This window comes from Paenibacillus sp. J22R56 (assembly GCF_056269375.1).
In genome coordinates, this window is record NZ_JBWDNV010000004.1 from 230,687 (window position 1) to 346,029 (window position 115,343).

The 115,343-nt window shown below is 46.5% G+C and carries 102 protein-coding genes and 1 pseudogene (2 of these 103 running past the window's edge); 77 read left to right on the forward strand and 26 right to left on the reverse strand.

Translation table 11 applies throughout. The features are described from left to right. The 19 genes from AC0YNT_RS11765 to AC0YNT_RS11855 all read left to right on the forward strand — a co-directional run. Nucleotides 1-450, forward strand: the 3' portion of a protein-coding gene (locus AC0YNT_RS11765) for an acetyltransferase (protein WP_167278901.1). The gene continues 219 nt to the left of window position 1, outside the view; 450 of the gene's 669 nt are visible here — the last part of the coding sequence; the start codon falls outside the window, past its left edge; the stop codon is at nt 448-450. A gap of 38 nt (nt 451-488) precedes the next feature. Continuing rightward, complete coding sequence (locus tag AC0YNT_RS11770; protein WP_475804731.1) at nt 489-1,664, forward strand: DegT/DnrJ/EryC1/StrS family aminotransferase; 1,176 nt, start codon at nt 489-491, stop codon at nt 1,662-1,664. Then, complete coding sequence (gene galU, locus AC0YNT_RS11775) at nt 1,651-2,547, forward strand: UTP--glucose-1-phosphate uridylyltransferase GalU (RefSeq protein WP_441892893.1); 897 nt, start codon at nt 1,651-1,653, stop codon at nt 2,545-2,547. The genes AC0YNT_RS11770 and galU (AC0YNT_RS11775) overlap by 14 nt, the downstream gene beginning before the upstream one ends. 1 nt (nt 2,548) lies before the next feature. Further along, on the forward strand, nt 2,549-3,892 hold the full coding sequence (tuaD, locus tag AC0YNT_RS11780) for a UDP-glucose 6-dehydrogenase TuaD (protein WP_475804732.1): 1,344 nt from the start codon (nt 2,549-2,551) through the stop codon (nt 3,890-3,892). A 220-nt stretch (nt 3,893-4,112) separates the two neighbouring features. Then, nucleotides 4,113-4,925, forward strand: coding sequence for a hypothetical protein (locus tag AC0YNT_RS11785; RefSeq protein WP_475804733.1), 813 nt, complete (start codon nt 4,113-4,115; stop codon nt 4,923-4,925). Between the two features lie 118 nt (nt 4,926-5,043). Beyond that, nucleotides 5,044-5,520 carry a GNAT family N-acetyltransferase gene (locus tag AC0YNT_RS11790; RefSeq protein WP_475804734.1) on the forward strand — a complete coding sequence of 159 codons (477 nt, stop codon included), beginning with the start codon at nt 5,044-5,046 and terminating at the stop codon, nt 5,518-5,520. A gap of 131 nt (nt 5,521-5,651) precedes the next feature. Beyond that, entirely contained in the window at nt 5,652-6,134 is a 483-nt protein-coding gene (locus AC0YNT_RS11795; RefSeq protein WP_475804735.1) for a DUF2975 domain-containing protein, read from the forward strand. Between the two features lie 10 nt (nt 6,135-6,144). After that, nucleotides 6,145-6,366 (forward strand): helix-turn-helix domain-containing protein, encoded by a 222-nt coding sequence (locus AC0YNT_RS11800; RefSeq protein ID WP_441892915.1) that lies wholly within the window; start codon nt 6,145-6,147, stop codon nt 6,364-6,366. 160 nt (nt 6,367-6,526) lie between these two features. Then, nucleotides 6,527-7,033, forward strand: a complete 507-nt coding sequence (locus tag AC0YNT_RS11805; protein WP_475804949.1) for a DinB family protein — start codon at nt 6,527-6,529, stop codon at nt 7,031-7,033. Between the two features lie 81 nt (nt 7,034-7,114). After that, the gene (locus tag AC0YNT_RS11810; protein ID WP_475804736.1) at nt 7,115-7,618 is read left to right on the forward strand and encodes a DinB family protein; all 504 of its coding nucleotides are present in this window, start codon (nt 7,115-7,117) and stop codon (nt 7,616-7,618) included. A 149-nt stretch (nt 7,619-7,767) separates the two neighbouring features. Next, a complete protein-coding gene (locus AC0YNT_RS11815) occupies nt 7,768-8,097 on the forward strand; it encodes a hypothetical protein (RefSeq protein ID WP_475804737.1) in 330 nt (109 codons plus the stop codon). A 106-nt stretch (nt 8,098-8,203) separates the two neighbouring features. Then, the gene (locus AC0YNT_RS11820) at nt 8,204-8,743 is read left to right on the forward strand and encodes a sigma-70 family RNA polymerase sigma factor (protein ID WP_475804738.1); all 540 of its coding nucleotides are present in this window, start codon (nt 8,204-8,206) and stop codon (nt 8,741-8,743) included. Next, nucleotides 8,736-10,082, forward strand: a complete 1,347-nt coding sequence (locus tag AC0YNT_RS11825) for a DUF4179 domain-containing protein (RefSeq protein WP_475804739.1) — start codon at nt 8,736-8,738, stop codon at nt 10,080-10,082. Before AC0YNT_RS11820 ends, AC0YNT_RS11825 begins: the two co-directional genes overlap by 8 nt. Nucleotides 10,083-10,313: 231 nt before the next feature. Further along, nucleotides 10,314-11,222: an NAD(P)/FAD-dependent oxidoreductase gene (locus AC0YNT_RS11830; protein WP_475804740.1), complete on the forward strand. Its 909-nt coding sequence runs from the start codon at nt 10,314-10,316 to the stop codon at nt 11,220-11,222. A gap of 163 nt (nt 11,223-11,385) precedes the next feature. Further along, nucleotides 11,386-12,210 carry a basic amino acid ABC transporter substrate-binding protein gene (locus AC0YNT_RS11835; protein WP_475804741.1) on the forward strand — a complete coding sequence of 275 codons (825 nt, stop codon included), beginning with the start codon at nt 11,386-11,388 and terminating at the stop codon, nt 12,208-12,210. 183 nt (nt 12,211-12,393) lie between these two features. Next, a complete protein-coding gene (locus tag AC0YNT_RS11840) occupies nt 12,394-13,050 on the forward strand; it encodes an amino acid ABC transporter permease (RefSeq protein ID WP_475804742.1) in 657 nt (218 codons plus the stop codon). An 11-nt stretch (nt 13,051-13,061) separates the two neighbouring features. After that, nucleotides 13,062-13,784, forward strand: coding sequence for an amino acid ABC transporter ATP-binding protein (locus AC0YNT_RS11845; protein ID WP_475804950.1), 723 nt, complete (start codon nt 13,062-13,064; stop codon nt 13,782-13,784). A gap of 71 nt (nt 13,785-13,855) precedes the next feature. Then, nucleotides 13,856-13,984 carry a DUF4023 family protein gene (locus tag AC0YNT_RS11850; protein ID WP_167278381.1) on the forward strand — a complete coding sequence of 43 codons (129 nt, stop codon included), beginning with the start codon at nt 13,856-13,858 and terminating at the stop codon, nt 13,982-13,984. A gap of 162 nt (nt 13,985-14,146) precedes the next feature. Continuing rightward, nucleotides 14,147-15,187 (forward strand): cation diffusion facilitator family transporter, encoded by a 1,041-nt coding sequence (locus AC0YNT_RS11855; protein WP_475804743.1) that lies wholly within the window; start codon nt 14,147-14,149, stop codon nt 15,185-15,187. Nucleotides 15,188-15,243: 56 nt separating this feature from the next. Here AC0YNT_RS11855 and AC0YNT_RS11860 read toward each other — a convergent pair whose 3' ends face one another. The 6 genes from AC0YNT_RS11860 to AC0YNT_RS11885 form a co-directional block, all read right to left on the reverse strand. Next, nucleotides 15,244-15,858, reverse strand: a complete 615-nt coding sequence (locus AC0YNT_RS11860; protein WP_167278383.1) for a PH domain-containing protein — start codon at nt 15,856-15,858, stop codon at nt 15,244-15,246. Nucleotides 15,859-15,945: 87 nt separating this feature from the next. Next, nucleotides 15,946-17,166, reverse strand: a complete 1,221-nt coding sequence (locus AC0YNT_RS11865) for an MFS transporter (protein WP_475804744.1) — start codon at nt 17,164-17,166, stop codon at nt 15,946-15,948. Nucleotides 17,167-17,868: 702 nt separating this feature from the next. Beyond that, on the reverse strand, nt 17,869-18,675 hold the full coding sequence (locus AC0YNT_RS11870) for an alpha/beta fold hydrolase (protein WP_475804745.1): 807 nt from the start codon (nt 18,673-18,675) through the stop codon (nt 17,869-17,871). A gap of 1,085 nt (nt 18,676-19,760) precedes the next feature. Beyond that, the gene (locus AC0YNT_RS11875) at nt 19,761-21,362 is read right to left on the reverse strand and encodes a sensor domain-containing diguanylate cyclase (protein ID WP_475804746.1); all 1,602 of its coding nucleotides are present in this window, start codon (nt 21,360-21,362) and stop codon (nt 19,761-19,763) included. Between the two features lie 147 nt (nt 21,363-21,509). Next, nucleotides 21,510-22,343: a carbohydrate ABC transporter permease gene (locus tag AC0YNT_RS11880; protein WP_167278387.1), complete on the reverse strand. Its 834-nt coding sequence runs from the start codon at nt 22,341-22,343 to the stop codon at nt 21,510-21,512. Beyond that, nucleotides 22,343-23,233: a carbohydrate ABC transporter permease gene (locus AC0YNT_RS11885; protein WP_167278388.1), complete on the reverse strand. Its 891-nt coding sequence runs from the start codon at nt 23,231-23,233 to the stop codon at nt 22,343-22,345. Before AC0YNT_RS11885 ends, AC0YNT_RS11880 begins: the two co-directional genes overlap by 1 nt. Nucleotides 23,234-23,413: 180 nt before the next feature. Between AC0YNT_RS11885 and AC0YNT_RS11890 the strand changes: the two genes are divergently transcribed. The 5 genes from AC0YNT_RS11890 to AC0YNT_RS11910 all read left to right on the forward strand — a co-directional run bounded on the left by AC0YNT_RS11890 (nt 23,414) and on the right by AC0YNT_RS11910 (nt 32,605). After that, a complete protein-coding gene (locus AC0YNT_RS11890) occupies nt 23,414-25,273 on the forward strand; it encodes a cache domain-containing sensor histidine kinase (RefSeq protein ID WP_475804747.1) in 1,860 nt (619 codons plus the stop codon). After that, entirely contained in the window at nt 25,266-26,891 is a 1,626-nt protein-coding gene (locus tag AC0YNT_RS11895) for a response regulator (RefSeq protein WP_475804748.1), read from the forward strand. Before AC0YNT_RS11890 ends, AC0YNT_RS11895 begins: the two co-directional genes overlap by 8 nt. A 175-nt stretch (nt 26,892-27,066) precedes the next feature. After that, nucleotides 27,067-28,380 carry an ABC transporter substrate-binding protein gene (locus AC0YNT_RS11900; protein WP_475804749.1) on the forward strand — a complete coding sequence of 438 codons (1,314 nt, stop codon included), beginning with the start codon at nt 27,067-27,069 and terminating at the stop codon, nt 28,378-28,380. Between the two features lie 812 nt (nt 28,381-29,192). Beyond that, nucleotides 29,193-31,292 (forward strand): glycoside hydrolase family 36 protein, encoded by a 2,100-nt coding sequence (locus tag AC0YNT_RS11905; RefSeq protein ID WP_475804750.1) that lies wholly within the window; start codon nt 29,193-29,195, stop codon nt 31,290-31,292. Between the two features lie 641 nt (nt 31,293-31,933). Continuing rightward, nucleotides 31,934-32,605: a PDDEXK family nuclease gene (locus AC0YNT_RS11910; protein ID WP_475804751.1), complete on the forward strand. Its 672-nt coding sequence runs from the start codon at nt 31,934-31,936 to the stop codon at nt 32,603-32,605. A 969-nt stretch (nt 32,606-33,574) separates the two neighbouring features. On the opposite strand, the gene ytxJ is transcribed toward AC0YNT_RS11910, so the two are convergent. Next, nucleotides 33,575-33,916 carry a bacillithiol system redox-active protein YtxJ gene (gene ytxJ / locus AC0YNT_RS11915; protein WP_475804752.1) on the reverse strand — a complete coding sequence of 114 codons (342 nt, stop codon included), beginning with the start codon at nt 33,914-33,916 and terminating at the stop codon, nt 33,575-33,577. Nucleotides 33,917-34,106: 190 nt separating this feature from the next. Between ytxJ and AC0YNT_RS11920 the strand changes: the two genes are divergently transcribed. The 24 genes from AC0YNT_RS11920 (at nt 34,107) to AC0YNT_RS12035 (ending at nt 61,728) form a co-directional block, all read left to right on the forward strand. After that, nucleotides 34,107-35,213: an ABC transporter ATP-binding protein gene (locus tag AC0YNT_RS11920; protein ID WP_475804753.1), complete on the forward strand. Its 1,107-nt coding sequence runs from the start codon at nt 34,107-34,109 to the stop codon at nt 35,211-35,213. Then, a complete protein-coding gene (locus AC0YNT_RS11925; protein WP_167278395.1) occupies nt 35,203-36,030 on the forward strand; it encodes an ABC transporter permease in 828 nt (275 codons plus the stop codon). Before AC0YNT_RS11920 ends, AC0YNT_RS11925 begins: the two co-directional genes overlap by 11 nt. Beyond that, entirely contained in the window at nt 36,008-36,811 is an 804-nt protein-coding gene (locus tag AC0YNT_RS11930; RefSeq protein WP_167278396.1) for an ABC transporter permease, read from the forward strand. Before AC0YNT_RS11925 ends, AC0YNT_RS11930 begins: the two co-directional genes overlap by 23 nt. Next, nucleotides 36,808-37,878 (forward strand): ABC transporter substrate-binding protein, encoded by a 1,071-nt coding sequence (locus AC0YNT_RS11935; RefSeq protein WP_475804754.1) that lies wholly within the window; start codon nt 36,808-36,810, stop codon nt 37,876-37,878. The genes AC0YNT_RS11930 and AC0YNT_RS11935 overlap by 4 nt, the downstream gene beginning before the upstream one ends. A gap of 523 nt (nt 37,879-38,401) precedes the next feature. Beyond that, nucleotides 38,402-40,516, forward strand: a complete 2,115-nt coding sequence (locus AC0YNT_RS11940; RefSeq protein ID WP_475804755.1) for an S-layer homology domain-containing protein — start codon at nt 38,402-38,404, stop codon at nt 40,514-40,516. A gap of 167 nt (nt 40,517-40,683) precedes the next feature. After that, entirely contained in the window at nt 40,684-41,454 is a 771-nt protein-coding gene (locus AC0YNT_RS11945) for a YveK family protein (RefSeq protein ID WP_475804756.1), read from the forward strand. Next, nucleotides 41,435-42,127 (forward strand): CpsD/CapB family tyrosine-protein kinase, encoded by a 693-nt coding sequence (locus tag AC0YNT_RS11950; RefSeq protein ID WP_475804757.1) that lies wholly within the window; start codon nt 41,435-41,437, stop codon nt 42,125-42,127. The genes AC0YNT_RS11945 and AC0YNT_RS11950 overlap by 20 nt, the downstream gene beginning before the upstream one ends. A 277-nt stretch (nt 42,128-42,404) precedes the next feature. After that, a complete protein-coding gene (gene galU / locus AC0YNT_RS11955; RefSeq protein WP_475804758.1) occupies nt 42,405-43,292 on the forward strand; it encodes a UTP--glucose-1-phosphate uridylyltransferase GalU in 888 nt (295 codons plus the stop codon). Nucleotides 43,293-43,310: 18 nt separating this feature from the next. Beyond that, entirely contained in the window at nt 43,311-44,012 is a 702-nt protein-coding gene (locus AC0YNT_RS11960) for a sugar transferase (protein ID WP_475804759.1), read from the forward strand. A 20-nt stretch (nt 44,013-44,032) separates the two neighbouring features. Continuing rightward, nucleotides 44,033-44,971, forward strand: a complete 939-nt coding sequence (gene fcl / locus AC0YNT_RS11965) for a GDP-L-fucose synthase (protein ID WP_475804760.1) — start codon at nt 44,033-44,035, stop codon at nt 44,969-44,971. A 32-nt stretch (nt 44,972-45,003) separates the two neighbouring features. Further along, nucleotides 45,004-46,098 (forward strand): GDP-mannose 4,6-dehydratase, encoded by a 1,095-nt coding sequence (gene gmd, locus AC0YNT_RS11970; protein ID WP_475804761.1) that lies wholly within the window; start codon nt 45,004-45,006, stop codon nt 46,096-46,098. A 3-nt stretch (nt 46,099-46,101) separates the two neighbouring features. Then, nucleotides 46,102-47,364: a glycosyltransferase family 4 protein gene (locus AC0YNT_RS11975; RefSeq protein WP_475804762.1), complete on the forward strand. Its 1,263-nt coding sequence runs from the start codon at nt 46,102-46,104 to the stop codon at nt 47,362-47,364. A gap of 19 nt (nt 47,365-47,383) precedes the next feature. After that, on the forward strand, nt 47,384-47,962 hold the full coding sequence (locus AC0YNT_RS11980) for an acyltransferase (protein WP_475804763.1): 579 nt from the start codon (nt 47,384-47,386) through the stop codon (nt 47,960-47,962). Continuing rightward, complete coding sequence (locus AC0YNT_RS11985; protein WP_475804764.1) at nt 47,959-49,110, forward strand: glycosyltransferase; 1,152 nt, start codon at nt 47,959-47,961, stop codon at nt 49,108-49,110. The genes AC0YNT_RS11980 and AC0YNT_RS11985 overlap by 4 nt, the downstream gene beginning before the upstream one ends. 8 nt (nt 49,111-49,118) lie before the next feature. Then, entirely contained in the window at nt 49,119-50,264 is a 1,146-nt protein-coding gene (locus tag AC0YNT_RS11990; RefSeq protein ID WP_475804765.1) for a glycosyltransferase, read from the forward strand. Next, nucleotides 50,249-51,547, forward strand: a complete 1,299-nt coding sequence (locus AC0YNT_RS11995; RefSeq protein ID WP_475804766.1) for a glycosyltransferase — start codon at nt 50,249-50,251, stop codon at nt 51,545-51,547. The genes AC0YNT_RS11990 and AC0YNT_RS11995 overlap by 16 nt, the downstream gene beginning before the upstream one ends. Before the next feature lie 17 nt (nt 51,548-51,564). After that, nucleotides 51,565-53,076, forward strand: coding sequence for a hypothetical protein (locus AC0YNT_RS12000; RefSeq protein WP_475804767.1), 1,512 nt, complete (start codon nt 51,565-51,567; stop codon nt 53,074-53,076). A 25-nt stretch (nt 53,077-53,101) separates the two neighbouring features. Then, nucleotides 53,102-54,241 (forward strand): glycosyltransferase family 4 protein, encoded by a 1,140-nt coding sequence (locus AC0YNT_RS12005; RefSeq protein WP_475804768.1) that lies wholly within the window; start codon nt 53,102-53,104, stop codon nt 54,239-54,241. A gap of 81 nt (nt 54,242-54,322) precedes the next feature. Further along, entirely contained in the window at nt 54,323-55,897 is a 1,575-nt protein-coding gene (locus AC0YNT_RS12010; RefSeq protein WP_475804769.1) for a lipopolysaccharide biosynthesis protein, read from the forward strand. A gap of 34 nt (nt 55,898-55,931) precedes the next feature. After that, nucleotides 55,932-57,308, forward strand: coding sequence for a sugar phosphate nucleotidyltransferase (locus AC0YNT_RS12015; RefSeq protein WP_475804770.1), 1,377 nt, complete (start codon nt 55,932-55,934; stop codon nt 57,306-57,308). A gap of 305 nt (nt 57,309-57,613) precedes the next feature. After that, nucleotides 57,614-58,396 (forward strand): hypothetical protein, encoded by a 783-nt coding sequence (locus AC0YNT_RS12020; protein ID WP_475804771.1) that lies wholly within the window; start codon nt 57,614-57,616, stop codon nt 58,394-58,396. Between the two features lie 2 nt (nt 58,397-58,398). Next, on the forward strand, nt 58,399-59,736 hold the full coding sequence (locus tag AC0YNT_RS12025; RefSeq protein ID WP_475804772.1) for a UDP-glucose dehydrogenase family protein: 1,338 nt from the start codon (nt 58,399-58,401) through the stop codon (nt 59,734-59,736). A 28-nt stretch (nt 59,737-59,764) separates the two neighbouring features. Then, on the forward strand, nt 59,765-60,769 hold the full coding sequence (locus AC0YNT_RS12030) for a hypothetical protein (RefSeq protein ID WP_475804773.1): 1,005 nt from the start codon (nt 59,765-59,767) through the stop codon (nt 60,767-60,769). A 20-nt stretch (nt 60,770-60,789) separates the two neighbouring features. Next, the gene (locus AC0YNT_RS12035) at nt 60,790-61,728 is read left to right on the forward strand and encodes a copper amine oxidase N-terminal domain-containing protein (protein WP_475804774.1); all 939 of its coding nucleotides are present in this window, start codon (nt 60,790-60,792) and stop codon (nt 61,726-61,728) included. Between the two features lie 77 nt (nt 61,729-61,805). On the opposite strand, the gene AC0YNT_RS12040 is transcribed toward AC0YNT_RS12035, so the two are convergent. Then, on the reverse strand, nt 61,806-61,937 hold the full coding sequence (locus tag AC0YNT_RS12040) for a hypothetical protein (protein ID WP_475804775.1): 132 nt from the start codon (nt 61,935-61,937) through the stop codon (nt 61,806-61,808). A gap of 232 nt (nt 61,938-62,169) precedes the next feature. Here AC0YNT_RS12040 and AC0YNT_RS12045 point away from each other — a divergent pair, with 232 nt between their 5' ends. Beyond that, nucleotides 62,170-62,709, forward strand: a complete 540-nt coding sequence (locus tag AC0YNT_RS12045) for a VanZ family protein (RefSeq protein WP_475804776.1) — start codon at nt 62,170-62,172, stop codon at nt 62,707-62,709. A gap of 101 nt (nt 62,710-62,810) precedes the next feature. After that, nucleotides 62,811-64,256 carry a nicotinate phosphoribosyltransferase gene (locus AC0YNT_RS12050; RefSeq protein WP_475804777.1) on the forward strand — a complete coding sequence of 482 codons (1,446 nt, stop codon included), beginning with the start codon at nt 62,811-62,813 and terminating at the stop codon, nt 64,254-64,256. A gap of 30 nt (nt 64,257-64,286) precedes the next feature. Here AC0YNT_RS12050 and AC0YNT_RS12055 read toward each other — a convergent pair whose 3' ends face one another. Beyond that, complete coding sequence (locus AC0YNT_RS12055) at nt 64,287-65,168, reverse strand: helix-turn-helix transcriptional regulator (protein WP_475804778.1); 882 nt, start codon at nt 65,166-65,168, stop codon at nt 64,287-64,289. Between the two features lie 184 nt (nt 65,169-65,352). Here AC0YNT_RS12055 and AC0YNT_RS12060 point away from each other — a divergent pair, with 184 nt between their 5' ends. After that, nucleotides 65,353-66,747, forward strand: coding sequence for an MATE family efflux transporter (locus tag AC0YNT_RS12060; RefSeq protein WP_475804779.1), 1,395 nt, complete (start codon nt 65,353-65,355; stop codon nt 66,745-66,747). Between the two features lie 28 nt (nt 66,748-66,775). Then, complete coding sequence (gene infC / locus AC0YNT_RS12065; protein ID WP_475804780.1) at nt 66,776-67,264, forward strand: translation initiation factor IF-3; 489 nt, start codon at nt 66,776-66,778, stop codon at nt 67,262-67,264. A gap of 721 nt (nt 67,265-67,985) precedes the next feature. Here the strand turns inward: infC and AC0YNT_RS12070 are convergent. Together AC0YNT_RS12070 and AC0YNT_RS12075 are read right to left on the reverse strand one after the other, a co-directional pair. Next, on the reverse strand, nt 67,986-68,258 hold the full coding sequence (locus tag AC0YNT_RS12070; protein ID WP_475804781.1) for an HU family DNA-binding protein: 273 nt from the start codon (nt 68,256-68,258) through the stop codon (nt 67,986-67,988). A gap of 107 nt (nt 68,259-68,365) precedes the next feature. Next, nucleotides 68,366-68,446: pseudogene (locus AC0YNT_RS12075) on the reverse strand (cold-shock protein); the annotation flags it as partial. Between the two features lie 169 nt (nt 68,447-68,615). Between AC0YNT_RS12075 and AC0YNT_RS12080 the strand changes: the two are divergent. The 5 genes from AC0YNT_RS12080 (at nt 68,616) to AC0YNT_RS12100 (ending at nt 74,481) form a co-directional block, all read left to right on the forward strand. After that, entirely contained in the window at nt 68,616-69,533 is a 918-nt protein-coding gene (locus tag AC0YNT_RS12080) for a tyrosine-type recombinase/integrase (protein ID WP_475804782.1), read from the forward strand. Nucleotides 69,534-69,729: 196 nt separating this feature from the next. Then, a complete protein-coding gene (locus AC0YNT_RS12085) occupies nt 69,730-71,448 on the forward strand; it encodes an ABC transporter ATP-binding protein (protein ID WP_475804783.1) in 1,719 nt (572 codons plus the stop codon). Nucleotides 71,449-71,632: 184 nt separating this feature from the next. Then, entirely contained in the window at nt 71,633-72,091 is a 459-nt protein-coding gene (locus AC0YNT_RS12090) for a cupin domain-containing protein (protein WP_475804951.1), read from the forward strand. Beyond that, the gene (locus AC0YNT_RS12095; RefSeq protein WP_475804784.1) at nt 72,091-73,284 is read left to right on the forward strand and encodes an MFS transporter; all 1,194 of its coding nucleotides are present in this window, start codon (nt 72,091-72,093) and stop codon (nt 73,282-73,284) included. The genes AC0YNT_RS12090 and AC0YNT_RS12095 overlap by 1 nt, the downstream gene beginning before the upstream one ends. Nucleotides 73,285-74,304: 1,020 nt before the next feature. Next, nucleotides 74,305-74,481, forward strand: coding sequence for a hypothetical protein (locus tag AC0YNT_RS12100; protein WP_475804785.1), 177 nt, complete (start codon nt 74,305-74,307; stop codon nt 74,479-74,481). A 345-nt stretch (nt 74,482-74,826) separates the two neighbouring features. Here AC0YNT_RS12100 and AC0YNT_RS12105 read toward each other — a convergent pair whose 3' ends face one another. Then, nucleotides 74,827-76,653, reverse strand: coding sequence for a 5'-nucleotidase C-terminal domain-containing protein (locus tag AC0YNT_RS12105; protein WP_475804786.1), 1,827 nt, complete (start codon nt 76,651-76,653; stop codon nt 74,827-74,829). 341 nt (nt 76,654-76,994) lie between these two features. Here AC0YNT_RS12105 and AC0YNT_RS12110 point away from each other — a divergent pair, with 341 nt between their 5' ends. The 3 genes from AC0YNT_RS12110 (at nt 76,995) to AC0YNT_RS12120 (ending at nt 80,292) form a co-directional block, all read left to right on the forward strand. Beyond that, the gene (locus AC0YNT_RS12110; protein WP_475804787.1) at nt 76,995-77,957 is read left to right on the forward strand and encodes a sugar-binding transcriptional regulator; all 963 of its coding nucleotides are present in this window, start codon (nt 76,995-76,997) and stop codon (nt 77,955-77,957) included. Nucleotides 77,958-77,994: 37 nt separating this feature from the next. Then, complete coding sequence (gene deoC / locus AC0YNT_RS12115) at nt 77,995-78,684, forward strand: deoxyribose-phosphate aldolase (protein ID WP_475804788.1); 690 nt, start codon at nt 77,995-77,997, stop codon at nt 78,682-78,684. A gap of 207 nt (nt 78,685-78,891) precedes the next feature. Then, entirely contained in the window at nt 78,892-80,292 is a 1,401-nt protein-coding gene (locus AC0YNT_RS12120) for a SulP family inorganic anion transporter (protein WP_475804789.1), read from the forward strand. A gap of 421 nt (nt 80,293-80,713) precedes the next feature. Here AC0YNT_RS12120 and AC0YNT_RS12125 read toward each other — a convergent pair whose 3' ends face one another. Next, on the reverse strand, nt 80,714-81,583 hold the full coding sequence (locus AC0YNT_RS12125) for an aldose epimerase family protein (RefSeq protein ID WP_475804790.1): 870 nt from the start codon (nt 81,581-81,583) through the stop codon (nt 80,714-80,716). Between the two features lie 84 nt (nt 81,584-81,667). After that, on the reverse strand, nt 81,668-82,831 hold the full coding sequence (locus AC0YNT_RS12130; RefSeq protein WP_475804791.1) for a peptidylprolyl isomerase: 1,164 nt from the start codon (nt 82,829-82,831) through the stop codon (nt 81,668-81,670). Nucleotides 82,832-83,032: 201 nt separating this feature from the next. On the opposite strand from AC0YNT_RS12130, the gene AC0YNT_RS12135 reads away from it, so the two are divergent. The 6 genes from AC0YNT_RS12135 to AC0YNT_RS12160 all read left to right on the forward strand — a co-directional run bounded on the left by AC0YNT_RS12135 (nt 83,033) and on the right by AC0YNT_RS12160 (nt 94,830). Then, complete coding sequence (locus AC0YNT_RS12135) at nt 83,033-85,084, forward strand: bifunctional diguanylate cyclase/phosphodiesterase (protein ID WP_475804792.1); 2,052 nt, start codon at nt 83,033-83,035, stop codon at nt 85,082-85,084. 24 nt (nt 85,085-85,108) lie between these two features. Then, the gene (locus AC0YNT_RS12140) at nt 85,109-86,530 is read left to right on the forward strand and encodes an HD-GYP domain-containing protein (RefSeq protein ID WP_475804793.1); all 1,422 of its coding nucleotides are present in this window, start codon (nt 85,109-85,111) and stop codon (nt 86,528-86,530) included. 122 nt (nt 86,531-86,652) lie between these two features. Beyond that, nucleotides 86,653-87,642, forward strand: coding sequence for an L-glyceraldehyde 3-phosphate reductase (gene mgrA / locus AC0YNT_RS12145; protein WP_475804794.1), 990 nt, complete (start codon nt 86,653-86,655; stop codon nt 87,640-87,642). A 1,070-nt stretch (nt 87,643-88,712) separates the two neighbouring features. Next, nucleotides 88,713-92,546: a response regulator gene (locus AC0YNT_RS12150; RefSeq protein ID WP_475804795.1), complete on the forward strand. Its 3,834-nt coding sequence runs from the start codon at nt 88,713-88,715 to the stop codon at nt 92,544-92,546. Nucleotides 92,547-92,650: 104 nt separating this feature from the next. Continuing rightward, on the forward strand, nt 92,651-93,376 hold the full coding sequence (locus tag AC0YNT_RS12155) for a response regulator transcription factor (RefSeq protein ID WP_475804796.1): 726 nt from the start codon (nt 92,651-92,653) through the stop codon (nt 93,374-93,376). 167 nt (nt 93,377-93,543) lie between these two features. After that, a complete protein-coding gene (locus AC0YNT_RS12160) occupies nt 93,544-94,830 on the forward strand; it encodes a putative bifunctional diguanylate cyclase/phosphodiesterase (RefSeq protein ID WP_475804797.1) in 1,287 nt (428 codons plus the stop codon). A 160-nt stretch (nt 94,831-94,990) separates the two neighbouring features. On the opposite strand, the gene AC0YNT_RS12165 is transcribed toward AC0YNT_RS12160, so the two are convergent. Together AC0YNT_RS12165 and AC0YNT_RS12170 are read right to left on the reverse strand one after the other, a co-directional pair. Next, entirely contained in the window at nt 94,991-95,209 is a 219-nt protein-coding gene (locus AC0YNT_RS12165) for a hypothetical protein (RefSeq protein ID WP_167278445.1), read from the reverse strand. 108 nt (nt 95,210-95,317) lie between these two features. Continuing rightward, nucleotides 95,318-95,518 carry a hypothetical protein gene (locus AC0YNT_RS12170; protein WP_167278446.1) on the reverse strand — a complete coding sequence of 67 codons (201 nt, stop codon included), beginning with the start codon at nt 95,516-95,518 and terminating at the stop codon, nt 95,318-95,320. Nucleotides 95,519-95,796: 278 nt separating this feature from the next. Between AC0YNT_RS12170 and AC0YNT_RS12175 the strand changes: the two genes are divergently transcribed. Beyond that, complete coding sequence (locus tag AC0YNT_RS12175) at nt 95,797-96,600, forward strand: serine/threonine protein kinase (RefSeq protein WP_475804798.1); 804 nt, start codon at nt 95,797-95,799, stop codon at nt 96,598-96,600. A gap of 99 nt (nt 96,601-96,699) precedes the next feature. Here the strand turns inward: AC0YNT_RS12175 and AC0YNT_RS12180 are convergent, their stop codons facing one another. Next, complete coding sequence (locus AC0YNT_RS12180; protein WP_475804799.1) at nt 96,700-97,230, reverse strand: hypothetical protein; 531 nt, start codon at nt 97,228-97,230, stop codon at nt 96,700-96,702. Nucleotides 97,231-97,467: 237 nt separating this feature from the next. Between AC0YNT_RS12180 and AC0YNT_RS12185 the strand changes: the two genes are divergently transcribed. Next, the gene (locus AC0YNT_RS12185) at nt 97,468-97,731 is read left to right on the forward strand and encodes a phage holin family protein (protein WP_167278449.1); all 264 of its coding nucleotides are present in this window, start codon (nt 97,468-97,470) and stop codon (nt 97,729-97,731) included. A gap of 48 nt (nt 97,732-97,779) precedes the next feature. On the opposite strand, the gene AC0YNT_RS12190 is transcribed toward AC0YNT_RS12185, so the two are convergent. Next, nucleotides 97,780-98,340 (reverse strand): superoxide dismutase family protein, encoded by a 561-nt coding sequence (locus tag AC0YNT_RS12190; RefSeq protein WP_475804800.1) that lies wholly within the window; start codon nt 98,338-98,340, stop codon nt 97,780-97,782. Between the two features lie 197 nt (nt 98,341-98,537). Between AC0YNT_RS12190 and AC0YNT_RS12195 the strand changes: the two genes are divergently transcribed. Continuing rightward, the gene (locus AC0YNT_RS12195) at nt 98,538-99,023 is read left to right on the forward strand and encodes a hypothetical protein (RefSeq protein WP_475804801.1); all 486 of its coding nucleotides are present in this window, start codon (nt 98,538-98,540) and stop codon (nt 99,021-99,023) included. 660 nt (nt 99,024-99,683) lie between these two features. On the opposite strand, the gene AC0YNT_RS12200 is transcribed toward AC0YNT_RS12195, so the two are convergent. Both AC0YNT_RS12200 and mscL read right to left on the reverse strand, forming a co-directional pair. After that, entirely contained in the window at nt 99,684-100,316 is a 633-nt protein-coding gene (locus tag AC0YNT_RS12200) for an NUDIX hydrolase (protein ID WP_475804802.1), read from the reverse strand. 27 nt (nt 100,317-100,343) lie between these two features. Further along, the gene (mscL, locus tag AC0YNT_RS12205) at nt 100,344-100,850 is read right to left on the reverse strand and encodes a large conductance mechanosensitive channel protein MscL (protein ID WP_475804803.1); all 507 of its coding nucleotides are present in this window, start codon (nt 100,848-100,850) and stop codon (nt 100,344-100,346) included. A 196-nt stretch (nt 100,851-101,046) separates the two neighbouring features. On the opposite strand from mscL, the gene AC0YNT_RS12210 reads away from it, so the two are divergent. After that, entirely contained in the window at nt 101,047-101,823 is a 777-nt protein-coding gene (locus AC0YNT_RS12210) for a sporulation protein (RefSeq protein WP_475804804.1), read from the forward strand. A gap of 162 nt (nt 101,824-101,985) precedes the next feature. Then, nucleotides 101,986-103,068 carry an FUSC family protein gene (locus tag AC0YNT_RS12215; RefSeq protein WP_475804805.1) on the forward strand — a complete coding sequence of 361 codons (1,083 nt, stop codon included), beginning with the start codon at nt 101,986-101,988 and terminating at the stop codon, nt 103,066-103,068. Nucleotides 103,069-103,901: 833 nt separating this feature from the next. Here the strand turns inward: AC0YNT_RS12215 and AC0YNT_RS12220 are convergent. From AC0YNT_RS12220 to AC0YNT_RS12240, 5 genes are all read right to left on the reverse strand, one after another. Beyond that, complete coding sequence (locus AC0YNT_RS12220) at nt 103,902-104,198, reverse strand: transposase (protein ID WP_167278457.1); 297 nt, start codon at nt 104,196-104,198, stop codon at nt 103,902-103,904. A gap of 22 nt (nt 104,199-104,220) precedes the next feature. Then, entirely contained in the window at nt 104,221-104,364 is a 144-nt protein-coding gene (locus AC0YNT_RS12225) for a hypothetical protein (protein WP_441893121.1), read from the reverse strand. Nucleotides 104,365-104,459: 95 nt separating this feature from the next. Further along, nucleotides 104,460-105,086: a TVP38/TMEM64 family protein gene (locus AC0YNT_RS12230; protein ID WP_475804806.1), complete on the reverse strand. Its 627-nt coding sequence runs from the start codon at nt 105,084-105,086 to the stop codon at nt 104,460-104,462. Between the two features lie 38 nt (nt 105,087-105,124). Then, the gene (locus AC0YNT_RS12235) at nt 105,125-106,318 is read right to left on the reverse strand and encodes an MFS transporter (protein WP_475804807.1); all 1,194 of its coding nucleotides are present in this window, start codon (nt 106,316-106,318) and stop codon (nt 105,125-105,127) included. Between the two features lie 30 nt (nt 106,319-106,348). Continuing rightward, nucleotides 106,349-107,542, reverse strand: a complete 1,194-nt coding sequence (locus tag AC0YNT_RS12240; RefSeq protein WP_475804808.1) for a diglucosyl diacylglycerol synthase — start codon at nt 107,540-107,542, stop codon at nt 106,349-106,351. Nucleotides 107,543-107,717: 175 nt separating this feature from the next. On the opposite strand from AC0YNT_RS12240, the gene AC0YNT_RS12245 reads away from it, so the two are divergent. Beyond that, the gene (locus AC0YNT_RS12245; RefSeq protein ID WP_475804809.1) at nt 107,718-108,698 is read left to right on the forward strand and encodes an aldo/keto reductase; all 981 of its coding nucleotides are present in this window, start codon (nt 107,718-107,720) and stop codon (nt 108,696-108,698) included. A gap of 89 nt (nt 108,699-108,787) precedes the next feature. On the opposite strand, the gene ilvA is transcribed toward AC0YNT_RS12245, so the two are convergent. Next, on the reverse strand, nt 108,788-110,056 hold the full coding sequence (gene ilvA / locus AC0YNT_RS12250) for a threonine ammonia-lyase IlvA (protein WP_475804810.1): 1,269 nt from the start codon (nt 110,054-110,056) through the stop codon (nt 108,788-108,790). 98 nt (nt 110,057-110,154) lie between these two features. Between ilvA and AC0YNT_RS12255 the strand changes: the two genes are divergently transcribed. The 5 genes from AC0YNT_RS12255 to AC0YNT_RS12275 all read left to right on the forward strand — a co-directional run. Continuing rightward, nucleotides 110,155-110,700: a hypothetical protein gene (locus tag AC0YNT_RS12255; protein ID WP_475804811.1), complete on the forward strand. Its 546-nt coding sequence runs from the start codon at nt 110,155-110,157 to the stop codon at nt 110,698-110,700. Between the two features lie 121 nt (nt 110,701-110,821). After that, entirely contained in the window at nt 110,822-111,832 is a 1,011-nt protein-coding gene (locus tag AC0YNT_RS12260; protein ID WP_475804812.1) for a LacI family DNA-binding transcriptional regulator, read from the forward strand. 619 nt (nt 111,833-112,451) lie between these two features. Continuing rightward, a complete protein-coding gene (locus AC0YNT_RS12265; protein WP_475804813.1) occupies nt 112,452-113,495 on the forward strand; it encodes a LacI family DNA-binding transcriptional regulator in 1,044 nt (347 codons plus the stop codon). A 70-nt stretch (nt 113,496-113,565) separates the two neighbouring features. Continuing rightward, nucleotides 113,566-114,477: an ABC transporter permease gene (locus AC0YNT_RS12270; RefSeq protein ID WP_167278465.1), complete on the forward strand. Its 912-nt coding sequence runs from the start codon at nt 113,566-113,568 to the stop codon at nt 114,475-114,477. Between the two features lie 17 nt (nt 114,478-114,494). Continuing rightward, on the forward strand, nt 114,495-115,343 hold the 5' portion of the coding sequence (locus tag AC0YNT_RS12275) for a carbohydrate ABC transporter permease (protein ID WP_441893140.1). 33 nt of this gene lie beyond the right edge of the window; 849 of the gene's 882 nt are visible here — the first part of the coding sequence; it begins with the start codon at nt 114,495-114,497; its stop codon lies beyond the right edge, outside the window.

Here is a 115,343-nt window from a genome sequence, read left to right on the forward strand (position 1 = left end):
ATCGGCGACAACCGGACTCGGAGAGCTATCGTGGAAAAGCTCGCTTTGCCCGAGTCCTCTTACGCGGTACTTGTGCATCCTGCGGCTGTTGTCGCGGAGGATGCTCGCATCGGGCTTGGCGCCGTCGTAATGCCTGGCGCTGTTATAGGGCCTGGCGCCGCTGTTGGCGCTCACGCCATTATTAACTCGGGCGCCGTCGTCGAGCACGACGCGCTGGTTGGTCCGTTCGCGCATGTATCGCCGAACGCGACCATGGCTGGTGCCGCCGCCGCAGAGGAAGGCGCGCATATCGGCAGCGGAGCGGTGCTTATTCCGCGCATCCGCGTCGGCAGCTGGTCCGTGCTAGGCGCCGGCGGCGTCGCCGTCCGGGATATCCCCGGCGGCAAAACCGCCATGGGCGTGCCGGCACGGGTCGTAACGCCGCGCCGCAGCATCGAGCAGGCGCTGTAAGACACATAAGCAACAACAATTCGAGGAGTGATCACGACGTGAACAGTCGAATCTATTTATCCCCGCCGCATTTGGGAACGCGGGAGCGTGAGTATGTGGAGGATGCCTTCCGCACGAACTGGATCGCGCCGCTTGGACCAAATGTCGACGAATTCGAGCGCGAGCTTGCCGAGCGGGTTGGGGCGAAAGGGGCAGTAGCGCTGTCCTCAGGCACCGCCGCAATTCATATGGCGCTAAAGCTGCTTGGCGTTGGACGCGGCGACCGCGTCTTCGTCTCCTCGCTTACTTTTATAGCAAGCGTTAACCCGGTACTGTACGAGGGAGGTATCCCCGTATTTATCGATTGCGACCCACAAACCTGGACAATGTCGCCGCAAGCACTGGAGCGGGCGTTCGAAGAAGCACATCGCAACAAGCAATTGCCTAGAGCTGTCATTGTCGTCCATCTGTATGGGCAGAACGCCGACATGGATGCGATTAACGAAATATGCGCCAAATACCGTGTTCCGGTCATAGAAGACGCAGCGGAATCCCTTGGTACAACCTACAAGCAGAAATCCAGCGGAACCCACGGCAAGTTCGGGATCTACTCCTTTAATGGCAACAAAATCATCACGACATCTGGTGGAGGCATGCTCGTCTCCGATGATACAGCAGCGCTTGCCAAGGCACGCTTCTGGGCAACGCAATCCCGCGAACCGGCACCTCATTATGAGCATGCGGAGCTCGGTTATAACTATCGGCTCAGCAACGTGCTTGCGGGCATTGGGCGTGGACAGCTGCAGGTGCTCGATGATCGGGTGAATGCACGTCGTGCCGTATTCGATCGTTACAAAGAAGCATTCGCTGAACTCGAAGGCATAACCATGATGCCTGAAGCCGAATACGGCCGGGCAACACGCTGGCTGACTACAATGACGATTGATCCAATCATTGCAGGCTGCACACCAGCCGATCTTCTGGAACGACTTACCGATGAAAATATCGAAGCGCGCCCGGTGTGGAAACCGATGCACCGCCAGCCGCTTCTGCAATATTACCCTTATTATCCGCATGAGCAGGGCAGCAGCGTGTCGGACACGCTGTTCGAGCAAGGCATCTGCCTGCCGTCCGGCTCCAGTCTCACTTTGGAAGAGCAAGATCGCGTTATTTCCTGCATCAAGCAAACTATTCAAGCTAATTCGAGGAGGATGTTGTCACATGAAAGTGCGTAAAGCGATAATTCCAGCTGCGGGTCTTGGTACCCGTTTCTTGCCTGCAACGAAAGCTCAACCGAAGGAAATGCTGCCGATCGTGGACAAGCCGACGATCCAATACATTATCGAAGAAGCGATTGCTTCCGGCATCGAAGACATTCTGATCATCAGCGGCCGCGGCAAGCGGGCGATTGAAGACCATTTTGACAAAACGTTCGAGCTTGAAGATATGCTGGCGAAGAAAGGCAAGACAAAAGAGCTTGAGCAAATCCGCGGCATCTCCGAGATGGCGAACATTCACTACATCCGTCAAAAAGAACCAAAAGGTCTCGGCCACGCAATCTGGTGCGCACGCAGCTTTGTTGGCAACGAGCCGTTTGCCGTTCTGCTTGGCGACGATATTGTCCAGTCCGAGGATCCTTGTCTCAGCCAGCTGATTCGTGTTCATGACCGTTATCAGTCCTCGGTTGTTGGCGTGCAGCGCGTAGCTGATGAGGATGTATCCAAATACGGCATCATCGCTCCTCGCGGATCGTCGATCGAGCCGTCTGTCTTTTTCCTTGATGGTCTGGTTGAGAAGCCTTCGAAGAAGGCCGCTCCTTCCAACTATGCGATTATGGGCCGTTACATCCTAACGCCGGAGATCTTCGATATTCTCGAGCATCAATCTCCAGGCGCGGGCGACGAGATTCAACTGACTGATGCGATCAAAAAGCTGAATGATCAACGCAACGTACTTGCTTATAACTTTGAAGGCGTCCGTTATGACGTAGGCGATAAGTTTGGCTTTATCAAGGCACAACTAGACTTCGCTCTGCAGCGCGATGATCTGCAGAAGGATGTGCTGGGCTACCTGCAGCAGGTGTACGAGAAACATTTTATTACAAAGGCGGCGAACTAATATGCGGAAAATAACAGTTATCGGTACCGGATATGTGGGTCTCGTCTCGGGGACTTGTTTTGCAGAAGTGGGTAACCGCGTTATCTGCTGTGACGTTGATCAGCGCAAAATCGATCTGCTCAACGACGGTGTCATTCCGATCTATGAGCCGGGTCTCGAAGAGATGTCGCTTCGCAACAAGGCGGAAGGCCGCTTGCTGTTTACGACTGAAGTTGGTGAAGCCATTGAAGCTTCGGATATCGTCTACATTGCAGTTGGTACACCGATGTCGGAGACCGGCGAAGCGGACATGCGTTATGTGATGTCAGCGGCGAAGAAAATCGGCGAGCATCTGAACGGTCACAAAATCATCGTGAACAAAAGCACCGTGCCCGTTGGTACTGGTGAGCTGGTACGCGAGGTTGTCCAGGCGAATAAGAAATACCCTTGGACAAGCTTTGATGTGGTGTCCAATCCGGAGTTTCTCCGTGAAGGGACAGCGCTCTCGGACTGCATGAACATGGACCGTGCCATCATCGGCTCGGATAATGCAGAGGCGGCGGAACAAATCGCACAGCTTCATGCACCATTTAACACGCGGATCTTCAAGACCGATCTAGAAAGCGCGGAAATGATCAAGTACGCGGCGAACACGTTCCTCGCGACGAAGATTTCGTTCATTAACGCCATTGCAAATATTTGTGAAAAAGTTGGAGCCGACGTCGAAGACGTAGCCAAAGGGATGGGAATGGACAGCCGAATCGGCGAAAAATTCCTGCAAGCCGGTATCGGCTATGGCGGCTCTTGCTTCCCGAAAGATACGTACGCGTTAGCGCATATTGCGGATAAGTCGGGTTATGATTTTGAGCTGCTCAAGTCCGTTATTAAGACGAACCAGCGCCAGCGTTTTGTCGTGATGGACAAGCTTCGTGAGACACTTGGCGGACTAGCTGGCAAGCAGATCGCGGTGCTGGGGCTGGCGTTCAAGCCTAACACAGACGATATGCGCGAAGCGCCGTCTCTGACGATTATTCCGGAGCTTCTGAAACAGGGGGCGATCGTTCGGACATTTGATCCAATTGCGACAGAAGTTGCACGCAAGCTGCTGCCTGCAGATGTGGCATATATGGAATCAGCTGAACTAGCTGCGGCAGGCTGTGATGCTTGTGTGATTTTGACAGAGTGGAATGAAGTTCTGTCTATGGATCTTGCGAAGATCCGCGAGCGGATGAAGCAGCCGATCGTCATTGACGGGCGTAACAGCTTTGATCCGAAAGTAATGGAGCAGCACGGATTTGTGTACTACTCGGTAGGTCGCCGTCCGGTGAACCGCCTTGAAGCAGAGCGCAAATCTGTGAATTTATAACATAGCCCAAAGTAAGTTAAAGGGCGCTATCTGCTGATCCTGATCTCGAAAGGGGGTGAGCGCTTGAATGACAGTCCGCTTCGGCCGGGCGGATGGAATCCAGGTTTACCTTATAAACGAAAATGCAGGAAATGCAGGAGGCTATGCTTCCAAAGTAAGAATGACCACGAATGTCAGATTACGTCCATTTAGGTGGAAATTCTTTTCAAGGAGGAAAAACATGAAGAAGAAATTCAGAGCGCTAACTACGCTGGCTGTTACGGCTTTGCTCGTGCCGACGCTCATCGTTAATGCGTCTTCCGCAGCAGCGGCATCGAAAGTGCCAACAGAGACGGCGAAAGTTTCGTCATTTTTCTCGCAGTCGTCTTTCGAGCCATTTGCTAATACGCTCATTCAGAAGGTGCTTCAGAACCTTGCACAAGAGGTGCAAAAGGCAATAAGCAACATTCAGAATGGCAACAGCGGTAACAGCGGCAACCATGGTAACAACGGCAACAACGGCAACAACGGCAACAACGGCAACAACGGCAATAGTGGTAACAATGGCAACCATGGTAACAATGGCAACCATGGTAACAATGGCAACAACGGTAACGGTGGCAACAACGGTAACGGTGGCAACAACGGTAACAACGGTAATGGCGGTAACAACGGCAACGGTGGCAATAACGGTAATGGCGGCAACAACGGCAATAATGGCAACGGTGGCAACAAAGAGAAGAAAATCCAAAAGGTCTACAATGATACTTCAGCACAGCTGTTCCAGCTGCGCAACCAGTGTCAAGCAGGCTTGACGGACATCGCTGTAGAGTTCACGACTTTGACGTCTACGCATGAGAAGACCGAATTGTATAAGACAGGTACAGCGGCGTTCAACAGCTGCACAGGTCAATACAAGACCATCATGAACAATGCTAGTGCGCAAATCACTGCTCTTAAAGGTGACCCTTCTATCCTTGAACCGATGCAAAAACGGTACTCGGAAGAAATTATCTCCGGCCGTGCACAGCTTAATGCAATCGTAGGTAAATAACATTTACCGTACTTAAAAGAACCGCGTAATGGGGCGACCTATTGCGCGGTTTTTTCTATGCTCTTTTTCGATTAACGGGAAGAGGGCTATAATAGGTACGGAAACGGAGGTTATCGTAATGATCATCAGAGAGCTGCAGGCGAAGGATAACGCCGCGATTGAACAAATCATCAGAGAATGCTTGATTGAATTCGGAGGCAACCGGGAAGGGCTGGCGTGGGCAGACGAGAGTCTCAGTCACCTATCCGATTACTATAATCAAGAGGGCAGGGCTTATTGGGTTATTGAAAAGGAGGGGCAGGTCGTTGGCGGATGCGGAATTGCGGAATTTAACGAGTCTAATGAAGTTTGCGAGCTGCAGAAAATGTACCTCTCCCGCGATACCCGCGGAACGGGGATTGCCGCAAAGCTTTTGGACACGGCATTAACATTTGCGGGGCTGCATTATAAACAGTGCTACCTAGAAACACTGCAAAATATGCATGCTGCTAACCGCTTCTACGCCAAACATGGCTTCGAATCACTCACTGCTCCACTCGCCGGCTCAGAGCATTTTGCCTGTGATGCCTGGTATATTATTAATCTGATTAAATAGCTTTCCAAAAGGCTGCCGAGGGATCGGCGGCTTTTTTTGCATGGGCATATTTCAAAACAATCTAAATATATTGTAATACGATAAATTTTGTGGTAAGTTCAATTTGAAAATAATGAAGTGAGGTGCATGTTGTGAAACGAGGGACAACACTCTTTTTAAAGGTCGCTGTTATTCTCATTGGAATCCCCATTCTGGCTTTGTGCATATTTGCGGTACCGGAGATTGCCAATTATACAGCCGAATTATATCCAGATGATACTTATCTCAAATATCTTGTGTTTATCGATTTGTATGCCGCGGCGATACCTTTTTATATTGCTTTGTACCAAGCGTTTAAACTGCTCGGCTATATTGATAAGGATCAAGCTTTCTCTGAATTATCTGTGCAAGTCTTAAAGAATATAAAATACTGTGCAATAATAATCAGTGGCATATATGTGCTAGGCTTGCCGCTGTTCTATCTTTTTGCTGAGAGAGACGATGCCCCAGGTGTCATAGTCATTGGATTGGTCATAATTTTTGCCTCCATGGTGATCGCCGTGTTTGCTGCCGTTCTCCAGAAGCTTTTGAAAGAGGCTATTGATATAAAATCAGAAAACGACTTAACGATCTGAGGTGATTAACTTGGCCATAATAATTAATATTGATGTCATGCTGGCTAAAAGGAAAATGAGTGTTACAGAGCTTTCGGACAGGGTCGGAATCACGATGGCTAATCTCTCCATTCTAAAAAATGCAAAGGCCAAAGCGATCCGATTGTCCACTTTAGAAGCGATTTGCAAGGCTTTAGATTGTCAGCCTGGCGATATTTTGGAATACAGAAGTGAGGAAGACTCACAAGGATAATACTGGTAATACTATAGAAACAACGACAAAGGCTGCCGACATGATCGGCGGTTTTTTTTTGACTTCATATTTCTTCCCTGACATACAGTTGTCAGGGTGACCATTGTAAGATGAATGTATAAGTTAACTACAGAAACCGGAGGTAATACAAATGACGGATATGAACACGCATTGCCTGAGATTTTATGACTTTCACGTATGGGGGAATAAACGAATCTTTAATCACTTAAAGGAGCTTCCGCGTCACCTATACAAACAGGAAATTCAAAGTGTGTTTCCATCAGTGGCAAAGGTTATGGTGCATATATACAAGGTTGATTGTGGTTGGCTTGATATCTTAATGGGTAAAAGTATGAGGGAGGCTATGGAAGCATCGGTTCCAATCGAGGCGGATGCAGAAGCAAAAAGCCTTGAAGAACTGGAGGCTATGTATGATGAATTGTCCGTTAAATTCAGAGCCTATATTAGCCAGCATGAAGATCTTGAGAAAGAGGTTGTCCTGGATAATCCTTACGCTGGAATATTGAACACCAGATATTCAGAATTTGTTATACAGGTTGTGAATCATGGTACGTACCACCGAGGCAATATATCGGCTATGCTTCACCAAATGGGACACTCCTCTGTGATGACGGAATACGGGCTTTTTATGTACCATGCTGAATAGCTAACTTACAAATATTTCAAACAAACCATGCTATAATGAGTTCTATGTTTCATTACTCTACATAAAGGGAGATGTTATTTTATGTTTAAGCATATTGAGGATTTTGTGGCAACTTGGCAGCATGAAACGGCAGCAACATTGCGGACGCTGGAGATGCTCTCAGACGAGTCTCTGAGCCAACAGATCACAAGCGAGAATCGTACGCTTGGACGTCTTGCTTGGCATCTAGTACAGACGGTGCATGAAATGCCAACGCGCACGGGATTGTCTTTCGAAGGACCAAGGGAAGATGAGCCGGTGCCAACTTCTGCAGCAGACATTGCGGCAGCCTATAAGCGGACCTCGCAAGGACTCCTTGATGCTGTACAGTCCAGTTGGAAGGATGAGAATCTGCAACACTTAAGCGAGATGTACGGCGAACAATGGCCAAACGGTTTAACGCTGGATATCCTCGTCAAGCATGAGATTCATCATCGTGGTCAAATGACAGTCCTGATGCGTCAGGCCGGCCTTCGCACCCCGGACCTTTACGGTCCAACGAAAGAGCAGTGGGCAGAGTTTGGTATGCCGGCTCCGGTTATTTAGAGTAAAGAATGAAGAATAACGAATAAAATCCCGCTTTAGCCGTTTGGCCGAAGCGGGATTTTTTTGTTGCAACGCAACGATTTCCATTTTATCCCGTCTATATATTCGTCATGAGTTTGATGGCTAGATTAGCAAATCGGAGGAAAGCGATGAACAAAATCTATATGATAGTGGTCGTATTGGTTATCTTCTTATCGGGATGTACAAGTCAACAGAACTCAAATCCAGCCGTAAATGATCATAGAGTTGAATCACATGAGTTTAGAAAAGTAACTGCAGCTCAATTAGGTCAAATAACAAAGGATATGACATACAAAGAGATTATAAATACGTTAGGTCAAAGCAAGGACATTGGTTCTGGAAGATACATCATTAAATACGAGCTCGAAAATGGTGATTTTCTCGACTTTAACTTTGGCAGCTATGAGGAAGTATTAAACGATCAAAGCTATGCAGCGATTCAGAAGCTGTTGAACTAACCTTAGGAGCAGGCGGGATCCGTCTGCTTTTTTTGTTTTCACAAAAACTGTTTGGCTGTCAGCAGAGTCTAATTATATAGATGCAAAATGGCAGGGGAGGAAGCGTGTGGGAAACGAATTACTGGTGGCCGCGGCGAAAAGAGGCGACGATGCTGCCTTCTATAGTCTCATTACGCAGCACAAAGAAAAAATGTACCGGATGGCGTATTCGTATTTGAAAAGCGAGACCGATGCTCTTGAAGCCGTGCAGGAAGTGACCTGCCGGGCTTATATGCAGATTCACAAGCTGAAGGAGCTGGAGTATTTCGGGAGCTGGCTGATCCGTATTCTGATGAATTATTGCTCAGACGAAGTTAAGCGGAAGGCTCGAAGAAATGATGGCCAGCAAGCGGTGGCTGCAGCTCTGGATTCACAGGCAGCAAGTGGTGAGGCGGCCTTATTGGAGAGGGTCATGCTGGAATCAGCGGTCGAACAGCTGGATCCGAATTTTCGAACCGTCATACAGCTTAAGTATTATCATGATCTGACTATCACTGAGATTGCGAGAACTTTAGAGAAGCCGGAAGGAACAATTAAAACTTGGCTGCATAAAGCACTTGGCGGGCTCAGGCAGCGACTAGCAAAGGAGGGTGAACCTAATGAGTGAGTTTCCGGATCAGCAGGGGCAGGAATTACCGCAGCTTGAGGCGATGAAGGGGTATATGGAGGACATTTCGATCCCGTCTGTAATCGATGAAAAAGTATGGAACGGCATAAAGGCTGGCAGGCAGCGTAGAAGGCGCAGAGTGATGACTAGAATGGTTTCTTACACGGCATGTTTATTAATTCTTATTTCGGTAGCTTCCGTCCGGTTCTCTCCTGAAGTCGCAGCTTATGTAGGTGAGAAAATACCTGGTCTTCGGCCTCTCGTTGAGTTGATTCATTATGATAAGGGGCTTGAGCTTGCACTGGATAACGACTATATGCAGCCTGTTGGTTTGTCTGAAGAGCATGATGGAATGAAGGTGACCATAGACGGCCTTATCGCCGACGACTCGAGGATCATTGTTTTCTATACATTAAAGAATACAGAAGGACAGAGGAGCATTGTTGATCTTCATAAAGCCAGTTTAACGAATAGTAAGAATATGTCGAGTTCATATGGTTTCTCAGCAAACAACGAAGACTGGGAGAACATACAAGGAACAATTGAGTTCTATCCTAATGAAGAGGGAGATATCCCGGACACCTTGAACCTTGAACTTGCGTTTAATTTAGAGACAGAAACAGCTAGTAAGAACACAGAGTGGGAATTTGCCATTCCTGTAGATAAAGCTAGATTTGACGGGTTGAAGGAGATCTATGACATCAATCAGACCGTTATAGTCGAAGGTCAGGAGATTAGCTTTGGAAAAATGACTGTTTATCCAACAAGAATCGGAATTGAAGTAGCTTACGATCCGGCCAATACGAAGAAGCTCTTTTATTTTGACGATCTCCGACTGGAGGATGAGAAGGGAGAGGCCTTCGGCTCCATCGTGAATGGCGTAATTGGCTCCACCCTTAGTGATAATAGCAAAATACTGTATTTCCAAAGTAATTACTTCCGTAAGCCGGAACATCTCTACTTGCGGGCAAGCAGCATTCGAGCGCTGGATAAAGATAAACTGGAGGTGAAGGTGGATCTGGAGCATAAGCAGTTGATTTCAAAGCCGGATGACCTGCTCACTTTGAAAGATATCGGAATGGGCGATAAGGAAGATCAGGATAAGCTCGTCTTCGAATTGAAGAATGAGAACCCTTTCGATAAGGACCGAATGTACAGCTTATTTGATATGACGTATAAGGATGCTTCCGGCCAATCCTTCGATACGCTCTGGACAGGATCGTCCGGAGACGAATATCAATTTTCTATTGAGAAGAACGATTACCAAAGCCCACTGACATTCTCCATTCAAGATTATCCAACTCGGATTCATGGGGACATTAATCTGCGAATAAAATAAAATAGCATAAATACCAAACAAACCGCGTAATTAGTGAAGCAAGACTCTAATCCTGACCCATATGTTGAGGTTAAGATTGGAGCAAGACTTCATCCATTACGCGGTTTTGTTTCTATATAAAGATGCCATACTGAAGGAATAGTGAGCTTCAAGCAATTTTTTAAGCTAATGCTTACGAAGTAAGAATCGCAACAAAAAGCGTGTTGCAATTCTTTTAAGGAGTGATAACCAGTGAAACTATATGATTGCGCCATTATTGGCGGTGGTCCGGCTGGCCTTAATGCGGCGCTTGTGCTTGGCAGGGCGAGGCGGTCAGTTATCCTGTTTGACGATAATAAGCCGAGGAATGCGGTCACGCATGAATCACATGGTTTTATAACAAGAGATGGTGTTAAGCCGGAAGAGTTCCGTCGTCTTGCGCTTGCAGATATAAGCAAGTATCCCTCTGTCCAGATCGCTCGGACAAAGGTTGTTGATATGGTGAAGCGGGGCCATTCTTTGTTCCTGGTGCAGACGAGCGCTGGAGACGTGTTTCAGGCGAGAACGATTATTCTGGCCATTGGTCTCAAGGAAAAGCTTCCTAACATAACGGGAGTAACCGATTATTACGGTACTTCTTTGTTCAGCTGCCCTTATTGCGATGGCTGGGAGCTGAGAGATCAGCCTCTTGCTGTCATTTCGGAGAATGAATCGCATCGTTATTCGATGGCTTCGATGGTGTACAACTGGAGCAAGGATCTGATTATATGTACAAATGGAGTAGGCTCTTTCGATCACCAGCAGCGGGCGAAGCTGCATAGCAGAGGGATTCGAGTTTATGAGCGGCCAATTGTGGGACTGAAAGGGAAGAACGGTCGTCTGCAAAAAATCGTATTCGCGGACGGGACAGAAGTGGCGCGTACGGGAGGTTTTGTTACGTCAAATTGGAATTTAGCGATCCGTTTTGCGGAAAAGATAGGCTGTCGGTTGAATGAAAGTGGAGGCCTTGCGATTGATGACTATGGTAAAACGACGGTTGAACATGTGTATACAGCCGGAGATGCAGCGACGATTTCTCCTGCCCAGCTTATTGTTGCCGCGGCTGGCGGCAGTAAAGCGGCCATGAGCGTGAATACAGCACTGACCCATTTGGACTTTTAGTTCATGCGTAAGATAAATGTCAGAATATTTTACATATTGTGAAAATTATATTGCTTACCGCCTTCCTAACCTGCTAAACTCTTGATAAATTGCTAGCTGATTGATAGATTGCTTGAGCAGCTCAATTTGTGCTAGACCAATGTTGAGAAGGGTGGAATAGACGATGGGGAAGCGATTATCCGTACTTCTGGCAGCAGGTATTCTCATCATGACGATGGCAGCATGTGGAGCAAAGAGTGACAACAGCAGTGGCAGCAGCAGCGAGAGCAACAAGAACGAGAAGGTGTATAAGTTCGCAACAGATGCGGCTTACGCACCAATGGAATTTATGGATAAGGACAAGATTACAGGCTTTGACGTGGATTTTCTGAAAGCGGTCATGGAGGAAGCAGGACTGGAATATGAGCTGAAGAACACGGGCTGGGACGCGATGCTCACGGAAGTGGAGTCTGGTAAAACGTATGATGCAGGCATCTCCAGTGTATCGATCACGCCTGAAAGGGAAGAGACCTATGACTTCTCTATTCCTTACTTTGAATCTACAAATATGATTATGGTGAAGGAAGACAGTACAATCGCAAGTGCGGCTGATTTGAAAGACAAGAAGGTAGCGGTGCAAGGGGCAACCACGGCAGAGACACTGATGGCTGGCATTATGGGGAATGACAACAGCAACCTAAAGCGATTCGACAGCAATGCGGTTGCGATGCTGGAGCTGGATTCCGGCGGGGTGGATGCTGTAGTAGCTGATATCGCGATTGTCCGTGAATATATGAAGAATAATCCGGAGCGCAAGCTGAAGGGGATTCTGGATACGGCGAACTTTGGTTCCGAGTTTTACGGGATTCTGCTGCCCGCTGGCAGTGAGCTCAAGGCAAAGCTGGATCCGGCAGTCACGAAGCTGCTTGAGGACGGTACTTATACGAAGATATACAAAGAATGGTTCGGTGAAGAGCCGAACGTCGACAATGTGCTAAACGCAAAGTAAGGCGGTAAAAGGCGTGCGTAATGAAACAAGTTGCGCATGCCTTTTCCTCTCCACAATAGATTTTTAAGTTTCGAGACATTTGAAATTGAAATTCTATTTGGCGATAAAACCTACCTCTTAACGCGGTCGCACATCTTTGGAAAGGCAGCGATAGAGGTTTTCTCATACTAGGAGGACGAGCGCATGCATTTTCGATTCGAAATTATCTTCGATTATATTCCTCTTCTGCTCAAAGGCGCAGTGCTGACGATCGGGATCTCCGCGCTTGCCATTGTGCTGGGCTCTATTCTTGGGCTTGTTGTCAGCTTTGGCAAAATGTCCACCAGATGGTATTTCAGCTGGCCGATAAGCGGCTATATTCATTTTTTCCGCGGAACGCCATTATATGTGCAAATCTTGATCGTGCATTTTGGACTTGTACCCGCCTGCATCGGACATACCGATGCCATCGTTGCGGCTGTAACTGCACTTGCGTTGAACTCGGCGGCGTATACGGCAGAGATTTATCGGGCGGGTATCCAGTCCATTGACAAAGGGCAGACGGAAGCCGCGCAATCGCTTGGCATGACGAGTGGTCAGACGATGCGGTTTATTATACTCCCACAGGCAGTGAAACGGATGATTCCGGCTTTTGGCAATGAATTTATCGTTCTGATCAAGGATTCCTCGCTAGTAGCGCTTATTGCGGCGCCGGAATTGATGTACTGGAGCAATGTGATGCGCGGTCAATATTTGCGTGTATGGGAGCCGTATTTGACGGCTGCCTTCATCTATCTGATTCTGACCTATTCGCTTAGCAAGCTGCTGGGCTGGATGGAGAAGAGAGGGGTGACGGGATGAGCACGGCTCCAATTATCGAGGTTACACATCTCCACAAGTCATTTGGCACAAATACCGTCCTGCGGGATGTATCGATGCAGGTTGCACCTGGTGAGGTTGTTGTTATTATCGGACCATCAGGTTCGGGAAAGTCGACTCTGCTCCGCTGCCTGAACGGACTCGAGAAGCCTGAGAGCGGCGACATCAGAATCGAAGATCGTTCCTTGATGCAGGCAGGGGTCAAAATAACGGAGATCCGTTCTCGAATGGGGATGGTGTTCCAACAATTTAATTTATTCCCTCATCTGAATGTACTCCGCAACATTACGATCGCACCAGTGCAGGTTCGCAAGCAAACGCCAATAAAAGCAGAGGAGCTTGCGATGTCGCTGCTTGGCAAGGTTGGTCTTCTTGAGAAGGCTGGCCATTATCCGGCCTCGTTGTCTGGCGGGCAGGCACAGCGGGTTGCGATTGCAAGGGCGCTGGCGATGGAGCCGCACATTATGCTGTTCGATGAGCCAACGTCGGCGCTTGATCCGGAGATGGTTGGTGAGGTGCTTGCTGTTATGAAGGAGCTTGCGGCGGAGGGGATGACGATGGTCATCGTGACGCATGAGATGGGTTTTGCCCGTGAGGTTGGTCATCGGGTGTTGTTTATGGAGCAGGGAGTGATCGTCGAAGAAGGTACTCCTCAGATGCTATTTGATGATCCGCAGCAGGAGCGGACGCGGGCTTTTTTATCCAAGGTATTGTAAACGGCCTACACACGCATAAGGTGAAATCTTCGCGGATACCCTACTAATGGCAAAGGAGGGGATTGGAAGCGATGGAATCGACAAGCGAATTTGTAGCGAAGGTCCATGACACACAGGCTAAGCAGCGGAAGAATAAGAATTACGGGAAAGGCAAGCCGTCCCAAAAGCTGCAAAACGTGCAGCATACAAACAATCCATAGCAGTAAGCCAAGATTCGCCCGACTATCGGTCAAGTCCCGAGAGCGGGCGGATTTTATGAATACGAGCTAAGACTTATCCATGGATTGACAAAAGATAGGAGTTACGGCATCATAAACATATGAATAGTTGCTCATATATGTATAAAGTGAGGTGTCAGTCTTATGAGTCATGAGCATAGCGACGGGAAAGATCCACATACCGGTTCTGAGGCTCATACCCATTCTGAAGGGGAGCAAGCGCATAACTGCAGTGGTCATAATCATGGTCATAGCCACAGTCACGCGCATCACGGTCATGATCATGGCCACCATGGGCATCATCATCATTTTGATATGTCTGGCAACAAAACTGGATTATTTATTGCATTAATCATTACTGCAGGTATTATGGTGTTGGAGTTTGTAGGTGGATTGGTGACAAACAGCCTAGCGCTGTTGTCAGACTCCGGACATATGCTTAGCGACGTCAGTGCATTAATCCTCAGCTTAGTTGCTGTATGGTTCGCGGCCCGTCCGGCTTCGGCGGTTCGTACGTATGGTTTTCACCGGTTTGAAATTTTAGCGGCATTATTTAATGGGGTTACCCTTGTTGTTATTTCTGTTTTTATTATATGGGAAGCGGTCGGAAGAATGTTTGATCCGCCTGATGTGGCCAGCGGTTCGATGATGCTGATTGCGGCAGTTGGCCTCTTGGCTAACCTCGCGAGTGCATGGGCGCTCATGCGTAAAGGGGATGTCCATAACAATCTGAATGTACGAAGCGCTTATCTGCATGTATTGGGCGATGCTCTTGGTTCAGTCGGGGCGGTTGCAGCGGGGCTTCTTATCTATTGGTTCGACTGGAATATTGCTGATCCAATTATTTCGATTGTAGTTGCTGTGCTGATCGTGAAAAGTGCATGGGGGATGCTCAAGCATACCGTCCATATTCTGATGGAAGGTACCCCAGTGAACATAGATGAGCAGAAGATTCGCACGGCGCTAGGTGATCTATCAGGCGTAGTTGATGTGCATGATCTGCATATCTGGACGATTACTTCTGGACTTGATTCGTTAAGCTGTCACCTGCAGGTTGCAGACGGCACGGACTGCCAGCAGGTGCTGCAAGCAGCGATTGCGCTCATCGAAGAGCGTTTTGGCATTCAGCATTCGACGATTCAAGTCGAGAGCTCGCGTATCCGCCATATGGAGCTGCAGGTGTAGCATTCCATACAAAAAAGCCGCCCCTTGCTCAAGGGACGGCTTTTTTTGCCTTGCGATTACAGGTTAATGTATCGTTCGAAGATCGGACCGAAATCCTTCACTTTATATTGCTTCTGCGCGCCTTCGAGCCAAGCGAATGCCGATTTGTTCAGCTTGTCAAACGTATCAGCTACATCGTAGTCACCTTTGTGCGCATGGCTTAATGTAGAGGAGGCAAGCTCCAGGCTTTGACGTGCAAAGCTGAGGCTGATGTCGTTCTCGTGGTTAATTTCGGCGATTTTGATCAAGGATTTGTATAAGTCCTTTACTTGCTCGATATTCTTCTTATTCACATCAATGCTGAATGGAACGGAACCGATCGTAAATTTAATCTCGACATCAAGATCGACTGTACCCGCTGTTTCCAGCGCTACGCTGGCGATCTTATTTGTTGCGTACGAATAGCGGTGCAGCATCCGTTTCTTGCTTACGGCGCTTGTTCCGTCCAGATGAATAAGTGCATAGTTTGTGAAGCAGTACTCATCTGTTTTCGATTTGATTAGAAAATAAATTTTTTCCCCATCTTCGTGCATGACGTAATCGTCAGAATCTACTTTGTCGTAATTCTCCGGTCGGATGACCGCTCCAATATCACTTAGGCCGAGCAGATCGGCAGCTACTTTTCCGAACAATCTTACCATTCCTCTCCATGCAATAATGGCTCACTCTACCATTATATATGCGGTCTGGGGGATTATTCTAGTTTCGATGTACCTAGATCAAGATTGCTCAGCGGCTGCTTTGGATGAGGCCATTTTATCCTCCATATGCTGTCTTTTCACCAGAATAGCGGCAATGATAAGCATAAGGCCATTAATAATAAACACCCATTTGATTGGGATGATCCCGCCGAGTACACCACCAAGCACCGGTCCAAGCATCGTTGCGAACTGCGTAGAAGACTGGTTCAAGCTGAATGCCCTGCCCCGGAAGCTGGTCTCCGTCGACTTCACGATCATGGCGTTAATAGAAGGAGTTACCCCGGCAAAGAACAAGCCGTACGCAAAGCGCAGAATACCGAATTCAGTAATATGCCCGACAAAAAACTGCAGGCAGTTGCCGATCCCGCCGCCTAACAGACCGATAAAGAGTACTTTTGAAAAGCCAATCTTTGAGCCTATCTTACCCCACTGCGGAGCAGCGATAAGCGTTGCGATCCCGACAGCCGAGAACACAATCCCTGATTGTAATGAGGCATCATCTGGATTCGCTCCGAGCTGCAGGACATAAACGGTAAGCAGCGGCTCCAGAATCATGACCGAGAACATGGCTAGTCCGGACATGACAAGCAGCGCCATAAATGCTTTGTTTTGCGTGGCATGCTTCAAGTCATCCATGACGGAAGAGCGTACGCCGGTGCGGTTGAACTTTTGCTCGGTAGCGAAGAAGGTTGCGATAAGCGCAGCCACAAGCACAATACAGCCGGAGAAAATAAAAGACTCTCGGTTACCGATGTAATGGCTGACCGTACCTCCGATAAGTGGCCCCATAATGCCGCCCGTTGCGCCGGAGGTTGCCATAATGCCAAGCGCATAGCCGGATTTATCTTCCGGTGTATTCGTAGCAACTAGTGCAATTGCAGCTGGCACATAGCCGGCAAGCAGACCTTGGAATACCCGCAGGATGAGAAACACATATGGATCATGAACAAAGAAGGTAATGAAATAAAGTGCCGCTAAGCTGAAGCCCGAACGAATGAGCATCGGCTTGCGGCCATATTTGTCTGCGAGTGATCCCCAGTATGGCGCGATAAGCGCACTGGCCAGGAACGTAATACCAAACGCGAATCCGGACCACATTTCCAAATGGCTGTCGACACCCAGATCATTATGTAAGAAAAGCGGAATGAACGGAATCGATACAGAATAGGCCGTGCTGCAGAAGAAAACGCCAATCCATAAGATGATCAAGTTGCGTTTCCACGAGTAAAGTTGGGTCATTTCAGTCACATCCTAAAAAGTGCGTCGTTTTCTTTTATTGTAAACCTATTTTTACAGAATCTCCATGTTGAGCGGGAAAAACGATACTTTTGTCCTTGAATCTGCTGCCGTACTTCGGTGAAGGACAGTGAGTATGCCTCACTAAATAGTGAGGGATTTCGCCGTGAAAGTAGCTTGAAAACACCATTGAGCAGCCAATAATGAGGGTAGGCTCACTGTTAGTGAGGCTCGTCGTAATTATAGTGAGGTTTGACTCACTAATCACATGATTAGCCGTGTGAGGCGGTGAATTAGTGAGTTCTACCTCATTAATTAATGAAGCAACCTCTTGAAAAAAGCCCCTGCGCTGGTACGTGGAGGCTCAAATGAGATAGCTAGTTGTCTGTTGGCAGTCTACGTGCGAATGGGCACTCGTGCTCTCGGGTCCGGTGATGGACAGTGAGTATGCCTCACTAAATAGTGAGGCATTTCGCCGTAAAAGTAGCTAAAAGCAACGTCGAGGGGCTAACAATGAGGGTAGGCTCACTGTTAGTGAGTCTAATTGTAAATATAGTGAGGCTAGACTCACTAATCACAAAATTAGCCGTGGGAGGCTGCGAATTAGTGAGTTTCACCTCATTAATTAATGAGGTAACCTCATGAAACTAGCCCCCACGTTGGTGTGCGCGGAGGCTCGAGTTAGCTAGTTAGTTGTTAGCGTACCTAATGATTTAACGCCTCCAACAGGCAGGCGTTAAATAAATCCAGCTCCTCATAGAAGATCGCATGCCCGCTGTTATCGAAGCGGAGCAGGACGGAATTCGGGATAGTATCTTTCATGATGATGGCGAGCTCGAACGGGCAGATGCGGTCATACACCCCGTGGAAGATATAGGTCGGTACCTTAATCCGCTTCAGATCTGCGAGTACATTTTCATCCCGCAGAGTGTGACCGCAGGCGATAATGGCCCGGGGCGATTGGTCGAGCTGCACCGAATCGAACCATTGCCTGAAGGCAGGTGTCGGCTCGTTATGGAAGAACAACTTGCCGAACTCCTGCAGCATCTGCGGACGGTCGCGATTCGCCAGGGCAATCAGCGCATCGAGGCTTTCGACGGGCATACCTTGCGGGAAACCAGGCTGCTTCGTAATGTAGGGAGCAGCCGCAGCGAATAGGAGCAGCTTGCTTACCCCATGTCCGGCATGGCGTCCCATGTAGCGGACGGCAACGGCGCCGCCCATCGAGAAAGCTGCAAGCGTAATCTCCTTAAATCCCAATGTATCTATGATGTATCGGACATCATCCGCCATCCGGTCAAGACTATAGCTCTCCCACGGCGAGTCCGACTTGCCGAAACCGCGCAGGTCCAGTTGGATACAACGATACCCATACTTGGGCAGCTGATTAACCTGATACTCATACATGCGATGATCAAGCGGATAACCATGAACGAACAAGATCGGCTGTCCAACTCCCGTATCCTCTACGTAGAGACTAACCCCCGGTTCGACATCCACATAATAGTTCAATGTGACATTCTCCTTCTTCCGCAAATTCATTCCTTGTAGTAAAGGTATGAGACAGAACGACCTGTTAGAAGAAAGAAGCACCTATCTCAATCTCGCATGCATCCTCCCATACGCCACATGCAGCACATGCGACAGAGGGCTGTTACGTTGGATTTCGTCCAAAGTAACAACGGTTGTGGACGTCACATAGCAAGCCTATGTTGGATTTGATACAGTGAAATAAGCTCCATTCGCCCAGTAACCAAGCTATAGGTCCGATTCTGTTGGATGGAATCCAACAGAGGGGCGGTGCGATCGCACAAGGAGCGATTATAGTGGATGAAATCCAACATGCGGCGCAAGAAGGTGTCACGGTATCTATCTGTGCATGCATCCCCCATATACGTGCATGCATCCCACATGCAGCACATGCGACAAAGGGTTGTTACGTTGGATTTCGTCCACGTAACAGCATTTGTGGACGTCACATAGCCGCCTATGTTGGATTTAATACAGTGAAATAAGCTCCATTCGCCCAGTAACCAAGCTATAGGTCCGATTCTGTTGGATGGAATCCAACAGAGGGGCGGTGCGGTCGCACAAGGAGCGATTATAGTGGATGAAATCCAACATGCGGCGCAACAAGGTGTCACGGTATCTATCTGTGCATGCATCCCTCCTATACGCCACATGCAGCACATGCGACAGAGGGCTGTTGCGTGGGATTTCGTCCAATGTAACAGCGTTTGTGGACTTCACATAGCCGCCTATGTTGGATTTAATACAGTGAAATAAGCTCCATTCGCCAGTAACCAAGTTGTAGGTCCGATTCTGTTGGATGGAATCCAACAGAGGGGCGGTGTAGTCACGCAAGGAGCGATTATACTGGATGAAATCCAACATGCGGCGTACGGAGTACGGCATGCGGCGTGTGAAGGAGGAAGCTATCGTTCCGGAACGATAGCAAATTCGGCTGATAAGGAAGGCAGCGGTAGGAGCACATCCGCAGCATGCGATGCAACGCAGCGCATCAAAAAAAGCTGCCCCCAGCAGCCACTTTCGTGACTTCCGAGGACAGTCTCTGTCCGAGTATGCGAGTAAAGCTATTAGATTCTTGCCATATTAGCCAGACTGCTGTACGCAATCGTACGGTTGCGGCCGTCGCGTTTGGCCTGATAGAGCGCCTGATCCGCGTACTTGAACAGCTCGAATACTTCATCGCTTACATCAGGGAAGGTGGCTACGCCAAGTGACATCGTCACTCTCTCGCCGATTGGCGTAATGGCGTGGGCAATCCGGTCACGAAGCCGCTCAGCCACCTGAACCGCTTCGTCTTCCGAAGCATGAGGCAGCAGCATCGTGAATTCTTCTCCGCCGAACCTGCAGCAGTAATCCTCAGGACCTTTCTCGCTTTGCATAACATCCGCGACAAACTTTAACACTTCATCGCCCATATGATGGCCGTGTCGGTCATTCACGCTCTTGAAATGATCAAGGTCCATTAGAATGACCGAGAACGGAGTGCCTTGCGCCTTCCACAAAGTCGTAATGGCGCCCATCGTTCTACGATTTGTCAGACCTGTCAGCGCATCGGTGTTCGCCTCGGCATGAAGCTCCTCTTTCTGTTGACGCAGCTTATTGAAGGCAACCGCAACTGTATTCAGCAATTGATTCGCCTCATAGTTCCAGCTAATATCTGCGGTCAGCGGCTTCAGCTTCTCATCTCCACTGGATAGACGGGAGGCGTAAGTAGCCAGACGATTAAGAGGATGAGCCAGCTTACGGGACAGCCAGAAGGACAGCAAGACAAGCAGCAGAACAAATGGCGCCGAGAACTTCATCATCTCTCTAACGACATTTTCTGAGATATTCACCACATGATCCTGCGGGGTTTGGGATACAATACCCCATCCGGCGGCAGGTACAGGAGCGAAGCCAGCCAGGAAGTTCTGCCCCTGCACATTCATCACCCGTTGAGCTCCTGTGAGTCCTTTCATAAGCTTTTGAACAACAGGATTATCACTGACATTCTCAGAAATACGTTCCTTATTGGGATGATAGATCAAGTTGCCGGAAGAATCGACGACATAGAAGTAGGAGCCGCTGGTCGTGCTTGACTGAACCCCCAGAATATCTCGGAAAATATTTGCCTGCTGCAGGTAGATCGACCCTCCAACAAAACCTTTGTAGTTGCCGGCATGATCGAAGATCGGCGAGCTTACGAGCACGATCAATCGACTCGTTATCGCATGGAACGGCTTAGAGATGTAAGGCTTCTTCAGCTTAAGTGCCTCCTTGGTGGCTTCCGAATCCGGTTTGCTGCCGATCAGATTCAGATTGTTTGGGGAGGTGGAGACAATAACGCCGCTGTTATTCACAATGGTCAGAGAGTTGAAATACGGGCTTGTCCCCATAAAAAAATCAAGCTGAGACAGCACATTCTGATCGCTCAATTCCACCTCAGAGAAGTAATCAGCCGTTACTTGAAGACTCTTTTGCATGGAAATCACAAGAGACTCCGTCGTTTTGCTCAAATTAAGCGCAGCAACACCGTTCATTTCGATTGTATTATTGAAGAGCGATTTTCGCTCGGTATTATAGCCGATGGTTGTACTAATAAAGATCGTAACAAGAACAGATAGGATGACAACAAATGAAATAATAGATGATAGCTTGAATCCTTTACGCGGCCTGATCTTGTAGGTCATATTGTGAAAATATGCTCCTTCCTAATTCTTACTAATCGATAGTGTATCATTTTTTGTCGAAAGTATCGATAATCATTCTAAAACGCAGTAAAAAGCCCATCTGCCTCCCGCATGAAGCCAAGGAGAACAGATGGGCGTTCCTTTTTATTAACCTTTTACAGCGCCAGCTACAACGCCTTTTACAATGTACTTCTGCAAGAAGATGAACACGACGATCGAAGGCAGAACAGCCATAACCATGGCGGTCATTGCATACTGCCAGTCTGACGTATATTGGCCAACGAACGTGTAAGCCGCAAGGGTCAGAGTCTTCGTATCCGGTGAGCCGTTAACCATAAGGAGCGGCAGCAGGAAGTCATTCCACATCCACATAACGTCGATGATAATGATCGTTGTCGTTACCGATTTCAGCAGCGGGAAGATCACGCTGAAGAAGAGGCGGAAGCCGGAAGCGCCGTCGATTGTTGCGCTCTCGTCAATTTCTTTCGGGATACCTTTTACAAAACCATGGTAGATGAACACGGCCAGTGGTGCGCCGAAGCCCCAGTACAGAAGGCCAAGTCCCCAAGTGCTTTCCGTAATGTGAAGATCCTTCGACAGTTGAAGAACCGTCAGCATGATTGATTGGAACGGAATCAACATTGGCAAAATGCACAGCAGGTACAATAAGCCGCTCCATCTTGTTTTCGTACGAGCAAGCTTATAGGCAGCGATCGACGAGACGAACACAATCCCGATCAGACCAACACCTGTAATAACGAAGTTGTTCAAGAACAGTTTCGGATAGTTAATGAAGGACCATACATGCTCATAGTTGCCAAACGCGAGCTTTTTCGGCAGGGCAATAACGTCTGTCATAACTTCGCCAAAGCTCTTGAAGGAGTTGTTAATGGCAAGGAACAGCGGATACAGGAACAACAGAGACAGGAGGACCATCACAACTTCGAGTATGATGCGTCCAGCTTTCGATTGACGGTTCATTATGCCTCAACCTCCCTGCGTTTGAAGATCGTCAATTGAACAATGGTTACGATAAGAACGGCAACGAACAGGATCAGCGCTTTGGCTGTACCATAGCCGTACAGATTGTTTTGGAACGTGTCACGGTAAATGTCATAAGCGATACTGTAGGTCGTTCCGCCAGGACCGCCGCCAGTCAGAGACAGGATAACGTCGAATACTTTGATCGAGTTCGTCAGCGCCATAAAGACAGAGATCGTAATCGAAGGCGCGAGCAACGGCAGTGTAATGTTGAAGAAGCGGCGAAGCGGGCCAGCTCCGTCTACGGTTGCTGCTTCCTTCAGATCATCTGGAACCGACTGCAGACCTGCGATATAGATAACAAGGTAGAAGCCAACCGACTGCCAGATAGAGACAAGCAGGATGGAAATAAAGGCAAGTCCAGGTTCACCTAACCAGCTAAGCTTGAAGATACCCCAGCCTGTACTAGCTCCCAGCGACTCGAAGCCTTGCATGAAGATGAATTTCCAGATAAAGCCAACAATTACAAGACTGAGAATGTACGGGATAAAGAATGCCGCGCGCAGCCAGGTAGTTGATTTGAGCTTCATGTCGAGGACCAATGCGAGCAGAATAGCAAGCACGTTCACAAGCACGATGTAGAGTACCGCGTATTTTATCGTAAACCATGCGGATTGGGTGAAGTTCGTGTCATGCAGGAAAATTTGCTTGAAGTTATCAAGTCCGATAAATTTAGGATGCTTCGAGATACCGTTCCACTTCGTCAGGGAATAACGGATCGTCATCGCGAACGGGATATAAAAGGCAATTGCGATACAAATGAGAACTGGCAGTGTGAACAAGCCAAACTCGATTTTCTCGCTCCATCTTCTCCCCATTTTCTTAAACATATGTGCACCTCTTCTCGATGTCGTCAGTTGTTTCGGGTAGTCTTGGTGTGATTAGCCGACTATACATCAGTACCTTATTCGATATACTGTGTATTATAATTGGACCGCCTGACAGCCAAAATGGATATATGAAAACTGTTAGGGGTAAAAAGGTGAACGAAAGCACGAAGACGGTGGGGAGTGTTAGCAATCGCAAATTACATAGCAAAAGGGTGGACCGCATTAACTGAGCGCGTATCCAGCCGATTAGTGAACAAGCTTATTTTGCTTTTTACGACGATCATTATTCTTGTTGTAGGATCTTTGACCTTTATCTCGTACAAAATGCTGCAGCGGGAGGCGCTGAATAACAGCATCGCAAGTACGTCGAATAACCTTCTTCTGGTCAATAAAAATCTGGAGGATTACCTGCTTGGCATGGAGCAGCTGTCGCTGCCGCAAATTAATTATGATGAGCTGGCTTTTGCCATCAGCCATGCGGCAACCAACTATGCGTCCAAAATGTACGTTGAGGATTACTTGCGTAATATGTACTTTTCCCGAAGCAATGAGGATCTGGAAGCCATCTATTTATATTTTGTAAGCAGCGGAACGTACTACACGATCTCCAAGGAGAACTTCGATATTAAGATTCGGTCGGGTCAGGCGGAAAATATCCCATCGATGTCCTGGTACAAACAGGCGATGGATAATGCGAAAAATCAGGCGTATCAATCCTTCCTGATGTCGAATGCGGAGCGCGGCTACGATATGGATCCAAGCCGGAGCTTTATGGCGTATCACCGGGTGCTACGCTCGATTGCGACAAGAGCGCCGCAGGCGGTTGTTTCGTTCTATTACAACAAGAGCACGATAAACAAGATAATGAAGGATGTTCCGTACAACAAGGGTCAGCATCTGTTTCTCTTGAGTCCGGATAACACTCCATTCGTGCTGGATGATCGGTCCTTCTATGAAAAGATGGAAGGCAATGGCGTGCTGAAGCAGCTGAAGGCGAGTGGCTCCAATGCTAGTAATGACGGCTTAACTTGGGAGTCCCCCGAGGACAGCAAATATCTGGTCGTCTACAACGTTGGGGAGCAGGAGGGCTGGAAGCTGGTGAAGCCGCTCCCTTACACGGAGCTGTATGCCGCAGCCAAAGCAACGCGGAATCTGAACTTCATCATCGGTTTCCTGTTCCTGTTGCTAGCCGTTGTTCTCATTACCTACTTCTCGAATGCAGTAACGAAGCCGCTTAAGCTGCTGTCGCAGCAGATGAAACGGTTCAGTACCGGTGATTTTGAAGCTTCAACTGAAGTGATTGGGCGAGATGAATTGGCTTATCTATCCCGTCATTTTAACCAGATGGTTAGTCGGACGAACGAGCTCATTACAGAACGGTACAAGATGAAGCTGGTGGAGAAAAATGCGATCTTAAAAGCGTTGGAGGCGGAAATTAATCCCCATTTCCTCTATAACGCGCTGCAGGCGATCTCAACGAAAGCGCTCAAGGCTGAGCGTTTCGATATTGCAGATATGGTGGATGCCCTTGCCCTTACACTTCGTTATTGCATCAGCGGCAAAGATATCGTTCGCGCGAGCGAAGAGCTGCTGCATATTGAGCGGTATATGTCGCTGCAGAAAGCGCGGTTCGGAGGCAGGCTCCAGCTTGTAATGGACTGGGAGCAAGAACTGAAGGAGCTGGAGATTCCGAAGCTGTCGATTCAGACGCTGGTTGAGAATGCGATTAAGCATGGTGTAGAGATGGTATCCACTCCAGTTACGATCAAGATTAGCGCGGGCGCGGCGGGTGGGTATGCTTTTATAACCGTCAGCGATAATGGCCCGGGATTTGCAGAAGGCAGGCTTGGTCAGGTGATGCAATCCTTTGATGCCGACTGGGATGAACGGGCAGAGGAAGAGGGTAGTGTAGGGCTGGTGAATTTAAATACAAGACTCAAGCTGCTGTATGGGACTAGCTCGCAGCTTGTGATAAGGACCAGTCCTTCCGGAACAGAAATGGAAATGCTAATACCGCGAGGAGGCGGGCAATATGTATAGAGTGCTGATTATAGATGATGAGGAACCACTTCGTGAAGCCATTCGTATATTGGGCGATTGGAAGGGGCTTGGCGTAGGAGAAGTATTGGAAGCAACGGATGGACAGATGGGGCTGGAGCTCATTTCGAAGCATCAAGTGGATCTGGTCATGGTCGATATGAAAATGCCGGCAATGAGCGGGGCTGAGCTGCTGCAGGTGCTGGAGCGGGACTATCCGGATCTGCCTGCAATTGTTATCAGCGGCTATAACGATTTTGAATATACGCGTCAGGCAATCCGCTCCAAGGTCGTGGATTACCTATTGAAGCCGATTAACCGCCATGACCTGAATGCTGCGCTCCGCAAGGCTGTTGATCTATTGGAGGCACGCCGCGTACGGGAGAGCGAGTTCATTAACCGCAATATTACCCTTAATATGTCCTTGCCGAAGCTGAAGGAGAAAATGTATTTGTCCATTATCGACCGAAGCTTCCGCAGTCAGACGAATGAAGCGTTCCTGCCGCTGATCGGAGCGGATGATCCGGATAACCGGTTCGCTGCTGTTGTTCTGAGGATGCTTAATATGGAAAAGGTGCGCTCGGCAAGGTTCCATTCGGACGTGGACCTGCTTCATTTTGCCGTGGCCAATATGCTTAATGAGATCGCAGGGGAATACTTTCAAGCATTTAGCTTCGCTAGCCCGCGGCAGGACCGTGAACTCATTGTCATCCTAACGATGAAGGGCGCGTACCAGGAGGATATCGTCTACCGTTGCCTGCATCAGATGAATAAAGCTTTGGCTGCCCTGCAGGATCTTCTTGGCATTGTAGCTATAGCAGGCATCGGCATGCCTTGCACAGGAATTATGGAGATCGCTTCGTCTTACGAGACAGCTAAGGCGGCTATTAGCGGCATTGATCTGCTCAAGCTGAAAGGGTATTCCGTTACGAATACCGTTGTAAAGCCGTCCAAGGAGATTGCGCCAATCACGGGGCGGATTCAATTGTTCCGCGCGGCGCTTGAAGCGGGCAATGCAGCAGGGGCGAAATCTATCCTAAGCGAGGAGCTGCGAAAATGGAGCAGCGAAGGCTTTTTCACCATTGGAGAGGCGGATCAGACGATCGCGCGGTTCATCATTATGATGAACGATATGTCTCTAGAGCTTGGTGTGCCGCGGGATAAGCTGCCGATTATGGAGGAGCATCCGATTCGTTTTATGCGGTTATCCGAGGATTTTGTGAGCTATGGGCAGTTCAGCAAGCTGCTTGATGATGCGCTTCACTTCTATTTGGAGCAGATTCGGATGACGCAGACGACTTTCGAGATTGGGGATATTAAGGCCTATATTGATAACCGTTATTATGAAGATATCAAAATTTCGATGTTTGCCGATAAATATTTTCTAAGCAGAGAGTACATAATGAAGCTGTTCAAACAGCAGTTCGGATGCGGCATTCATGAGTATGTACAGAGGATCAGGATGGACAAGGCGAAGGAGCTGCTGGATGATCCAAGCCTGAAGATACAGGATATTTCCGAGCGGCTGGGCTATAAGGATAAGAATTATTTCAGCAAAGCGTTCCGGAACTACTTCTCTGTATCGCCAACGGAATATCGGGCAGCAAGCAAAGAAGGATAAAAAGTGAACAAACGCAACACTCCGCTTTTTTACCCTTAACTAGTCACTTATGTGCATTCTTATCCCGATTCGTATTCATTATGATAAACGTGTGCATAAGGTTAGCTTGATGTCGACCCTCGAACAAGATGGGATGCCAGAAACGCTGACAACTATGAGAAATGGGGGCGTTACAATGTTTAAACGAATTGCAACGGTGTCGCTCAGCCTTGCGCTGGTCGGCGGTATGCTCGCTGGATGCGGCGGCAACAACGGCAACGATACAAGTAACAACAGCGGTACAAATAATGGTGGAGCAGCTTCGGACAAGCCAGTAACCATTAACATGTTCACAGCTTCGCCGGAGTACACGGACGCGTTCAACGCATATATCGCCGAGTACAAAAAGGTAAAACCAAACGTAACAATCAACCTTGAAATCATGCAAGCCGATTACAATACAGTATTGAAATCCAAGATCGCTTCGGGCAGCACGCCTGACGTATTCCAAACAACAGCTGGCGGCGACATTGATACATTCGCAGAGTACAGTGCAGATCTGACAAGCGAGCCGCTTGCAGCTGCTATGACAGATGGCGTTAGAACGAACATGACTTCTTCTGACGGCAAAGTGCTGGGTCTGCCGATCAAAGGCAATCTGATGACGCTGATCTACAACAAGAAGCTTCTGACTGATGCTGGTATTGCAGAACCACCTAAGACATTAACAGAACTGAATGATGATATTGCGAAGCTCCAAGCAAAAGACATTACGCCATTCGCCAACGCTTATAAAGAGTGGTGGGTATGGAAGCACATCTTCCAACACTTCGTGAATGCAGCTGCTGAAGATGCAGGTACAACACCTAAAGAATTGGTACAACAATTCATAGATGGCAAAACAACCTTTAACGATCATCCGATTCTAAAGGACAACTTCTTCAACTTCATCGATCTGACTGTTAAGAATGGTACAGACAAACCACTTGAGCGCGACAGCAATGCTGAAGTAAGTGACTTCGCACAAGGCAAAGCGGCGTTCATGACGGGTAAAGGCGCATGGGATGAAGAAGCAATCAAGAAAATCAGCCCAGATATTCAGATCGGAATCGCTGGCTACCCTGTAAGTGAAAAACCAGAGCAAGCGCTGATCGTAACAGGTGCAGACCAAGCGCTTCGCATCAACAAAGACTCTAAAGTGGCAAGAGAAGCAATTGACTTCTTCAACTGGTTATATACTTCGGACTACGGCAAACAATGGTTCTCGAGCGTAGCTAAGGTTATCCCGCCAATCAAGGACGCTCCGCTTCCTGACCTGGATATGCCTAAAGAGATGGATGAGATCCTGAAAACGGGTAAATCCGGAGATCTGTCGGTTAACTACTCGCTTGATACGTTCCACCAGAAGTTCGGTGAGATCATGCAGGCTTACATCGGTAAGAGCAAAACGAAAGACCAAGCAATCAGCGAAATTCAGACTGCATGGCAGCAATTCGGGTCGGCCGAATAAGCTGGACCTTTATTAATCAAAAGTGGCCGTGTTGGTGATGAACCGATACGGCCGCTTTTTGTTTTGTGGTATTGTGGCGACGACTACGGGCTTACGTTGGATTTTGTCCAACGTAATTCAGCACAGGGGTAGGTGGAGGCGAGGTGGGTTGGATTCTATCCAGTAACTTTCGCTCACAATGAGCTTGTATCGCCTAAATGAGCTGATTCTGCCGGATGAAATCCAATGTAGCTTTGGTTACCTTGGCGTGGTTGCGTCATTGTGTTGGACGAAATCCAACATAGGCGGGAGTGCTGCATTAAGTAACCAGTTACTTGGGTGGCTTTAAGTTGGATTTCATCCAACTTAAGTAGGCTCATCGCAGACTGCTGGGAGCTACGTTGGATTCTATCCAGTAACTTTCGTCAATACGAGCTACTCTTGCCTAAAAGAGCTGATTCTGTTGGATGAAATCCAATGTAGCTATGGTTACCTTGGCGTGGTGCGTCATTGTGTTGGACGAAATCCAACATAGGCGGGAGTGCTGCATTAAGTAACCAGTTAATGGGGTTGCCCTAAGTTGGATTTCATCCAACTTAAGTAGGCTCATCGTAGACTGCTGCGGGCTACGTTGGATTCAATGCAGTAACTTTCGTCAATACGAGCTACTCTTGCCTAAAAGAGCTGATTCCGCTGGATGAAATCCAATGCAGCTATAGTTACTGGACTAGTACGCATCATTTTGATGGATAAACTCCAATCTAGCTAAGTTCCGAAGCGCTTATTTTCTATGGAAGTAACAACTATTTTCGAACTGAGAGGCGGTAATAAGTATGATGGGGATACACGTAATAGAAGAAAATGGTCTGAATCTGGTTTTTGAGGTACGGGAGAACGGCGATGTTCTGCTGCTTCATTTTGGCGCGTTGCCTTGGCGTGAGGAGTTGGTGTCTGATGCTGAAAAGGTTGGATACCGTCTGCTTGAGTTGCAGCTAACAGGTGAAGATCGAGCTGAATACCACGGCCGTACGCACCGCGCTTCTTATCCGGGATTGCGGATGGTATTCGATTCTTTGTCTGATACGCGTAATGAGTCGGGTCGGAAGCTAGTTGTTGGATTGAAGGATCCGGTGACTGGAGTGGCGGCAGAGTGGCATGTTCAGTTCTATGACGGTGTATCGATTGCCCGCTGCTGGACGGAACTGTTGAATAGTGGTGCTGAGGAAGTTGGCGTAGAGTATGTTTCTTCCTTCGCGTTGACGGGGTTTGATAAAGAAGGCGAAGGCGACCGTGATGAGAAGCTGACGGTAACTCTTGCGCATAACGCATGGCAAAGTGAGCTGCAATGGCGGACTTATACGTTGCCAGAACTCGGGATGTCTCATCTGATTGACCGAGGTTCTAAGCGTGTAGCTTTCAGTAATACGGGTTCATGGTCAGGTGCCGAGCTGATTCCGATGGCTGTGTTGTCGAATACGGCATCGGGGGAGAGTCTGTTCTGGCAGATCGAGCATAATGGTTCGTGGCATTGGGAGTTTACTGATCAGGTAGATCGGCTAACGGTTCTTATCAGCGGCCCTACCGAGCATGACAATCATTGGTGGCTGAAACTGGCCCCTGGTGAGCGTTTTGTATCTGTGCCGGTTGCTGTTGGTGCGGTTGAAGGCGGGATCGAAGAGGCGGCAGAACAGCTGACTACTTACCGTCGCCGGATCCGCCGGGAGAATGACGATAACAAGCTGCTGCGTGTAATTTTCAATGATTATATGAATTGCCTCTGGGGTTCCCCAACAACTGAGAAGCTGCTTCCACTTATCGATGCGGCTGCTGATGTTGGCTGCGAGTACTTCTGTATTGATGCAGGCTGGTACGCACCGGGCGAATGGTGGGATGGCGTTGGCCAGTGGCTTCCGTCGGAGGAACGCTTCCCGGAAGGAATCAAATATGTACTCGATTATATTCGCAGCAAAGACATGATTCCTGGACTGTGGCTGGAGCTTGAGGTGATGGGCATCAACTCGCCGAAGCTGGCGGAGACCGATGACAGCTGGTTCTTTATGCGTCATGGGAAGCGGGTTAAAGACCGCAGCCGTTATCAGCTGGATTATCGTAACCCTAAGGTTATCGCGCATGCGGATGAAGTCATTCGCCGACTGGTCGAGGACTATGGCGTTGGCTACATCAAGATGGACTACAACATCAATGCTGGGATTGGCACCGAGACCGATGCAGACAGCATGGGTGATGGCCTACTGCAGCATAACCGTGCTTATCTTGCTTGGCTCGATGGCGTTTTCGCGCGTTATCCAGAACTGGTAATCGAGAACTGCTCCAGCGGTGGCATGCGCATGGACTATGCAATGCTGAGCCGTTACAGCATTCAGTCGACAAGTGACCAAGAAGATTACATTAAATACGCGGCAATTGCAGCAGGTGCGCCTGCTGTGCTAACACCAGAGCAAGCTGCTGTCTGGTCCTATCCACTTCGCGAAGGAGATGACGAGGAAGTCATCTTTAACATGGTTAATGCTTTGCTGCTTCGTGTTCACCAATCCGGCCACCTAGCTGAGCTAAGTCCGCGCCGCCGCGAGCTGGTGAAAGAGGCACTCGATTATTACAAAACGATCCGCGGCGATATCCGTGAAGCGCTACCAGTCTGGCCGCTTGGCCTGCCGGCCCACGGCGACGACTGGATCAGCCTCGGCCTGCGCCGCGGCGACAAGCTCTATCTCGCCGTATGGCGCATCGACGGCGAGTCGGCCGAGCTTACTTTGCCGCTACCGGAACTTGGCGGCAAGGCTGTATCCGTGCGCTGCGCTTATCCTGCAGCAGCAAGCGAAAGCAGCTGCAGCTGGGACGCAGCCGGAGGCGAGCTGCTCGTCACGCTTCCGAACCCGCGCACCGCGCGGCTGTTCGAGCTGACGGTTGGCTAGGCACCAGCGCCAGCCATACAACGGAACGAGCTGTGGCCGGGCATCCTGCCAATTAGTTACTTAAAGCAGCTCGGCCCGCCTACGTTGGATTTCGTACAGCATAATGCTGCACCACGCAGAGTACAATGAAGCTACATTGGATTTCATCCAGTAGAATCAGCTCATTGGGACGATAGAAGCGCGTTCTGGCGAAAGTTACTGTATTGAATCCAACATAGCTCACAGGAGTCTGTAATCGAACCGGATTAAGTTGGATGAAATCCAACATTGTCGCCAACTAACTAGTTACTTGAATTCCGCCTACCGCCTAAGTTGTATTTCATCCAGCAGAATGATGCGCCACGCTGAGTAACTAATGCTACGTTGGATACCATCCAGCAGAATCGCTCATTGATGGGGTAGAAGCTCATTCTGGTGAATAGTTACTGTATAGAATCCAACGCAGCATGCAGCAGCCTACCATCGAATCGAATTAGGTTGGATGATACCCAACGTGTACGCAGACAATTCAGCGGAACACGATCAGAATATCTATTGTGTTTAACTAAATTATGGTAAACTGTTTCCAGACGAAGAACGTCCGAAGCCATTTGTATATGGCCTTGGGCGTTCTTTTTTTATTTTAAAGGAGGTCTGCTTGAATGGTTGGTTTTGAAGAGGCTCATAAACGATTAATAGAGAAGCATATGGAGTTGCGTACAGGGGAGAGGAAAGGACGACTCACGAGAGGGCATAATCATGCGGAGAAGTTACTGTTGCAGAACGTCTGGTGGCCGGTGTTCGGTAATCTTGAGCATCTGCATCCTGAATATGAAATCTATGACTGGAACCGTAAATCGCAGTTTCTCGATTTTGCCTTCCTGCCTCCATACGGCCAATTTGGTATTGAGATTGATGGTTTTCAGAGCCATGTGAAAGATATGGACCGCGAGAGGTTCAGTTATTCTCTTAACAGAGATACCTTCCTTACTGGGCTAGATTGGACGATGATTCATTTTTCTTACGATGATGTGCTGAACCGTTCAGATATATGCAAAATGCTGCTTCAGAATGTGATCAGTCCCCGTATCATTCGAGGTGATGTTCCTAATTATTCGCTCCTTCTTCCTGAAAAAGAAGTACTGCGATACGCCTATCGGCTTGGTCGCTGGATCCGACCAAAGGATGTAATTGATCATCTTCAAATAGATTTTCGGACTGCTCGTAAACAACTCCAGTCTTTAACGAATAAAGGAATGTTAAAGCCAGTCGAGAGAGGGGCCTCTATTCGCTATTATCAATTAACCGAGCGTGCTTTAGAGAACCTCTTGTAATCTTCAGTCGATTATTCACCCTACTACAGACTGGATTTCGTGCAATGTAATGTCGCGCCACGCCAGGGTAACAGAAGCTACAATGGATAACATCCAGCAGAATGAGCTCATATAGTCGAGAGTAGCTCGTATTGGCGAAAGTTACTGTATAGAATCCAACGTAGCTCGCAGCAGTTTGTGATGCGCCAACTAAAGTTGGATGAAATCCAATGAAGGGACGAGTTCAGGAGGATAGGGGTAACTGGTTACTTAAAGCAGCACATCCGCCCATGTTGGATTTTGTACAACGTAATGACGCGCCTGACCAAAGTAACAAAAGCTAAAGATATATTGGATTTCATCCAGCAGAATGAGCTCATATAGGCGAGAGTAGCTCGAATTGGCGAAAGTTACTGTATAGAATCCAACATAGCTTGCAACAGTTTGCGATGAGCCGAATTAAGTTGGGTGAAATCCAACATAGGGAGAATGGTGGGATCGTAGTTAAGTGAAATCCGCCGTGTGGTGGTTAAGGTGACTAATATTCAGGTAATAGAGGTTAGTAGGGGATATCGGCCCGCCGCAGACTGGATATCGTACAACCTAATGACGCGCCACACCAAGGTAATAAAAGCTACATTGGATATCATCCAGCAGAATGAGCTCATATAGGCGAAAGAAGCTCGAATTGGCGAGAGTTACTGTACAGAATCCAACGTAGCTCGCAGCAGTCTGTGATACGCCGCCTAAAGTTGGATGAAATCCAACATAGGGTGAAAGTCGGGAGCTTAGTTGGATGAAATCCAACGTATGGTGAGCGGTGGACAGCGGTGAACCGTGGACATCATAGTTGGATAGAATCCAACATAAAAGCTAGTCCAAGTAGTATGATTTAGCGTCATTAGAGGAAATTCCAGCAACTGGGGCATACTAGTTGCACATAAATAAAAAAATCGGCAAGCACATGTGCTTGCCGATCATTCCAAACAGCTAGTCCAACACCGCTGCAATATGCTCTTTCGTGATCGACCAGTGGGAAGCGGTCCATACTTTTGCTTTTTTATCCAAGTAGATGATTTGCGGTGATTCATGCTTAACCGCTGTGTCTTCTGCAATTTGCAGCGACACCGGACGGGATTCGATAACTTTAACGAGTACATAATCAGCGTCTTCACGCGGGCTGCCGTTCAAGTATTCATTGAACTCGCGGTACGCGTTTGCGCTTACTGGACAAGTTGTGCTGTGCTTGAAAATTACGACAGGACGCTCGCTCGAAGCTTCAAAAACCTCGTTCCAGCTGTCCATAGAATCAATCTCACGATACTGTGCCATAGGTACGTACACTCCTTTTTATGGTAAATAGATTTTTTACAGGTACTTATTGTTTTATTATATCCCCGCTCATACAAAAAGTCATGCGCGTATACGGATCCTTCCTGTATAATCAATTGCTGAAAGCAAACGCTAGGTAACTAAATAATTAACTATGTTTACCTCCGGGTAGTGAAGGGGTGCTGCAAATATGTCGGATCAAACGATTATCCGATTCGAGCAAGTGACGAAGCAATATGACGACCAGACAACGGTCCTCGCCGAAGTCAGCTTCGAGATTGAAAAAGGCAAGTTTTACACGCTGCTTGGCCCTTCGGGCTGCGGCAAAACAACGATCCTACGGCTGATCGCTGGGTTCATCGAACCATCCAAGGGTCAGATTTATTTTAACGGCAAGGTCATTAACCGCATTCCGCCGAACGAGCGCCAAGTGAACACTGTCTTCCAAGACTACGCGTTGTTCCCGCATCTGAATGTGTTCGAGAACGTCGCCTTTGGCCTCCGCATCAAGAAGCTCAAGAACACAGCCGTCACGGCAAAAGTAAAAGAAGCGCTCCGCTTCGTTAACCTGGAAGGCTACGAGACACGCAATATTAGCGAAATGTCCGGCGGCCAGCGCCAGCGTGTGGCGATCGCACGCGCGATCGTCAACGAGCCGGAAGTGATCCTGCTGGACGAGCCGCTCTCCGCGCTGGACCTGAAGCTCCGCACCGAGATGCAATACGAACTCAGAGAGCTGCAGCGCCGCCTTGGTATTACATTTATTTTCGTTACGCATGACCAGGAAGAAGCGCTTGCGATGTCTGATGAGATCTTCGTCCTGAACCAGGGCAAGATCGAGCAAAGCGGCACGCCTAATGATATTTACGATGAGCCGATTAACCGGTTCGTGGCTGATTTTATCGGGGAATCCAATATTGTTGCCGGCCGTATGAAGCAGGACTTCGAGGTTGAATTCGCTGGACGTACGTTCGAGTGTGTCGACCAAGGTCTTAATCCCAACGAACCTGTCGAGATCGTCATTCGTCCGGAGGATCTGGAAATCACGAAGTCGGAGCAGGGTAAACTGCAGGTACGTGTAGATTCGCAGCTGTTCCGCGGTGTCCATTACGAGATCTCCTGCTACGACGAAGCGGGCAACGAATGGCTTGTCCACTCTACGAAGAAAGCAACAGTAGGCGAGCAGATCGGGCTGTACTTTGATCCAGAAGCGGTTCACGTTATGCGCCTTGGCGAGACGGAGGAAGAGTTCGATAAGCGGCTGGACGCCTACAGCGAGGGACAAGATGAGAACTAATACACGTAACTTCTATCTCGCCCCGTATCTGTTGTGGATTGTACTGTTCGTTATTGCGCCAATCGTGCTGGTTGTGTACTACTCCTTCTTCGATGTAGAGGGGAACTTTACGTTCGGTAATTACGAGAAATTTTTCACACCTGTCTATCTGAAAATGACGTTAAGCTCGTTCTGGTACGCCTTTCTGATCACGGCTTTCTCGCTCCTAGTCGCCTATCCGGCGGCCTACTTGCTGACGAAGACGAAGCATAAGCAGCTATGGCTGCTGCTTATTATTTTGCCAAGCTGGATTAACCTGCTGCTGAAGGCATATGCCTTCCTTGGCCTGTTTGGTACATACGGCTTCGTGAACGGTGTCTTAAAATTCATCGGCATCGGTACCCAGCAAATCCTGTTTACCGACTTCAGCTTTATATTCGTATCGGTCTATATCTTTATCCCGTTTATGATCCTGCCGATCTTCAACTCGCTCGAGGAGCTTAATCCATCGCTCGTCTTCGCGGCGCGGGATCTTGGAGCATCACCATGGGGGGCGTTTCGCCGGGTTATTTTCCCGCTTACCTTAAGCGGTGTGAAGTCCGGCTGCCAAGCGGTCTTTATTCCCGCACTGTCGCTCTTCATGATTACGCGGCTTATTGCCGGCAACCGAGTCATCACACTGGGTACGGCGATTGAGCAACATTTTCTCGTTACCCAGGACTGGGGAATGGGCGCGACAATTGCGGTGTTCCTAATTATCGCGATGGTGATCATTATGCTGTTAACAGGCAGCAGCAGAAAGAGAGGGCTGCAAAATGAAAACCGGAAAGCTGTCTAATGTGTATCTGATCGCCGTATTTATCATTTTGTACGCGCCGATCTTCTATCTGATCTTCTACTCGTTCAACAGCGGCGGAGCGATGCGCAACTTTGAGGGCTTTACCTTCGAGTGGTACCAAGAGGTATTCGCGGATACCCGCCTGCTTATTATTGTGCTAAACACGTTCATTGTAGCGCTGCTGTCGTCAGCGATCTCGGTCCTGTTCGGTATTGCCGGCGCGCTTGCGATTCACTATGTAAAAAGACGCCAACCAAAGAACGCGCTGCTTTCCCTTAATAACGTGCTAATTGTCAGTCCGGATGTTATTGTGGGTGCTTCGTTCTTAATCCTGTTTACTATTATTGGCATTAAACTTGGCTTCGTGTCCGTGCTGCTGTCGCATATCGCGTTCAGCGTACCAATCGTCGTTATTATGGTGCTGCCGAAGCTGCAGGAAATGAGCCCAACGCTGATCGATGCGGCCCGCGACCTTGGTGCAAGCAGCTGGCATGTGCTGACGCGTGTTATTATTCCGTTTATCAAACCGGGCATCTTTGCCGGATTCTTTATGGCATTAACTTACTCGCTGGACGACTTTGCGGTAACCTTCTTCGTAACGGGCAACGGGTTCTCCACCTTATCGGTTGAGATCTACTCGCGGGCCCGCCAAGGGATTGCATTGTCGATCAATGCCCTGTCGACGTTGATCTTCCTGTTCACCATAGTGCTGGTCATCGGCTACTACTTCATCAATCAGCGGAATAACCGGACTTCGGCTCGATCGGAGGGACGGAGATGAAATCATTAGTTCAGACATTCGTCGCCGTGCTGATCGTGTCTTTTGGACTCATGTACTTGACCTCCTACCTCAATAAGAGCGAAGGCTACACGGGTAAAGATACGCTCACGATCTACAACTGGGGCGATTATATCGACCCTGACCTGCTGGATGAATTCCAGAAGGAGACCGGCATCAAGGTCATCTACCAGACGTTTGATTCCAACGAAGCGATGATGACGAAGATCGAGCAGGGCGGGACGACGTTCGACGTCAGTGTTCCTTCTGAATATGCGATTGATAAAATGAAACAAGAGAACCTGCTGCTTCCGCTCGATAAGAGCAAGCTGCCGAATCTCAAATACATTGATCCAAGCTTCATGAACCTTAGCTTTGATCCGGATAACCAATACTCCATTCCTTATTTCTGGGGAACCGTAGGGATTGTCTACAACCCAGATAAGACCGATCTCACCTTCAAGAGCTGGGCGGATTTGTGGAATCCAAGTCTCAAGAATCAGATTCTGCTGCTCGACGGTGCACGTGAAGTAATCGGAATGGGGCTGAACAGCCTGCATTATTCGCTCAACGATACGAATGAAGAGCATCTGCAGGAGGCGAAGGCGAAGCTGAGTACGCTGACGCCGAATGTGAAAGCCATCGTAGGTGATGAGATCAAGCTGCTGCTTGCGAATGAAGAGGCGGCGGTTGGTCTTGTGTGGTCTGGTGACGCTTCTGAGATCATGAGTGAGAACGAGAAGCTGGATTACGTTGTACCGGAGGAAGGCTCGAACCTGTGGTTCGATAATATGGTTATTCCAAAGACGGCGAGGAATATCGAGGGCGCGCATGAGTTCATCAACTTCATGCTGGATCCGGAGCATGCGGCGCAGAATGCCGAATACGTCGGCTATTCCACTCCGAATGCCAAGGCACTGGAATATTTGCCGGAGGAGATCTCGGGGGATAAGCGGTTCTATCCGGACAAAGAGCTCACCGAGAAGCTTGAAGTCTACCAGAATCTCGGGAAAAAAATGCTCTCCCATTATAACGAATTATTTTTGGAGTTCAAGATGCATCGCAAGTAAAATTTTACATTTAATGGTATAACCGTGCTAACGGTCGATCAGAAGTCCTTAATTTAGACAAATTAGGACCTCTAACGGCTGTGGGCACGGTTTTTATTTTGTCGAAAAATAGCAGGTAATATAATTCCCAGCATTAATTATCGACTGAAAACGCTGTCATTCAAGGAAAATTCAGGATGAATATAGTACAAAATGATCAATTTTTGTCGAATTATAAGAAAGATTGCGAAAGTGCTGATTCCATGGATCTATCGTGCTATACTGAGGTTCGAGTATTTACTAGGTACATTTTAGCAGTAAAGGATACAGATACATGTTCTATCGGCCGGAACCCATAGATGATCGCTCCCTTAATAGGGTGCAACTGTCAGAAATGGATAACGAATTGGAAATCGACAATGAGCTGGACCTTAAGCTCTAGTAGGTTTGTCTCGTTATTTTGTGTCTGTAGATACCAGATTATGGTATAAGAACTATAAGCGTTACATACTGTAAAAACTATCAAACTATGAGGTGAACCGAAGTGACGATCAAAAAGAAACTAATCGTATCCACTATTGCAGCAAGCTTAGCAGCAACAGCATTTGCAGGTATTCCGCTGAGCAACAAAGGTTTGGCAGAAAAATTAGGTTTTAATGCAACGGCTTATGCTGCAACTTATGAAGATCAGATTATCGCAGATGTGAATGAATGGCATGCAGCTCTTAGCGAAAATGATAAAGCAGCTCTGAGAGCTCTTCGTACAGAGATTCAAAGCATTCCGGTTGCTGACCTGAAAGTAGCTATCCAGCCAGTAACAGATAACTTCAAGGCAAGCTTGGAGTCAGGAGATATCGATCTTATTGAAGAGCTGTACACGAAGTTGATTGCATTTACCTTCGATTCGGAGCTATCTTACTTCGATGATATCCGTGCTAAAACGGAGTATAAGGATGTTGTGAAGAAACTTGCTGCTAAAGCTGAAGTGACAGATCTTAAGGTTGAAGATCTGGCTTATTACTTCCTCCAAGTAAAGGAAAATGTACTTGCTAGTCTGGATGATCTTTCCGATACAGAGGTTAAAGCCTTGGCTTCTAACCCAACGGGACTTCTGACTATTCTTCAAAATTCTGTAGCTTCGGTTCCGAATAACGACACAGCAAACAAGGTAAAAGCAGTTTTCGCTTATTACAAAGTAACGAAAGAAGAGCTTCAAAGCTCTGCTGTTAATCTTCTTCTTAAGGTTGACGTAACGAAAGTTCAAGCAGCTTTCAATGCAATTGTAAATGCTTATCTGGAACTGAGAACTGACGACAGCGGCAGTGGTACTGGTGGCGTAGTTGGCGACGGAGAAGAACCAGTTGTTAAAATTCCTACTGCTGTAACAGACTTGCTCAAAGGCTTTAAAGATCAACTGGCTGCTGCACCGGATGCTGAGAAACCAGCTCTGATTGCTAAAGCTATTGCAGCTGCTCAAGCGCTTGTTACTCAATTGGCGAACCAGGATCTGTCTAAGGATGTAACTGTCTCCGGCGGAACAGCATCTCTGCAAGTATCAAGTTCTAGCGTTCTGTCCGCGATCGCGGGTATTGGTGAACTTCTGAAAACAGCTAAAGAGCTGGCTCCAGGTGCAACTTTACCTCCAGTAGTTCTGAACATCAACCTTGGCAATATCGCTCAGAACGATGTGAATATCGGTCTGAATAACGCAGTTATTCAAGAAGCGATCAAAGCAGGTCTTAGCGGTATTAACCTGACAGTGAATGGTCTGAGCGCAGTACTTCCAGTTGGTGGTCAATTCAATGGAGCAGTTGACTTCAAAATCAACAAATCCAAAGCAGATTCCACTACAACTGGCGGTCTTCAAGCAGCTTCGGATGTATACAGCTTTGGCCTGTCGATCGGCGGTCAATCCGTAACATTGTTCACACAACCTATCATTGTTAGTGTTCCACTTGGTAACGTAGACGGCGTCGATAAAGAATTGTTGTCCCTTGCGAAGATCGTTGACGGCAAGCTTGTATTCCAAGGTGGTTCCGTACAAGGCAACACAATCGTTGAACACCGTGATACGTTCTCCCAATATGTTGTTGTAGAGAACAAAGTAACCTTCTCCGATATCGCATCTGTTCAAGCATGGGCAGGCCGCGCAATCGAAGTTATCGCAGCAAAAGGTGCAATCGAAGGCAAAAAAGCCGGCGTATTCGCTCCTAAAGATAACGTAACTCGCGCTGAGTTTGCGAAGATGCTGACTCGTGCACTTGATCTGGATAACAGCCTGGCGAAAGAAAGCTTCGCTGACGTTGCAGACTCCAACTGGGCAGCTCCTTACATCGGTGCAGCTTCGCAGCTTGGTATTATCCAAGGCCGTTCGGCTACGAAATTCGATCCGAATGCACAAATCACACGTGCAGAGATGGCAACAATGATCGCTCGTGCATTGAAAGTAACCAAAGGTGCAACAGATGTTGCTGACGTTAATGCGGCTCTTGCTAACTTCAAGGATGCAAGCTCGATTAGTGCAGCACTCAAAGCAGGCGTAGCATTCGCTTCGAAGCACGAAATCGTAATCGGTAATAACGGTAAATTCGCTCCAAATGCTTCGGCAACACGTGCTGAAGCAGCAGTTATGATCTACCGCGCAGTTAACTTCAAATAGATTAATAGGACCATAGACCCTCTTCTCAGACTTGCTGTTGATGGGAAGAGGGTTTTTTATTGAAAAATATTAAGAATTAAGCACTATTAACAGTTTTTACCTTTATATCTTGGGACTATAGTAGTAAAATTACATAAGACAACTAGGCTTACAGAAGGAGGTATATAGTGTCTGAGGAACTAGATTTACGCGAGTATTTTCTTATCGTGAGGAAGAGAATGGCACTGATTGTCATTTTTGTTCTGGTATGTACAGTAGCAGCAGGTGTTTATACCAAGTTGTTTAAGGATCCAATCTACGAGGCTTCGACTAAGATTGTTGTGAATCAGAACAGTCAGCAGCAGCTTTCTCTTGGTCAACTGGATCTGAATCAAATTAACTCTAACATCAAGATGATAGATACCTATAAAGAGGTCATCAAGACACCTGCAATTCTGGGTAAGGTAGCTGAGCAGTATCCACAGCTTGGATTATCGGCTAAGGAACTTGCAGAGAAGATTCAAGTAAGTTCTGTGAATGATACTCAGGTTATGACACTAGCTGTTCAGGATGTGTCATATAAGCAAGCGGCGGAGATTGTTAACGCAATCTCAATTGTTTTCCAGAAGGAAATCCCGAATATCTTCAACATCGAGAACGTATCCATCCTGAATGAAGCGGTGGTAGATGATCAGCCTGCTCCTGTCGGACCCAATGTGGTGCTGAACGTCATCATCAGTTTCGTGGTATCCCTTATGGTAGCGGTTGGCTTAGCCTTCTTGCTCGAGTATATGGATGACACGATCAAGACGGAAGCCGATGTGCTGCGTTACTTGGGTCAACCAACATTAGCGATGGTTGCGCGGGTGGATGCGAATGAATTAACTGGTACAAATAGTGGTCGTAGGACAGACAGACAACAGGCGGGAGGATTCGAGAATGTCACAATCGGAGAATAGACGCCGGCTCATTACAGTAGTCAATCCACGTTCCCCAGTATCAGAGACGTATCGGACTCTTCGGACGAATATCGAATTCGCTTCCGTTGATGAAGCGCTGCAGGTCATTATGGTTTCATCCGCCGGTCCTGGTGAAGGGAAGTCTACCACCATCGCGAACCTGGCTGTAGCTTTCAGCCAATCTGACCGCAAGGTCTTACTGATCGATGCCGATATGCGAAAGCCTACAGCACATAAGTCGTTCCGAATTTCTAACCGCTTTGGCTTGTCCTCGGTAATCTCACAGCAATGTACCCTGCAAGAGGTTCTTCAATCCTCGGATATACCGAATCTGGATATCATGACTTCCGGCCCGATTCCTCCGAATCCGGCTGAGATGCTAGCGTCCAAGCGGATGACCGCTTTGTTGGAAGAACTTAAAGGTATATACGATATTGTACTTATCGATACGCCGCCCCTACTGGCAGTGACTGACGCACAGATTGCATCAACTAAGAGTGATGGTGTTGTCCTGGTCGTTGATCAAGGCAGAGTGAAGCGTCAATTCGCGCAAAGAGCGATTCAGAATTTGCAAAATGTAAATGCCAGAATTCTTGGTGTTGTGTTGAACAATGTGAAGCGCCGCTCGAATGAAGAAGCTTATTACTATTACTACGGTGCTGACGGGAAGTAAAGTAAGCTGAATGGCTTAAGGTAATGCCTGCTGCACCTTTATCACTGCGGGTACTCGGTCACACTGTGGGTCTTATTAGACCTTAGGCATGATTGCCAAGGGTGTGATGTGAGGAGGGGTTTAATGCCCCGTTTTATATGTAATAAATGTTCGAGCTATGTTTTCCTGCCGAAGGAAGGCATAGCTCGTATATTTATACCTACCTCGTGTTTATTCAATCAATACCATCATACATAGACAAATTAGAGAGAGAAGAAAGAAAAGAGAGGGAAAAACAATGACAAAAGTTAGGAAGGCAATTATCCCAGCCGCAGGTTTAGGAACCCGGTTCCTGCCAGCAACCAAAGCAATGCCGAAGGAAATGCTTCCGATTGTCGACAAGCCTACCATTCAGTACATTGTGGAGGAAGCTGTTGCCTCGGGAATCGAAGACATTATTATCGTTACGGGTAAGGGTAAGCGTGCGATCGAAGATCACTTCGACAACGCCTTCGAGCTGGAACAGAACCTGATGGAGAAAGGCAAGCTAACTCTCCTAAGTGAAGTGCAGAAATCTTCAAAGGTGGATATTCATTTCATTCGCCAGAAGGAAGCGAAGGGTCTTGGCCATGCCGTATGGTGTGCCCGCAATTTCATTGGAGATGAACCATTTGCAGTCCTTCTTGGTGATGATATCGTAGATGCCGAAGTTCCTTGTACAAGACAGCTGATGGATCAGTTCGAGCAGACAGGAAGATCTGTTATCGGAGTAAAGCCTGTTCCGATGAACGAGACGGAGCGTTATGGCATCGTCGAGTACAGCGAGAAGAATGGCTTGTTAAGCTTAGTTGATCGTTTTATTGAAAAGCCGACTCCTGGTACAACGAAGTCGAACCTGGCGATTATGGGGCGTTATGTTCTAACCCCGGAAATTTTTAAGTTTCTGCAAAAGCAAGAGAAAGGCGCCGGCGGCGAGATTCAACTGACCGATGCTATTCAGAAGCTGAATGAATCCCAGGGTGTGTATGCCTATGAATTCGAAGGAAAACGTTACGATGTTGGCGAGAAGTTAGGTTTTATTACAACAACACTTGATTATGCGCTTCGGAACGAATCATTAAAGGGTCCATTGCTGGAAGCAATGAAGGAGATTTTACAGAGAGAGCTAATCCATAAATCGAATTAATACGGGGGAGATTATTGTATGGCGTTATCGCCTCTTCGGAAAGAATCCGAGATGACATTTGACAGCCATGTATCTATTGCACATAAAGCTCAAGCTCAGACCAGAAGTGCCAAACGGACTTATCTTATGGTTAAACGAATGATTGATCTTGTTGGTGCAGCATGTGGACTAATTATATTATCACCATTATTACTTGTTATAGCTCTCTTGATTAAGCTGGAGAACCCGAAAGCACCAGTCTTCTTCTATCAGAATCGGGTTGGAATCAATGAAAAGAATTTCCGAATGTTTAAATTTCGCTCTATGGTTCCGAATGCAGAGGACTTATTGACAGATCTCTTACATAAGAATGAGATAGAAGGTCACATGTTCAAGATGAAACATGACCCAAGAATTACAACTGTTGGAAGGTTTATCCGTCGCACCAGTATTGATGAACTTCCGCAATTGTGGAATGTGGTTCGAGGCAATATGTCGCTCGTTGGCCCTCGCCCGCCTCTTCCGAGAGAAGTGGCTGAATACAGCAGCTATGATAAACTCCGCCTTCGTGTGAAGCCAGGCTGTACCGGACTGTGGCAAGTAAGCGGCCGGAATGAGCTTGGTTTCAAAGAAATGGTGGAGCTGGATCTTGAATATATAGAAAAAAGAAATGTGCTCTTCGATCTGCAGATCATTATGAAGACGGCGAAAGCCATGATCGGATCGGAAGACGCATACTAGAGAGAAGGAGTGGATAGAGAGTGGAATTACATTCTAAGATTTTTGTAGCAGGACACAGAGGATTGGTGGGTTCTGCTATTCTAAGAGCTCTTGAGGCTAAGGGCTATCACAATCTTGTCTATCGCACCCGTGCTGAACTTGATCTATTGAATAGAGACCGGGTTCTTTCTTTCTTCGAGGAAGAAGGAATCGAATATGTATTCCTTGCGGCTGCTAAGGTTGGTGGTATCGTTGCAAACAATGAGTATCCGGCAGACTTTATTCGTGACAATATCTTGATTCAGACGAATGTCATTGATGCCGCATACCGCAATAACGTGAAGAAGTTGCTGTTCCTGGGCTCGACTTGTATTTATCCAAAGTTTGCTCCACAGCCAATGAAGGAAGAATACTTGCTCACGGGTGTACTCGAACCTACGAATGAGCCTTACGCGATCGCGAAGATTGCAGGCATTACAATGTGCCATTCCTATAACCGTCAATACGGTACCCAGTACATTTCGGTTATGCCAACGAACATGTATGGACCTAATGATAACTTCGACCTCAAGACTTCGCATGTCCTTCCTGCACTGATCCGTAAGTTCCATGAAGCGAAAGTTAATCAATCTCCAGAAGTAGAGGTATGGGGAACTGGAACACCTCGCAGAGAATTCCTGCATTCCGATGATCTGGCAGATGCTTGTCTCTTCCTAATGAATACTTACGAAGAGAATGAGATTGTTAATATCGGTGTAGGTGAAGATATCTCTATCAAAGAATTAGCTTACCTCATCAAAGAGGTAGTTGGATATGAAGGAGAGATTGTGTTTAATACATCTGCTCCAGACGGCACACCAAGGAAATTAGTTGATGTTACGAAGATTAATGGACTTGGCTGGAAGGCTTCCATTCCTCTTGATGATGGAATCAAGGCCGTTTACGAAACCTTTCAGAATGATTACCTGGTTAGACAATAAAATTAGAGATAGAGAATAGAGGAGTGGAAACGATGACTAAGCGTGCGTTAATTACTGGTGTAACAGGACAAGATGGTTCCTATTTGGCAGAATTCCTTTTGGAGAAAGGCTATGAAGTACACGGAGTCATTCGCCGCAGCTCGTCCTACAATCAAGAACGTCTGGAAGATCTTCTTACGGAAGAAGAAGCGAAGAGCATTCTGAATAACCAGAACTTCCATCTCCATTATGGCGATGTCACAGATGGACTGAACATTACGCGCCTAATTAGTGAGATTCAACCGGATGAAATCTATAACCTCGCTGCACAATCGCATGTACGTGTATCCTTCGATATGCCTGGCTATACCTTGGACGTTGATGGTAAGGGGACTTTAAATATTCTTGAAGCAGTCAAGTTCCTCGGCTTAACCGAGAAAACCCGTATATACCAAGCTTCCACTTCTGAGCTTTACGGTAAAGTTCAAGAAGTCCCTCAGAAAGAGACAACTCCGTTTTATCCTCGCTCTCCTTACGGCGTTGCGAAGATTTATGGGTTCTGGATTACGAAGAACTATCGTGAATCCTATAACATGTTCGCCGTTAACGGAATTCTATTCAATCATGAGTCGGAACGCCGCGGTGAAACTTTCGTTACACGGAAGATTACACTCGCTGCAGCAAGGATTGCACAAGGCAAACAACAAAAAATACAGCTTGGTAACCTGGATTCCCTGCGTGACTGGGGTTATGCAAGAGATTATGTAGAATGCATGTGGCTGATCCTTCAGCATGATAAACCAGAAGATTTCGTTATTGCTACAGGTGAGATGCACTCGGTTCGTGAGTTCGTGGAGCTGTCATTCAAGCATGTAGGAATCAATATCGAATGGCAAGGTAATGGGGTAGATGAGAAGGGTATTAACAAAGACACCAGCGAAGTGATTGTAGAAGTAGACCCGACTTTCTTCAGACCGGCAGAGGTAGAACAATTACTTGGTGATCCTACTAAAGCAAGAACCCTATTAGGATGGAATCCAACTAAGACTTCATTCGAGGAGCTTGTAAGGATCATGGTGAAGTACGATATGGCAAAAGTAAGTTCGGAAGAAGGAAGCAGAAAAATGTTCGATGGGGTGCTGGTGTAGAAAATGGCGACCCGTGAATCAAAGGTGAAAAAAAAGCTGCTTATCTATGCTCATTATTATCATCCGGATGTAGCATCGACAGGCCAGATCCTGAAGGAGCTGGCCGAAGGGATGCTGGATTCCTTCGAGATTACAGTCATTTGTGTAGTTCCTTCCTATACAGGTGCGGTTGCTACCGAATATAAAACTAAGTTGTTCTATTACGAAGAGATTAATGGCGTCAAAGTCATTCGGATTCGAGTGCCGGAATTCACGAAGAGCAGCAAAGTAAGCAGAATTAAGAACATTTTGGCTTACTTCCTGGGTGCAATGATGGCAACGTTTAAGGCTGGTAAGATGGATTATGTCTATTCGATCTCGCAACCGCCTGTACTTGGAGGTCTTATCGGAGTCTGGGGCAAATGGATGAAGCGGGCTAAGTATATCTACAACATTCAGGACTTTAACCCAGAGCAGACCATGGCTGTTGGTTATAGCAAGAACAAAATGATTCTTAATGCGATGTTATGGCTTGATAAGTTTAGCTGCAAAGCTTCTGATAAGGTCATTGTTGTTGGCCGTGATATGGTAGAAACGGTGAAAGAAAGATTCAAAGGGAAGAATATTCCTAATCATTCCTTCATTAATAACTGGATTGATGAGAAAGAAATTTACCCGCTATCCTCCGATCATGAACAAGTACTAGCGTTTAAGAAGAAATACGGATTAGACAATAAGTTCGTCATTATGTATTCCGGTAATATTGGCCTCTACTATGATCTTGAGAATATGATGCATGTCATTAAGGAATTTAAGGATCGTGAAGACGTTGTATTTGCCTTTATCGGAGAAGGATCAGTGTTAAATAATCTTGTCTCTTATAAGGATGAGTACAACCTAACAAATGTAACCTTTATCCCTTATCAGAAAAAATCGGATCTGATCTTTAGCCTCAATGCCGGTGATGTTCATTGGTGTATTAATGCTAAGGGAATTAAGGGAGTATCTGTTCCAAGTAAGCTGTACGGTATTATGGCAGCGGGCAAACCAATATTGGGTGTGCTGGAAGAAGGATCTGAAGCACGCTTAATTATTGAAGAAACCGGATGCGGCTATGTAACTGCACCAGGTAATTATGATGAGGTTGAGGCCATTATCGAGAGATTCCTTGACGAGAAACAATCAAATACTCCTGATGAAATGAGCAAACGTGCCAGAGCCTTCTTGGTTAAGAATCTGACGAAGGATGTTTCTATTAACAAATATATTCACGAGATTAGTATTTAACGAAGTCGAGGTTATCCATATGAATAGTAATTGGTTCAAGCTCTTGATGAAGGCAAGCAAAGTGAGGTTTGGGAAGAACTTGTTGCTGAAAGGTATGCCTGTAATCTTTAATAAAGCCGGGGCTGAGCTTTCTATTGGTGACAATGTCACAATTAACTCATCGTTCTTATCTAATCTTGTAGGTCTATATCAAAGAACAATAATTGTGACGAGAACACCAGAAGCCAAGATTGTAATTGGTAATAATGTCGGTATTTCGGGCGCAACGATTTATGCGAGAAAAAGCATTGTAATCGGTGATAATACACTGATTGGTGGTAACACAAAAGTTATTGATAATGATTTCCACCCAATTGATCCAATAGTAAGAAAAATTACTCCAAATGATCATATGGGTATTCGATCAATTGAGATCGGCGAGAACGTGTTTATTGGCTGTAACTGCATGATATTAAAAGGCACTAGAATAGGCGATAATGCTGTAATTGGAGCGGGAAGTGTAGTTAGTGGTGAGATACCAGCTAATTGTGTGGCTGCTGGAAATCCTGCTAGAGTAATTCGCCATTTAGAGATGAATGAAATGAAGGTAACTCTATGAAAAAGAAAAAGGTATGTTTTATAGCCCAATTTCCACCTCCAATTCATGGCTTATCAAAGGCAGTCGAGACTCTTTATAATTCAAAGCTTGTAGAAGAGTTCACTTACGAAAAAGTGGATATTTGCAGCAATAAACTTATCGCTCAAAACTTACTTCGAATATGGAAAAGCAAAGCTGACTTATTTTATTTAACAATAAGCCAAACTAAGTTTGGTAATGTACGAGATCTTATTATTCTTAAATTATTAAGTATTAAGAAAAAAAAGTGTCTGGTTCATTTACATGGTGGCTATTACCGGGAATTAATAGACAACAAGGTAGGGAAATTACAATCTAAACTAAATTATAGTGCTATTAGTAAGCTGGAAGGTGTCATAGTTCTAAGTGAATCATTAAAGTCAATTTTTTCTGGCATGATAGCGGAAGACAAAGTTTTTATTGTACCCAATTGTGTAGATGATCAGTATTTAATGACCAATGAGGAATTTGAAGCTAAAGTAGAATCGATTCATGAAAGAAAGGTTTTGAACGTTTTATATCTTAGTAATTTTATTAAATCAAAAGGATATTTTGAAGTGTTAGAAATGGCAAAAGTAGAGAAAAGTAGAATCGAATCTGGAGAGCACAAGAGATTTCATTTTAATTTTGCTGGGAGATTTTTTGACCAATTGGATAAAGATTCTTTTATTAATTATATTGAGAAAAACGAACTTAGTGATGTGATTACCTTCCACGGCGAAGTTAGTGGTCAGAAGAAAATAGAACTTTTGAGTATTTGTCATATATTCACTTTAATTACCCGCTATCCTAATGAAGGTCAGCCTATCTCTATACTAGAGGCAATGGGGAACGGGATGACCATTCTAACAACTGATCATGCAGGAATCCCTGACATTGTGAAAGATGGAGTTAACGGGAGAGTAATAAATAAGATTCAACAAGAGAATTCAAGGGAACTATACGATGGATTATATTGCAGCAAAGAAACAATGATTTGTAATAGAAATTTGATTCTAAAGAATTACATGGAATCAATGTATCTTAAGCGAGTACAAGAAATATTTGCTGCTTTATCAGATAATGAGGGTGTAAATAAGAGAGTTGTCACTAAGTATTCCCAAGAGAAAGTTGAAAAATTAGGGATGTGAAATAATTAATGAAAAAGTTTCTTTATGTTGCCCCTGTTTTGATAGATGATAATAAATTTGACGGAGTAGCTAAAAAAGTTCTAAATCAAGTCTCTATATTTGCGAAAAAGTATGAATGCACTTTGATGTCTTATGGTACAGATGGACTCAGAAAAAGTGATTCTACAGGAGTTAAGACTATTAGTTCTAATAATTCAACGCATCGAAGATTTAGTCTTTATAATGCGGTAAGAGAACTTATCAAAACCGAGAACTTTGATTATGTCTATGTTAGATACCCGAGAAGTGAATTAAACTTTATTAAATTGTTAAAGAGTATTAAAGAAAGTGGTTCAAGAATTGTAGTCGAAATACCTACCTTTCCTTATCATGGTGAAATAGGTAAAGGCGTCATTTCTAAAGTAATAGCTGCGATGGATATTCTATTTAGAACACAGCTTAAGAAGTATGTTGAAAGAATAATAACTTATTCAAACGATGAAGTTATTTTTGGTATTGAAACAATAAAAACGATTAATGGAGTAGTATTCGAGAACATTGAATGCAAAGAGGATAGTCAGATTGATAATACGATTACTTTAATAGGAGTAGCCGCAATACGATCGGTACAAGGCTGGGATAGAATTATTAAAGGGATGAGTAACTATTACAAAAATAAAGGTACACATAAAATTATTTTTAACATAGTAGGAGAAGGCCCTCACTTGAATCAGTATCGTAATTTAGTTGCTGAGTATGGGCTGGAAGAGAAGATTATATTTCATGGTTTCCAATCAGGTGCAGCATTAGATAGTTTATATAATAGTGCGGATATTGGAATTAATTCGATTGCAATTCATCGAGATAAGTTGAAAACAGAGAGTACACTAAAAACAAAAGAATATGTGGCTAAGGGACTCCCTATCGTCTCATCTTATCCAGTAGATGCATTTGAAGTTGAAGATCATCAGAGGTTTGTTCTTGAAGTAACACCTGATGAAACTCCGATACAGATGGAATCAATAATTAATTTTTATAATCGTCTTCAGGGAATTACATCTTTACCTCAGGGTATTAGGGAAGCAGCCCAGAAGAAATGTGACATGTTTGTAACTCTTGAAAGAGTGTTTGATTACTTTGATCTAATGGGTGAAACAAGATGGCAAAAAAGTTAGATATTAATTCTCAAAATGTAATTGTATATATAAGTATGTTTTACCCCTTTGATTATAAAGGGGAAACGTTCTTGGCTACTGAGATGAATCATCTTGAAAAACTCGATCAGAGGGGAATGAGAAAATTTATTTTCCCTATATGGGCGAAAAGGGATAAGAAAGCAATTGCGGAAACTCCGGGTTTTCAAATTATTGATTCTATTCCTGATTACTCAAAGTACAATAAATTAACTTGGTGCCTACTGGCGCTTTTTGATTTAAATTTTTATAAAGAATTAATTGTGCTAAAAAAAAGCCATCGTTTGAATGTGAAAAATTTTATTAAACTAATAGGTTTCGCAGGACAAGGCAATTATTTAGCTGCTCAATTAAAAAAATATATTAAGAACAAGATCAAGCCTGAATCAAATTTGACTCTATATTCATACTGGTTGCATCTTCAGGCGTATGCTGCAGTTAAAGTTTCTAAAAAGATCAACTCTAAGTATAATATTAGTTCTATTTCTAGGTGTCATAGATTTGATGTTTACGAATATGCAGCGGATGGATATATCCCTTTTAGAAATTATATTTTTAAAGGTTTGGATGAGGTTCATGCTATATCACAAGATGGAATCGATTATATTAAAAAAAATTACGATATTGATCAAACTAAGCTGAGAATTAGTCGGTTAGGTACAGAAGATAAAGGTCATAAGATATCACCTAAAGATAAATGTCTAAAAATTCTATCGTGTTCATGGATGAGACCAGTAAAGAGAAATGGATTAATTTTAGAGGCGTTAAAAAAACTTGATTTTGAAATAGAGTGGGTCCATATAGGGGATGGAGAGGAGTTTAATAAAATACAGAACGAAATTAATATGCTTAATTACAATAATATTAGGTGTAATCTAATGGGGAATATGAATAATGAACAAGTTATTAATTACTATAAAGAGAATGATTTCAATGTATTCGTAAACGTTAGTCGTAGCGAGGGAGTACCGGTGTCTATAATGGAGGCAATGTCTTTTGGGAAAGTGATAATAGCTACTGATGTCGGAGGAACAAAAGAAATTGTAAAATCCGGGGTCAATGGTTTTTTGTTACCAGAACAGTTAAGTGTTCAGGAACTGGCTGATAGGCTTAAAGAAATTTATGAGATGAGTGAGCAAAGGTATACCGAAATGTGTAGAGAGTCTCGGTATATTTGGGAAGAATTTTGTGATGCAGGTACTAATTATAAAGCATTTAATAACTTAATAACAGAGAAGAAGAATGTAGTCTCAATAAAGACATAATGAGGACGGTATCCATTATGGTTAATAATGAATTGAAAAACAAGCTTCAAGCGATCGACCAACAAGAAAAATATAGAGGGTTAACTCTTAGATCAATTCTAGTAATGATTTCATTCGTCGAATCAGTTTATATTGCATTCCAACCTCCGGCTAGAGCAGGTATGGAGATGATGTGGATAATACCTTTATCGTTTGGTCTTGCTCTAATAATATTTGGAGACATTATTAAACACCATAAAGGTGGTGTAGGGCTAAAAGTATTTTACATAATTGAGATAATCAGATATCTTGTGCAGCCATATTTAATTCTTTTATCTGAAGGGGCATTATCTGCAAATCGAATGCCAAACGCTGAACCTAATTCATATAAGATTTCAATATTAATTTATTGTATTGAGTTGCTCATGACCTGCCTTGCAATTAAGAAATGGTATCCAAGATATACTAATAGATTTAATTCGATTGATACTCGCACAAGTAATAGAAGCGGTCATGGGAAGCTAAGGGCAAGTGGAATCATTGCAATATTTCTATGTGTTTGTATTTTATTGTACAGACTTCCTATTTGGTATCCTGCTATGAATATTCTTTTAATAAAGCAAGCATCCTCGGATACCAGCATACTTTTGGAGGCAACATTAATAAATTGTGTAAAGGCATTAATATTTGTAAACTTTCTTCGCTTAACAAAGGATAGTATTAGATTTAGTGGTAGATATTATTTGTTCTTATCTATGTCTATTGTAACGGGTATTTTTAATTTTATTATTTACTTTGGTACTAATAGATCTTTTATTGTAGAGAGCGCTATTGCAACAATAGCTATTATTATTTTCTCCTTTCCAGAGTATCGGAAGAGAATTTTAACTATTACTGTTCCTGTTGCTGCAATAATAATTATAACCATGTTTGTAAAGAAACAATTTGGAGTAGATAATGCGAGTGATTTTTCCTCTTCAGCTGTGTCTATTCAAGATATATCAAACATCTTTGAAGAATATATAAATGGATTTTGGACGGTGGCCAGATCATACCAGGCATCACTCGATTTAACAGTGACACAATCAACATACGCACTTATTAAAGATATTACTCAAGGTCTACTTGTTGTATTGGATCTCCCAGGATTAGGGGGGATATTGAATTCGACTGAAGATCTGAAGTCATCTTCTGACTTAATGAAAAATTCATTAGGATCAATTGATAGAGGACAAATGTTGTCATTCTCAGGAGGAATGTTGATAGTTGGTGGTAAGTTATTTGGGTGGATTCTGGTCTTTATAGGAAATTATTTTGGAGTTAAAATTTTAACACGATTTGAGGTTCAGTCGAAAAAGGGAACTAATTATTTCTACAAATATATGCATTTATGGATGGCTGTCTTATTCGCTCTAATACATTGTTATGCCCTTCAAACAATTATATATAGTTGGTCAAAATTTATTTTGTTCTATTGGTTCATCCTCTGGCTAAACAAGTTTGTAATAAGTAGTAGATCGGATTATGTAGCTGATAAATATCCCAGTTAAGAGTCCTATGAAAGGGGAGGAAACTATGAAGGTTCATTTGAATTTGCAGGAAATGAATAACAATTTATCGGGTATTGGTGTGTTCGAGAGAGAGATTGCTCGTAGGCTCAGCCTAAAAAATGAACATCAGTTGATAGGTGGGTTATTTGATCCTAAAAGTTTTATAAACAACAATAAGTATCAACTATTTAATTTTCCTGTCGAGGTATCCCCATTTAGAGCTCAATGGATATTTAATTATTTTGACATTAGAAAGAAACTTCCAATTATTAAATACAACATGTTATTTCGAAAAAAATCTAATGTATATGTTTTCTTTTCTTATAGATTACCAAGATGTAAAATTGACGGAAAAATAATTGCATGTATACACGATTTAATCCCTTTAAAAACTGAGATGGAAAACAAGGGTGTTGTAGATAATTATATTGAGTCAGTTAAAGATGTTGCCGATCGCGCTGATATTATTGTAACGGTATCTGAAAACTCTAAAACAGACATTATCGATTATCTTGGTGTTACGCCTGAAAAAATTCGGATAATACATAATGGTGTTGAATTAAGTGTATTTAGTAATCCAATTAGTCTAGAAACAATGCAATTAGTTCGTGAAGAGTATACTCTGCCAGAGAAATATATTTTATATTTTGGATCTTCAAGAAAACATAAAAATGTGGAAACGCTGATAAGGGCATATTCACAATTACCCGAAGAGATAAAAGTTGAGTATAAATTAGTAATTACCAATCCAAATGAGTCGATAAGAAAACTTGCATACATTGAAAATCAAAATCAGCATATTGTTTTTGTTAATGCAATTAGTGATGAGCATAAAGCTGCCGTATATCAAATGTCATCCCTAAAAGTATTGTTATCGTTATATGAAGGGTTCGGTATTCCAGTTATAGAAGCGATGGCAGCTAGAGTTCCAGTCATTGCTTCGAATTGCTCTTCTATTCCTGAGGTTGCTGGTAATGCTGCAATATTAGTTGATCCCCTTAATGTGCAGGAAATTGTGGATGCAATGAAAAATGTTCTAACTGATGAGGCCCTACGTAATTCCTTAATTGAGAAAGGAATTGCAAATGTTGAAAAGTATACCTGGGAATCTGCAGCACAGAAATTTAGTCACATAATTAATGAAATAAGTGACAATATCAATTAATAAAGGTTCTTTATATAATAATTAATCTTCAAACGTATTAATATTCATTCAATTTATAGACTTTTGAGGAGTACCTTTATAATGGGGAAAAGTCGAACGGAATATTCTATTAGAAATTCAACAGTTGCCTTAGTATCACAGGCAATAATGATTGTATTAAGCTTTGTTACACGCACTATTTTTATAAACTTGCTAGGAGCCTCGTATCTAGGGATTAATGGTTTATTCACCAATATTCTTATGGTGTTATCTTTTGCAGAACTTGGATTTGGAACAGCGATAATATATGCTTTATATAAGCCGCTTGCCGAAAATGATCATAAGGGCATTAGTGCACTAGTTAATTTCTACAAGAAAGTATATAGAGCTATTGGTATTATTATATTAGTTGTTGGACTTTCTTTAATAACACAATTGAATTATTTAATAAAAGATACATCTGAATTGCCAGCGGATTTACCGCCACTATGGATCATTTATCTTATTTATTTACTTAATACGACAGTGAGTTATTTTTTTAGTTACAAACGTTCGATTATTATTGCAAGTCAAAATGGTTATATTGACTCTCTTAATCAACTGGTTTTTACATTAATCAGAAATGTACTTCAGATATTGGTTTTAGTTATATTTAAAAATTTCGTGCTTTTTTTGATCATTCAGATCATATGTACTTTCTTGTCCAATGTTTTCATATCTATTAAAGCAGATCGTTTATTTCCATATTTAAAAGAAAATAAGCAAGAACGGTTAGATAAAAATAGTTTAAAGTCAATCTCAAAAAATGTTTTAGCCATGTCTTTTCATAAATTGGGGTCTGTAGTTGTAAGTGGTACAGATAATATCTTAATTTCTAAGTATATTGGTGTGGTTGTAACGGGTTATTATTCAAACTACTTGTTACTAACAACAACATTAAAAGCAGTATATTCTCAACTATTATCATCAATTACGGCAAGTGTTGGTAACTTAGTTAATACCAAATCTGAAGACGAGGTATATTATTTTTATAAAAAGCTCTTTTTTTTAAATGCATATATTGCAATTGTATTTACTACGTGTTTAGCAACCTTGGCAAATCCTTTTATTAAGCTGCTTTGGGGCAAGGAATATGTTTTTTCGAATTTAATTGTTTTACTTATTATGTTTGTTTTCTTTATTAATTGTATGAGACAAGTTTGTAATATTTTCATTGATACTAATGGACTCTTCTGGCAAATTAAGTGGAAGTCATTGATTGAAGCAATCCTTAATTTAGTCGCAGCATTAATTTTTGTTGGTCCACTAAATTTGGGGATATCAGGAATTGTTATGGGTACTGTAATAAGTTGTTTATTTACTAATTTTTGGTGGGAACCATACGTTGTTTACAAACATGCTTTAAAAAAACCCTTGTATAATTATTTTGTTATGTATGGAAAATATTCAGGAGTATTATTAATTAGTGTTCTTTTAATATTTTCAGTTGATTCATTTATTAGTATAAACGAATTAATGGACTTTATAATTAAAGTTGTTATTTCAGCATTAGTTCCTAATGCAATTCTTTGGATTATGTATAGAAAGACGGATGAGTATAAATATATTATTTCAATAGTAGGGAAGATTATATTGAAGTTTAAGAAATTGAATAAAAAAGAACAAATGAGTATTTAATCCAAAATAGCTATAAGTAAGAGGTGATATTAAGATGAAGCTAGTGCTTCTTTCCGGTGGATCAGGCAAACGCCTTTGGCCACTCTCCAACGATGCGCGGTCTAAACAATTTTTGAAAGTTTTGGAGAACGATGATCAACAACATGTCTCTATGGTACAAAGAGTGTGGGGGCAAATCAGTGATTGTGGATTAGCGGATTCTAGCTATATCGCAACAGGAAAAGCTCAGATCGAGATGATGCATAACCAGATCGGACCTTCTGTCCCGCTTATTATTGAGCCGGAAAGAAGAGATACGTTCCCAGCCATAGCCTTAACAGCTGCATATTTATACTCTGTAGCCAATGTGGATTTGAATGAAGTCATAGCAATCTTACCAGTGGACCCTTATGTGGAGGGCCACTTTTTTTATGCCGTTAAACAGTTAGAGGATACTATCCAGACAACACAAGCGGATTTAGCACTTATTGGAGTGAAGCCGACATATCCTTCTGCAAAGTACGGTTACATCATTCCTGAGCAGGAACAATTTGTGACTAACGGTGTACTTAAAGTTAGTCATTTTCAAGAAAAGCCCTCAGAAGAAGCGGCTGTCGGACTAATTGAACAACAAGCTTTATGGAACTGCGGTGTGTTCTCCTTCAAACTTGGATATCTCATTAATATCCTGAAAGATAAGGGATATCCATTGCAATACGAGCAACTTGTAGAGCAATATCATGAGCTGCCTAAGATAAGCTTCGATTATGAGGTCGTTGAGAAGACCAAAAACATCGTAGTGGTGCCTTATGATGGTTATTGGAAGGACCTTGGTACATGGAACACGTTAACGGAAGAGATGGGGCAGAGTCAGATCGGGCGAGGGACGATTAGTGAGGACTGTATCAATACTCATCTGGTTAATGAGCTCGAAATTCCGGTTACCATTCTTGGGGTATCCAATGTAGTTGTTGCTGTGAGTCCCGATGGCATTCTAGTCACGGATAAGAGTTCTAGCCCGCGGATTAAAGATTTCATTAATTATGATCAAGGACCGATGTTCGAAGAGAGAGAATGGGGCTGGGCGCGGATCCTGGATGATGAGCGTTATGAGGATGGCCGAACGGTTATTACGAAACGGATTGCTATTAAAGAGGGCAAAAATCTTAATTATCTCATGCATCTGTATCGAGAAGAGGTATGGACTATTGTGAAAGGTGAAGGGGAATTCGTTCAGAACGGAGTTCCAATGAAAGTGAAGGCTGGTAACGTGCTGCATATTCCAATTAAGACGCTCCATGGTCTGAAGGCCATTACGGATATGGAGATGATTGTTGTTCATAGTGGTTACTCGGAAGAAGATAAGGTAATGGAATTGTATTCGACATGGTCAGAGATGACCGAACATTGCCTTAATATATCGATGAGTTAATGCAGACAATCGCCTACTATATTTCTGATTATGGGTATGGTCATGCCACTCGCAGCATCGCAGTTATTCGTACCTTACTTCGTCAAGCGAGCAGTAGTTATCGAATTATCATTTGTTCCTCTGACAATGTGTTGTCTTTCTTTCGAGCTTCATTACATGAACATCTAGGGTCTATTGTTTATCGAAGTTGTATTTCAGATGTTGGCTATGTCCTAAAGGTCGGAACAATTGAACCAGATTTGCCGGCTTTTAGAACAAAGTACAACGAGTATATGAAGGTCCTATCTCCAGAGGTTGCTCGGGAGGTGGATTTTCTAAGGACAAACGAAGTGGATCTCGTTATCTCGGATATATCTCCAATTGCATTTGTTGCAGCCAATAAGGCTGAAGTGACATCAGTTGGGCTGTCTAATTTCACATGGTATACCGCTTATCAAGAAATGATTGAACGGTATGCTTTATTACCTCTATATAAAGCATACTCTATGATGGATTACTTCATTTGCTTGGAAGGAGCAGATGAACCTGAATGGGGTAGAAGAGGTTCATTGCAAGCGGGTTTCTTCAGCAGAGAAATAGATCAGCGAGAAGTTATTAGAATCCAACAGACGATTAACCCTGGTAACAGGAAGAGAATCGTCTATTTCGGCATTGGAATGAGTATAAATGTACAGGACCTTGCCGAGATGAAGCTTTGGAAGAACAATGATTATCTCTTTATTGTATCGAGCAATATGAAGGTCACTCATGAGAACGTCATATCTATTCCGGCTTCTTATACAGAGTCACAGAATTATGTAGCTGCATCAGATTTTGTTATAAGTAAGCCTGGATGGAGTACGGTTGGTGAAGCCGTTGTACTTCAGAAACCGCTGATCCTGCTGCATCGAAGTTCGATGAGGGAAGATGAGAATACGATTCGTGCTCTTCAGTCTATTCACCCCTACCAAATGGCAGAGTGGGAGCATTTAATAGAGGGTAATATGCAAGACCTTATAAATAGAGAGTACTCATTTGCAGATAAGCAGCTAAGAAATGAAATCACTCAGATTGTTGCTTATCTCAATCAAATTGTAAGGAGTGGATGAGGATGAAGCTAGCTGTTATTGGTACTGGTTATGTTGGCTTAGTCTCGGGGGTATGTTTCTCAGAGCTTGGCAATGAGGTCATCTGCGTAGATAATGCCGCATCAAAGATTGAATTATTGAATAGTGGCGAAGTCCCAATTCACGAACCGGGTCTTAAGGAGCTTATTGCTAGTAATACTGCCGCAGGCCGTTTGTCCTTTACGACAGATTTGGCTGCAGCGGTTAGCAACTCAGAGATTATTATTATAGCGGTTGGAACGCCGTCCTTGCCAGATGGAAAGGCAAACCTGGCTTACATCGAACAGGCTGCAGAAGAGATCGGGCGAGCGATTGATGATTATAAAGTGGTAGTTGTGAAGAGTACGGTGCCAGTAGGGACCAATGAGAAAGTCGCCGACATTATTAGAAATCATGCTGCAGCATCATTTGATTTTGCCTCCGTTCCAGAATTCTTGCGTGAAGGAACAGCAGTACGGGATACACTTAACCCTGACCGAATTATTATTGGGACGGTAAGTGATCGAGCGGCGGAGCTGCTTACTGAGCTGCACAGACCACTAACCGATCAAATCACAATTACAGACGTTCGCAGCTCGGAAATGATTAAATATGCTTCAAATGCTTTCCTTGCAACTAAGATTTCCTTCATTAATGAGATCGCGAATATCTGTGAGAAGGTAGGGGCGGATGTAGAGGAAGTTGCGAAGGGTATGGGGATGGATCGGCGGATTGGCTCTTCTTTCTTGAAGGCGGGCATTGGATACGGTGGATCTTGCTTCCCGAAAGATACACAAGCTCTAATCCAAATTGCTGGGCAGATGGATTATGACTTCAAGCTGCTGAAGTCTGTCGTGGAAGTTAATCGTGATCAACGATTTAATGTGATCCGTAAGCTTGATGAGTTATTAGGGGACGTTGCTGGACGGACGATTGGTATCTGGGGATTGGCATTCAAGCCAGAAACAGACGATGTTCGTGATGCACCAGCCTTTGAGATTATTGAAGCTTTATTGGAGCGGGGAGCACAAGTGAAAGCTTATGACCCAATTGCTTCTAATAATTTTGAAAAAATCTTTAACCGTCCCGAAGTGGAATATTGCGAATCAGCACAGGATGCGGCTGAAGGTGCAGATGCACTTTGTATTCTTACAGAGTGGAAAGAGTTTATTGATATTCCACTGACCGATATTCAGAAATGGCTGAAGACACCTAATCTGATTGATGGTAGAAATATTTACAGGGAAGAAGAGCTGGAGGCAACACCGTTCGCTTACTACTCGATTGGTCGTCCGAAGATGAACAATGGTGTGAAAGAAACGAATCCGATCTTATCCTTCTAAAATTATGAATAGGCAGGTCATTAAGGATATGTCTCAGAAAAAAACAAAAAAGAAGAAGCTAAAACCGTGGATGAAGTGGGTAATGGGTACCGCTTCATTTTTTGTTGTTGTGGCTTTGATCTTCACAGGAATAGCCTATTACTATATCAAGAACATTGATATTGAGGATATTGCATCGCGTCATAGCAATGATACTTTAGCTACTGGGGAGAAGTCAGAGTCTAAGTTACCTTCTATCATTGAGAAGCCTGTTGAGAAAGCTAGTCAGTTAATTGGTGGAGATAAGATCGATAGCGCAGATGCCCTTGATGTTGCCGCCATTCTTCTTAATTCCGGACTTAGCTTAAAGCAGATCTCTTACCTTCAGGGGAATGCGACATATGATCTATCTGTTGAAGAGAAGACAAAAATGCGGGAGTTATTATTGTCTAAACTCTCTGATGAGGAAATACAATTATTGAGATCAATTACCAAGCAGTATGGTATTGGACTTAACATATTAAACCCTGATTATCCAATTGAATGGGTAGGGGAGAGAGATCCTCAGAAGTTGAAGGAGAACGGTGAAGCTTGGAAAAAGATGAACCAGCAATCCAGTGGTTCAACAAAATCAACTGACTCCGATACTAAGCAAGAAGAGAAGCCAACTGAGCCAGAAAAGAAGCCAACAGTAGAGCTAGCCTCTGATCAGAAGCAATTAAAGCAATCCATCGACTCAACAACTCAGTCTAAGCTCAACTCGTTATCCGGCACCTGCAAGGCCAAAAGCAATTCCATCCTAAATCAAATTGTCGGAAGTGCAGAAGGTGTATCCTTAGCCGATCTACAGAGTAAGTTTCTAGGGAAAGTCGTGGAGGCCGAAGGGTCTTGTGATGCGCAGTTCCAGGGCATCATGAGCCAAGCGGCCTCTAGTTATGCTGACGCAGGTATTGATAGCTCTGCGATGCCAGATTGGAGTGCCAAGTACGAAGCTAGTAAGCAAAGTGTACGGGCATCCGCAATTAGTGCCATTGCTAAAGCTATTAAATCATAAATAAGAGGAGAATCCATTTGATGAAAAATCTACGCCATTACACATTAATGCTCTTAATTGTAGCATTATGTACCGTCCTGCCACTTACGGCAGGTGCTGCAACTGCAAGTACCTCAGTCAATATCAAGACACAAGCTGTTAGCCTGAAGTTTGACGGACAGTCACTCTTACTACCAGATGGGCAATATGCTTTCATTTATCAGAACCGCACTTATATTCCAATTCGTTTCATCTCTTACGCGCTGCAGAAATCCGTAAAATGGGATCAGAAGACATCTAAAGTAACCGTATCTGAGCCAACAGCTGCTGAGAAGGAATCTCTTGTTAAGCTGCTTGCAGGTGCGGCAGCTGGCGGTAAGCAGCCGGAGACTGGTAAGAGCTTAACAATCAAACCGGTTCAAGCAACACTTGTGTTCGATGGACAGTCAAAAGCTCTTCCTACAGGTCAGTCTCTCTATTCGTATAATAATAGCATCTATGTTCCTTTGCGCTTCATGTCTGAAGCGGTAGGTACAGATATTAAGTGGGATCAGAAGACAAACAGCATCACTGGTGAATCTGCGGCATACAAAGCGGCACAAGCTGGTGGCGGTACAACTGGCGGCAATACCGGTGGCGGTACAGGCGGCACGGATCCGTCTGGAGAAACAAAACCCACTTACGAAGCGATCACAAGCGCTGCACAAGCGAAGCTTGATGCACTTCAAACAAGCTGCTTTAACTCTCTGTCGCCATTGTACGCGCAATATCTTACGGCAACCGATGATACTACAAAAGCTAATCTGAAGGTTCAAGGAAATCAAGTGATCTCCAAATGCAAAGCAGATTTCGAGAAGGTTATCGCGGATACGACGGCTGAGCTAACGAAGAATGGTTATAGCACGGATATCATCGCGGAATATAGAAAGACATTTGAAGGCTATCTTGCGCAAATTAACGATCTAGCTAGTTCGTTGTAACAAAGAACTCCCCCGATGGCTTATGCCGTCGGGGGAGTTTTTTTGCTATGTATATGACTGTATAAGTCCATGATGAGTTATCTGAATAGCCGTGAGCGCTTGTTGTTTCTGTATTTGTACCAATAGGCGCCGTTCTCGTCTTTAAATAATCGGATGCCTACCATCTTGAATGGTGTCCAAACCTCGGAGAACATTAAATAACCAGCCATTCTCTAACCTCCTCTAACATTTTTCTAATGTTTTTTCTTATATTAATAATAACAAAGAATGGATGATAAAAACAAGAGTTTATAGGACTATTAGATCATTTTAATAATACCAAAGTATTGAATTTCCATGATTTCTCTATAGATTTCCATTTCCTTCATAGATCTGCTACAATAACAGACCAGAGAAAGAATAAGGGTGGATCGGATAGTGTCGAAGGAGTGTTGAAGATTAATGTTGAAAAAAGATAAAAAAAATACTATTATATGGTTTTTTGTCGTAATATGTTGGATATTTTTTATATTTACATTGTCGTCAGAATCGTATAATCAACAAAGTATCAAGCCAACCTTGAATAAGTGGGTAGCGAAAGAGCAGTTAGCAGAGTCCCTTCCTAACACTTCAATAACATATCGGGGAGATACTGTCGTAGCTAAAGAAGATCCTTACGGATTCGTAGAGTTCTTTTTCCGCAAAGGAGCTCATGTGTTTATGTACGCTGTGCTGGCTGCTGCTCTCTATATGCTGATTCGTGCGTTAATGGGCCGCAGACAGATGGTGCTGCCGGTCATCATGTCGCTTATTCTCACGGCAGGAACCGCAGCGATGGATGAACGGAATCAGCTCAGCTCGGTCGGACGGACCGGGAATCCAACGGATGTGATCGTAGATTCGACAGGTGCGTGTATTGGCCTTATCGTTTGTATCACAATTAGCTATTTCCTGGATCGCAGACGGCGCCGGTCGGAATACCGGTTTGTCAGAAAGTTTTAAAGGCAGCAGCCTTTCGCTGATTGAAGCGGGAGGCTGTTGTTTTTGCTGGAAATGGATATGCTGTGAATAGAGATTTTACTTGGGGAGTGTGTACACAAGCAGTGAATAGTGCGAATAACTTAACGCTTCATACTGATAAATATCAAATAAATATGATGTATGCGCATTGGAAGAGTGGTACGGATGGCGAGGGTGCAGTATTCGAGGCGTTCTTCCGCAAGCTGCCCTTCGGCAATGGGTATGCGGTCTTTGCCGGGCTGGAGAGAATTGTGGATTTCATCCGTCATCTCCAGTTTGGGGAAGAGGAGCTCTCGTATCTAGCGAAGCAGGAGGAGAATTATGATCCGGCTTTCCTCGAGCTGCTGCGCCGGTTTGAATTTAAGGGTACGATCCATGCGGTGGAGGAAGGCTCGCTTGTCTTCCCGAATGAGCCGATTATACGGGTAGAGGGAACGATCTTCGAGACGCAGCTTATTGAGACAGCGCTGCTTAACTTCATGAACTACCAGACGCTGATTGCGACCAAAGCATCCCGGATTAAGCAGGTAGCAGCAGGTGATATCTTGCTGGAGTTCGGGACGCGGCGGGCGCAGGAGGCGGATGCGGCAGTATGGGGCGCACGGGCAGCTTATATTGCGGGCTTCCATGCAACTTCGAATATGCATGCTGGAATGATGTTTGGCATACCGACGAAAGGTACACATGCCCACTCGTGGGTGCAGGGGCATGAGTCAGAGGAGGAAGCTTTCCTTGCCTATGCCCAGGCGCTGCCTGATGGGGTAACGCTGCTCGTTGATACCTACGATACGCTGAGAAGCGGGGTGCCAAATGCGATTAAGACCGCACGCTGGCTCGAGAGCGTAGGCAAACGGCTGGCTGGTATTCGGCTCGACAGCGGTGACCTTGCGTACCTTTCCAAGGAAGCGCGTAAGCTGCTTGATGCAGCGGGGCTGCAGGATGCGAAGATCGTTGCTTCGAATGATCTGGATGAGACGCTGATCTTCAACCTGAAAGCACAAGGGGCCAAGATTGATACTTGGGGTGTTGGCACGCAGCTCATTACAGCGGCGGATCAGCCATCGCTTGGCGGAGTGTACAAGCTGACCGCCCGTGAGCGGAACGGGGAATACATACCGGTTATCAAAATCTCAGCTAATCCCGAGAAAGTATCCGCTCCCGGCAAGAAGGATGTGTACCGGATTATGAACCGCAGTACAGGTCTTGCGGAAGCGGACTACATCGCTCTTTCCAATGAAACAGATATGCAGCAGGGCGGGCGGATCAAGCTATTTGACCCGGTTCATCCGTATATCCATCGCTACGTGAACGATTATGAAGCAGTGACGCTCTTGAAACCCATTGTGGTACAAGGTGAGATTGTGTATGAGCTGCCTCCGCTGGAGCAAATTCGCAGCTATCATGAGCAGCAGCTTAGTTTGTTCCGACCGGAAATTTTGCGTAAGCTGAACCCAGATCTCTATCCGGTCCATCTCAGCGAGCAGGCTTGGCAGGTTAAGATGGAGCTTATTAAGTCGCATCAGCAGTAGCAATAACGATCTAAGGGATCGAATATACCGTCAGCCGTGTGAGAAGCGCTGGCGGTATTTGCGCGGGCTGATCCCCTCGTATTTGGCAAAACAAGATGTGAAATAAGCCGCTGAGTTAAATCCGACCTCCTCGGCAATACGCGCGATGGTGTAATTCGTCTGCAGAAGTACCAGCTTCGATTGCTGGATCCGGAAGCGCAGCAGGAAGTCGAAGGGCGAGCAGCCGAATTCCTTCTGCATACATCTAGCGATATAGACCGGATGGAAGTTGATACTCTCGCCAAGCTGCTGGGCAGTAATATCCTCGCGGTAATGCTTCCTTAAGTAAGAAGCGGCAAGCTCTGCACATTGGGAGGTAGGCGTCGAGCCTTGCATCTCAATAGAAGCTGACAGCTGCTCCATAATCTCTTGGAAAATGATCTGCTGCTTCCAGCTTACACTGCTCAGATGGTTGCCATGGCCAAGCTCCATCAGCTGTTGAATTTGCTCGATCACTTTGGCCGGCTGCAGCAGCTTGGTGTATTGCGGAACCTGCTTGATGAAAGTTTGTGTAGTGAAAATTTGGGGATTTAAACCATGGGGCTCCCGGCCCTGGATTATCCTCGGAGCATATTCCTCCGAAGCGGCCCAGCATCCTGTTGTCTGGAAGTGAAGCCAGTAATAGGCGGAAGCCTCTTCGCATGCTTTTGTCGCGTAATGATGATTGTCCGGCGCTAGAATTAAAGCCTCTCCTGCCCGTACCTCGAACGAGGATTCGCCTTCCCCCATAAAGAGACAGCCCTCCGTCACAACGAGCAGATCGAACACTTGAATCCGATGCCGGCTTGGATGCTTGAACCCTGCAGACGTCTCGGTGTAGCCAGAAGCAATATAGTGCGGAAGGGGTGGAACGGTAAAGTGAAATAGTGTCATAGTGGCACCTTTTTATAAGCCTCATGGAGGTTTGAATTTTGAAAGTTTCGGTTGTAAAACTAATACAATATCCGAAGTATAGCATCTATAATATGAAAAGACATTCGAATTTACTATTATAGTGGCGTATCTGGTTGCCGTTACCTTTTTTTTATCGGCTGCAGCGCTCGGGAGGATTTGTATCATGCAAAAGCGTGAACGGAATAAGTTTTCGCTATGGATGCTGGCTTGGCCGATTTTTATTGAGTTATTCCTGCAATTTCTATTAGGGGCAGCCGATACCCTGCAGGTCAGCAAGATCTCAGATAATGCGGTTGCTGTTGTTGGTTTTTCCACCCAGCTGTTCAGTGCTTTAATGACCCTGTTCATGACAGTTGCGAGCGGGGCAGGTATTCTGATTGCGCAGCGGCTTGGTTCCCGGCAAAATGAAGATGCTAGAACAATCGCGATTATGTCTGTCAAAGTCAGCGCTATTATTGGTGTTGGGATCAGCTTGCTGCTGTATCTGATGCCGGGGCAGATTGCTTCGCTGCTGCAGCTTCCGGATGAATTGCTGCCACTTGCGAAAACGTACATTTCGATCGTTGGCGGCGGGATGTTCCTGGTTGCCATTATGGTGGCCCTCAGTAATGCGATCCGTAATACGGGCAATACGAAAGGCCCGATGTATACAGCCATTGGCATGAACATCATTCATGTTGGTATGAACTATGCGTTTATTTTCGGCAAATTCGGGTTTCCGGAGTGGGGACTCAAAGGGGTCGCTCTATCGACAGACATCAGCCGTTTGCTTGCGATTATTGTGCTGCTGATCATGTTCCTTAGCGCCTTCGAACGCCAGATTACGTTAAGAGACTTCAAGCTGTTCGATCGAAAGCTGTTTAAGGAGATACTGAAGATTGGCTGGCCGCTTGGCATTAACATGTCGTGCTGGGTGTTCTCTCAATTATTGATCTATACGTTCATCGCACAGCTTGGGGCTAATGAGCTGTCGGCACGTACTTATATGAATACATTAGAGTCGTTCTGCTTCATGCTGGGGTACTCACTAGCGCTGGCGCTTCAGATAATGATCGCCCATCTATTCGGAGCAGGTAAGGTGCAGGATGCTTATAAGACCTCGTATCGTGCATTATGGATTGGTCTTGCCATCGTGACGGTGAATGCGCTGGTCTTGTATCTGATCGGCGGCAGGCTGCTCGAGATCTTCACGAAGGATCCGGAGATTATCGCGCTAGGGGGAACGCTCCTCGGTATGAACCTCTTGCTGCAGCCTGGTAAAATGCTCAACATGGGCATTGGCAATGCGCTGAACGCTGTTGGTGATACAAGGTATGTCATGTGGACATCGGTCACTTCCATGACGCTGATTGCGACTGTTCTTTCCTATATATTTGGCATTACACTTGGCTGGGGGCTCGTTGGCATCTATGCTTGTATGATACTGGACGAATATCTTCGTGGGTTATGGGTGCTTAAGCGGTGGAGACAGAAGAAATTTATGGAGAAGGCGACCGCTAAGGCGAGTGCCAGCTCATCAAGCGGATCAAACGGTTCAACAGCAACAGTAGAGATCTAACAGATAATAGACGGGGGTTACAAGTACAATGATGATTATGAATGAGAAAATAAAAGCTGCCGAGGTGCGTCTCACTGGTCTTGACGGTGAAGACCTTGGTATCGTGTCGCGGGATGAGGCGCTTGCTATGGCGAAGCAGCTGAAGGTAGATCTCGTATGCGAATCACTGATGAGCAGCCCGCCGCCATGCAAGCTGATAATTCGCGGTGGTGCGAAGCAGCAGGCTAGTCAACAGAAGCGCGAAGAGCGGATGAAGGATCAGCCGGCAAAGGTGAAGGAGCTGCGGCTTAGTGTTGATATCGAGCAGCATGATTATGAAACGAAGCAGCGGCAGGCCGTGAAGCTGCTGGAATCCGGCAACGCGGTTCAGCTCGTTATTCGGATTCAAGGCAAAGAGGGAGCGAAGGCGAAGGAGTTGCTGGAACAGCTGCTTACCGACCTCAAGTCCTATGGCACCAAACAGTCAGGAATTCAGCTGAGTGGCAAGCAGGCAGCGGTACAAGTGAATCCCAATTAATTGAACGGTGCTGTCTTTAATTGGATTCGGGTGACTTCCCGGATCAACCAGTCATTAAACCTTTTCTTCGAACGCTCTAGGGCAGCTGCATCTTCAGAGGTGTTAACTTTTACTGAAACAGGCAATGAAATAAGGCAGATCGCAAGAAACTGCGATCTGCCACTTGTTTATCCTTTGAGACCCCGCAACCCCACAAATCTTTTGCTGCTCTCGTCCCACAGTCGGTATTGAAGCGCCTGCAGGCTCAAACGAATTCCGATGGCAGGAACGTCATACTTGAAGCGATTTCATAGCAATCTCCTTTTCTTGAAAACCACTCGCAGTAATGAATTTCCTAAACTTAGCAAGTGGCTTCTGACCTTGCGATTCGAAAAGGCCAAGTAAAGGAGGCAACCAAACAAAAGGCATCCCCCCCAAACAGTGAAGAAAAATGAAGAAAAAACGCAGGAAATCATTATCAACCACGAACTCTTCTTAATTGTCCTTACTGGTCGGTTGTAAACTATGATATATCATCCCTATCCTTGCTTGTGTCATTCTTTATATTGCTCAGACTGGGTGCTTTTTTCTGCAAACTCTGTTTGGAATAAAAACTAATAATGTCATCAATGGTAGAAAATACGACACTAACGTTCGAATCATCTGTACTTATTTTGATAAAAAACCGCTTTTCTGATGTTGTAACATCTTTATTTTATATTAGCATTTGGTGATATTAAGCTTAATTTAAAGCTTTTTTCAGAGTGATGCCTGCCGTGAATACAGGAACTTTACCTGCTGGAAGTTCCACCTCTTCACCGGTTTTGCGGCTTCTTCCCAGGCGCGCTTCACGATTACGGACATTAAATTTTCCGAAGCCAACTAGTTGAACTTCTTTGCCTTGCTTTAGTGCTTCAAAAATCGAGTCCAGCACATGCGTTACTGCTTTTTCAGCATTCTTTTTTGAAAATCCACTAGATTTCGCCACATCTTCGATCAATTGCTCTTTGTTCATTTACGATACCTCCGCTTATATTATTTTAATTACGAAAATGACAGTCCTCGTGCATGGATGTAAAAGCAGGAATAAACAAAAAGCTGCCCATGTTTAGGGCAGCTCTAGAATACATCGTTTCCGTCTTCGATCTCGATAAAACCGAAGCCATTTTCAGCATTAAACCATTTAACTGTACCTGTTTGCATAGGATTCCTCCAAAAAATAAATTATAAAACACAATCATTTCAATGGCCACTAATTGAGGTTAGCGATTAATAGGCATATTCCGAATTCGTACTTGATGTCCGCTAATGTATTGGTTAAGATAAGAATACCATGTCCGCTAATGTAAGTCAATATTTGGAGGTCTCGCTAATGAGTGGAACGACCGGGATTTCTAAACAGGGGGAGCAGACGATTCACGACTTCATTCATGCTCTCACTACCAACGAAGATTTGAATCCCAAAACGCTAAAGGAATACGCAAGCGATCTGAAACACTTCATCGGTTGGTTTGAGACATCCGGCCACCAAGAGGACGAAGTGATATTCCGAATTGAAGAAGTGGCTACTCCAACACTAACACGATACCGGGAAGCCACTCAAAAAGTAATGGAATTGAAACCGGCGACCATTAACCGGCGGCTTATAACCCTGAAACGTTTTTTCGAATGGGCCTTGTTGGAATCAAAGATTCGCCGCGACCCTGCGAAGCCGGTCAAATTGGTTCCGGAAGAAAAGGTAAGTCCCAGGCAGATGACAGACAAAGAAGAAACTGCATTGATCGCTGCGGCAGAGCACGGCGGTTCCATTCGAGATCAGACAATTCTTATCGTGATGCTTCACACCGGCTTACGAACAATGGAAGTATGCGATCTGGCTCTCGCAGATATTCAAATCGGTAAACACAACGGTCAGCTAACGGTTCGATCTGGAAAACGAAATAAACAGCGGGAAGTACCTTTGAACACTACCTGCAGAGCTGCTTTAGAAAAATATCTCGCAGTCCTTCCTTCGGATAGTCCTTATCTGTTTCCATCGGAGAAAACTGGCGATCGATTAACCGAACGAGCTTTACGCCATGCGATTCAAAAATACATGAAATCGGCGCGGCTCGAAGGTTTGAGCGCTCACGATCTACGGCACCGGTTCGGTTACGTGATGGCAGCAAATACCCCGTTGCACCGCCTGGCGCAAATTATGGGACACGATAGACTGGACACAACGATGAATTACGTAAAGACGACTCGTGCGGATCTGCAATCGGAAGTAGAAAAAACAGCTTGGCAATAAGGGTATGAGACGATGTACGCGAGAAAAGAAATTCTCGATTCATTACGGCCGCTGAACAACAGGTAGTTGGATGATCGGATGTTTGGGCGATACCGTCTGGACTATTGGGCTAAGCGTATATTTTCGTGAAAATGTTGGCGGACCCCAGTTATAGACACTTATATGTACTTATATTTTAAGAATAAAGGAGTACCTAATGCTTAAGAAGTTTTTTGCTTATTATAGGCCTTATCGCAAGTTATTCTTACTCGATTTCTGCTGTGCGGTTATTCTTGCAGTACTAGAATTATGCTTCCCGCTGGCTGTCAGCCATGTTATTGATACACTTCTTCCGGAAGGGAACTTGAAGTATATTATTGGCGCATGTGCGATTCTGCTTGCAGTCTACGTACTGAATACGTTCTTGTCCTTCGTTGTCACCTATTGGGGGCATATGCTTGGTATTAATATTGAGACGGATATGCGTAAGAAGTTGTTCGATCATGTGCAGAAGCTTAGCTTCCGATTCTTCGATAATACGAAGACTGGCCATCTGATCTCCCGTATGACGAACGATTTGTTCGAGATCGGGGAAGTAGCCCATCATGGTCCCGAGGATATGTTTATTGCGGTGATGACACTGGTTGGTGCGTTTGGCATTATGGCGTTTATTAATTTGCCGCTGACGATCATGACGTTCATTGTTGTGCCGATTATTATTTTGCTGGTTCTCTATTTCAATGGAAAAATGACTAAAGCTGCTGATCGCCTCTTCGGCGATATGGCGGACTTTAATGCCCGCGTTGAAGATACCGTTGGTGGTATCCGCGTTGTGCAGGCGTTCTCGAACGAGAAGCATGAGAGCAAGCTGTTCGAAGGGAATAACAGCCGGTTCCGTATGGCGAAGCTGATCTCTTACAAAATCATCGGGTTTAACTCGTCCATTACGTACATGCTGATGAGACTAGTGACACTGTTCGTGCTGCTGGCTGGTACTTGGTATGTTATTGAAGGCGACCTGCTGTATGGCGAATTCGTAGCCTTCGTCCTGATGACGAACATCTTCTTCAAGCCAATTGAGAAGATTAATGCCGTTATTGAAAGCTATCCGCGTGGTATCGCAGGCTTCCGCCGTTATGTGGAGCTGCTTGAGACTGAGCCGGATGTAGCGGATTCTCCTAATGCGAAGGACGTTGATCGTCTGCATGGCGATATTGAGTACCGCAATGTGTCGTTTGGCTATGAAGGCGAAGCGAAGGTGCTCGATAATATTAGCCTGTCGATTAAAGCAGGAGAGACGGTTGCTTTCGTAGGACCATCCGGTGCTGGTAAAACAACCCTCTGCAGTCTGCTTCCTCGCTTCTATGAAATTAGCGGAGGCAGCATCTCCGTTGATGGCAATGATCTTCGTGATCTGAAGCTGGAATCGCTTCGTAAGCAGATCGGTATTGTTCAGCAGGATGTGTTCCTGTTCGCTGGAACCATCCGTGATAATATCTCGTACGGCAAGCTTGGCGCTTCCGAAGCCGACATTATGCAGGCAGCACGTCGCGCTAGACTAGAAGAGTTTATTGCATCCCAGCCTGACGGACTAGATACGGTTGTTGGGGAGCGGGGCGTGAAGCTGTCCGGCGGCCAAAAGCAGCGGATGGCAATTGCCCGGATGTTCCTAAAGAACCCGCCTATCCTGATCCTTGATGAAGCAACTTCAGCGCTTGATACCGAGACGGAGCAAGCAATTCAGCAGTCACTCGCTGAGCTGTCCGTTGGCCGGACAACACTTGTTATCGCGCATCGTCTTGCAACGATTAAGAATGCCGACCGCATCGTGGTCGTGACCGAGAACGGTATTTCCGAGCAAGGCCGCCATGAAGAGCTTGTAGCAACAGGTGGTATTTACAGCCGTCTGCATCAAGCGCAGTTTGGTAAGATATAAGTTGGAATGAGAGAGTTTGCCCTTGAGGCAGGCTCTTTTTTCTTAGGAAAATACTAAAGATTGGGAGAAAGAGGGCGTTTGTCCATCGGTCATTCATTGACGGAAGGGGTATTGCATAGTACATTTGACTCAATATGTCGAGAAATGTAATAGAGAGGAGAGGACTGTATTGTCAGCAACAACATTGGTAAAAGAACTATCTCCGCTGGTAGCGGCACTAGAATTGAAGCCTCATGTGGAGGGCGGTTGGTACAAGGAGATTTGGAAAGCGAATTTTGAAATTCCGCAGGCTGTGCTTGGTGAACCGTATTCCGGTCCACGTTTTGCGGCGTCTTCGATTTATTTCCTGCTTCATCCGGGAGAAGCTTCGGATTGGCATACGGTTTATTCCGATGAGCTGTGGCTGTGGCATTCGGGCAGCCCGCTGCTTCTGACTCTTGGCGGCACGGAAGATGAGCCAGAGACACGCAAAGAAATTATTGTTGGCGGAGATGTGGCGAATGGTCAGCATCCGCAGGCTCTTGTTCCAGCGACTGAATGGCAGAAGGCTCGCCCGCTTGGCGATGAGCCAGTTCTTGTATCGTGCATCGTAGCACCGGGCTTCCATTACGATGACTTCAAATTGATTGAACGTAAATTTTAATGCTGCAGAAGGATAAACTGTGGACGAAAAATTTCGTCCTGCTGACGTTCTCTAATCTATTTCTCTTCTTAGCTATTGAGATGCTGCTGCCTACGCTTCCGCTCTTCGCAGACGAGCAAGGGGGAAGCGGGTCGCAGATCGGTCTGCTGCTTGGTGTGTTTACCTTCTCGGCCGTCGTATCCCGGCTTCTGATAGGAATTGGTCTTAGACGGTTCGGTAAGCTGAAAATGCTTCTGATCGGCGTTGTCATCTGCCTTCTCGGCATGGCCGGCTATTATGCGGCAGCATCGCTGTCTGCCTTGATGGCGCTTCGCGTTGTTCATGGTTTTGGCTTCGGTATTGCAACTGCCTTGTACGGCACGCTAGTATCCGATGCGATTCCTGCAGCACGCCGAGGCGAAGGGATGGGCTACTTTGCAATGGGCAATGCCGTCTCCTTCTCGGTTGGACCAATGATGGGGTTATGGCTCCTGGAGCAATATGATTATCTCGGCTTATTCGGAGCCGGAGTGATCTTCTTGTTCATCACCTTGGTACTTACGCTGCTTGTTCGGCAGCCCCGCGTTCAAGCGGGAGTGGCTGCTGTTTCTGAAGCAGCTGCTGGGTTAGAGCAGAAGGCTTCTCCCCTGTCGGAGGTGCTGGAAGTTAAGGCACTTGTGCCGTCTATCCTAGGGTCTCTTGTTGGCTTCGCATTCGGCGGAATGCTTAGCTTCGTTACCTTGTTCAGCAAGGATATCGGTATTGAACATACCGGTTACTTCTTCCTTGTGGTTGCAATCAGCGAAGTGCTGATCCGGTTCGTGAGTGGTCCATTATTCGATCGAAAAGGGCCGTTCTGGGTATTGTTCCCCACGGCTGTCTTATGTATGATCGCGAGCGTCCTATTGTACTTCACTGACTCGATGGGGATGCTGCTCTTGTCCGGCGTGTTCTATGGCGCAGGCTTTGGCGCCTTGTTCCCAGCACTTCAGGCTTGGGTCATTAACCTGGTGAAGCCGGAGCGCCGCGGTGTGGCAACGGCCACGTATTATAATTTCTTCGATATCGGAATCGGACTAGGCTCGATTCTGCTCGGAGTAGTCGTCACCTTGACGAGCTATACAACGATGTTCCTGCTGTCGGGCATCTTGTACGTGGTGTTTCTGGTTGTATACTTCGCTTACTTGCGCAGGAGCGCAAAAGCGGAGGGATAAGGGAAGGCGGTGCCTGTGGGCACCGTTTTTTTGTTATCTAGGCGCCACCGGGCGGCACCACCCATGCGCTGCGTTGGATTTCATCCAACGTAATAGTGAGCTGGACGTTCATATGCTCGCCTACGTTGGATTTCGTACAGTAGAATGAGCTCCCATAGCCCAGTAACCATGATTTAGGTGTGATTCTGTTGGATGGAATCCAACATAGGGGCGTAGTAGTCACGCAAAGGCCGATTACATTGGATGAAATCCAACCTGTTGGAGCAGGCAGTGTGACGTGGGATCGCATGCGCATCATTGAGCACCCCATCCGACAGGCGCTGCTTTGTTGCGTTGGATTTCATCCAACGTAATAGTCAGTTGGACGCCTCATGCTCGCCTATGTTGCATTCTGTACAGTAGAATGAGCTCCTATAGCCCAGTAACCATGCTTGAGACCTGATTCTGTTGGATGAAATCCAGCATAGGGGCGGGGTTAGAAGCTTAAAGACCGATTATACTGGATGAAATCCAACCTGCTGGAGCAGGCAGTGCAATGTGGGATCACATAATCAGCATACGTTGTGTGCTGCGTTGGATTTCATCCAACGTACAGCCAAGTTAGTCGTCCCATGCTCGCCTATGTTGGATTCTGTACAGTAGAATGAGCTCCTATAGCCCAGTAACCATGCTTGAGACCTGATTCTGTTGGATGAAATCCAGCATAAGGGCGGGTTAGAAGCTTAAAGACCGATTATACTGGATGAAATCCAATCTGCTGGAGCAGGCGGTGCAATGTGGAATCACATGATCAGCATACGTTGGGTGCTGCGTTGGATTTCATCCATCGTACAGCCAAATTAGTCGTCCCATGCTCGCCTACGTTGGATTCCATACAGTAGAATGAGCTCCCATAGCCCAGTAACCATGATTTAGGTGTGATTCTGTTGGATGAAATCCAACATAGGAGCGTAGTAGTAACTCAAAGGCAGATTACATTGGAGGAAATCCAACCTGCGAGCGCGAGGATATGCCTGAGGGTTGGGGAGCAAGGTGGGTTGGAGCAATCTACTGGAGGAAATCCAACCTGCGGAGCAGGAGTGTGACGTGTTATCTCATGCACCATACGTTCCGCTTGTTGCGTTGGATTTCATCCAACGTAATAGTGAGCTGGACGTTCACATGACCGCCTACGTTGGATTCCATACAGTAGAATGAGCTCCCATTGCCCAGTAACCATGATTTAGGTGTGTTCTGTTGGATGGAATCCAACATAGGGGCGTAGTAGTCACGCAAAGGCCGATTACATTGGATGAAATCCAACCTGCGAGCGTGAGGATATGTGTCAGGCTTGGAGAGCAAGGTGAGTTAAAGCAATCTACTGGAGCAAATCCAACCTGCGGAGCGATGGTGTGCAAGTATAGGCGAAAGGAGCCAGCACCGAACTAGTATACTGGGAGGAATCCAACCTGCGAAGCGGGGGCACCGAGTGGGAGCGGGGATAGGCAGGTTCCACGAGCGGACAATATAAAGGGCTGTTCCCACGTGGGAACAGCCCTTTTGTTACGCTGCTGGCAGCTTGATCTTTTGCCCTGGATAGATGAGGTTCGCGTTCTTGATATGGTTCAGGTCGCGAAGCTTCTGCCAGGTTGTGTTGTACTTCTTGGCGATTGCCCATAAGGTGTCGCCACTCTTCACGACATAGACAGCAGGCTTAGCCGGTTCTGGTTTTACTGGAGGCTTAGGCTCCGGTTTTGGTTCCGGTTTTGGTTCTGGCTTTGGATCTGGTTTTGGTTCAGGCTTTGGTTCAGGCTTTGGTTCCGGTTGTGCGACAACAGGAGTTGCCTCTGCTGTAATACGGCCTTCAACCCTCGGATTAGCAGTGCCCAGCTTGGCGATATAGTTGATCAATGCTTCATCCAGCGAGCCGTACATGCCGGCTTGCGGGTATTTGGTGAACATCGTGTATTCGTCGCCGCCTGCAGCCATAAAGTCGTTTGTTGCGAGCAAATAGTCTGCCTTTTCGTTGAGTGGTTTGCCGCCAACGGTAACGGAATGCACACGCTCGCCTTTTGGCTTGGCTACATCAATCTTGAATGTGATGCCCGATACTTGAGGGAAGCCGCCTTTCGAATTCGGATAGTCCGAGACGCCATTCTCCAGTGCAGCTTTAATGTCGGCACCTTTCACTTTGAGCGTGATGATCTGGTTGCCGAATGGCAATACCGTAATGATCTCGCCCTTCGTAATCGTTCCTTCATCAATGGAGGCACGAATGCCACCGCCGTTCGTGATGGCAACATCAGCACCAGAAGCGTCGCGGAAGGCATCGGCAACAAGATTGCCGAGGTTCGTCTCGCTGGTACGGACCTGATCGCGTTCGCCGTCAAGCTTCACGCTGGCGGTGCCGACTTTTTCAGAGAGGAGCACTTCCTGGCTCTTCTGGATCGAAGCGACGAAGTCCGCGATTTCGGCGTTTGGCGCGATAGCTGCTGCGGTATCTTTATTTTCGAGCTTCGCTTCTTTCTTGATGACCTTGCCGCCATCCACCCACAGATCAACAACGCCGAGGTACTTCGTGTACTCGCCGGCACTTGCGATTAAGGTGTTATGATCAGCTGTTAAACCATGCTCGAGCACCGTGTGGCTGTGACCGTCGATGAAGACATCAATGCCGTCTACGGCTTTGACGATCTTCAGGCTTGTATCCACACTCGAAGCATCTTGGCCGATATGGCCGAGAGCGACGATAACATCTGTCTTGTCTTCGAGTTCATCAACAATGTCTTGGGCTTCTTTGGTTGGATCAGCAAAGGTCAGGCCTTCTACATTTTTCGGATGCGTCTTATAGGCAGTCTCCGGAGTCGTCAGGCCAAAAATCCCGACCTTTACGCCATCAACTTCTTTAATGATATAAGGCTTGAATAAGTCCGATCCGTCTTTGGTGACCTTCACGTTAGCGCTGATGACTGGGAATTTCATCTGAGTTTCCAGCTCCAACAGCCGTTCATAGCCATAGTTGAAATCATGATTGCCAGGAGCCATTACATCGTAACCCATCTTGTTCATCACCTGAACGACGCTTTCCCCGTTCACCAGCGTGGCGAAGGTGGTGCCATGTACAGCATCCCCGGCATCAAGAAGCAGTGTGTTCGGATTAGCAGTACGGTAGCTGTCGATAATGCCCGCAAGCTTGGCATAGCCCATTTCTCCTGAAGTTCCCTCCACGGCGCGAGCGTGCGTGTCGTTCGTATGCAGAAGCGTGATGTGCTTGGCGGAAGCGGGCAAAGCCGGCTCTTCTGCAGCGGCTGCACTAACGGAAGCGCTAAGAAGAGAGGCAGCAAGCAGGGCTGCTGTCGCCCACTTCGTTTTTCTAAGCTTGGTAAGCATCGAATCCCTCCACTATATATTTTTCGTTTTTCGAGTGTAGGTATTCGGTACTTTACCATAGATCTCCTTTCAATTTTGTGTAAATTATCTGAAAATTTAGCAAATTAGTCCTGAAGTCCTTTTTGATCGTCTTAATCCCCGACTTTTCGACATCGAATTTTCGTGCTTGTGCACAATCGTTATCGGGTCTTGTTGAACAAATGTCCAAACTTGGCGCTATATCTCATGTCATGTTGCCCTTGGTTAGCGTGAACACGTATAATAATCCTGAAATATTGTCACATTAACATGAACATATTCTCATACTAAACAACAACGCGACTCTGGAGAGGGGAATACGGATGGAGGAGCTCAGCGATAAGCGGTTAAAAATGATTGAAGCAGCCCGTATGTATTACGAGCTCGATTATAATCAACAGGAAATTGCGAAGAAATTGGGCGTTTCGCGTCCAACGGTATCGCGGTTCTTACAGCAAGCGAAGGAAGACGGTATCGTGCAAATTCGTATTATGGATCCGTCCTCCGATAACCAGGAACGAGCTCGATTATTGAAGGAGCGGTTTGGCCTGAAGGAAGCGATTATTGCTTCTGTTCCGAAGTACGAGGACGCGATGGTCAAAAAGGTCATTGGCGAAGCCGCAGCTAACTTCCTGCACGAAACCGTACAAGATGGCGATACGATCGCGGTCACTTGGGGAACAACCTTGTATGAAGTGGCCATTCGTCTGCCGAACAAGCACGCGAAGAAGATTAAGGTTGTACAGCTGAACGGCGGCGTGAGCCATTCCGAGACGAATACGTATGCGTATGAGATTGCGCAGCTATTCGCGAAGGCTTATCAGACGTCACCGTATTTGATTCCATTGCCAGCTATCGTTGACCATGCGGTTGTGAAGCATGCGATCGAAGCGGACAGGCATATTCGCAAAATCCTTGATATGGGCAAGAAAGCCAATATCGCGGTTGTTACGGTAGGAGCGCCGACGGAAGATTCGGTTCTGATACGGGCGAATTATTTTTCTGACGAGGATTTGGGCATTATTTTATCACGGGGTGTTGGTGATATTTGTTCCCGGATTATCGATATTAATGGACAATTATGCAGCGAAGAGCTGGATCTCCGGACAATTGGCATAGACTTGAACGAGCTGAAAAAGAAAGAATGGTCCGTTCTTGTAGCCGGAGGCCCAAGCAAGGTCGAAGCGATATATGGTGCATTAAGTGGTCAGTATACGAATACGCTAATTACCGACCAGATTACGGCGCAGCATTTACTTGATTTTAAAGCAGAGCAAAGTAGATAAATATTTACGTGATTTATTTAGGAGGACTGGATTGGATATGAGTAACCATAAAAATTTGTCGGCGGGCGAGATTGCCGCTTACATTGACCATACTGTCTTAAAGGCGGAAGCCACTAGAGAAGAGATTATCAAACTGTGTGAAGAAGCAAAGCAGTACCATTTTGCAACGGTATGTGTGAATCCAGGCTATGTCGCTCTTGCGGCGAAAGAGCTTGCAGGCTCTGGCGTTGGAATTACGACGGTAGCAGGCTTCCCGCTTGGCGCAACGACAACATTCACGAAAGCAGCGGAAGCGAAGGACGCGATTGCGAACGGAGCGACTGAAGTAGATATGGTCATCAACGTTGGCCTGATCAAGTCGGGTGACTTTGAAGGCGTGAAGCGTGATGTTGAAGGCGTTGTTGAAGCGTGCAAAGGGAAAGCAGTTATGAAGGTTATCCTGGAGACCGGCCTGCTGACGGATGAAGAGAAGGTTCGCGCTTGTGAGATTTGTAAAGAAGCGGGGGCAGATTTCGTGAAGACATCGACGGGCTTTGGCAAAGGCGGAGCAACAGCAGAAGATATCGCTTTGATGCGTCGTACGGTTGGTCCGGACATGGGTGTAAAAGCTTCCGGCGGCGTTCGCGATCTGGAAACAGCGCTCAAAATGATCGAAGCAGGCGCGACTCGTATTGGTGCGAGCTCAAGTGTTGCGATTGTAACTGGCGGGACTGGCGAAGGGTACTAATAAGTTTGATTAGGAGGGGCAGCCGATTGCGGCTGTCCCTTCATTTGGGATTGACCCTTTGCGGAGAGGCAGGGTACACTTATGAAAGTTAATTGAACGGCCGGCTCGGTGCAGCTGGTTTTTTTATTGCAATGATTTAGGGTGAAGATGAGGTACCGGATCGGGAGAGCCTGATCGGACGTTATCATAGATTATTTGAGGTGAAACATGAGCATTAAAACTTCTTGGCGGGAGCAGTGGACGAGTAACGTAAGTGTGAACGTACTGGCCGGCATAACAGCAACGCTGGCACTTGTACCGGACTCGCTTGCATTCTCCTTTATGGCTGGGGTTCCGCCGGTCGTAGGCATTTATGCTTCGATTTGTATTCTGCTAGTGATTACGTTCTTAGGCGGCAGACCGGGGATGATCTCGGCAGCAGCGGGTTCGATGGCTGTACTTATGCTGACGCTGGTGAAGGAGAATGGGATCGAGTATCTATTCGCAGCGACGGTGCTGACGGGTGTAATCCAATATTTCATGGGCGTCTTCAAGCTTGGTAAGCTGATGCGATTCGTACCTTCGGGTGTGCTGACCGGCTTTATTAATGCGCTCGCGATCATGATTTTCTTATCGCAGCTGCGTTATTTCAAAGGCGAGTCTTGGGTGATGTACGCGCTTGTTGCCGTCACTCTAGGTATCATTTATCTGGTACCGCGGTTCTTTAAGGCGATTCCTTCGCCGCTCATTGCAGTAGTTGTGCTGACGCTGGCGGTATGGGCATTTGGTATGGGGGATGTGACACGGATCGGCGATATTGCTGAGATTGATGCATCGTTGCCATCCTTCTTGCTGCCGGATATCCCGTTTAGCTGGGATACGCTGTGGATTATTCTCCCTTACTCCTTGTCGCTTGCCGTTGTTGGTTATACCGAGACGATGCTGACACATAACCTGCTCGACGAGATGACGGGCGAGAAGACGGATAAGAACCGCGAGATGAGAGGGCAGGGGATCGCCAATATCGTAGCTGGATTTTTCGGCGGGATGGCGGGCTGTGCGCTTGTTGCGGAGTCGGTTCTTAATGTGAAAATGGGCGGGAAAAACCGTTTGTCCACCCTAGTCGCTGCACTGTTCCTGCTTCTGCTTGTTGTGCTGCTTGGCGACTTGCTGTCGCTGGTACCAATGGCTGCGCTGGTGGGGATCATGCTGATGGTGTGTATCGCGATCTTCGATTGGAACTCCGTATTCCGCATGAACCGTTTGCCGATGGGCGAGACGGGAGTCATGGTCGTGACGGTTGGTGCCGTACTGTTGACGCATGACCTCGCGATTGGTGTACTGGCAGGTGTACTTGTGAGCATTATTTGGTTCGCGGTCAAAGCCTCCAACGTGCATATTCACAGCGAGTGGGAAGGCTCAACAAGAACGTACCGTGTGCAAGGACAGCTGTTCTTCGCATCTGCCTCCGAGCTGGAGGAGCGGATCGAGCATGACTGTGCCGCCGACCAGGTCCACATTGACCTAACGGGCACGAAAGTATGGGATCATACCGCTAGTCTCGCTGTCCGCAAGACAGTCGAACGTTTGCAAAAGAACGGTAAACAAGTTACCGTTGCTGGCGTGTAAACGTATATGCAGGATGAACAAAAGCCTCCCTCACGGGAGGCTTTTGTTGTTGAGCTTATGGTCGTGGGGAGCAAGCCTAGCTTAGTTCGATCAGGTGTCGCTAACGATACGGGGCACGTTGGATTTCATCCAACGTAATAGCAAGTTAGTCGTCACATGCCCGTCTATCTTGGATTTCATACAGCAAAATGAGCTCCCAAAGCCCAGTAACCATGCTAGTGGGCCGATTACGTTGGACGAAATCCAACATAGGGGCCGAGGAAGCTCAGAAGGCGAGAATATACTGGATGAAATCCAACATGTTGAGCGTGAGTTGTGATGTGGAGGTAGTAACTCATGCATGAGTATCATTGGGTATCATTAAGCACCTGCCGAACGCCCGCATCAAAAAAAGGCCATCCCTCAGGATGGCCTCCCCAAATTAACGTTCGCAGCTAATGATCAGATTCGCGTTTAGTGTGCCGCCGGATTCGAGCATATAGAGCTCTTCTTGGCGGTTCAACTCGCCAGTCATTGCCATCCAAGGCTCGACGCAGACAAATGGCTTGTCCTGCACGGACCAGAGGACAACGTATTTGAAAACATCATCATACGTCATACGAACACGAGCGCCTTCGATAACCGGGAACGTGATCTCACGTTTCACGGGATCAAGCAGCGTCACCGACTCCACCATACCGTCCAAATCGAGCTCGCCGGTGAATGGTTTTTCGACCATATCGTTATAATCCAGGTAGCGAGTCGCATCCGTCTCATAAGCAAGACGCTTCGAATCCGTTAAGAAATAAGGATGGAAGCCCGCATAGAACGGCATCGATGCAACATCGGTCAGGTTGCGGTATTGCTGGCGGATATGAAGCTCGCCGTTCACCAACGCATAAGTAAAGATTAATTCAAAATCAAACGGATAGCTGTCTTTTGTCGCTTCACTGCTTTTCAGTACAATCGTGATGGACGCTTCGCCATCTGTATTTGTTCCCGCTACTTCCCATACGGAAGTACGTGCTACGCCGTGGTTGGCCATGTCATAAGACTTGCCGTCCCAAATATACGTACGATTGTCGAGCTGCCCGCAGATTGGGAACAGGATCGGATTGCCGCCGCGGATATTAGCCGTTGGATGCTCGAACGTTGCTTTATCCAGGTAAAAGACTTCGAGTCCGTTAAGCTGACAGCCGATAACAATACCGCCGCGCTCCGGACATACACGAATACGTGAAGAAGTGCTCTCCTCGATTAGTTCATAAATCTTATATGTATCTGTATAGCTGTTGACTTGAAACTGGCTCATAAGGCCCTCCTAAATAGTTATTTTCTGATTCCATCATACCACAAAATAAAGAAAAGGCTGTCCCGTGAAGGACAGCCTTTCGTCTTACTTCGTTGCGTCAGCAGCAGGGCTAGCTTCAGCATTTGTTCCTGCATCCGTGCTTGCTTCAGGGGAAGCCGATGCATCAGCTGCAGCAGCTGGATCCAGCTTGTTCGTGATTTTCGCTTTTGCTTTCAGGTCAGCCAGCCATTTCGAGGACAGCTCGCTTACTTTTTGCGTAACCAGTTGGTATTTGATGTCTTCTTTTTTGTCTTCAAGCGTAGGAGTTACAGCTGCTTTCTCATCGGTTTTCTTGATGATGTGGTAACCGTAGCTTGTTTGTACAACGCCGCTCAGCTCGCCAACTTTAAGGGCAAATGCCGCATCTTCGAATGCAGCTTCCATTGTGCCTTTAGCGAAGAAGTTGAGGTCGCCGCCGTTGTCTTTCGTGCCTGTGTCCGTGGATTTCTCTTTAGCCAGCGTTGCGAAATCAGCGCCGCCTTTCAGATCTTTCAGAATAGCTTCAGCTTCTTCCTTCGTAGCTACGAGGATATGCGAAGCACGGATTTGTGCAGGAGTCGCCATGGACGCTTTATTTTGATCGAAGTACGTTTTGATCTCGTCATCTGTTACCTTAACTTGCGGCTCAAGAATTTTACGGATTGTCACTTGAGTACCTGCATCTTCACGCAAGCTGTCTTCAGTCATACCGTATTGTGCCAGTGTTTGTTGGAACTCATCTTCGGAACCAAACGATTTTTTCAGGTTCGCGATTTCTTTATCGATATCTGCTTCAGTAATCGTTACGTTGGCATCTTCTGCTGCTTGGTCGATCAGCTCTTGCGTGATCATGTTATCCAGCGTAGATGTGCCGCCTTGCTTCACTAAGGAATCATACAGCTTGTCCTTCGAAATTTTAACACCGTTAACGGTAGCAACCGCTTCTGTGCCGCCTCCGAAAGGTGGTTTAATCAATACGATAATAAGCACGATGGCCAAAATCGCCGAAACCGCGATCCAAGCTTTACCGCCGCTGCGGCCGCCTGCTGCCGAGGCAGGAGTTTGGGAAGTTGGAGCTTGCTGTTGCTCTTTCTCTTCAACCTCATTTTCCTCTGCTGCTTCTACGATTTCATCATTGTTGTCATTCTCATACGCGTACTGTACTTCTTTCTCAGCAGCCGTGTCCCGTTCTTCATCTTCTCTTTTGTGCTGCGAGTCTTTGTTTTCCATTTTCAATAAAACTCCCTTCGACAAAAACGCACTATTTTTACAATCTTCACCTACTATAACAAAACAATTCGGGAAAAACCTTAATTCAAAATAAAAATATGTTGCATTCGGCCGCTTTTCGTATAATGGTATATGTATACAATATTAGACTTTAGTCACAGATGCGCGACTAGAGAACTAGTGACGAGAGGTGGGGAACGTTTGGTCACATTACACGGAGAATATAACGGTTGGGTTATACTTCTCTCTTTCATCATCGCTTTATTCGTTTCGTACTCTGCCTTGAATCTAGTGTATAAAATATCCCACTCCAAGGGGAAGGTGCAGCTGGGCTGGACGCTTGCTGGAGCCTTTGTTATGGGCAGCGGCGTATGGACCATGCATTTCATAGGAATGATGGCCTTTCATATCGGCATCCCGATTACATACGACGTTCCTATTACGCTTTTATCGATCATGGCAAGCATAGGTGCTTCCTATGTCGCCTTCTATTTAACGCTGGCAAAAGAAATTAACCGCCTTAAACTCCTCTGTGGAGGCTTTGTGATGGGTGCCGGAATCGTCGCTATGCATTATACAGGTATGGCTTCGATGCATGCTCCAACAATGTCTATACAATATAACCCATATATGTGGATATTATCCTCAGCGATTGCTGTGATTACGTCTTGTGCAGCGCTTTACTTCTTTATTAATTTCCGGGATGGCAGCAAAGCGGCATGGTCCAAATGGGCAGCTGCCGCGTTAATGGGCCTTGCCGTATGCGGTATGCATTACACGGGTATGGGGGCTGCATCGTTCTGGTGTGGTGACATAGCGGCAAATGCTATCACAGGTGACATCCCCATTAATCTGTTTCTTCTAATAAGTGTAACCTTGGTTACTTTGCTTATTATGCTCGTTACCTGGATTGCGATCTATCTTGATCGTACGGTGCTGGAACGGATGGCTTACAGTGATCCGTTGACGGGTCTCGCGAACCGTCATGCGATGAACCGTTATTTTGACAGCAGGCTGGACAATGCCCGTTCTTATGGTTTGTTGTTCCTCGATCTGGATCAGTTCAAGATTATTAATGATACGCTTGGTCATGATGTCGGCGATTTGCTTGTTCAAGCCGTTTCCAAGAGGCTGCGGACTCATGAGAATGAAGGGGCACAAACCTTCCGACTTGGCGGGGATGAATTCCTGCTCATGACCAAAGGAATGGATCAGTCTGAAGTGGAGCAGCTTGCAACAAATATCTTGGAAGATATACGAAAGCCTTATCTGCTTGACGGCAATGAGCTCTACATTACCGGAAGTATCGGAATTAGTATGTCGCCAGAGCATGGGCAGGAGCGTTCGTCGCTCTTGATTGCTGCGGATACGGCGATGTATCAAGCCAAACACCGGGGCAAAAATCAATACTGCCTTTACAATAAGGAGATGGAGCGGGGGCTTCTGCGTCGTATGGAGCTGGAGAAGGATCTGAGAATGGCGCTGGCGAAGGATCAATTTGTGGTCCACTATCAGCCGAAATGGGATGCATCATCCAACCGCCCAATCGGTGTGGAAGCCTTGCTGCGCTGGAATCATCCTGGCTTTGGCCGTGTATCGCCTGAAGAGTTTATCCCAATCGCTGAGGAGACTGGACTAATTGTGCCAATCACTCGCTGGGTGCTAGGACAAGCCTGCCGGGACTGCTTTGAATGGAACGAAGGCAGAGAGGTGCCGCTAAGTGTATCGGTTAATATGTCTGTTAGTGTTTTTGACAGCAAAAACCTCGAGGATATGGTCCTTTCTGCGCTGCTCCATTCCGGTCTTGATGCGAAGCTGCTGGAGCTCGAAATCACAGAGACTATCGTGATGCATAACGTGGAGGACGTTGTTGAACAATTGATGCCGCTCCGGGAGAGAGGCGTGCTTATCTCTATGGATGACTTTGGTGCAGGTTATTCCTCCTTAGGTTCGCTTGATCTTATCCCGTTCCAAACGTTAAAAATAGACAAGCTATACATGCAGCAAAGTGAGTCGCCTTCCAAACGCGCTATTGTCCATACCATTATTATGCTGGCCAAACAGCTTAATCTGGATGTAATCGCCGAAGGGGTAGAGAACGAACAGCAAATTGCTTTCCTTCAGTCCGCTGGGTGCAGTATGATGCAGGGGTTTTACTTCAGCAAGCCGATGGCGCGTGCTGATCTGGATCTTTGGTTACAGCAGTCGATGTTCGTTAGTCATCCTCAAACGTCGCAGAGCATGATCGGATAACGTAGGCCAAGGAGGGCGTAGGATTTGCAAAAACAGGCGAAAACCTATTTGTATCTCATTCTATCGATGGCAGTCCCACTTCTCATTTTTTGTATACTTAACGCCCATTCGTCATGGGATTATCAGCTTAATTCGCCAAGCTTTCACTTTTATGTTGTCAGCATAGTTTCTGGTGCGGCATTTGCTCTTGCAGTAGCTATCGGTGTTGCCGCTATCAGGCTTCGTAATTTGAAAATCAGCTTTTTATCGTTATCCTTTGTTTCGTTAGCGGCCTTGTTTATTGTCCATGGGTTATCCACTCCGATGGATGGTATGCATATGTATCATTTGTCCTCTGTGCCGAGTAAGGCTGCTCAGTTGAGTATATTGCTGGCCGTACTGTGGCTCTGGATGTCATCCATGTCGTCGGACCGCAGGATAATTAGCTGGCTCTCTGCGCATCAACGCTGGCTGCTGCCGATTTGGACCTTATCACTTGGCGCTGTCTGTGCTGCTCTTTGGCTGTTCTCCGACCAGATGCCGTGGCTTCAGCTAAAGCAGGAACCGGTGGCGAGATGGTCCGTTACCTTGCTGATTACAGGATTAAATCTATGGACAATGTACCGATATTTGGAGACCTATATGTCTACGAGGTTTCCGCTGCAGCTTGCGATCGTATACAGCTCCGGCTGGATGATCGCAGCACAGATTATTAATGTAACAGGCAGGATGTGGATGATGAGCTGGTGGATCTATCATTTATTGCTGCTTGCCTCTATTGTCGCGATGATCGTCGGGATTTACCGGCAGTACCAAAGTTCAGGTTCCTACACGAATTCACTTAAGCAGCTGTTCCAGAACAACCCGAAAGAATGGATTCACGGCTATATGTCGCCTGCGGTACGGGAGCTGATTCGCACAACCGAAACACGTGATGCTTATACGGCAGGACACAATTATCGCGTGGCGCTATATGCCATTCAGCTAGGGGAAGAGCTTGGGCTGAGCAGTGACCAGCTGCGTGCTATTGCGCAGGGAGGTGTTGTGCATGACATCGGCAAGATCAGCATTCCTGATCAGATTCTGAACAAACCAGGCAAACTTACTCCGGAAGAGCGTCAGGTCATCGAAAAGCATCCGGTTACAGGGTTTGACCTTTGCCGCCGTCTAGGCTTTATGCCGGAGGAGCTGACTGTTATCCGGTCTCATCATGAACGTTGGGATGGAAGCGGTTACCCTGATGCGCTGAGTGGAGAAAATATTCCGCTCCTTGCCAGAGTAACGGCCGTAGTGGATGTCTACGACGCATTGACCTCGTCCCGTTCCTATCGCGCTGCCTTGTCCCATGAGGAAGCTATGGGGATTATCTGCAAGGAGCGGGGGAAACATTTTGATCCGTTATGTGTGGATGCACTGGTGCGCATTGCGGGTGAGAAGGGCTGGGCCTTTAAGGCTTCGGCCAGTTGATCGGAGTAGGGAAGAATAGGCCGCATAGCCCGGGTTTATTTCCGTGGGTGACGGGTGTATGATAGAGGGGTTGTTACATAGAAGTAGAAATTCTTCTTCATAGAAAGGAAGGAATTACACAAATGACATACTTAGCAGACAAATCTCGTTATGAAGGTATGAAATATTTCCGCGTTGGTAAAAGCGGACTTCGACTGCCGGCTGTATCGCTTGGCTTATGGCACAACTTTGGCGGGACTGACCGTCTGGAGAACGGACGTGCAATGATCCACCGCGCTTTTGACCTTGGTATTACTCATTTCGATTTGGCGAACAACTATGGTCCACCTGCTGGCTCCGCAGAGGAGACTTTCGGGAGAGTACTGAAGCAGGACATGGCTGCTTACCGCGATGAAATGATTATTTCGACCAAAGCGGGTTACTACATGTGGGAAGGTCCTTACGGCGACTGGGGCTCCCGCAAATATCTGGTCTCCAGCCTTGATCAAAGCTTGAAACGAATGGACCTTGAATATGTAGACATTTTCTACCACCATCGTCCAGATCCAGAAACACCGCTTGAAGAAACAATGTCCGCGCTTGACCATATCGTGCGTTCGGGCAAAGCTCTTTATGTTGGTCTGTCCAACTATAGTGCAGAGCAGACAGCTCAAGCTTCTGCAATCTTGAAGGAGCTTGGTACGCCTTGTCTGATTCACCAGCCATCGTACTCGATGTTTAACCGTTGGATCGAGAATGGCCTGCAAGATGTACTGGATCAAGAAGGTATAGGCTCTATCGTCTTCTCTCCGCTGGCTGGCGGTTTGCTGACGAACCGTTACTTGGACGGTATTCCTGCAGATTCCCGTGCAGGCGGACCTAGCGTCTTCCTAAACACAAATGCTATTACAGAGGAGAAGCTGGACAAAATCCGCGCATTGAACGAAATCGCTCAAGGCCGCGGCCAATCCCTCGCTCAAATGGCTCTCGCATGGGTGCTTCGCGGCGGCCGTGTAACCACAGCCCTGATCGGCGCAAGCCGAGTCGAGCAAATCGACGACAACGTTGCGGCTCTGAACCGCCTCGATTTCTCCGAGGACGAGCTGAAAGCTATCGAGACCATCCTGGCGTAGAGGACTATCTGCGTTCGGGTTGAGGGATGTATCTCCTCTTTCCTCTCATCGATATTTTTATAAAACAGTAGTGAGGCTGCCATTAATTTGGCAGCCTTTTTTAGTACCCTTAGCTACGTTGTACTTTGTACAACGTAGCTGTCAAAGATAATAACCGCTCAAGGCTACGTTGTATTTCGTACAGTAGATTCATCCCAAAACCAGCAAACCTCTCTAGATTGAATGTATTATGCTGTATGCAATACAACATAAGCCCTTAAATACGCTCAAACCCCTCAATTATACTGTACAAAATACAACATGCACGGCGGGACTGGTGCTGAACCATTCGACAGATGCTGAACCTACTAACAATTCATTTTTTCATGTGCTAGGCTACGCTCCTAACTACCATCAATGAGGCAACCTCATTAATTAGTGATGTAAACTACACTAATACTTCTCCAAAACTAGCTAGTTTTAGATTAGTGATCTAAACCTCACTCTATTCACACCGACCCTCACTAAGAGTGAACCTAGACTCACTGTTGGCGTAATAGCAAGTGATTAGCTGTTTTAATGGCGAAATGCCTCACTAATTAGTGAAGTTGGCTCAGAGTTGGTGTGTTAGTTAGTAGATTGCTGTGAAGATGGATTTATTGCAACGTGGCAGGTAAGAGATAACGATGCTGGAGCTGTATGGTCAGTGCCGATCGTTGAGTAAATGGAGTTTTATTGGGTTTGAAAAGGTCTGAGTGATAGATAGTATAGGCTCGCTACCCTAGCGAGAAGTAGAGAGGTTTACGGCTGTAAGCCGCCAAGGCACGGAGGCGGCTTGTTCTTTGCCTTTCCCTAAAGAATCGAGGACGATTGGAGGGGAATGTATCTCCTGGAGGAGCGGAGCGCCTGCCTTTGTGTACACTTTGCCACCATTGAATATTGTTCAAGCAAAGTGTACACAACAGCAGCCGGAAGGAGATACATTCCCGCAATGAGCCAACCGATCCTAATAAGCACCCGCAAATCGTCTATCGATATCGCCCCCTCCTGACGATATAATACATGTAGATTTACTAGGAGGGATCACTCGCGTGAACAACTTATCGCTGCGGACCAAGGGCCTGCTGATCATCGTCTTAATCACCTTAATTCCCCTCGGCATCGCGGGAGTGATTAATTACATATCTATTAAGAAAGAAATGGTCCACACCGCCTCCGAGAGAACGGCCAGCCGTCTGAGTGTTAGTGCCAATTACTTGGCATCTTGGCTGCAGATCCGGCGTGCTGAGGTTGTTGTAATGAGCCGGACGGATGTGGTGCGATTCGGGAGTGATTCGGATAAGCTGAAATATTTCAGGCAGGAGCTGTTCCGCTCCGATTATACCTATCATGCGATAGGGTACATAGATAAGGACGGATGGGGCATTCGTACAAATGGTGAGCCGGTCGATATGAGCGGACAAGCCTTTTTCCAGGGAGCGCTCAAGGGCACTTCAACGATTACGGACTTGTTCCTGCCGTCCTTTGATGAATTGAAACAATCGCTGATTGTTATTCCGGTCTATGATCTGGAAAACAAGGTTAGTGGCGTGGTATATGCCTCGATGCCAATGTCTACGATGTCGCCTTATTTTTTTGTAGATAAAGATCCTTCATCTGAATTCTGGCTTTACAACGAGCGGGGAGTCGTGCTATTCCACTCTTATTCCACAGCGGCAGGCGTTAAGCTAAGCGCAGGTCTTCTTAACGGAGAGTCTGGTCTCAAGCTGGATAAGCTGCTCCAGCCTTCCGGCAAAACGGAGGTCATGCGCGGGAAAGAGAAACATGTTTTGTTTTATATGGATGTAGATAGTGCCGCTCCATGGCATGCCGCGTTGGAGATTCCGAAAGCAAACTTGAATAAGGGCTTGTCGAAAGTATTATGGTGGACGTTCGCAACGATTGCGTTGTCTGAGATCGTTATCGTCATTCTTTTCTCGTTATATTTCAACACGATCATTAACCGGTTAAAAGAGATTCTTATCGTCACGAAGAAAGCAGCCGACGGCCAGTTCGAGGCAGAGCATCTGTCACAGGAACCGGGTGATGAGGTTGGCAAGCTGGCTGAATCGGTCAACGGCATGATGGAGCATCTGAAGGATATGTTTGGCCGTCTTGAAGCGATTATTACGCAGAACGAATACTCTTTTATTTTGCTCGATGAGAATTATCGTGTTACTTACTTGAATCAGGCTGCTGAGAAGCTGATCGGTTACAAGACGGAGGAACTGATAGGCCATGCGACACCGCTACTGTTCATGGATCCAGATGAAATTCGCCGCGAGGCGGAGCTGTTGTCTGAGAAGCTGGGTGTTCACGTAGAGCCGGGGCTGGAAGTGTTCAAGATGCTCCGTCATGTGAAGTTCTCTTATGAGCGGCAATGGACCTTTGTCCATAAGGATGGAACCAAAATTCCGGTTCGCCACTTCTCTAACGGATTGAGGGATCAGCAGGGCCGTCTGACCGGGATTCTTGGCATGGCTTACAATATTACGGAAGAGGTTAGAGTGGAAAAGTCCCGCAATCTTCTGCTCGATATCATCGGATCGGCCAAGGATTTGATCGCGTCCATCGATCATAACGGAAGTGTGATCTACATTAATAAAGCCGGTAAACGGATGCTTGGCCTGCCGCTAAACTACAAGCCCAAAGATTACAAGAGTTACGTAGAGTCTTCTATGTATGTGTATTTAATAAAAGGCTCCCGAATTGCCGTGAAGTCAGGCTACTGGGAAGGGGAAGCCGAGCTTCTGACGCAGGCAGGGGAGAAGATCAATGTTTCCCTGGTTATCGTTGCCCATCCTCATGAGAATACCGGTGAATTCTACTTCTCTTGTATTGCCCGTGATATTACTGAGCAGAAGCACATTCAAGAAGAGCTGATGCGTGCAACAAAGGAAGCCGAACAGGCGAATGCGGCAAAAAGCAGCTTCCTCGCCATGGTCAGCCACGAGATCCGTACGCCGCTTAACGGCATTATTGGCCTATCGCAGCTTATGCGCCGCACAGGGCTGTCGGCTTCGCAGAAGGACTATATGGACAAGCTTGGTATCTCATCCGAATCCCTTCTTCGCATCATTAACGATCTGCTTGATTTCTCGAAGATTGAAGCGGGTAAAGTTGAGGTAGAACGGATTGCCTTCCATCCACAGGAGCTGCTTAGCCGTCTGACGGATCAGCTCTGCATCTTTATGGGTGGAAAAGAGCAGTTTGAATTTATTTTTGAAGTGCCGGAGAAATTGCCGTCGTCTCTCCTCGGTGACCAGATGCGCTTAGAGCAAATCCTGCTTAACTTGTGTATGAACGCTATTAAGTTCACCGAGCGTGGATATGTGAAGCTAATCATGAACATGGTAGAGCAGGGACCAGATGGACTGAAGCTTCAATTCACGGTCGAGGATACGGGCATCGGCATGACCAAGAAGCAGATCGACAAACTGTTTGTCCCGTTCACACAAGCAGATGGATCTACGACCCGTAAATATGGAGGTACCGGATTAGGTCTTGTTATCGCCAATGCTTTGGTAAAAATGATGGGCGGCAGGCTGCAGGTAGACAGCGAGCCGGGGATTGGAAGCCGGTTCAGCTTCGCTTTAACGTTCCCTGTCTTGCCTTCAGCTGTAGAAGAGGAATTGCAGATCAGCAAGGAGTTGGTGGATCAGCCAATCTGGATCGTAGAGGACAGCGACGAGATGCGGCTCCATTGGAGTGAGCTTACGGAGTCCTTTGGTTTAACACCAGTACCTTTCTCCTCATGGGGAAGCGCAAGGGAGAAGCTGCGCCGGATCGGCGCTGGGACTATGCCGAAGCTCATTATGCTGGACATGGAGATGCCCGATATGTACGGTGCCGAAACCTGGCTGGAGTTCCACAAGCAAGCTTCGGCGGCCGGGGTGAAGACGATTGCCCTCACGACCTCGTTCGGCAGGGACGAGCTTATGCAAATGCCGGACTCCGGCCGGCCTTACGCCATTTTAACGAAGCCGGTGACTAGGCATGCATTATTCCACGCTTTAAGCGGTACGCTCGACCAGAGGCAGGCTAAGTTTAATGATTGGGAAACCGGTGCGCTTGAGACAGCGGCAGCCGCAGACTCTATGGACAAAGTGCGAATATTGCTTGCAGAGGATAATCATATTAATCAATTGGTTGCCATTGAGATGCTGAAGGAGCGGGGCTTCGAGGTCGGGCTTGCTGAGAACGGCCGGGAAGTGCTGGAGAAGCTGGAGCAAGAGAACTGGCAGCTGCTGCTGATGGATATTCATATGCCCGAGATGGATGGCATGGAAGCTACGAAGCTTATTCGAGCGGATTCGAAATTCGATCAGTTGCCTATCATTGCAGTAACGGCCAACTCCCTTCGCGCGGATCATGAACATTATCTGCAGCTCGGTATGAATGGCGTAGTAACCAAACCTCTTGATTCCGAGCAGCTGTATCTGGCTATCACGAATCTGTTAACTAAGAAGAAGTTCCCGGTACTGCAGGATACATCATGGCGTACGGAAGGCAATCCGCTGCCGATTCTGCCAGGTATTCAGATCGAGACGGCACTTGCTAGAGTAAGCGGCAAAATATCCATTCTGCGGCATATGCTCGACCATTTCGAGAAGGATTACGCGGATTTTGCAGATAAGCTTATTCATGAACTGGAGAATGGCCAGTATGTGACGGCTAAACGAATGATTCACACCCTTATGGGAGCAGCGAGCCATTTGTCAGCTAATGATGTGGTACAGGCAGCAGCGTTGTTAAATGAGATTTTGAAGCGGGAGGATGAGCAAGAGGATTGGCGGACAACTGCAGAACAACTGAAGCAGGAACTAGAGCAAGTAATAGCTGGACTTCGGAATAAAGCGATTTCACAGTTCGACAATATCTCCTAACATTTTGCTAACATTATATTGTTAACCTTTCTATTCGTATTGTATAGTAGAGATAGATTTATATTTTTTGACAGGAATCTTCTTTCCCTAAGGGGGTGGCGCCGGTGAATAAAGTTTTAGTAATTGAAGATGACGTCATGATGAGGGATATGCTGTCGATGTACTTATCGGAAGAAGGATATTCGGTTATGCAAGCGGGGACTGCTGAAGAGGGTTTGCGGATCGTTCAGGAGTTTGTTCCTGATATCGTTCTGCTTGATTTGATGCTTCCCGATCTGGATGGTATGGAGGTTTGCGCTTCTATTCGTGAACGATCGCATGTGCCTATTATGATTTTATCGATGAAGAGTGAAGTATCCGAACGCGTTCAAGCTCTGAAAGCGGGAGCAGATGACTATATGTGCAAGCCGTTCAGCATGCACGAAATGACGGCAAGAGTAGAGGCTTTGATCAGGCGTTCCCACTTTAGTAACGCTGAAATTGCGAGCGCTGAAGAAGTGGTGGAAGCGGACTTTGCACCGATACAACTCGATGCCGAGCGCAGGATGCTCCTTGTAAGAGGCAAGCTGATTGAGACGACCTTCTCAGAATTTGAGATGATGAAGCTCTTCTTGTCCCACCCGGGTAAGGTGTTCAGCAGAGAAGAATTAATAAATACGATCCGAGGGTTTGATTCTTTTGTGACAGATAGAGCGATTGACGTCCATATCGTAAACCTTCGTAAAAAAATAGAACAAAATCCAAGAGAGCCCCGTTTAATTCGTACGGTATGGGGCTTTGGCTACAAGTATACAGCCGATAACCTGGATTCTGGTCAGGATCATGATTAATGTAAGCGACTGGAAGATCACCTCCGCTGCAAGGTGATCTTTTTTGTGTCTATCCGGCGACCGCATGCAAATACCTAACATACTTCTAAAGAACAATCCGCTATTTTTCTAATACTTATATGGGACTATAGGATTAACAGTTATGATAAAAGGATGGTGTAGCAATCGTGCATTTGGCCAGTTTACCTGAACGGCAGGAGGCGTATGCTCAGCTGGAGGTGGCTTTGAGTCGCGCGCGGGCGTCAGGCCAGCGGCTTGTAGTGGCGTTGATTCAGATCGATCGTTTCTATGGTGTGAATGAGGCTAAAGGCTTAGAAGCAGGCAACCAAGTACTGGAGAGTATCGGCGGACGATTAATGCAGGCGGGATCGGATATAGCATTCGTCTCTTTAATCAGCGGCGATACTTTTCTAATGGCTAGAGAGATCGGCTATTCGCAGGCGGAATGTGCAGGTGCGGTAGAAGCGATGAAATATGCAGCGCAGTACCCGATTGAGTATGAAGGTACCGAGCTCAACCTTACGGCCAGTATTGGGACATGCCTGTTTCCGCAAAATGGGCGGACAAGTGAAAGGCTGCTTGGTCATGCCGAGACAGCACTCTTCAAATCGCGGGAGCAGGGCGGCAATCGGATTACCTTTTACAGCGAAGAAGAGACTAAACAGATGAACCGCTGGCTGGAGATTGGCGCAGCCCTTCGTCCAGCCCTTTACTTGCGGCAGTTCCATCTGAGCTTCCAACCAATCTTCCGCACAGACAGCGGACGGCTTCGCGGCTTTGAGGCGCTGATCAGATGGAATCATCCTGAGCTGGGTACGATCTGGCCGGGAGAATTTATCCCAATTGCCGAGCAGAACGGACTTATTGTACCGATTGGAGAATGGGTACTGCAGGAGGCGTGCCGGATGCTTGCTGGGATGCAGGAGTACCGCCAAAAGGAACTGGTTATTTCGGTTAACGTGTCTCATGTTCAGCTTATGGATGGAGCGTTCTGCAAGATGGTGTCCCATGTGCTCAGTGAAGTCGGGATCGAGCCGTCCTCGCTTGAGCTGGAAGTGAAGGAAGACGTCATTCTTCACTTCACAGACCAAACATTATCCGTGCTTAGCCAGCTGAGAGCATTAGGCGTAAGGATTACGTTGGACAATTTCGGGGAAGGGTACGCTTCTCTGGTTAACTTAAAGCAGCTGCCGATTAACAGTGTGAAGATCAGTAAATCCTTCATTAAGCAGATTGATGTTCCTAGTGTGGAGCGTCATATCGTCGAGGCCATGATTGGGCTCCTGCATAAGCTGGAGATCGACGTAATTGCAGGCGGTGTTGAATACGAAGAGCAGTACGAGCTGCTGCGTGAGTGGGAATGCGATTTTGTACAAGGTTTCCTGCTTGGTTCTCCGATGCAGCCGGATCTGCTGGACATGTCGATCATCCGCAAATCACCACAAACGGCATAAACCGTTAAGAGGATTAAATCTAAAAGCCCTGAATATCTCGCCTTAGGCGAATATTCAGGGCTTTCGTATTTGCAGGGTCAGGGTCAGGGTCAGGGTCAGGGTATAGGGTTAGGGTTAGGTTTAGGTTTAGGTTTAGGTTTAGGTTTAGGTTTAGTTAGAGTTAACTTACTTCCAGATACAGCTTGGTTCCGTCATTATATTGGAATATCGCAACATCGCGGACAACCTCTACCTTCGAAATACGTTTCCATTTCTTACGGAAATCGAAGTTCAATTCCATCTCATACAATTTATGATGAAGTTGTTCAACGGAAGCTGCCTGTTCGTTAACGTAATAAACGGGAACCGAACGGTCTTTGAATGTAATGATTTTCATCATACCATTCACACCTCCACTCGTCTTTTTTTCCAGTTTACTAGAAACGTTTTAGCCGCTTATAAAATGGTCATAAGGTTATTGTTTAGTTTACTAACAGTTTCTTAACAATTAGCTGCTGCTGTAGCTGCCGTATTTTTTCTTGTAATGACCGTGACCATGTCCTTGTTGAGGTGGATAATAGTTACCTTTTTTATAGTCACTGCTGCTGCGGCCGTAGTGTCCATGTCCATAGTTTCCTTGATGACCATGTTTATTATAATGTTTGCCGGTAACGGAACCGAGGAGTTTTTGTAACAAGTGTCTAATCATGTTAATGACCTCCTAAAATGAATTATCATACTAGTGGCCGTGTTCAGGCCATCTGTGATGATTCGTACTTCGTAAGCGTGTACCTTTAACCTTTAATTAAGTCTGTTTCACTCATTTGAAACATTTAAGACTTATAATTTAATACGCATTTGTAAAAAGCAGGTTTCGTTCATCTTCGTCTATTCCGCGTTTGGAATGAGGAACCAAAGGGGATCTGCTCCCGTATGTGAAGGCAAGGAGGGATTCCTATCTGGTGGAAGCGATGGAAAAACAATTGGATGGACTATCCGCTGAGGCCAGGTGTGGTATGGGCTGGGCAATACCGTATTGAGCAGTTTCTAGGTATGGGAAGCTATGGACAGACCTACCGCTGTACCGACCTCAAGAATGGAACTGCCGTGCTTCTGAAGCGGGCAAAACCAAGTAAGCGAGAGATTGGGCGGAGATTGCTAAAGCGGGAAAGTGAAATTCTTCAGCAGCTCAATCATCCACAAATACCGGCTTGGCTGGACTGGGCTGTCCATCGACGGGAGCAGGCGCTAGTGATGGCTTATGTTGAAGGCGAGGACATGGAGCAGGCCATTCTCTTACTAGGAAGAACATATACCGAGCAAGAAGCATTGCTTCTTATTTTTGGTTTGCTGCGTCCCTTACGGCATCTCCATGAAGCGGGTTATGTACACCGCGATGTACGAATCCCTAATGTGCTGTTAAAAGATGATAAGGTACACCTGATCGATCTAGGCTTAGCCTGCCGAATAGGTGAGGAAGATCCAAGTAGACGAGAAGGGGAGCCAAGCGGGTTTGCAGACAGCTGGGGACCTATTAAATATCGTATGCGTTTGCCCAACCCTACTAGTGATTTGTATGGGCTTGGCCATATATTCTTGTTTCTCATGTATACTGGTTATGCACCGGAAGACGGCCAAGAGGAACGGAGCTGGGAAGAAGAGCTGTCACTTCAGCCTAGGGTGAAAAGCTGGGTAAAAGGATTGTTCGAGAGTAAGTGGCATACGGCTGCTGAATGCGAGCAGGAGCTTGCGTATATATTAGCGAATTATTCCGCGGGAAATAACGAATGAAGCTGCAAAATGTCGAATTCTGGTGCGAACCGTTTGCATTTTTTCGGAAAGTTCGCATCCTAAATTTGGCTTGCTGATGTAGCTGAGGGGTGATGGTTACTAATCTGTAGCCCTACGGATATAGCTTTCTACTTTATCAACATGCTTACCGTTACCAGCTCCAGCAAGTGAATAGTTCCATACTTTTAACGTAAAGTGGTCGTTAAACGCAGTATCCAAATCAGTGATAATACGGAACGCATATAGTAGGGCCTGTTCATCATCGCGCCTTATACCGATATACAAAAGGTCACGTGCGTTATACAAATCGGTGTACAGGGCGGTGTCACTGGGTAGCCGTGCTATATTTTCAATGCTCGTAACTATACGTCTTAATTCCTCTACGTCAGCGCCATTATGAAAATCAATCTTCCTTTCCCAACCTAATAAATCATTCAGCGTGGCATATGCATCCGCTATAGCATCGCGTACTTCTAACGTCAAATCACTTGCCTTAAGCTTGGTGTCCGCCGCTACAACCTTATTATTAACGGGATAATACGTATCCTTCGAGTAATTAACACAGGCTATAACCGCCAATATGACAATACCAATAACCAATAATTCAACTATGTGCTTTACCGAAATCATTTACAATACCTGCCTTCAGGGGTTATTGGTTTTATAGAGCGCAAGTCAATGAATATTATCCACTACGACCAAATATTACCACAAACAGTATGTGCTTTGTATATTCAACCCCAAAGTAAAATAATGAACCATGCCGCGCTTTTTTCTTACGCTAATACGGCTCTTGTCTCTATCATTATGATTCATAGATTCATAGGATATAGCACGAACATAGTGTGGAGTGAAGGAAGTGGCGGTATGACATGGGAGGATATCATCGATCTCATTGACCCCAAATTGATGATTGTTGTGGCAGCCTGCTGGGTGATTGGCTATATGCTGAAGCAGACGCCATTCGTACCGGATTGGACCATTGTGTATGCGGTTACGGCGGTTGCAATCATCAGTACTTGCTTCATCTTAGGTTTTCATGTTGAGAGTGTGCTGCAGGGTGTATTATGCGGAGCTGTTTCTGTGTATGGAAGCCAGCTGGTGAAGCAGACGTTTACGAAAAGAAACTAAAGAAAGGCACAGCTGTCCGTGTGACGGACGGCTGTGCCTTTCTTATTTCTAATGCTGGATAACACCGCAGGCGATACGGCTGCCGGAGTTACCGGATGGATCGGTTTTGTAATCATCCGCTTTTTCATGAATGACAATCGCGGTGCCAGCGGCAGGGAGCAGGGAGTTTGGCGCTTCGCTGTCCAGCGATACATTTTTCGAGATAATCTCGGCTGTAACGCTGCCGTCTTTCCCGACCGTAATGTTCGGCAGATCACCGTCATGGAAGCCTTGCGGATTGTCGAAGCCATGCTGTTTGTTCTTCGGATTCAGGTGCGAGCCTGCCGTTTCGAACGTTGGAGCTTCACATTTGCCGACATTATGGAAGTGAATGCCGTGAACGCCTGGAGTAAGGCCTTTGGCCTCAATTTTCAGGTGCACACCGTCCTTTTCCTCTGTCAGTACGACATTGCCGATCTGATTACCCTTCGTATCGATAAAAGCAGCTTTTGCCTCCATCACGTGACTACGTGTGTGGTGGCCATGCGCCTCATGGGCTGATGCCATACTTGCGAACCCGCAGCTTGCGATCAGGAAGCCAAGCGAGCTGAGCATAATTTGTTTGTTCATGTTATCCTCCTTGGGCGTAATTTCCAAGTTAGCTTTTACCATGAGGATAGGGATTATTCATTTTAGCCACATAAATGTTTCACTCTATAAATCTATATATCTATTAGATTTATGCGTTTGAACGGTGTCCACTCGTCCATACGTTCTCTCTTAATGCGGAATAGTATAAAGCATATCGATCGAGAGGAGTGAAAGTAATGTCTGCTAAATTTAAAGTAAACGTTAAAAATGTAAAACGTAGAACGAAAAAAGGTGTTCGTATTTCGAACTGTGGTTGTACTGCGGGGGACCGTGTTGGGGGAGAAATGGACTCTAATCGTGATCGTGATCGTGATCATGACTGTCATAGAAATTCGCGCAGAGATCCGGCTGTTGAAGGTGTTCAAGATGCGGGGAAAGAGCTTAGCAAAGTATTTGGCAAGCTGAAAAGTGAAGAAGTTGCTGAAAAGCTTGTAAGAGCGATCCGTCGCCATGATGCCAGAACCATCCAACATATCGTTGGCTGCGACTGCCGCGTTGTTGATTTCTTCCGTACGAGAAATGCCGATTGTGTACGTGTCAGATGCTCCTTTGGTCCTTATAGAGATGTAGTTGTATCCTTCGATATTTGCGTTAGACGTGCAGTGGATGATATTAGCGATCGTCAAGATCGTCCGCACCATAACGGCTGCTGCTGGTTCTAATATTTTGGCATGAACGTAAGAAAGGCTGCTCCGTGTGACGGAACAGCCTTTCTTTGCGTTCATTATGCTTCTACACTTATTCATCTGCCTATGCATACGATATGTAAGATATCGCTTGTAACAAGCAAGCCTGGAGGCGAATGACAATGCCGATTATCCCAAACTTCCCGCGTGAATGGATGGAGGAGCATACAGTATGGCATCATCAGCATCATGTGACGCCGGGAACAATGCCGCCGCCGGGGTTCGGTGAGCAGTTTTTACGGTTCCACCGTTATTTTATTAATAAAGTGTATAACTGGTTTGATAGTGTAGGCTACGACAGACGGGCCATTGCAGGCTGGCCGCAGATGCCGGCAGGTATTATGCAGGCACCTTGTATGAATCATCAGGCTTTGAACCGGATTCTGTATAACCCACGCTCATTTACTACGCTTGATGAGTTTGGCCGCTTTCTTGAGTCAAGCGGGGTACACGGCTGCATTCATGCCACCGCTGCGCGATTGTATAACAACCCGGAGATCGATAACTTTGACCTCTGCACAAGGCAGACCGAGTTCTACAACATCCATGGCATGGTTGATCAATGGTATACGAACTGGGAAAATGCCTGGGGGGTCAAAACGAGAAGTAAACCGGAACTACCAAGCGGCGTGTCCGTTACGTACAATCGCGCAATGCCCGCATTATCGACGCGTAGTAGCTCGGTTCCCGAGGCACGAATTCAGCAGCTCGGACGGCTCGCGTCACCTTGGATCGGTCACCTTCAGCCGTTAGCTCAACGCCCTCACAAATCAGTTCCGCCAGTTCTCCCTCGAACAAGCGGATCATCTGTTCAACGTCGGCCTCAAACACAGCCGCCACTTCTTCAGCTTGCAGCTTTAAGGCGTCAAGCGGCCAAGAGCACACAAGCGCAAAAACGTCGCTGACTTCGCGGTCAATGAAGGGCACGCCTCTTACTTCACCTGACATTTCCTTGCGTGCCTCACCAAGCGGAATCAGATTCTCGAAGTGTGCAGCTACGCCAAGCTCTTCTTCGATCTCGCGTACAGCATCCTGCACGGTCTCACCAGCCGTTAGATGGCCGGCTGCCGTAATGTCGTAGTAGCCGGGATAGGTATCCTTCCCGGCTTGCCGCAATTGGAACCGCACGTATTGGCGGTTCCCTTCGCGGCGTGTCAGCCAGCAATGGAAGGAACGATGCCAATAGCCAAGGGTATGAGTCTCGGAACGGCTGGCTGTGCCAAGCGGATTTAATTGTTCATCATAGATATCGAAGCGTTCTTCTGCCATGGAGAGAACCACCTTTTTGCCATGAAATTAATTGCTGACTGCTGTTCCTTCTTCCAAGACCGAGGTGCAGTGCTTGCAGCGTGTAGCCTTAATCGGAATTTGGGACAAGCAGTACGGGCATTCCTTCTCGGTAGGTGCTGCGGGAGCAGCAACTTCTTCCGGCTTCATTCTGCGCAGGATGTTAATTCCTTTTACAAGCATGAAGATACAAAAAGCAACGATAAGGAAATCCAGCAATACGTTAATAAACTGGCCGTAAGCGATAACGGCTACGCCGTTTTTGGTCGCCTCAGCCAAGGTATGTATGGAATCCATCGTAACGCCTTCCGGTAGAGGCTTGTCAGAGCCAAGATTAATGAACAAATCCTTGAAGTCCGCGCCTCCGAGCATCCGTCCGATGGGAGGCATAATGATATCGTTGACGAGCGAAGTGACGATTTTGCCAAAGGCGCCGCCAATAATGACACCAACTGCGAGATCGATCACATTCCCTTTAATGGCGAACTCTTTAAATTCCTGAATAATTTTTTTCATGAAGAAATCCCTCCTGCTTCCTACTATTGCCTAACTCTATAAAATCTACTCTACTATATTAGACGATATCGCTGCTGATAGAAAGTCTGCACTTGGGAAGGGCCAAATAACCTGCTGAAAAAATGCAACCTCCATCACTGATCGCCCGTAATAGGCTTAGGCAATCTTAATAAATCCTATGTTTGCGAATGAAGGGATGGATGACATGTTTAATCGTTTATTGGCCAGTATTGGAATTGGTTCCGCCAAGCTCGATACACTTCTGGAGAAGTCGCAATATGTACCTGGTGAAGAGGTTCGTGGTGTAGTCAATATTCGAGGAGGCAGCGTTGCACAAAACATAGACACGATACAATTATCGGTCATGACTGAATACATCCGTGAAAATAATGATCATAAAGTTAGAGCGCATGGGGAGATTGGACGTTTCCATGTCAGCGCTCCATTCACTTTGCAGGCTGGGGAGACAAAAGAGGTACCGTTCTCGTTCCGTCTGCCGTATCAAACGCCACTTACCATCGGCCGTGCGCCAGTCTGGGTGAAGACGGAGCTGGATGTACGCGGAGGTGTGGATCCAGGAGATAACGATCGAATTGATGTACTGCCAACAAGCGGTATTAATACGGTGCTTCATGCTCTCGATTTGCTCGGGTTCCGTCTACGGAATGCCGAATGCGAATATTCTCCTCGCCACGGCGGCGGGATGCCGTTCGTGCAGGAATTTGAGTTTGTGCCAACAAGCCAGTTCCGCGGCCAGCTGGATGAGCTGGAAGTGATGTTCTTCTCTTCGGATCGTGAGCTTGAGCTGCTGCTCCAGGTTGACCGGAGAGCTCGCGGGCTAGGCGGGCTGTTCGCAGAGGCGCTTGATATGGATGAGACGTTCGTACGCTGCAGATTTACCGAAGAGCAGCTGCAGGCGGGGCCGGCAGGGATTGCCCGTCAGTTGTCTGATCTGATCGCCAGGACCATTTAGTTCGGGTGAGAGGTTGAGCTGGTCCGAGATGCTTCGAGAGGGGCGTCTCGGGCTTTTTTATGTTTTTTATGCGTGGTGATGGGAGCTTGGCAGGTTAAATCTTGGCTAATTTAAGGTTTGTGGCATAATAAAGGGAAAGAAGTTCATGAAGGGGAAGTTGGTATGACGATTGGAGCGCGAGTGCTCAAGACAGGGATGGCCGTTGCCTTAGCCATTTACATAAGTGGATTGTTTGGATTTGCATCACCGCTTATTACAACGGTCGCTGCAATTCTAACGATTCAGCCGTCTATTTATCGCTCGTGGCAGCAGGTACTGGATCAGCTTCAGACCAATCTGCTTGGCGCCGTGATGGCGCTGGCTGCTATGAAGCTGTTTGGGCAAACGCCAATTGCTGTTGGACTTGTATGTATTCTTGTTATTTTAGTAAGTATCAGATTGAAGATGGAGACGACCATTGGCGTTACGCTCGTAACCGTTGTGGCGATTATGGAGGCTCATGGTCAGGGGATTACGTTGGCGCTTGAGCGATTTTTGATGGTTTTAGCGGGGATGGGGGCAGCATTCGTCGTTAATGTACTTGTGTTTCCACCTCGTCCGAGACGGCAGTTCACCGAGCAGGGGAATCATGCGTTCACCCAGATGTCGCTGCTGCTCCGAACGGCTATTTCGAATGAGATGAAGGAGCAAGTATACCGGAAGGAAAAAGAGAAGCTGCACAAAACGCTGCGCAAGCTCGAGGACAGCTATAATCTGTTCGAAGAAGAGCGCAAGGTGCTCGCAAGAGCGAAGAGAAGTCATGCACGGCAGCTTCTCGTCTCCAAGCAGATGATTAGAGCGCTGCAGAAGGGCTCGGATCTGCTGGAGGTAGTGGAGGAGCATTATTTCTCCTCACCAAAGGCCGGGGATTGGGCAGTCCGGTTCGACCGTCAGATTGAAGATTTGACGAAGTACCATGAATCCATTGTGTTGAAGCTCGAGAATAAAATGAAGCCAAACATCTCTATGGAACCTGGTGAGGAGCGGGAAGCGCGCCTTGTTGCCGACCTCACGGACTATATCCGGGAAGACCCGGATGAGCATAAGCGGCTGATCTTCGTCGCCTCCGCGCTGTTCGAATACGCCTACCATCTGCGCCGGCTGGAGAAGCTCGTTGATCACACGCAGCGCACCCCCGGTCTAGGCGAAGCAGAAGAACGCAGAGGCACAGACCAAGCAGAGAAGCCTGCTGCGATAAGGGAATAGACTAACCTGTCGCGGCAGACGACTGAGGCGCCGCAGCCAATAAGTCGCAAACACCGTGTTACAGTGGGTTGAACGTGTGAATGCGTGGGCGATCCGGACTTTGCAGGTGCTGATGGGTTAGGGTTCTTATGATCTTAACGATGCGCCGCATCGTTTAAGGACACGAAATCATTGGTTAGTTATTGTCTTAACGATGTGCGACATCGTTAAGGTATAAGAAATTGGCCGTGAGACGGCGAAAAGTAGGGTAATGAGCAAGCTTAACGATGCGCCGCATCGTTAAGGGCTCGAAATCATGAGTTAGTTGATGCCTTAACGATGTGCGACATCGTTAAGCGTTCAGTTAGACGGTCGGCTGGCAACTAGCCGAACACAAAAATGGCCCCCTCAATAATGAGGGAGGCCATTTTTGTGTGTTGTGCAGCTAAGGGGAGGGGTAGAGGGAATGTATCTCCTGAAGAAGCGGAGCGTCTGCCTTTGCCCATGAAAAATCTCATAAGAGATTACATTCAATTTTTACATGGGCAACAGCAGTCGAAGGAGGTACAATCCCGGCGCCCTGACCACGAGCTGCAGCCCCCACATGGTCGGCTGGCAACTAGCCGAACACAAAAATGGCCCCCTCAAAATAATGAGGGAGGCCATTTTTGTGTGTTGTGCAGCTAGAAAAGGGGTAGAGGGAGTGTATCTCCTGAAGAAGAAGAGCGTCTGCCTTTGTGTACACTTTGCAACATTTGAATGTTGTTCAAGCAAAGTGTACACAACAGCAGTCAAAGGAGTTACATTCCCGTCACCCCGACCCCCAGCTGCATACGCCCCACACCAACCATAAACTAGGAATCCGTCTTATTACTCCCTTTATGGCGCCGAGGATGCTGCATATGAGCTTCCGGATCATGATCGCCATCTTTGGAAATCAATCGAGGATCGGTACGGCCCTCATGGTGGTTGTCGAAGTCAAGCTCGACAAGCTCCCATTCGGTCGTTCCGGCCTGCGGATCGGCAGGGAATACGGCTCCGCGTTCAAGCTTTTCTACGCGGCCTAATTCATTTTTATAAACACCGGACACCTCAACATGCTCGCCCGACATTGGATCCATTTCATTATGCTGATGCTCTTGCTCGCTCATGGCCACTCGTCCTTCCCTTAGCTTATAATCCGTGCTTCGGCACTGCGGCTGTATCTGCTTCGGACTGTTTTTGGCTAGCCTTCTGCTTACCTTGACCAGTGCGGTCGGCTAATGATTGCGCCTTGCTAGCTTCGACTTGTTTATGGGACGGCCATTCACCTGACATGCTGCCATCCTCCTTTCAGCAATTAATCCTTTAGCAGTTTGCCACGAAAGGAGGCTTTGTATGAGCAGGCAGGAGCAAGAGGAACAAATTACAGCTTAATTCACGTGATAACGGGATTCGATCTTCTTGCCGCCGAACCACATGATAATAATAACGGCACAAGTAACGAAGATGCGCCATGGCTCCTCGCGGAAGCTGCCGATATTGAAGCTGATGAGTGAAATGCTTAGAATCATAACCGCTTTGCCAAGCACAGTCGCAAGGACAAACGTACGGAATGGGATCTTACTGAACCCAGAGACAATATTAATAATGGAAGACGGGGAGAACGGGAAGCAGGCCAGCAGAAAAAGCGGCGTGAACCCCTTTTGATCTACCCATTTGAAGAACCTCTCCGTCTTAGGGAATCTCCGCTCAATTTTGGCTTTTACATTCTTCCCAAGCTTTCGGCTGATTAGAAATACACAAATCGCTCCAATGGATACCCCGACCCAGGAAAGCAGAAAGCCCAGCCATAAGCCGAATATATTCGCGTTTGCTGCGACAATAACGACCAAGGGAAGGAAGGGCAGGAACGATTCGAGAAGAGGCAGCAATATACCGGGGAATATCCCGAATTGCGAATAGCTCTCCAGCGTCCGCTGCAAATGCTCAAGATCCAGACTTCTCATCTGGACATACAGCTTCTCCATACTTTCCATCATATACATTGTTGAATACAACCCCACTCCACCCTTTGCGGGAAAATAATTCGAACTTGTTATCCACTTTTACCAATCAACTTGGATGACGGGATTATGAGATACAGAAAGGCTATACCTCCAAATAACGCGGCACTAACCCAGATGACTGAGCTTGTGCTGAAGCTAGCGGCAATAAGACCGCCTGCAACAGGACCAACCATGCCGCCAATACCCTCCACCGTTGCGAGCAGTCCCCAGCCCAAACCTTCCTGGTTCGGAGGCACGAAGGAAGCAAGCAAAGCATTCCAAGCTGGAAGAATCGCTGCATAAGATAACCCGAGTATAACCACAATAACTAAACAATACCAAAATGGAAGCCGCGATGCCAACAAAGACAAGCCGATCCCAAATATGGCGAAGCCAATGATTAGAAACCAGTGCTTCCCGCCAAGCTTGTCCGACAAGCGGCCCATCGGAATCAGTCCCGCAGCTGCGCATACACCTCCTGCAGTCAGCAAGAGAGAATATTGCGTTCCAGCTAGTCCTAGCCCTTTCTCTGCAAAGCTGGGGAGGACAGGAACAAGCATGCTGGCGCCTGCTGTCTGCATGATCATTCCGGGCAGAATCATACGCATAGCTTTTATACGTTCTATTAAGGTCGATAGTTGCCGATTTAACGGCATAGCTTGAACCGAAGGCTCATCCGATCTTTTGCTGCTGATGAAGAACGCCAAGAACGCTCCGATAACCGACAGGATAAGAAGCAGAAAGTACGTCTTGTTCAAATAGTAGTCGAGCAAAATATTGCACACAATGGGTCCAGAGCCTAGTCCCACAAGCCAGACGGTATACAGAAATCCGATCTGCGTCGCCCGATTGTCCTTGGATACCTTCGTCAGACAGACGATCCAAATCGGTGAAATACCAATCCCATAGAGGGCTGCAGCCATAATGAACAGCCAAGGCACAGTGGCAAAAGGAATCAGAAACACTCCGATAAGCGACACGAACAGGCCTGTCCGTATGACAAATCGAATAGAGAAGCGGTCCAGCAAATACCCAAAAATCAATTTGAGCAGAGTATCTGTCAGATAGTGAGCTGTAATCGCAAGGCCAATTATATCTAGCGACAGGTGAAGAACCTTCGCCCCATAAATGGGGAGCAGGCTGATCAGCACCGCGCCCCGCACGAATTCAACGATAAACAATATAACAGAGATAAGCCGCATCTCCGCTCCAAGCCATGTCAAACGCATCCCAATCTTGTTCACTTGTGGTCAAGCCCCTTTGCAAATTCTCCCTTAACTATAGCGTTGACCAAATTTTGTATTCCAACCGCATTCTTGCAAAATATGATGAGCAATCGTGTCCGCTGCCGCATCTTCTGTCTGCAGGAGTTGAACAGCAAGCTTGCTGTGCTGCAACTGCTGGGGATCATTAACCAACTGTATAATCACATCTGCTAATTCTTCTGGATCGCTGGCAATACGGGCAGCGCCCTTGTCTTGCAGATAACGAGCGTTACGCTTCTCTTGACCAGGAACAGGACGATAAAGGAATAAAGGCAGGCCTGCACTAATCGCTTCTGCAATGGTCACGCCGCCAGGCTTTGAGACGAGGCAGGTGGCTAGAGCCATAAGCTCATAAATTTGCTCTACATAGCCGAATAGGTGAAGGCGTTCTGCTGCCTCATGCTGCATGAATCGGCTTGCTATGGCGGCCTGCAGCAGGCTGTTACGGCCGCAGACGAGAGCAATCTGTACATCGGGGTGGCGTTCCAGCAGCAGGGCACAGAGCTCATCACAGTCCGGCATAACACCTTGTGCGCCTGGCATGAGCAAAACGACCGGTTTATCCGGCTGTAGACCGTATTTGGCATAGAGCTCCGTTGTGGGATTCGGACAGCAGAAGCCGCGTTTCAGTGGAATGCCGCTGACAGTTACGCGTTCCGGACGGATACCAAGTGTACCTAGCTCTTGCTTCAGATCATCGGTAGCGACAAAATACCGGTCAATGCCGGGATGCACCCAGCGGCGATGAAGGTCAAAGTCGGTAATAACGGTGTAGGCAGGTATGGATGTTTGCGGCAGGACTTTCTTTTTGAGGCGGCGGCGATGAAGGGCAGGAAGAGCAAAGGAGGGAAAGGTATGAATCACCGCATCGGGCTGTTCTTTTTGGAGGAGCTTTCTTATTTTGTCGCGGCCAAAGGAGTGTAGAAACCCTCCAAACAAGGAGTTATGCTTCATCGGACGAGTAACCCCGTATACCCAGCCATATAGATGGGGGATATGCGTATAACTTTTCATATACACACGTTTTGTCATTTCGTTAAGCCAAGGATGGGATTCGGCCATCAGATCGACCATGACAGTCCGGTGATTCCCCTGTTCCTCCAGTGCGTCACGAATAGCTTTAGCGGCCTGCAAATGTCCTTCTCCGTACGATGCGTACAGAATTAACACCTTAGGCTGATGGCTGTTGTTATATCGGACCAATGAACGCACACCTCCTGCCGCAAGTATAGCGGACCAATGTCAACGCATTGTGATGATGTTGGTTCCCTCATGTTAATTTTGTATAATGGGACATGTATCCAAAATTTAATCTGAGATTTTCCTGGTTCGTTCATTCGGCATGGGGAAAACTCACTAATGGGAGTGAGACGGGACAATGAAGTATACCTATCTTGGTCAGTCAGGCCTTCGTGTAAGCCGGTTGTGTTTGGGAACGATGAATTTTGGTGTGGACACAGATGAGAAGGAAGCATTCCGCATTATGGACGCGGCACTTGATGCCGGCATTAATTTTATTGATACAGCAAATATTTATGGCTGGGGAGAGAATTCCGGCCGTACAGAAGAAATTATCGGGCGCTGGTTCGCACAAGGCGGAGGACGTCGTGAGAAAACAGTGCTCGCTACCAAAGTATACGGCGACATGCATGATCCTTATGACGGTCCAAACCGTGATGCAGGTCTTTCTGCCTATAAAATTCGCCGTCATCTGGAAGGTTCGCTTCGCCGTCTTCAAACGGATCATATCGAGCTGTACCAAATGCATCACGTAGATCGGAATGTGAACTGGAATGAGCTGTGGGGGGCATTCGAGACAGCTGTTCATCAAGGGAAAATCGGTTATGTAGGCGCCAGTAACTTTGCAGGCTGGGATATTGCAGTGGCGCAAGGCGAGGCAAAGGCAAAAGGCGTTCTTGGTCTTGTATCCGAGCAGCATAAATACAACCTGCTCTGCCGTCTGCCGGAGCTGGAAGTACTGCCGGCTTCGAAGGCGCTTGGTCTTGGTGTCATTCCATGGAGCCCATTGGATGGCGGATTGCTGTCTGGTGGTCATCGCCGCGGTAGTTCGGGAAGACGTAGTGGTGAGAAGAACGAACGCTTTGGACAGGTAAAAGATCAACTGGATGCTTACGGGGCTTTATGTGATGAGCTGGGTGAAACGGAGGATCTCGTATCACTGGCTTGGCTGCTGGCCAATCCGGCGGTTACAGCTCCAATTATCGGGGTACGTACGCTTGAGCAGTTCGAACGTTCGCTTCGTGCTGTAGAGCTGACGCTTGATGAGTCGACACTGAAACGTATCGATGAAATTTTCCCTGGCCCAGGCGGAGACGCGCCGAAAGCCTACGCTTGGTAATTACTCGCAAGCGGTAAGCCTCCGGCGCGCCGAGGGTTTACATATTTAAAATTCTCACCATCGAAGGACGGCACAGCCGTTTCACCTTGTTAGATCAAAATGTTAAATAAGACAGGGTCCTTATTCAGTTCAACGAACTGGAAGCCCTTCTTCTGCATTCGCCCGATGAGCGGAGCATAATCTTCGCGCTGTTTGAGCTCAATGCCAACAAGTGCCGGTCCATTGTCTTTATTATGCTTCTTCGTGTACTCGAAACGGGTAATGTCATCGTTTGGTCCAAGGACATCATCAAGGAATTCTCGGAGCGCTCCAGCTCGCTGTGGAAAGCTAAGCATGAAATAATGCTTCAGCCCTTCATAGATGAGCGAGCGCTCCTTGATTTCCTGCATCCGGTCAATATCGTTGTTGCCGCCGCTGATGACGCAGACAACAGTCTTGCCCGCAATTTCTTCACGCATCAGATCAAGCGCAGCGATCGGCAGTGCTCCAGCAGGTTCAGCAACAATCGCGTTCTCGTTGTACAGATCAAGCAGGGTTGTACAAACTTTGCCTTCAGGTACGATGACGACATCATCAAGCAGCTCACGGCAGATGGCAAAGGTCAGGTCGCCGATCCGCTTAACGGCAGCACCATCTACGAATTTGTCTATATGCTCGAGCGGCGTTACTTGACCAGCATCAAGGGATTCACGGAGTGAAGGAGCACCTTCAGGCTCAATGCCAATGACTTTTGTCTGAGGTGATACGGTCTTCACATACGAAGCGACACCTGCTGCAAGCCCGCCTCCGCCAACGGAAGTGAGCACATAATCAGGAACCGTTTCAGCAGCTTCCATTAATTCTTGGCCAACGGTTCCGTTGCCTGCGATGATCTTCGGATCGTCGAATGGATGGATGAAGGCCGTGCCGCTATGCTGACTTTCGGCAATAGCCTCTGCATAGGCATCATCAAATGTATCACCGGTAAGGATAACTTCTACGAATTCGCCGCCAAAGAAGGAAACTTGGTTCACCTTCTGGCGTGGAGTTGTGCTTGGCATATAGATTTTACCCTGCACGCCTAGTGCCTGACAGGAATAAGCAACTCCTTGCGCATGATTGCCTGCACTCGCGCAGACAACACCTGCTGCGAGACGTTCAGGCGGCAAAGAGCGCATGAGATGGTAAGCGCCGCGGATTTTGAACGAACGGACAATTTGCAGATCCTCACGCTTTAGCAGGACATTGCAGCCGTAACGCTCGGAGAGCACACGGTTATATTGTAAAGGAGTGCGGGTAATAACATCCTTAAGATGCATTTGTGCATGGACGATATCTTCGAGCCCAATCTTGGTGGAATAGGATGATTGAAATTCCATAATAAGTCACCTCGTTAATAGTCGCGATTCGACAAACATTGATGATTCATTATAGCACTAACTTTGTTTTTATGTAGGGGAAAAGGAGGAAGCCCTGTATGCGTTGGTTGAAATGGTTTGTGGTTATTATCCTGCTGTTTGCTCTCATCCTTGCGGGGGCAGGTCTCTGGCTTAAATCTTACGTCGCTCCTACGGAGAAGCTTGATTTGGCGTATACTCAGGTATCGATTAAGGATAAGGCGATCGAGATGGTGCAGAAGCTGAAGCCGGAAATTGTGCTGTCGGAAGCTGACGTGAACAATCTGATCAAGAGCCAATTACAAGGTGGTCATTCGGAGTCGCTGCCTCCGGATATGACGCTGGACGGAGCACGTTTTGAGCTTAGCGGCAACAAGCTGCTTGCCCATTTGAATATGACTTATCGCAATATCCTGCCGCTAGGGATGCTTGCTACCTATAAAATGACATGGAAGTCTCCAAATCTTATTCTCGAGCCCCAATCTCTTACGGTCAAAGACTATGATCTGGGGCGTGATCGATTAGACAGAATTGTAGTCCCGATTGAGCTGCCGAGTATTATTAGCGTTCGAGATATGCAGTTTTTAGATGATCAGATGATCATCAAACTTCAGCTCCATTTGTAAATAACCTTCGCTTGAGCGGCGAAGGTTTTTATTTTACATATAGAATGCATAATACTCATATTGAACTTGTCAGAATTTATTCATATAATTTAGTAAAAACGTTACAGTAAGGGAATATAACGTGGACAAAAAAATAGTGGATGTAGCGAAACGAGCAGGCGTATCTGCCGCTACCGTATCGCGTGTGCTGAATGAGAGCAGTCTTGTATCGGAGAAAACGAAAGTAAAGGTGCTCAAAGCTATTGAGGAGATGGACTATCATCCTAATGCGGCGGCCAAGCATCTGCGTTCCCAAAAGACGATGACACTGGGTATTATCGTACCGGATATTAACGTGTCTTATTTCTCTGAGATTATTAAAGGTATTGAGAACAAAGCTTATGCTCATAAATACAAAGTCCTTATTTGTGACTCGGATAATCAGATCGAGAAGGAAATGGAGTATTTGGACCTGCTGCCGGACCGTACGGTCGACGGTATGGTTCTTGTTACACCGCGAGTAAGTGATGACACGATCCAGGAGTATGTGAAGAAGGGATATGTCATTGGCGTCGTTGGACGTGCAGTTGTACATGATGAAATACTAAGCTGCAAGACAGATAACGTAAAGTTCTCGACTGAGGCGGTAAGTCATTTGGTCAAGCAGGGGCATCAGCAAATTGCCTACATAGGCGGCTATTCCGATTCGCTTGAGAACTATGAGCGGATGGAAGGGTATATGAAGGCACTCAAGGATGGGAAGATTCCGTTCCTGCCTTCCTTGATTGATAACGGTGACTTCGAGGAGACCGGCGGTTATCAGGCGTTCTGTCGATTAAGAGATCGAAACCAATCGTTCACTGCGGTCTATGCAGCTAATGATGAGATGGCGCTTGGTGTCTATCGCGCTTGCCGGGAAAAAGGGATTCGAATCCCGGAAGACATGGCTGTTGTTGGCGTCGATAACAACCGGATTACGGAATACTTGCTGCCAGCTCTTAGTACCGTGGAGCAGCCGAAATACGAGATGGGTTCCCAATTGACCGAGATGCTAATCAATCAGATGCACGGCAATGATAACAGTCCGCAGAAAAAGCATGTGATACACTCCAAGTTAATCATTCGGGAATCATCTAGTTACCTGCGTGAGTAAAGGTTAATAGCTTACTGCTACAGAAAGAGGGCTGCCGATGGCAGTCCTTTTTATCTTTTTCTATCCGGCCTACTGTCTACGTCTACCATCTACTCTCTGCTGTTCGGTGCTATGTTGGATGATGTACAGTGAAATTCGCTCAGGGGTAGCAGAACCATCTCTACATTGGATTTGATTCCAGTAGAAATTGTACATGAAGGCTCAAACCGGGGGTTGAAGGATCATTCTGCTGTATGAAATCCAATCTAAAGGCTCCGTTTAGCGGCTATTGCGAAATTGAGTGGATGAAATCCAATGTAGAGCGGGGGGGACTTAGGCTTATTGGATAAAATGCTGTGTAATGATGTGCGGCATGTAATCGATCATTTTGCCGCTAAATTTGACTTGTTTACTGTGAATTATGCCCCATTTTGCTTTGCTTCTGAGAACGATTTCACAAACATGATGAACAGCAACGCATAACAATGCAGGGCTAAATCTCCTGAAAACCCTTGATTCTACGCGGTTTTCGGGATTTTCACGAAAAATATCGGAAAAACTCTGAAATAAATGATTGAAATCGATTTCAGTCCATGCTAATATCGGTGTATATAAGTCAGGCAAAAAGAAAGTGATGTAAATGAATGATAGCAAGATCATTGACGTAGCAAATCGAGCGAAAGTATCCGTAGCAACAGTATCAAGAGTGCTGAATCGAAGCGAATTGGTCAGTGAGAAGACGAAGAAGCGGGTGATCGAAGCCATTCAGGAGATGAACTACACTCCGAATGCGATGGCCAAGAACCTGCGATCGAAGAAAACGATGAAGATCGGCGTCGTCGTCTCGGACATTGAAGTTTCTTATTTCGCTGAGATTATTAAAGGCATCGAGAATATGGCGAATTCTCTCGACTACAACGTCATCATCTGCGATGCGCAGAACAAGAAGCAGAAGGAACTCGAGTATGTTTCGCTGCTGCAGAACCGCACCGTGGACGGTATGATCTTCGTTACCCCCGAGATGACAAACAAAGAAATCATCGGGCTGGTGGAGGATGGCTACAGTGTTGGCGTGATCGGGAGGAATATCGAGCATGAACTAATCCCATGCGCGTTTACGGATAACGTGAAGCTTGCAAGGGAAGTTGTGAATCATCTGATTGAGCAGGGACATGAGAAGATCGCGTTCCTTAGCGGATATGCAGATGCGATTGACAGCTACGAACGTCTTGAAGGGTATATGAAAGCGCTTCGAGATGCAGGAATGCCTTTTGTACCTGATCTTATCGACAATGGGGATTTTAATGAAGATGGCGGCTACCTCAGCTTCATGAGGCTGCGCGAGAAGAATGCAGACTTTACGGCAATCTTTACGGCTAACGATGAGATGGCATTAGGCGTGTATAAAGCATGCAAGCAGCTATCGATTCAGGTGCCGCAGCATTTGGCCATCGTAGGTGTCGATAATATTAGGCTCACGAAATACATTACGCCGCGTCTGAGCACAGTTGATCAGCCGAAATACACAATGGGAGCTCTGCTCACCGAGAAGCTGATTGATCAGATGAACAACAATGTGTTTAAGGACAAACGGATTTTCAAAGTAGAATCCAAGCTGCTCATTCGGGAATCCTCGGTCTTTAATCGTATCCGTACGAATGACGGTCAAGAAGCAACGCATTAACTATTTTCACGAGGCAAAAAGAAATCGATTACATTTTCAGTTTATTTTGATGTCACGGAGGAATGTCGGTATGAAAGGTTTTTTCCAGGAGCTCGTCCGGAATAAGATTTTGTTCCTTATGATTGCGCCTGCCTTGTTATTCTTCGTAGTCTTCTCCTACGCTCCGATGGTTGGCGTGTATTACGCCTTCACCCGGTTCAGCTTTGACGGAGGATTGTTCGGAGGCGAATTTATTGGTCTCAAAAACTTCGAGTTTCTATTCAACTCGGGCGTACTGTGGAATCTGACGAAGAATACGGTTCTCTACAATATTGCCTTCATTATCATCAGTAACGTTCTGCAGCTAGCTTGTGCAATCTTCCTTGCCGAACTTCCGGGCAAATGGTTCAAGAAATCGACGCAGTCGATTATGTTCCTGCCTTTCTTCGTATCTTTCGTACTAGTAGGGGCTTTCGTATTTAACCTCTTCTCGAACAGCGGTGTAATCAATACGATGCTGACGTCGATGGGCCTTCAAACGTATGACTTCTACATGCACACGGCACCTTGGAAATACATTATCGTCTTCTTCCATGTGTGGAAGGGACTTGGCTACGGTACAGTCATCTATCTGGCAGCGATTATGAGTGTCAGCGATGAATACCACGAAGCAGCTAAGATTGATGGCGCGAACATTTTCAAGCGCATCCAACATATAACGATTCCGCTGCTTATTCCGACATTCATCCTGCTCATCCTGCTTAGCTTGGGCGGTATCCTGAAAGGACAGTTCGACCTGTTCTATCAAATTATCGGTAACAACGGTATGCTCTACAACTCGACGGACATTATCGATACATACGTTTATCGTTCACTCGCGGTTAACTTCGATATCGGTATGGGTACAGCAGCCGGCCTTTATCAATCACTCTTTGGGTTCGTGTTAATTCTTGTGGTTAACTATATTATTCGGAAGGTGCAGAAAGACTACGCACTGTTCTAGAAGGGGGATCGACATAAATGAAAATGGAAAAAGCAACAGTCGTCTTTAATATCATTGGTTACGTGTTGATTACCATCTTGACAGTGCTGTGCCTGCTGCCATTCGTTCTAATTGTCTCCGGCTCTTTTACGCCGGAGATAGAGATTGTGAAAGCGGGCTTTAAGCTGATACCGGAAACATTCTCTCTGGATGCTTATAAGGCAGCTTTCAGTAATCCGAAGCAAATCTTTGACGGCTACCGTGTCACGATTATGATCACTGTCATTGGTACCGTAGTAGGTTTGTTCCTGACTTCAATGGGCGGATTCGTTCTTTCGCGCAAAGATTTCAAATACCGGGATCAGCTTTCATTCTTCATCTACTTCACGACGCTGTTCAGCGGTGGCCTTATTCCATGGTACATCCTGATTACGAAGCACTTGGATTTGAAAGATACTTATCTGGCACTTATTCTCCCATCGCTCCTTAGCGCTTGGAACATTATCTTGATGAAGAACTTCATGAAATCGATACCGGATTCGATCGTTGAATCGGCCAAGATTGATGGAGCAGGCGAATTTACGATTTTCCTGAAGCTGATCCTTCCGCTTTCGGGCCCTGGTCTTGCCACAATCGGTTTGTTCATGTCTCTTGGTTATTGGAATGACTGGTTCCTGGCGAATCTGTTTATTACAAGTGAGTCGCATTACCCGCTGCAATTCCTGCTGTACAAAATCTTGGCAAGTGCAGCCGTTCTGAAGACGAACGTTGCAGGCAACTTGTCGCCGGACTTCCAACCACCGGCAGAGACGCTCAAGATGGCAGCAGCCGTTATCGCAACTGGTCCTATCGTATTCTTGTATCCGTTCGTACAGCGGTTCTTCGTT

What these genes read in the sequence shown, in the direction of transcription:
- AC0YNT_RS12000 (WP_475804767.1), top strand. Translation starts at nt 51,565, where the DNA reads ATGGTTAATAATGAATTGAAAAACAAGCTTCAAGCGATCGACCAACAA.
- AC0YNT_RS11880 (WP_167278387.1), bottom strand. Translation starts at nt 22,343, where the DNA reads ATGAACCGTCAATCGAAAGCTGGACGCATCATACTCGAAGTTGTGATG.
- AC0YNT_RS11805 (WP_475804949.1), top strand. Translation starts at nt 6,527, where the DNA reads ATGAACACGCATTGCCTGAGATTTTATGACTTTCACGTATGGGGGAAT.
- AC0YNT_RS12120 (WP_475804789.1), top strand. Translation starts at nt 78,892, where the DNA reads ATGAGCATTAAAACTTCTTGGCGGGAGCAGTGGACGAGTAACGTAAGT.
- AC0YNT_RS11855 (WP_475804743.1), top strand. Translation starts at nt 14,147, where the DNA reads ATGAGTCATGAGCATAGCGACGGGAAAGATCCACATACCGGTTCTGAG.
- AC0YNT_RS12225 (WP_441893121.1), bottom strand. Translation starts at nt 104,364, where the DNA reads ATGTCAGGTGAATGGCCGTCCCATAAACAAGTCGAAGCTAGCAAGGCG.
- AC0YNT_RS12085 (WP_475804783.1), top strand. Translation starts at nt 69,730, where the DNA reads ATGCTTAAGAAGTTTTTTGCTTATTATAGGCCTTATCGCAAGTTATTC.
- AC0YNT_RS11865 (WP_475804744.1), bottom strand. Translation starts at nt 17,166, where the DNA reads ATGACCCAACTTTACTCGTGGAAACGCAACTTGATCATCTTATGGATT.
- AC0YNT_RS12025 (WP_475804772.1), top strand. Translation starts at nt 58,399, where the DNA reads ATGAAGCTAGCTGTTATTGGTACTGGTTATGTTGGCTTAGTCTCGGGG.
- AC0YNT_RS12035 (WP_475804774.1), top strand. Translation starts at nt 60,790, where the DNA reads ATGAAAAATCTACGCCATTACACATTAATGCTCTTAATTGTAGCATTA.
- AC0YNT_RS12175 (WP_475804798.1), top strand. Translation starts at nt 95,797, where the DNA reads ATGGACTATCCGCTGAGGCCAGGTGTGGTATGGGCTGGGCAATACCGT.
- AC0YNT_RS12015 (WP_475804770.1), top strand. Translation starts at nt 55,932, where the DNA reads ATGAAGCTAGTGCTTCTTTCCGGTGGATCAGGCAAACGCCTTTGGCCA.
- ilvA (WP_475804810.1), bottom strand. Translation starts at nt 110,056, where the DNA reads ATGGAATTTCAATCATCCTATTCCACCAAGATTGGGCTCGAAGATATC.
- AC0YNT_RS12105 (WP_475804786.1), bottom strand. Translation starts at nt 76,653, where the DNA reads ATGCTTACCAAGCTTAGAAAAACGAAGTGGGCGACAGCAGCCCTGCTT.
- AC0YNT_RS12185 (WP_167278449.1), top strand. Translation starts at nt 97,468, where the DNA reads ATGACATGGGAGGATATCATCGATCTCATTGACCCCAAATTGATGATT.
- AC0YNT_RS11930 (WP_167278396.1), top strand. Translation starts at nt 36,008, where the DNA reads ATGAAAACCGGAAAGCTGTCTAATGTGTATCTGATCGCCGTATTTATC.
- AC0YNT_RS11925 (WP_167278395.1), top strand. Translation starts at nt 35,203, where the DNA reads ATGAGAACTAATACACGTAACTTCTATCTCGCCCCGTATCTGTTGTGG.
- AC0YNT_RS12010 (WP_475804769.1), top strand. Translation starts at nt 54,323, where the DNA reads ATGGGGAAAAGTCGAACGGAATATTCTATTAGAAATTCAACAGTTGCC.
- AC0YNT_RS12055 (WP_475804778.1), bottom strand. Translation starts at nt 65,168, where the DNA reads ATGACACTATTTCACTTTACCGTTCCACCCCTTCCGCACTATATTGCT.
- AC0YNT_RS12095 (WP_475804784.1), top strand. Translation starts at nt 72,091, where the DNA reads ATGCTGCAGAAGGATAAACTGTGGACGAAAAATTTCGTCCTGCTGACG.
- AC0YNT_RS12110 (WP_475804787.1), top strand. Translation starts at nt 76,995, where the DNA reads ATGGAGGAGCTCAGCGATAAGCGGTTAAAAATGATTGAAGCAGCCCGT.
- AC0YNT_RS11985 (WP_475804764.1), top strand. Translation starts at nt 47,959, where the DNA reads ATGAAAAAGAAAAAGGTATGTTTTATAGCCCAATTTCCACCTCCAATT.
- AC0YNT_RS11975 (WP_475804762.1), top strand. Translation starts at nt 46,102, where the DNA reads ATGGCGACCCGTGAATCAAAGGTGAAAAAAAAGCTGCTTATCTATGCT.
- AC0YNT_RS12045 (WP_475804776.1), top strand. Translation starts at nt 62,170, where the DNA reads ATGTTGAAAAAAGATAAAAAAAATACTATTATATGGTTTTTTGTCGTA.
- AC0YNT_RS11950 (WP_475804757.1), top strand. Translation starts at nt 41,435, where the DNA reads ATGTCACAATCGGAGAATAGACGCCGGCTCATTACAGTAGTCAATCCA.
- AC0YNT_RS12080 (WP_475804782.1), top strand. Translation starts at nt 68,616, where the DNA reads ATGAGTGGAACGACCGGGATTTCTAAACAGGGGGAGCAGACGATTCAC.
- AC0YNT_RS12215 (WP_475804805.1), top strand. Translation starts at nt 101,986, where the DNA reads ATGACGATTGGAGCGCGAGTGCTCAAGACAGGGATGGCCGTTGCCTTA.
- AC0YNT_RS12125 (WP_475804790.1), bottom strand. Translation starts at nt 81,583, where the DNA reads ATGAGCCAGTTTCAAGTCAACAGCTATACAGATACATATAAGATTTAT.
- tuaD (WP_475804732.1), top strand. Translation starts at nt 2,549, where the DNA reads ATGCGGAAAATAACAGTTATCGGTACCGGATATGTGGGTCTCGTCTCG.
- AC0YNT_RS12190 (WP_475804800.1), bottom strand. Translation starts at nt 98,340, where the DNA reads ATGAACAAACAAATTATGCTCAGCTCGCTTGGCTTCCTGATCGCAAGC.
- AC0YNT_RS12200 (WP_475804802.1), bottom strand. Translation starts at nt 100,316, where the DNA reads ATGGCAGAAGAACGCTTCGATATCTATGATGAACAATTAAATCCGCTT.
- AC0YNT_RS11905 (WP_475804750.1), top strand. Translation starts at nt 29,193, where the DNA reads ATGATGGGGATACACGTAATAGAAGAAAATGGTCTGAATCTGGTTTTT.
- AC0YNT_RS12255 (WP_475804811.1), top strand. Translation starts at nt 110,155, where the DNA reads ATGCGTTGGTTGAAATGGTTTGTGGTTATTATCCTGCTGTTTGCTCTC.
- AC0YNT_RS11895 (WP_475804748.1), top strand. Translation starts at nt 25,266, where the DNA reads ATGTATAGAGTGCTGATTATAGATGATGAGGAACCACTTCGTGAAGCC.
- AC0YNT_RS12245 (WP_475804809.1), top strand. Translation starts at nt 107,718, where the DNA reads ATGAAGTATACCTATCTTGGTCAGTCAGGCCTTCGTGTAAGCCGGTTG.
- AC0YNT_RS11885 (WP_167278388.1), bottom strand. Translation starts at nt 23,233, where the DNA reads ATGTTTAAGAAAATGGGGAGAAGATGGAGCGAGAAAATCGAGTTTGGC.
- deoC (WP_475804788.1), top strand. Translation starts at nt 77,995, where the DNA reads ATGAGTAACCATAAAAATTTGTCGGCGGGCGAGATTGCCGCTTACATT.
- AC0YNT_RS11935 (WP_475804754.1), top strand. Translation starts at nt 36,808, where the DNA reads ATGAAATCATTAGTTCAGACATTCGTCGCCGTGCTGATCGTGTCTTTT.
- AC0YNT_RS12195 (WP_475804801.1), top strand. Translation starts at nt 98,538, where the DNA reads ATGTCTGCTAAATTTAAAGTAAACGTTAAAAATGTAAAACGTAGAACG.
- mgrA (WP_475804794.1), top strand. Translation starts at nt 86,653, where the DNA reads ATGACATACTTAGCAGACAAATCTCGTTATGAAGGTATGAAATATTTC.
- gmd (WP_475804761.1), top strand. Translation starts at nt 45,004, where the DNA reads ATGACTAAGCGTGCGTTAATTACTGGTGTAACAGGACAAGATGGTTCC.
- AC0YNT_RS11790 (WP_475804734.1), top strand. Translation starts at nt 5,044, where the DNA reads ATGATCATCAGAGAGCTGCAGGCGAAGGATAACGCCGCGATTGAACAA.
- AC0YNT_RS11910 (WP_475804751.1), top strand. Translation starts at nt 31,934, where the DNA reads ATGGTTGGTTTTGAAGAGGCTCATAAACGATTAATAGAGAAGCATATG.
- AC0YNT_RS12070 (WP_475804781.1), bottom strand. Translation starts at nt 68,258, where the DNA reads ATGAACAAAGAGCAATTGATCGAAGATGTGGCGAAATCTAGTGGATTT.
- AC0YNT_RS12180 (WP_475804799.1), bottom strand. Translation starts at nt 97,230, where the DNA reads ATGATTTCGGTAAAGCACATAGTTGAATTATTGGTTATTGGTATTGTC.
- AC0YNT_RS12040 (WP_475804775.1), bottom strand. Translation starts at nt 61,937, where the DNA reads ATGGCTGGTTATTTAATGTTCTCCGAGGTTTGGACACCATTCAAGATG.
- AC0YNT_RS12030 (WP_475804773.1), top strand. Translation starts at nt 59,765, where the DNA reads ATGTCTCAGAAAAAAACAAAAAAGAAGAAGCTAAAACCGTGGATGAAG.
- ytxJ (WP_475804752.1), bottom strand. Translation starts at nt 33,916, where the DNA reads ATGGCACAGTATCGTGAGATTGATTCTATGGACAGCTGGAACGAGGTT.
- AC0YNT_RS11900 (WP_475804749.1), top strand. Translation starts at nt 27,067, where the DNA reads ATGTTTAAACGAATTGCAACGGTGTCGCTCAGCCTTGCGCTGGTCGGC.
- AC0YNT_RS11825 (WP_475804739.1), top strand. Translation starts at nt 8,736, where the DNA reads ATGAGTGAGTTTCCGGATCAGCAGGGGCAGGAATTACCGCAGCTTGAG.
- AC0YNT_RS11960 (WP_475804759.1), top strand. Translation starts at nt 43,311, where the DNA reads ATGGCGTTATCGCCTCTTCGGAAAGAATCCGAGATGACATTTGACAGC.
- AC0YNT_RS11785 (WP_475804733.1), top strand. Translation starts at nt 4,113, where the DNA reads ATGAAGAAGAAATTCAGAGCGCTAACTACGCTGGCTGTTACGGCTTTG.
- AC0YNT_RS11835 (WP_475804741.1), top strand. Translation starts at nt 11,386, where the DNA reads ATGGGGAAGCGATTATCCGTACTTCTGGCAGCAGGTATTCTCATCATG.
- AC0YNT_RS11850 (WP_167278381.1), top strand. Translation starts at nt 13,856, where the DNA reads ATGGAATCGACAAGCGAATTTGTAGCGAAGGTCCATGACACACAGGCT.
- AC0YNT_RS12060 (WP_475804779.1), top strand. Translation starts at nt 65,353, where the DNA reads ATGCAAAAGCGTGAACGGAATAAGTTTTCGCTATGGATGCTGGCTTGG.
- AC0YNT_RS12165 (WP_167278445.1), bottom strand. Translation starts at nt 95,209, where the DNA reads ATGATGAAAATCATTACATTCAAAGACCGTTCGGTTCCCGTTTATTAC.
- galU (WP_441892893.1), top strand. Translation starts at nt 1,651, where the DNA reads ATGAAAGTGCGTAAAGCGATAATTCCAGCTGCGGGTCTTGGTACCCGT.
- AC0YNT_RS12130 (WP_475804791.1), bottom strand. Translation starts at nt 82,831, where the DNA reads ATGGAAAACAAAGACTCGCAGCACAAAAGAGAAGATGAAGAACGGGAC.
- AC0YNT_RS12005 (WP_475804768.1), top strand. Translation starts at nt 53,102, where the DNA reads ATGAAGGTTCATTTGAATTTGCAGGAAATGAATAACAATTTATCGGGT.
- AC0YNT_RS11840 (WP_475804742.1), top strand. Translation starts at nt 12,394, where the DNA reads ATGCATTTTCGATTCGAAATTATCTTCGATTATATTCCTCTTCTGCTC.
- AC0YNT_RS11875 (WP_475804746.1), bottom strand. Translation starts at nt 21,362, where the DNA reads ATGACCTACAAGATCAGGCCGCGTAAAGGATTCAAGCTATCATCTATT.
- AC0YNT_RS12170 (WP_167278446.1), bottom strand. Translation starts at nt 95,518, where the DNA reads ATGATTAGACACTTGTTACAAAAACTCCTCGGTTCCGTTACCGGCAAA.
- infC (WP_475804780.1), top strand. Translation starts at nt 66,776, where the DNA reads ATGATGATTATGAATGAGAAAATAAAAGCTGCCGAGGTGCGTCTCACT.
- AC0YNT_RS11815 (WP_475804737.1), top strand. Translation starts at nt 7,768, where the DNA reads ATGAACAAAATCTATATGATAGTGGTCGTATTGGTTATCTTCTTATCG.
- galU (WP_475804758.1), top strand. Translation starts at nt 42,405, where the DNA reads ATGACAAAAGTTAGGAAGGCAATTATCCCAGCCGCAGGTTTAGGAACC.
- AC0YNT_RS11990 (WP_475804765.1), top strand. Translation starts at nt 49,119, where the DNA reads ATGAAAAAGTTTCTTTATGTTGCCCCTGTTTTGATAGATGATAATAAA.
- AC0YNT_RS11920 (WP_475804753.1), top strand. Translation starts at nt 34,107, where the DNA reads ATGTCGGATCAAACGATTATCCGATTCGAGCAAGTGACGAAGCAATAT.
- AC0YNT_RS11810 (WP_475804736.1), top strand. Translation starts at nt 7,115, where the DNA reads ATGTTTAAGCATATTGAGGATTTTGTGGCAACTTGGCAGCATGAAACG.
- AC0YNT_RS12265 (WP_475804813.1), top strand. Translation starts at nt 112,452, where the DNA reads ATGAATGATAGCAAGATCATTGACGTAGCAAATCGAGCGAAAGTATCC.
- AC0YNT_RS11980 (WP_475804763.1), top strand. Translation starts at nt 47,384, where the DNA reads ATGAATAGTAATTGGTTCAAGCTCTTGATGAAGGCAAGCAAAGTGAGG.
- mscL (WP_475804803.1), bottom strand. Translation starts at nt 100,850, where the DNA reads ATGAAAAAAATTATTCAGGAATTTAAAGAGTTCGCCATTAAAGGGAAT.
- AC0YNT_RS11995 (WP_475804766.1), top strand. Translation starts at nt 50,249, where the DNA reads ATGGCAAAAAAGTTAGATATTAATTCTCAAAATGTAATTGTATATATA.
- AC0YNT_RS12270 (WP_167278465.1), top strand. Translation starts at nt 113,566, where the DNA reads ATGAAAGGTTTTTTCCAGGAGCTCGTCCGGAATAAGATTTTGTTCCTT.
- AC0YNT_RS12210 (WP_475804804.1), top strand. Translation starts at nt 101,047, where the DNA reads ATGGATGACATGTTTAATCGTTTATTGGCCAGTATTGGAATTGGTTCC.
- AC0YNT_RS12220 (WP_167278457.1), bottom strand. Translation starts at nt 104,198, where the DNA reads ATGAGCGAGCAAGAGCATCAGCATAATGAAATGGATCCAATGTCGGGC.